At 65.9% G+C, this 112,242-nt stretch carries 107 protein-coding genes, 1 tRNA gene, 1 other RNA gene, 1 pseudogene and 1 riboswitch (1 of these 111 only partly in view); of the genes and pseudogenes, 57 read left to right on the top strand and 53 right to left on the bottom strand.

What is annotated here, in order from left to right; translation table 11 throughout:
- Positions 1–935 carry the 3' portion of a hypothetical protein gene (locus ACETK3_RS07570; RefSeq protein ID WP_237429782.1) on the top strand. Its footprint begins 1 nt before the window's first position, so the window shows 935 of its 936 coding nt (coding positions 2–936); its start codon straddles the left edge of the window (only 2 of its three bases are visible, at positions 1–2); the stop codon is at positions 933–935.
- A 120-nt stretch (positions 936–1,055) separates the two neighbouring features.
- Here ACETK3_RS07570 and ACETK3_RS07565 read toward each other — a convergent pair whose 3' ends face one another.
- Positions 1,056–1,790, bottom strand: coding sequence for a queuosine precursor transporter (locus tag ACETK3_RS07565; protein ID WP_373462153.1), 735 nt, complete (start codon positions 1,788–1,790; stop codon positions 1,056–1,058).
- A gap of 223 nt (positions 1,791–2,013) precedes the next feature.
- Here ACETK3_RS07565 and ACETK3_RS07560 point away from each other — a divergent pair, with 223 nt between their 5' ends.
- From ACETK3_RS07560 to ACETK3_RS07550, 3 genes are all read left to right on the top strand, one after another.
- Complete coding sequence (locus ACETK3_RS07560; protein ID WP_237429780.1) at positions 2,014–2,670, top strand: TetR/AcrR family transcriptional regulator; 657 nt, start codon at positions 2,014–2,016, stop codon at positions 2,668–2,670.
- Between the two features lie 26 nt (positions 2,671–2,696).
- Positions 2,697–3,608, top strand: a complete 912-nt coding sequence (locus ACETK3_RS07555; protein ID WP_237429779.1) for a TIGR01777 family oxidoreductase — start codon at positions 2,697–2,699, stop codon at positions 3,606–3,608.
- A gap of 102 nt (positions 3,609–3,710) precedes the next feature.
- Positions 3,711–4,568 (top strand): hydroxymethylpyrimidine/phosphomethylpyrimidine kinase, encoded by an 858-nt coding sequence (locus ACETK3_RS07550; RefSeq protein ID WP_237429778.1) that lies wholly within the window; start codon positions 3,711–3,713, stop codon positions 4,566–4,568.
- 112 nt (positions 4,569–4,680) lie between these two features.
- Here the strand turns inward: ACETK3_RS07550 and ACETK3_RS07545 are convergent, their stop codons facing one another.
- The gene (locus ACETK3_RS07545; RefSeq protein ID WP_236821189.1) at positions 4,681–6,429 is read right to left on the bottom strand and encodes a pyruvate dehydrogenase; all 1,749 of its coding nucleotides are present in this window, start codon (positions 6,427–6,429) and stop codon (positions 4,681–4,683) included.
- A gap of 191 nt (positions 6,430–6,620) precedes the next feature.
- Complete coding sequence (locus ACETK3_RS07540; RefSeq protein WP_373462146.1) at positions 6,621–8,090, bottom strand: MFS transporter; 1,470 nt, start codon at positions 8,088–8,090, stop codon at positions 6,621–6,623.
- Between the two features lie 161 nt (positions 8,091–8,251).
- Between ACETK3_RS07540 and ACETK3_RS07535 the strand changes: the two genes are divergently transcribed.
- From ACETK3_RS07535 to ACETK3_RS07520, 4 genes are all read left to right on the top strand, one after another.
- Positions 8,252–8,923 (top strand): response regulator transcription factor, encoded by a 672-nt coding sequence (locus tag ACETK3_RS07535; protein WP_237429776.1) that lies wholly within the window; start codon positions 8,252–8,254, stop codon positions 8,921–8,923.
- Positions 8,920–10,371, top strand: a complete 1,452-nt coding sequence (locus ACETK3_RS07530) for a HAMP domain-containing sensor histidine kinase (protein WP_237429775.1) — start codon at positions 8,920–8,922, stop codon at positions 10,369–10,371. The genes ACETK3_RS07535 and ACETK3_RS07530 overlap by 4 nt, the downstream gene beginning before the upstream one ends.
- Before the next feature lie 73 nt (positions 10,372–10,444).
- Positions 10,445–11,398 (top strand): TAXI family TRAP transporter solute-binding subunit, encoded by a 954-nt coding sequence (locus ACETK3_RS07525; protein ID WP_237430464.1) that lies wholly within the window; start codon positions 10,445–10,447, stop codon positions 11,396–11,398.
- A 476-nt stretch (positions 11,399–11,874) separates the two neighbouring features.
- Entirely contained in the window at positions 11,875–13,437 is a 1,563-nt protein-coding gene (locus tag ACETK3_RS07520; RefSeq protein WP_237429774.1) for an alpha/beta hydrolase domain-containing protein, read from the top strand.
- A 141-nt stretch (positions 13,438–13,578) separates the two neighbouring features.
- On the opposite strand, the gene ACETK3_RS07515 is transcribed toward ACETK3_RS07520, so the two are convergent.
- Positions 13,579–15,090 (bottom strand): helix-turn-helix transcriptional regulator, encoded by a 1,512-nt coding sequence (locus ACETK3_RS07515; RefSeq protein ID WP_236800970.1) that lies wholly within the window; start codon positions 15,088–15,090, stop codon positions 13,579–13,581.
- Between the two features lie 149 nt (positions 15,091–15,239).
- Between ACETK3_RS07515 and aceA the strand changes: the two genes are divergently transcribed.
- A complete protein-coding gene (aceA, locus tag ACETK3_RS07510; RefSeq protein WP_237429773.1) occupies positions 15,240–16,556 on the top strand; it encodes an isocitrate lyase in 1,317 nt (438 codons plus the stop codon).
- A gap of 250 nt (positions 16,557–16,806) precedes the next feature.
- On the top strand, positions 16,807–18,459 hold the full coding sequence (gene aceB / locus ACETK3_RS07505; protein WP_237429772.1) for a malate synthase A: 1,653 nt from the start codon (positions 16,807–16,809) through the stop codon (positions 18,457–18,459).
- 200 nt (positions 18,460–18,659) lie between these two features.
- Here the strand turns inward: aceB and ACETK3_RS07500 are convergent, their stop codons facing one another.
- The gene (locus ACETK3_RS07500) at positions 18,660–19,853 is read right to left on the bottom strand and encodes a CynX/NimT family MFS transporter (protein ID WP_236800966.1); all 1,194 of its coding nucleotides are present in this window, start codon (positions 19,851–19,853) and stop codon (positions 18,660–18,662) included.
- A gap of 143 nt (positions 19,854–19,996) precedes the next feature.
- Here ACETK3_RS07500 and ACETK3_RS07495 point away from each other — a divergent pair, with 143 nt between their 5' ends.
- Both ACETK3_RS07495 and ACETK3_RS07490 read left to right on the top strand, forming a co-directional pair.
- Entirely contained in the window at positions 19,997–20,956 is a 960-nt protein-coding gene (locus tag ACETK3_RS07495) for a D-2-hydroxyacid dehydrogenase family protein (RefSeq protein ID WP_237429771.1), read from the top strand.
- Between the two features lie 14 nt (positions 20,957–20,970).
- Positions 20,971–21,504: a GNAT family N-acetyltransferase gene (locus ACETK3_RS07490; RefSeq protein ID WP_237429770.1), complete on the top strand. Its 534-nt coding sequence runs from the start codon at positions 20,971–20,973 to the stop codon at positions 21,502–21,504.
- Positions 21,505–21,511: 7 nt separating this feature from the next.
- On the opposite strand, the gene ACETK3_RS07485 is transcribed toward ACETK3_RS07490, so the two are convergent.
- Together ACETK3_RS07485 and ACETK3_RS07480 are read right to left on the bottom strand one after the other, a co-directional pair.
- A complete protein-coding gene (locus tag ACETK3_RS07485; protein ID WP_237429769.1) occupies positions 21,512–23,692 on the bottom strand; it encodes a glycogen debranching N-terminal domain-containing protein in 2,181 nt (726 codons plus the stop codon).
- A gap of 58 nt (positions 23,693–23,750) precedes the next feature.
- The gene (locus ACETK3_RS07480; protein WP_237429768.1) at positions 23,751–24,812 is read right to left on the bottom strand and encodes a glycosyltransferase family 4 protein; all 1,062 of its coding nucleotides are present in this window, start codon (positions 24,810–24,812) and stop codon (positions 23,751–23,753) included.
- Positions 24,813–25,036: 224 nt separating this feature from the next.
- Between ACETK3_RS07480 and ACETK3_RS07475 the strand changes: the two genes are divergently transcribed.
- Both ACETK3_RS07475 and ACETK3_RS07470 read left to right on the top strand, forming a co-directional pair.
- Positions 25,037–25,735 carry a DsbA family oxidoreductase gene (locus ACETK3_RS07475; RefSeq protein WP_236800960.1) on the top strand — a complete coding sequence of 233 codons (699 nt, stop codon included), beginning with the start codon at positions 25,037–25,039 and terminating at the stop codon, positions 25,733–25,735.
- 35 nt (positions 25,736–25,770) lie between these two features.
- Positions 25,771–26,421, top strand: a complete 651-nt coding sequence (locus ACETK3_RS07470; protein ID WP_237429767.1) for a TetR/AcrR family transcriptional regulator — start codon at positions 25,771–25,773, stop codon at positions 26,419–26,421.
- Positions 26,422–26,467: 46 nt separating this feature from the next.
- Here the strand turns inward: ACETK3_RS07470 and ACETK3_RS07465 are convergent, their stop codons facing one another.
- Both ACETK3_RS07465 and ACETK3_RS07460 read right to left on the bottom strand, forming a co-directional pair.
- A complete protein-coding gene (locus tag ACETK3_RS07465) occupies positions 26,468–27,130 on the bottom strand; it encodes a LytR C-terminal domain-containing protein (RefSeq protein ID WP_236800958.1) in 663 nt (220 codons plus the stop codon).
- Positions 27,123–27,422, bottom strand: a complete 300-nt coding sequence (locus ACETK3_RS07460; RefSeq protein WP_181422479.1) for a type II toxin-antitoxin system VapB family antitoxin — start codon at positions 27,420–27,422, stop codon at positions 27,123–27,125. The genes ACETK3_RS07465 and ACETK3_RS07460 overlap by 8 nt, the downstream gene beginning before the upstream one ends.
- Positions 27,423–27,565: 143 nt before the next feature.
- Here ACETK3_RS07460 and ACETK3_RS07455 point away from each other — a divergent pair, with 143 nt between their 5' ends.
- Together ACETK3_RS07455 and ACETK3_RS07450 are read left to right on the top strand one after the other, a co-directional pair.
- On the top strand, positions 27,566–28,495 hold the full coding sequence (locus ACETK3_RS07455) for a hypothetical protein (RefSeq protein ID WP_237429766.1): 930 nt from the start codon (positions 27,566–27,568) through the stop codon (positions 28,493–28,495).
- 94 nt (positions 28,496–28,589) lie between these two features.
- Positions 28,590–30,215: a stealth family protein gene (locus ACETK3_RS07450; protein WP_373462145.1), complete on the top strand. Its 1,626-nt coding sequence runs from the start codon at positions 28,590–28,592 to the stop codon at positions 30,213–30,215.
- Positions 30,216–30,279: 64 nt separating this feature from the next.
- On the opposite strand, the gene ACETK3_RS07445 is transcribed toward ACETK3_RS07450, so the two are convergent.
- From ACETK3_RS07445 to ACETK3_RS07435, 3 genes are all read right to left on the bottom strand, one after another.
- The gene (locus ACETK3_RS07445; RefSeq protein ID WP_236800956.1) at positions 30,280–31,209 is read right to left on the bottom strand and encodes a phosphodiesterase; all 930 of its coding nucleotides are present in this window, start codon (positions 31,207–31,209) and stop codon (positions 30,280–30,282) included.
- A gap of 159 nt (positions 31,210–31,368) precedes the next feature.
- Positions 31,369–31,881 carry a glutathione peroxidase gene (locus ACETK3_RS07440; protein WP_237429765.1) on the bottom strand — a complete coding sequence of 171 codons (513 nt, stop codon included), beginning with the start codon at positions 31,879–31,881 and terminating at the stop codon, positions 31,369–31,371.
- 52 nt (positions 31,882–31,933) lie between these two features.
- Positions 31,934–33,706, bottom strand: coding sequence for a M23 family metallopeptidase (locus ACETK3_RS07435; protein WP_306968744.1), 1,773 nt, complete (start codon positions 33,704–33,706; stop codon positions 31,934–31,936).
- 187 nt (positions 33,707–33,893) lie between these two features.
- Here ACETK3_RS07435 and ACETK3_RS07430 point away from each other — a divergent pair, with 187 nt between their 5' ends.
- On the top strand, positions 33,894–34,829 hold the full coding sequence (locus ACETK3_RS07430; RefSeq protein WP_237429763.1) for an oxygenase MpaB family protein: 936 nt from the start codon (positions 33,894–33,896) through the stop codon (positions 34,827–34,829).
- A 114-nt stretch (positions 34,830–34,943) separates the two neighbouring features.
- Here ACETK3_RS07430 and ACETK3_RS07425 read toward each other — a convergent pair.
- Positions 34,944–35,028: transfer RNA gene (locus tag ACETK3_RS07425), tRNA-Ser, on the bottom strand.
- Between the two features lie 331 nt (positions 35,029–35,359).
- On the opposite strand from ACETK3_RS07425, the gene ACETK3_RS07420 reads away from it, so the two are divergent.
- The 5 genes from ACETK3_RS07420 to ACETK3_RS07400 all read left to right on the top strand — a co-directional run bounded on the left by ACETK3_RS07420 (position 35,360) and on the right by ACETK3_RS07400 (position 41,623).
- A complete protein-coding gene (locus ACETK3_RS07420) occupies positions 35,360–35,683 on the top strand; it encodes a hypothetical protein (protein ID WP_237429762.1) in 324 nt (107 codons plus the stop codon).
- A 45-nt stretch (positions 35,684–35,728) separates the two neighbouring features.
- An RNA gene (ffs, locus tag ACETK3_RS07415) (signal recognition particle sRNA small type) lies at positions 35,729–35,825 on the top strand.
- Positions 35,826–35,846: 21 nt separating this feature from the next.
- Positions 35,847–39,377 (top strand): DNA polymerase III subunit gamma and tau, encoded by a 3,531-nt coding sequence (locus ACETK3_RS07410; protein WP_373462152.1) that lies wholly within the window; start codon positions 35,847–35,849, stop codon positions 39,375–39,377.
- Between the two features lie 76 nt (positions 39,378–39,453).
- Positions 39,454–40,053, top strand: coding sequence for a recombination mediator RecR (recR, locus tag ACETK3_RS07405; protein WP_236800949.1), 600 nt, complete (start codon positions 39,454–39,456; stop codon positions 40,051–40,053).
- 211 nt (positions 40,054–40,264) lie between these two features.
- Positions 40,265–41,623: an aspartate kinase gene (locus tag ACETK3_RS07400; RefSeq protein WP_236800948.1), complete on the top strand. Its 1,359-nt coding sequence runs from the start codon at positions 40,265–40,267 to the stop codon at positions 41,621–41,623.
- Between the two features lie 111 nt (positions 41,624–41,734).
- Here the strand turns inward: ACETK3_RS07400 and ACETK3_RS07395 are convergent, their stop codons facing one another.
- Together ACETK3_RS07395 and ACETK3_RS07390 are read right to left on the bottom strand one after the other, a co-directional pair.
- Positions 41,735–41,950 (bottom strand): hypothetical protein, encoded by a 216-nt coding sequence (locus ACETK3_RS07395; protein ID WP_236800947.1) that lies wholly within the window; start codon positions 41,948–41,950, stop codon positions 41,735–41,737.
- Between the two features lie 117 nt (positions 41,951–42,067).
- Positions 42,068–42,310, bottom strand: coding sequence for a hypothetical protein (locus tag ACETK3_RS07390; RefSeq protein ID WP_236800946.1), 243 nt, complete (start codon positions 42,308–42,310; stop codon positions 42,068–42,070).
- A gap of 77 nt (positions 42,311–42,387) precedes the next feature.
- Between ACETK3_RS07390 and ACETK3_RS07385 the strand changes: the two genes are divergently transcribed.
- The 4 genes from ACETK3_RS07385 (at position 42,388) to ACETK3_RS07370 (ending at position 44,769) form a co-directional block, all read left to right on the top strand.
- Entirely contained in the window at positions 42,388–42,873 is a 486-nt protein-coding gene (locus ACETK3_RS07385) for a MarR family winged helix-turn-helix transcriptional regulator (RefSeq protein ID WP_236800945.1), read from the top strand.
- Between the two features lie 87 nt (positions 42,874–42,960).
- Entirely contained in the window at positions 42,961–43,530 is a 570-nt protein-coding gene (locus tag ACETK3_RS07380) for an SSI family serine proteinase inhibitor (protein ID WP_237429760.1), read from the top strand.
- On the top strand, positions 43,487–44,440 hold the full coding sequence (locus ACETK3_RS07375) for a 3-methyladenine DNA glycosylase (RefSeq protein WP_237429759.1): 954 nt from the start codon (positions 43,487–43,489) through the stop codon (positions 44,438–44,440). Before ACETK3_RS07380 ends, ACETK3_RS07375 begins: the two co-directional genes overlap by 44 nt.
- Positions 44,437–44,769: a serine protease inhibitor gene (locus ACETK3_RS07370; protein WP_237429758.1), complete on the top strand. Its 333-nt coding sequence runs from the start codon at positions 44,437–44,439 to the stop codon at positions 44,767–44,769. The genes ACETK3_RS07375 and ACETK3_RS07370 overlap by 4 nt, the downstream gene beginning before the upstream one ends.
- A gap of 89 nt (positions 44,770–44,858) precedes the next feature.
- On the opposite strand, the gene ACETK3_RS07365 is transcribed toward ACETK3_RS07370, so the two are convergent.
- Both ACETK3_RS07365 and ACETK3_RS07360 read right to left on the bottom strand, forming a co-directional pair.
- Positions 44,859–47,990: a S8 family serine peptidase gene (locus ACETK3_RS07365; protein WP_237429757.1), complete on the bottom strand. Its 3,132-nt coding sequence runs from the start codon at positions 47,988–47,990 to the stop codon at positions 44,859–44,861.
- A gap of 249 nt (positions 47,991–48,239) precedes the next feature.
- Positions 48,240–48,425, bottom strand: a complete 186-nt coding sequence (locus tag ACETK3_RS07360; protein ID WP_237429756.1) for a hypothetical protein — start codon at positions 48,423–48,425, stop codon at positions 48,240–48,242.
- Between the two features lie 269 nt (positions 48,426–48,694).
- Here ACETK3_RS07360 and purS point away from each other — a divergent pair, with 269 nt between their 5' ends.
- Genes purS through purL form a run of 3 tightly spaced genes read left to right on the top strand, consistent with a single transcriptional unit; the run spans position 48,695 to position 52,027 of the window.
- On the top strand, positions 48,695–48,946 hold the full coding sequence (gene purS, locus ACETK3_RS07355) for a phosphoribosylformylglycinamidine synthase subunit PurS (RefSeq protein WP_015935902.1): 252 nt from the start codon (positions 48,695–48,697) through the stop codon (positions 48,944–48,946).
- Between the two features lies 1 nt (position 48,947).
- Positions 48,948–49,721, top strand: a complete 774-nt coding sequence (purQ, locus tag ACETK3_RS07350; protein ID WP_236821180.1) for a phosphoribosylformylglycinamidine synthase subunit PurQ — start codon at positions 48,948–48,950, stop codon at positions 49,719–49,721.
- Positions 49,718–52,027: a phosphoribosylformylglycinamidine synthase subunit PurL gene (purL, locus tag ACETK3_RS07345; RefSeq protein WP_237429755.1), complete on the top strand. Its 2,310-nt coding sequence runs from the start codon at positions 49,718–49,720 to the stop codon at positions 52,025–52,027. The genes purQ and purL overlap by 4 nt, the downstream gene beginning before the upstream one ends.
- A gap of 81 nt (positions 52,028–52,108) precedes the next feature.
- On the opposite strand, the gene ACETK3_RS07340 is transcribed toward purL, so the two are convergent.
- The 5 genes from ACETK3_RS07340 to ACETK3_RS07320 form a co-directional block, all read right to left on the bottom strand.
- Positions 52,109–53,050 (bottom strand): hypothetical protein, encoded by a 942-nt coding sequence (locus tag ACETK3_RS07340; protein ID WP_237429754.1) that lies wholly within the window; start codon positions 53,048–53,050, stop codon positions 52,109–52,111.
- A gap of 123 nt (positions 53,051–53,173) precedes the next feature.
- Positions 53,174–53,467: a DUF503 domain-containing protein gene (locus ACETK3_RS07335; RefSeq protein WP_236800935.1), complete on the bottom strand. Its 294-nt coding sequence runs from the start codon at positions 53,465–53,467 to the stop codon at positions 53,174–53,176.
- A 77-nt stretch (positions 53,468–53,544) separates the two neighbouring features.
- Positions 53,545–53,862 carry a putative quinol monooxygenase gene (locus tag ACETK3_RS07330; RefSeq protein WP_237429753.1) on the bottom strand — a complete coding sequence of 106 codons (318 nt, stop codon included), beginning with the start codon at positions 53,860–53,862 and terminating at the stop codon, positions 53,545–53,547.
- Positions 53,859–54,413: a DUF1990 family protein gene (locus ACETK3_RS07325; protein WP_237429752.1), complete on the bottom strand. Its 555-nt coding sequence runs from the start codon at positions 54,411–54,413 to the stop codon at positions 53,859–53,861. Before ACETK3_RS07325 ends, ACETK3_RS07330 begins: the two co-directional genes overlap by 4 nt.
- On the bottom strand, positions 54,406–54,819 hold the full coding sequence (locus ACETK3_RS07320; protein WP_237429751.1) for an MmcQ/YjbR family DNA-binding protein: 414 nt from the start codon (positions 54,817–54,819) through the stop codon (positions 54,406–54,408). Before ACETK3_RS07320 ends, ACETK3_RS07325 begins: the two co-directional genes overlap by 8 nt.
- A gap of 45 nt (positions 54,820–54,864) precedes the next feature.
- Between ACETK3_RS07320 and ACETK3_RS07315 the strand changes: the two genes are divergently transcribed.
- Complete coding sequence (locus tag ACETK3_RS07315; protein ID WP_237429750.1) at positions 54,865–55,899, top strand: isopenicillin N synthase family oxygenase; 1,035 nt, start codon at positions 54,865–54,867, stop codon at positions 55,897–55,899.
- Between the two features lie 27 nt (positions 55,900–55,926).
- On the opposite strand, the gene ACETK3_RS07310 is transcribed toward ACETK3_RS07315, so the two are convergent.
- Positions 55,927–56,352: a CoA-binding protein gene (locus tag ACETK3_RS07310; RefSeq protein WP_237429749.1), complete on the bottom strand. Its 426-nt coding sequence runs from the start codon at positions 56,350–56,352 to the stop codon at positions 55,927–55,929.
- A gap of 319 nt (positions 56,353–56,671) precedes the next feature.
- On the opposite strand from ACETK3_RS07310, the gene ACETK3_RS07305 reads away from it, so the two are divergent.
- The 7 genes from ACETK3_RS07305 (at position 56,672) to ACETK3_RS07275 (ending at position 64,637) form a co-directional block, all read left to right on the top strand.
- Positions 56,672–57,487: an ABC transporter ATP-binding protein gene (locus ACETK3_RS07305; protein ID WP_237429748.1), complete on the top strand. Its 816-nt coding sequence runs from the start codon at positions 56,672–56,674 to the stop codon at positions 57,485–57,487.
- A gap of 159 nt (positions 57,488–57,646) precedes the next feature.
- Positions 57,647–58,699, top strand: a complete 1,053-nt coding sequence (locus tag ACETK3_RS07300; protein ID WP_306968721.1) for an aliphatic sulfonate ABC transporter substrate-binding protein — start codon at positions 57,647–57,649, stop codon at positions 58,697–58,699.
- Positions 58,699–59,601 carry an ABC transporter permease gene (locus tag ACETK3_RS07295; protein ID WP_306968720.1) on the top strand — a complete coding sequence of 301 codons (903 nt, stop codon included), beginning with the start codon at positions 58,699–58,701 and terminating at the stop codon, positions 59,599–59,601. The genes ACETK3_RS07300 and ACETK3_RS07295 overlap by 1 nt, the downstream gene beginning before the upstream one ends.
- Positions 59,592–61,556 carry an acetate--CoA ligase gene (gene acs / locus ACETK3_RS07290; RefSeq protein WP_306968719.1) on the top strand — a complete coding sequence of 655 codons (1,965 nt, stop codon included), beginning with the start codon at positions 59,592–59,594 and terminating at the stop codon, positions 61,554–61,556. Before ACETK3_RS07295 ends, acs begins: the two co-directional genes overlap by 10 nt.
- Positions 61,553–62,800 (top strand): dimethylsulfone monooxygenase SfnG, encoded by a 1,248-nt coding sequence (sfnG, locus tag ACETK3_RS07285; RefSeq protein ID WP_306968717.1) that lies wholly within the window; start codon positions 61,553–61,555, stop codon positions 62,798–62,800. The genes acs and sfnG overlap by 4 nt, the downstream gene beginning before the upstream one ends.
- Positions 62,800–64,146 (top strand): O-acetylhomoserine aminocarboxypropyltransferase/cysteine synthase family protein, encoded by a 1,347-nt coding sequence (locus ACETK3_RS07280; protein WP_237429745.1) that lies wholly within the window; start codon positions 62,800–62,802, stop codon positions 64,144–64,146. The genes sfnG and ACETK3_RS07280 overlap by 1 nt, the downstream gene beginning before the upstream one ends.
- Positions 64,143–64,637, top strand: a complete 495-nt coding sequence (locus ACETK3_RS07275) for a CoA-binding protein (RefSeq protein ID WP_306968714.1) — start codon at positions 64,143–64,145, stop codon at positions 64,635–64,637. Before ACETK3_RS07280 ends, ACETK3_RS07275 begins: the two co-directional genes overlap by 4 nt.
- A gap of 60 nt (positions 64,638–64,697) precedes the next feature.
- On the opposite strand, the gene ACETK3_RS07270 is transcribed toward ACETK3_RS07275, so the two are convergent.
- From ACETK3_RS07270 to ACETK3_RS07250, 5 genes are all read right to left on the bottom strand, one after another.
- Entirely contained in the window at positions 64,698–65,645 is a 948-nt protein-coding gene (locus ACETK3_RS07270; RefSeq protein WP_373992696.1) for a hypothetical protein, read from the bottom strand.
- Positions 65,642–66,193, bottom strand: coding sequence for an RNA polymerase sigma factor (locus ACETK3_RS07265; protein WP_237429743.1), 552 nt, complete (start codon positions 66,191–66,193; stop codon positions 65,642–65,644). The genes ACETK3_RS07270 and ACETK3_RS07265 overlap by 4 nt, the downstream gene beginning before the upstream one ends.
- 283 nt (positions 66,194–66,476) lie before the next feature.
- A complete protein-coding gene (locus ACETK3_RS07260; RefSeq protein WP_306968707.1) occupies positions 66,477–66,872 on the bottom strand; it encodes a YegP family protein in 396 nt (131 codons plus the stop codon).
- A gap of 173 nt (positions 66,873–67,045) precedes the next feature.
- On the bottom strand, positions 67,046–68,335 hold the full coding sequence (locus tag ACETK3_RS07255) for an adenylosuccinate synthase (protein ID WP_142131297.1): 1,290 nt from the start codon (positions 68,333–68,335) through the stop codon (positions 67,046–67,048).
- Positions 68,336–68,582: 247 nt separating this feature from the next.
- Positions 68,583–69,665, bottom strand: coding sequence for a M14 family zinc carboxypeptidase (locus ACETK3_RS07250; RefSeq protein ID WP_306968704.1), 1,083 nt, complete (start codon positions 69,663–69,665; stop codon positions 68,583–68,585).
- 216 nt (positions 69,666–69,881) lie between these two features.
- A riboswitch (SAM riboswitch) is annotated at positions 69,882–69,986 on the top strand.
- Between the two features lie 13 nt (positions 69,987–69,999).
- On the opposite strand from ACETK3_RS07250, the gene ACETK3_RS07245 reads away from it, so the two are divergent.
- A complete protein-coding gene (locus ACETK3_RS07245; protein ID WP_236800911.1) occupies positions 70,000–71,208 on the top strand; it encodes a cobalamin-independent methionine synthase II family protein in 1,209 nt (402 codons plus the stop codon).
- A 204-nt stretch (positions 71,209–71,412) separates the two neighbouring features.
- On the top strand, positions 71,413–72,042 hold the full coding sequence (locus ACETK3_RS07240; protein ID WP_236800910.1) for a uracil-DNA glycosylase: 630 nt from the start codon (positions 71,413–71,415) through the stop codon (positions 72,040–72,042).
- A 308-nt stretch (positions 72,043–72,350) separates the two neighbouring features.
- On the opposite strand, the gene ACETK3_RS07235 is transcribed toward ACETK3_RS07240, so the two are convergent.
- The 4 genes from ACETK3_RS07235 to ACETK3_RS07220 all read right to left on the bottom strand — a co-directional run bounded on the left by ACETK3_RS07235 (position 72,351) and on the right by ACETK3_RS07220 (position 75,706).
- Positions 72,351–72,773 (bottom strand): DUF3151 domain-containing protein, encoded by a 423-nt coding sequence (locus ACETK3_RS07235; protein ID WP_236821177.1) that lies wholly within the window; start codon positions 72,771–72,773, stop codon positions 72,351–72,353.
- The gene (gene fbaA, locus ACETK3_RS07230; RefSeq protein ID WP_236800904.1) at positions 72,774–73,793 is read right to left on the bottom strand and encodes a class II fructose-bisphosphate aldolase; all 1,020 of its coding nucleotides are present in this window, start codon (positions 73,791–73,793) and stop codon (positions 72,774–72,776) included.
- 186 nt (positions 73,794–73,979) lie between these two features.
- Positions 73,980–74,813, bottom strand: coding sequence for a hypothetical protein (locus ACETK3_RS07225; protein ID WP_306968697.1), 834 nt, complete (start codon positions 74,811–74,813; stop codon positions 73,980–73,982).
- A 233-nt stretch (positions 74,814–75,046) separates the two neighbouring features.
- Positions 75,047–75,706: a TrmH family RNA methyltransferase gene (locus ACETK3_RS07220; protein ID WP_236800901.1), complete on the bottom strand. Its 660-nt coding sequence runs from the start codon at positions 75,704–75,706 to the stop codon at positions 75,047–75,049.
- Positions 75,707–75,776: 70 nt separating this feature from the next.
- On the opposite strand from ACETK3_RS07220, the gene ACETK3_RS07215 reads away from it, so the two are divergent.
- The gene (locus ACETK3_RS07215; RefSeq protein ID WP_236800900.1) at positions 75,777–76,613 is read left to right on the top strand and encodes an HAD-IIA family hydrolase; all 837 of its coding nucleotides are present in this window, start codon (positions 75,777–75,779) and stop codon (positions 76,611–76,613) included.
- Here ACETK3_RS07215 and ACETK3_RS07210 read toward each other — a convergent pair.
- From ACETK3_RS07210 to ACETK3_RS07190, 5 genes and pseudogenes are all read right to left on the bottom strand, one after another.
- Positions 76,610–77,650, bottom strand: coding sequence for an alpha/beta hydrolase (locus tag ACETK3_RS07210; protein WP_306968695.1), 1,041 nt, complete (start codon positions 77,648–77,650; stop codon positions 76,610–76,612). The genes ACETK3_RS07215 and ACETK3_RS07210 overlap by 4 nt on opposite strands.
- 68 nt (positions 77,651–77,718) lie before the next feature.
- Positions 77,719–78,339 carry a hypothetical protein gene (locus ACETK3_RS07205; RefSeq protein ID WP_306968694.1) on the bottom strand — a complete coding sequence of 207 codons (621 nt, stop codon included), beginning with the start codon at positions 78,337–78,339 and terminating at the stop codon, positions 77,719–77,721.
- A gap of 81 nt (positions 78,340–78,420) precedes the next feature.
- Positions 78,421–79,167, bottom strand: a complete 747-nt coding sequence (locus ACETK3_RS07200) for a GAF and ANTAR domain-containing protein (protein WP_236800897.1) — start codon at positions 79,165–79,167, stop codon at positions 78,421–78,423.
- Between the two features lie 119 nt (positions 79,168–79,286).
- Positions 79,287–79,871, bottom strand: a complete 585-nt coding sequence (pyrE, locus tag ACETK3_RS07195) for an orotate phosphoribosyltransferase (protein ID WP_200830744.1) — start codon at positions 79,869–79,871, stop codon at positions 79,287–79,289.
- 96 nt (positions 79,872–79,967) lie between these two features.
- Positions 79,968–81,125: pseudogene (locus ACETK3_RS07190) on the bottom strand (FAD-dependent oxidoreductase); the annotation flags it as partial.
- 120 nt (positions 81,126–81,245) lie between these two features.
- Between ACETK3_RS07190 and nadE the strand changes: the two are divergent.
- Positions 81,246–82,100, top strand: coding sequence for an ammonia-dependent NAD(+) synthetase (gene nadE / locus ACETK3_RS07185; protein ID WP_306968691.1), 855 nt, complete (start codon positions 81,246–81,248; stop codon positions 82,098–82,100).
- Between the two features lie 104 nt (positions 82,101–82,204).
- Here nadE and ACETK3_RS07180 read toward each other — a convergent pair whose 3' ends face one another.
- Positions 82,205–82,999 (bottom strand): IclR family transcriptional regulator, encoded by a 795-nt coding sequence (locus ACETK3_RS07180; RefSeq protein ID WP_236800895.1) that lies wholly within the window; start codon positions 82,997–82,999, stop codon positions 82,205–82,207.
- Positions 83,000–83,165: 166 nt separating this feature from the next.
- Between ACETK3_RS07180 and ACETK3_RS07175 the strand changes: the two genes are divergently transcribed.
- From ACETK3_RS07175 to ACETK3_RS07140, 8 genes are all read left to right on the top strand, one after another.
- A complete protein-coding gene (locus tag ACETK3_RS07175) occupies positions 83,166–83,882 on the top strand; it encodes a CoA transferase subunit A (RefSeq protein ID WP_306968689.1) in 717 nt (238 codons plus the stop codon).
- 59 nt (positions 83,883–83,941) lie between these two features.
- A complete protein-coding gene (locus ACETK3_RS07170; protein WP_306968688.1) occupies positions 83,942–85,381 on the top strand; it encodes a short-chain fatty acid transporter in 1,440 nt (479 codons plus the stop codon).
- Positions 85,382–85,411: 30 nt separating this feature from the next.
- A complete protein-coding gene (locus ACETK3_RS07165; protein ID WP_237429732.1) occupies positions 85,412–86,083 on the top strand; it encodes a CoA transferase subunit B in 672 nt (223 codons plus the stop codon).
- Positions 86,080–87,264 carry an acetyl-CoA acetyltransferase gene (locus tag ACETK3_RS07160; protein ID WP_306968686.1) on the top strand — a complete coding sequence of 395 codons (1,185 nt, stop codon included), beginning with the start codon at positions 86,080–86,082 and terminating at the stop codon, positions 87,262–87,264. Before ACETK3_RS07165 ends, ACETK3_RS07160 begins: the two co-directional genes overlap by 4 nt.
- 215 nt (positions 87,265–87,479) lie before the next feature.
- Positions 87,480–88,637, top strand: coding sequence for a CdaR family transcriptional regulator (locus tag ACETK3_RS07155; protein ID WP_306968684.1), 1,158 nt, complete (start codon positions 87,480–87,482; stop codon positions 88,635–88,637).
- Positions 88,638–88,808: 171 nt separating this feature from the next.
- Positions 88,809–90,107 (top strand): MFS transporter, encoded by a 1,299-nt coding sequence (locus ACETK3_RS07150; protein WP_306968683.1) that lies wholly within the window; start codon positions 88,809–88,811, stop codon positions 90,105–90,107.
- Positions 90,104–91,666, top strand: coding sequence for a class I adenylate-forming enzyme family protein (locus ACETK3_RS07145; RefSeq protein ID WP_306968681.1), 1,563 nt, complete (start codon positions 90,104–90,106; stop codon positions 91,664–91,666). Before ACETK3_RS07150 ends, ACETK3_RS07145 begins: the two co-directional genes overlap by 4 nt.
- 10 nt (positions 91,667–91,676) lie before the next feature.
- Positions 91,677–92,480: an SDR family NAD(P)-dependent oxidoreductase gene (locus tag ACETK3_RS07140; protein WP_306968679.1), complete on the top strand. Its 804-nt coding sequence runs from the start codon at positions 91,677–91,679 to the stop codon at positions 92,478–92,480.
- An 87-nt stretch (positions 92,481–92,567) separates the two neighbouring features.
- Here the strand turns inward: ACETK3_RS07140 and ACETK3_RS07135 are convergent, their stop codons facing one another.
- Genes ACETK3_RS07135 through ACETK3_RS07125 form a run of 3 tightly spaced genes read right to left on the bottom strand, consistent with a single transcriptional unit; the run spans position 92,568 to position 94,652 of the window.
- Positions 92,568–92,810, bottom strand: coding sequence for a 3-hydroxyacyl-CoA dehydrogenase family protein (locus ACETK3_RS07135; protein ID WP_306968677.1), 243 nt, complete (start codon positions 92,808–92,810; stop codon positions 92,568–92,570).
- Entirely contained in the window at positions 92,803–93,429 is a 627-nt protein-coding gene (locus ACETK3_RS07130) for a 3-hydroxyacyl-CoA dehydrogenase NAD-binding domain-containing protein (RefSeq protein WP_306968675.1), read from the bottom strand. The genes ACETK3_RS07135 and ACETK3_RS07130 overlap by 8 nt, the downstream gene beginning before the upstream one ends.
- An 11-nt stretch (positions 93,430–93,440) precedes the next feature.
- Positions 93,441–94,652, bottom strand: coding sequence for an MFS transporter (locus tag ACETK3_RS07125; protein WP_306968673.1), 1,212 nt, complete (start codon positions 94,650–94,652; stop codon positions 93,441–93,443).
- A 98-nt stretch (positions 94,653–94,750) separates the two neighbouring features.
- Between ACETK3_RS07125 and ACETK3_RS07120 the strand changes: the two genes are divergently transcribed.
- Positions 94,751–95,215 carry a TetR-like C-terminal domain-containing protein gene (locus ACETK3_RS07120; RefSeq protein WP_373462144.1) on the top strand — a complete coding sequence of 155 codons (465 nt, stop codon included), beginning with the start codon at positions 94,751–94,753 and terminating at the stop codon, positions 95,213–95,215.
- 183 nt (positions 95,216–95,398) lie between these two features.
- Here the strand turns inward: ACETK3_RS07120 and ACETK3_RS07115 are convergent, their stop codons facing one another.
- Both ACETK3_RS07115 and ACETK3_RS07110 read right to left on the bottom strand, forming a co-directional pair.
- The gene (locus ACETK3_RS07115; protein ID WP_373462143.1) at positions 95,399–95,911 is read right to left on the bottom strand and encodes an ankyrin repeat domain-containing protein; all 513 of its coding nucleotides are present in this window, start codon (positions 95,909–95,911) and stop codon (positions 95,399–95,401) included.
- A 205-nt stretch (positions 95,912–96,116) separates the two neighbouring features.
- Positions 96,117–96,680 (bottom strand): heme-binding protein, encoded by a 564-nt coding sequence (locus ACETK3_RS07110; RefSeq protein ID WP_306968803.1) that lies wholly within the window; start codon positions 96,678–96,680, stop codon positions 96,117–96,119.
- Between the two features lie 196 nt (positions 96,681–96,876).
- Here ACETK3_RS07110 and ACETK3_RS07105 point away from each other — a divergent pair, with 196 nt between their 5' ends.
- The 4 genes from ACETK3_RS07105 to ACETK3_RS07090 all read left to right on the top strand — a co-directional run bounded on the left by ACETK3_RS07105 (position 96,877) and on the right by ACETK3_RS07090 (position 99,516).
- On the top strand, positions 96,877–98,085 hold the full coding sequence (locus tag ACETK3_RS07105) for a sensor histidine kinase (RefSeq protein WP_306968669.1): 1,209 nt from the start codon (positions 96,877–96,879) through the stop codon (positions 98,083–98,085).
- Complete coding sequence (locus ACETK3_RS07100) at positions 98,082–98,708, top strand: response regulator transcription factor (protein WP_236800887.1); 627 nt, start codon at positions 98,082–98,084, stop codon at positions 98,706–98,708. Before ACETK3_RS07105 ends, ACETK3_RS07100 begins: the two co-directional genes overlap by 4 nt.
- A 133-nt stretch (positions 98,709–98,841) precedes the next feature.
- Positions 98,842–99,045, top strand: a complete 204-nt coding sequence (locus ACETK3_RS07095) for a cold-shock protein (RefSeq protein ID WP_009357211.1) — start codon at positions 98,842–98,844, stop codon at positions 99,043–99,045.
- A gap of 135 nt (positions 99,046–99,180) precedes the next feature.
- On the top strand, positions 99,181–99,516 hold the full coding sequence (locus ACETK3_RS07090) for a hypothetical protein (protein ID WP_237429727.1): 336 nt from the start codon (positions 99,181–99,183) through the stop codon (positions 99,514–99,516).
- A 31-nt stretch (positions 99,517–99,547) separates the two neighbouring features.
- Here the strand turns inward: ACETK3_RS07090 and ACETK3_RS07085 are convergent, their stop codons facing one another.
- The 5 genes from ACETK3_RS07085 to ACETK3_RS07065 form a co-directional block, all read right to left on the bottom strand.
- A complete protein-coding gene (locus tag ACETK3_RS07085) occupies positions 99,548–100,540 on the bottom strand; it encodes an SDR family oxidoreductase (RefSeq protein ID WP_306968653.1) in 993 nt (330 codons plus the stop codon).
- A 109-nt stretch (positions 100,541–100,649) separates the two neighbouring features.
- Positions 100,650–101,291, bottom strand: a complete 642-nt coding sequence (locus tag ACETK3_RS07080) for a DedA family protein (protein WP_236800883.1) — start codon at positions 101,289–101,291, stop codon at positions 100,650–100,652.
- Between the two features lie 11 nt (positions 101,292–101,302).
- Complete coding sequence (locus ACETK3_RS07075) at positions 101,303–102,079, bottom strand: enoyl-CoA hydratase (RefSeq protein WP_236800882.1); 777 nt, start codon at positions 102,077–102,079, stop codon at positions 101,303–101,305.
- Positions 102,076–103,080: a 3-hydroxyisobutyrate dehydrogenase gene (gene mmsB, locus ACETK3_RS07070; RefSeq protein ID WP_306968648.1), complete on the bottom strand. Its 1,005-nt coding sequence runs from the start codon at positions 103,078–103,080 to the stop codon at positions 102,076–102,078. The genes ACETK3_RS07075 and mmsB overlap by 4 nt, the downstream gene beginning before the upstream one ends.
- On the bottom strand, positions 103,073–104,179 hold the full coding sequence (locus ACETK3_RS07065; protein WP_236800880.1) for an enoyl-CoA hydratase/isomerase family protein: 1,107 nt from the start codon (positions 104,177–104,179) through the stop codon (positions 103,073–103,075). The genes mmsB and ACETK3_RS07065 overlap by 8 nt, the downstream gene beginning before the upstream one ends.
- Before the next feature lie 162 nt (positions 104,180–104,341).
- Between ACETK3_RS07065 and ACETK3_RS07060 the strand changes: the two genes are divergently transcribed.
- Positions 104,342–105,139 carry an exodeoxyribonuclease III gene (locus ACETK3_RS07060; protein ID WP_373992695.1) on the top strand — a complete coding sequence of 266 codons (798 nt, stop codon included), beginning with the start codon at positions 104,342–104,344 and terminating at the stop codon, positions 105,137–105,139.
- Positions 105,140–105,173: 34 nt separating this feature from the next.
- Entirely contained in the window at positions 105,174–106,064 is an 891-nt protein-coding gene (locus ACETK3_RS07055) for a hypothetical protein (protein ID WP_236800878.1), read from the top strand.
- 48 nt (positions 106,065–106,112) lie between these two features.
- Here ACETK3_RS07055 and ACETK3_RS07050 read toward each other — a convergent pair whose 3' ends face one another.
- The 5 genes from ACETK3_RS07050 to ACETK3_RS07030 form a co-directional block, all read right to left on the bottom strand.
- Positions 106,113–107,168 carry a LacI family DNA-binding transcriptional regulator gene (locus tag ACETK3_RS07050; protein ID WP_236800877.1) on the bottom strand — a complete coding sequence of 352 codons (1,056 nt, stop codon included), beginning with the start codon at positions 107,166–107,168 and terminating at the stop codon, positions 106,113–106,115.
- A 151-nt stretch (positions 107,169–107,319) separates the two neighbouring features.
- Positions 107,320–107,568: a hypothetical protein gene (locus tag ACETK3_RS07045; protein WP_236800876.1), complete on the bottom strand. Its 249-nt coding sequence runs from the start codon at positions 107,566–107,568 to the stop codon at positions 107,320–107,322.
- Positions 107,565–108,464 (bottom strand): carbohydrate ABC transporter permease, encoded by a 900-nt coding sequence (locus ACETK3_RS07040; protein ID WP_236800874.1) that lies wholly within the window; start codon positions 108,462–108,464, stop codon positions 107,565–107,567. The genes ACETK3_RS07045 and ACETK3_RS07040 overlap by 4 nt, the downstream gene beginning before the upstream one ends.
- The gene (locus ACETK3_RS07035; RefSeq protein WP_236800872.1) at positions 108,461–109,498 is read right to left on the bottom strand and encodes a carbohydrate ABC transporter permease; all 1,038 of its coding nucleotides are present in this window, start codon (positions 109,496–109,498) and stop codon (positions 108,461–108,463) included. Before ACETK3_RS07035 ends, ACETK3_RS07040 begins: the two co-directional genes overlap by 4 nt.
- A gap of 7 nt (positions 109,499–109,505) precedes the next feature.
- Positions 109,506–110,795, bottom strand: a complete 1,290-nt coding sequence (locus ACETK3_RS07030; RefSeq protein ID WP_236800870.1) for an ABC transporter substrate-binding protein — start codon at positions 110,793–110,795, stop codon at positions 109,506–109,508.
- Positions 110,796–110,935: 140 nt separating this feature from the next.
- On the opposite strand from ACETK3_RS07030, the gene ACETK3_RS07025 reads away from it, so the two are divergent.
- Positions 110,936–112,242 (top strand): alpha-amylase family glycosyl hydrolase (locus ACETK3_RS07025; protein ID WP_373992694.1); only part of this gene is annotated, 1,307 nt, incomplete at its 3' end.

The raw sequence follows: 112,242 nt of genomic DNA, 5'->3' as shown, positions 1-112,242 counted from the left end.
TGACACCACAGCCAGTCCGCCTCCCTGCACTTCCGAGCACCGGCAACCTGTGGCGAACGGGGCAACTGCACGAGGAGGGCCTCAACGGACGGGCCATCAAGACCCTGGTGCTCAACCGGAAGCTTGTCCGCCTTCGCCACGGCTGCTACATCCGCGCCGAGCTCTGGGATAAGCAGTCGCGGCCTGTTCGCAGCAGGCAGTTGATTCACGCCCATGCCCATGGGACGCTGACCACCTCACGGGGCGGCTATGTGTACAGCCACACATCGGCGGCCCGGCTGCACGGTTTGTATCTATGGGATGTCGATAACCTGATCCACCTTCTACTGCCAGGAAACCCCTCAAGCGAGCGGCTCGGTAAGGATGTCTGCGGCCATACCCGGCCCTGGACCGAGGCGGAGGTGGTGATTCGCGGCGGCCTCCGGGTGACCTCGCTTGAGCGGACGGCAGTGGATTGCGCCATGATGCTGACCTACCGCCAGGCGCTCGTGCTGATGGACCACGCCCTCCGGCTCGGTGCAGACAAAGCGCTGATGGAAAGCATGGCTGACGGCCTGCAGGGACGCCGCGGGATCCGTACCCTCCGGCTCGCACTCACCCACGCAGAACCACGGTCGGAGTCAGCCGGTGAGACGCTCACCCGCGAACTCCTGACACGGCTGAAGCTTCCGCTGCCGGAGCCCCAAGTCCCCGTAGCCACGGGGGCAGGCCAGTACCGCCTGGATTTCGCCTGGAAGGAAAAGAAGGTGGCCCTCGAATTCGACGGGAAAACCAAGTACTTCGATTACAAGCCGACGCCCGAGGTGCTGTTCCAGGAACGGCAGCGGGAGAATGCACTCACCGAGAACGGCTGGACCTTCCTGCGCGTGAAATGGGCCGACCTCTTCCGCGAACAGGAGTTCAAAGCCCGTGTCCTAGCCGCACTCCAACGGTAGCCCGGCCGCCCCAGGGCCAAATCGCCGGAACGGGACCAGGTCGCCGGTTCCTTCCGGCGATCCCGCACCGTTCCGGCGTGCCGGAACCAGACAGCCGGAACGCACGACGCCGGGCGGCAGCTACGCGGCGTTCGTCACCGCTGCCGCGGGCGGGGTTGCGAGGCCGTAACTGGGTTCACGCCTCTTGACCCAGTTGATGGCCAGCGAGGTGACGGGGACGAAAAGGAACTCAACCAAAGTCTTGTAGACGAACCCCACAAGCACGTAATTCACGAAGCTGCCGAAGTCAGTGATGCCGATGACGGACGCGGCGATGCTGCAGAAGATCAGCGTGTCCACGAATTCCCCAGCGCCGGAGGAGCCCATGAGCCTGGCCCACAGGGACTTCTCACCGGTGCGTGCCTTCATGCGCACCAGGATCCAGGAGTTAATGGTCTGCCCGGCCAGGAAGGCGAGCAGCGAGGCGAGGACGATCTGCGGCACAGGGCCCAGGGCGCCTTCCAAGGCGGACTGCTTCGCGGCTCCGTACTCGTCGTCGAAGCCGGGCAGCGCAATTACCACCCAGTAGCAGAGCGAGGCGAAGACGGACATCGCAAAGGTCGTGAGAATGGCCTTGCGGGCCACCTTGAAGCCATAGACCTCACTGATGACGTCGCCCAGGATGTATGCGAGGGGGAAGAGGAAAAAGCCGCCGTCGGTGACAATGGGGCCGAAGGCGACGCCCTTGGATGCTCCTATGTTGGAGAGGATCAACACCACGGCCATGGTCGCCAGCATGATCCCGAAGTAGGGCGAACCGATGGCGGCGAAGCTGGCACCTTGGTGGGCCGGCCGCGGGAGGGCGGCATCGGGCATGGCACTTTGGCCGGGGGAAGAAGACATGACGGTGTCCGTTCGGGAGTGGTTGGCCGGCGCCCAGCAGTGGGCAGCCGGTTGTATTAGCACTCGGGTAATTCTCGCATCGCGTTGGACGGGATCGCTCCTTGGCGCAGGCAGACCAATTCCCGTGAGCGTTTGAACATGTTCAACTGCTTGTGGCACACTATTTTTGAACACGTTCAGGAATTTGGAGGCGCCGGTGGCAGCCAAGGGCGAACACACCAGGCAGCGGGTGGCGGACACCGCACTGCGCATGTTCCGCGAGATCGGCTTCGAGAAGACCACCATGCGGGCCATCGCTGCAGAGGCCGGCGTTTCCGTTGGCAATGCCTACTACTACTTCTCGTCCAAGGATGATCTGGTCCACGAGTTGTACCTCCAAGTGCAGGCCGAACACGCCGCGCGGGCAGCCGAATTGCTGGACGCCGCCGCCGGGTTCGCGGACCGCCTGAAAACCACTCTGCACGCGGGCCTGGACGTCATGGCGCCCTACCATGCTTTCGGCGCGGATTTCGTGGCCACCGCTATCCGGCCCACATCGCCGGTGAATCCCTTCTCGGCGGACTCAACGCCCGCGCGGGAGGCAGCGCTGGATATCTTCAGGCGCACGGTGGACGGGTCCAGCCCCGCCGTACCGAAGAAGCTGCGGGCCGAGCTGCCTGAACTGCTGTGGCTTTGCTACATGGGGATCACCCTCTTTTGGGTCTACGACTCCTCGGAAGGCCAGCGGCGGACCCGGAAGCTGGTGGACGGCGCAGCGCCGCTCATTGCCCGCGGCCTCTCACTGGCCCGCATTCCGGGTGTCAGCAAGGTGCTTGACGACGTCCTCGACCTGAGCCGCAGCATCCGCGACTAGGACAGAAGCGAACATTGGGGGAAGAGATGAACAGTGCAAAGACAGTCGTAGTGGCCGGCGCCTCCGGCTTCATTGGCACCTATCTTTGCAGGCGTTTCCGCGAGGACGGCTGGACGGTGCGGACCATAGGACGCGACGGAGCGGGTGGTTCCACAGCCGCATGGGATGACGACGCCGGCATGGCCCGGGTGCTCAACGGCGCCGACTTGGTGGTGAACCTCGCCGGACGCTCTGTCTCTTGCCGCTACAACCAGCGGAACAAGAAAATCATTCTGGACTCGCGGGTGGCCACCACCCGGGCACTGGGGCGGGCCTTCTCGCAATGCCAGGTCCCGCCGCCCACCTGGCTGAATGCCAGCACCGGCACCATCTACCGGGATGCCCGCGACCGTCCCCAGTCCGAGGCCGACGGCGACCTTGGTTCCGGCTTCTCCGTGGACGTCGCAAGGGCCTGGGAAGCGGCCCTCACCGCAGCGGACACCCCGAAGACGCGGAAGATCCCGCTGCGGATCGCCATCGTGCTGGGCCGCGGCGGCGGTGCACTGAGGCCGTTCGCCACCCTCGCGCGACTGGGCCTGGGCGGGCATATGGGCGACGGCCGGCAGAAGTTCAGCTGGGTCCACGTGGAGGACCTGTACCGCAGCATCCTCTTCCTGCACGCACGGACCGACATCACCGGGCCCGTCAATGTGGCCTCACCGGACGTCGTCACCAACCAGGAAATGATGCGCCTGGTGCGCCGGGCCTATGGCGCACGGTTCGGGCTGCCCACCCCTGCCTGGCTCCTCCGGGCGGGCGCCGTCCTGATTTACACGGAGACCGAACTGGTCCTGAAAAGCCGCTGGGTCCAGCCGCAGAAACTTCTTGACGCCGGATTTGCCTACAGCCAGCCGGAGCTGGGCAGGGCGCTCTTGCAGATCGCCAAGGGGACAGCCTGACGGTCAAATAATGAACCGCTTGGACCGCTGAACACTCGCTTATCACAGCCGCTGTACGCCCCTACATGGATAGCGTCCGACGCCGGGTGGCAGGATGGGGGCATGACTTCCGTATCCCCTGACGCAACGCTGTCCGCGGACGCCCCCGCCGTCGTCCTCACCATCGCAGGCTCCGAGGCCACCGGCGGCGCCGGTGCCCAGGCTGACCTGAAGACCTTCCAGGAGCTGGGTGTCTTCGGCATCGCCAACCTCACCTGCATCGTGTCCTTCGACCCGAAGGACAGCTGGAACCACCGCTTCGTGCCGGTGGACCAGCAGGTGATTGCCGACCAGCTGGAGGCGACGACGGCGGCCTACGGTCCGGCGTCGGGCGCCCCTTCGGCTTTGGACACGGTGAAGATCGGCATGCTGGGCAGCCCGGCCACCATCAGCACGGTGGCCAATGCGCTGCAGGAGAACAGCTTCGCCAATGTTGTCCTGGACCCGGTGCTGATCTGCAAGGGCCAGGAACCCGGCCACGCGCTGGACACGGACCAGGCCCTGAAAGCGCAGATCCTGCCGCTTGCCACCTTCGTCACGCCCAACCACTTCGAGGCGGAATCGCTCTCCGGCCTGGAGATCACCGACGTTGAATCCCTCAAGGCCGCTGCCGTCCGCATCCACGAGCTCAGCGGAGCGGCCGTGCTGGCCAAGGGCGGGGTGCGGCTGGAAGGCCCGGACGCCGTGGACGTGTTCTACGACGGCGAAACCCTCGAAGTCCTCAGCGCGCCGAAGGTGGGCGAGGTGGCCGTGTCCGGCGCCGGTTGCTCGCTGGCCGCCGCCGTCACGGCCGAGCTTGCCAAGGGCGCCAGCCCGCTGGCGGCAGCCCGGACCGCCAAGGACTTTGTGACCACCGGCATCCGCAACCGGGTTGCCTCCGGCGCCCCCTTCGATGCCCTGTGGCAGGGCGGCGCCCGCTAGCTCCACAGAACGCGCCATCAGCTTTCGCACGAACACCCGGAACGCCCCTGCAATCAGTGCAGGGGCGTTCCGGCTTTAAGGGCGCTGTGTGATGGCGCGTGTGGAAAGGAGGTTACCGACGCGGGATGTTCCGGAGGTTGCTGCGGGCCATGCTGACGGCCTCTCCCGCGCCACGGTTGAGGACCACCTTCGACATGGCGGTGGCGAACCCGATCACCTGCGATCCGGAGATCTTCGGCGGAATGGACAGCGCGTTGGGGTCGGTGATGAGCTCCACCAGCGACGGGCCGGGGTGCGCAAACGCCTCCCGATAGGCCGCCTCGATCTGGCCCGGATCGGTAACCCGCACGGCGTGGAAACCCAGCGCCTGTGCCACGGCCGCATAGTTGGCGTCCGGCACGTCCACGCCAAAGTCGGGCAGCCCGTCCACCAGCATCTCCAGTTTCACCATGCCCAGGGTGGAGTTGTTGAACACCACCACATTGACCGGCAGCTTGTAGGCGGCGGCGGTGATGAGCTCGCCCAGCAGCATGGACAAGCCTCCGTCGCCGGACACCGAAATGACCTGGCGCCCCGGGTACGCCAGCTGCGCGCCGATCGCGTGCGGAAGGGCGTTGGCCATGGAGCCGTGCAGGAAGGAACCTATCAGCCGTCGGGTGCCCAGCGGGTTGATGTAGCGTGCGGTCCAGACGTTGCACATGCCGGTGTCCGCGGTGAAGATGGCATCCTCGGCGGCCACCTGGTCCAACAGCGACGCCGCGTACTCGGGATGGATGGGCTGCTTCTTCTCCACCTTGCGCGTGTAGGCGCCCACGGCCTTGTTCATCAGCCGGTCATGCTTCTTGAGCATCTGGTCAAGGAACCGGCGGCTCTTCTTGGCCTTCACCAGCGGGATCAGCGCGCGAAGCGTGGGGAGCACGTCGCCGTGCACGGCAATATCGACGTCGGTCCGCCGGCCCAGCCGCTGCGCCGCCCGGTCCACCTGTGCGGTGCGGGTGTCCGGCAGGAACTGGTCGTACGGGAAGTCCGTGCCCAGGAGGATCAGCAGGTCTGCGTCCTCGATGCCCTCTGCCGCCGCCCCGTAGCCAAGGAGGCCCGTCATGCCGATGTCGAACGGATTGTCGTACTGGACAAAATCCTTGCCGCGCAGCGAGTGCCCCACCGGTGCTTTGGCCAGCTCGGCGAGCGCCATCAGCTCACTGTGCGCGCCCTCCACGCCCGCCCCGGCAAAGATGGCCACCTTGCCGGCGTCGTTGATGGCGTCCGCGAGCGCCTGCACGCTGGCGGGGTCCGGGACCAGGGTTGCCGGCCGGAAGGTGGCCGGCGCGGGAGTGGGGCCTACTGCTTCGAGGCCGGCGATGTCACCGGGAAGGGTCACGACGGCGACTCCGCCCAGACCCAGCGCGTGCTGGATGGCGCTGTGCATCACGCGCGGCGCCTGCTCGGCAGTGCTGACCAGTTCGGAGTAGACCGAGCACTCGTTAAAAAGCCGGTCCGGGTGGGTCTCCTGGAAGAAGCTGCTGCCGATCTGCTTGCTGGGGATGTGCGAGGCGATGGCCAGCACGGGGGCACCGGAACGGTTGGCGTCGTAGAGGCCATTGATCAGGTGCAGGTTTCCGGGGCCGCAGGAACCCGCACACACGGCCAGCCTGCCGGTGAGCTGTGCTTCGGCGGCAGCGGCGAGGGCGGCGGCCTCCTCATGCCGGACGTGGATCCAGTCGATGCCGCCCTTCGCGGAGCCTCCCGTCTGGCGGACGGCGTCCACGATCGGGTTGAGGCTGTCACCCACGATCCCGTAAATCCGCTGCACACCGGCAGCCTGCAGTTGTTCGATGAGTTGGGTGGCAAGTTCCTTGGCCATGGGTGCAGACTCCCGCGATTGTGGTGGTGTTCTGACATGGCCCAATATAGTCCGCCCACCTCAGCGGGCACTTCGGAACAGGTATTCAGCAGCAGCCGCAAGCCGAAACAAAAAGGAGGCGTACGACGGCGGCCGGGCAGCCGCCGTCGTACGCCTCCTTGGGAGACGGGCACCCTTGGGTGCCTTCCGGACTAAACGCCGAGGGCGTCCTTGTCCTTGCCGCCTCGGGGTGCCTGTTCCCAGGCGTGGCCCTGCTCGTCGTCCAGGTGCGTTGTCTTCTTGTTCTTCAGCGCGAAGATGTAAACCACCAGCGAGATGGCGATGGCCACCGTGACGTAGGTGAAGAACAGGTCCTCCCGCTCCGCCTTCTGGAAGGCCGCGCCGATCAGCGGCACGGTGCCGCCGAACAGCGAGTTGGCGATCGCGTAGCCCAGGCCCACGCCCAGGGCGCGGATGGAGGCCGGGAAGAGCTCCGCCTTCACCAGGGCGTTGATGGAGGTGTAGCCGCCCACGATCACCAGGCCGCCCATCATGAGCAGGAACGCGGTGAACGGATCCTTGGTGCCGGCCAGGGTGGACAGCAGCGGCCACGTGAACAGCACGCCGGTGATGCCGAACCAAAGCAGCAGGGGCTTGCGGCCCACCTTGTCCGAGATGATGCCGTAGACGGGCTGCAGCAGCATGAAGATGAAGAGGGCCCAGAAGTTGATCACGGAGGTGTCGGTCTTGGCGATGCCGGACGTATCGTTCATGAACTTCAGGATGAAGTTGGTGTAGGTGTAGAACGCCACGGTGCCGCCCAGGGTGATGCCGATGCAGACCAGCAGCGGCTTCCAGTAGCCGGTGAAAAGCAGCTTCATGGTGCCCGGCTGCGCCTGGCCCGGCTTCGCGGGGGCCTTGGCGGCGTTGATCTGTTCGGCGGAAACCGTCTCTTCCATGGAGCGGCGCAGCCACAGCACGACGAGGGCCGCGACGCCGCCGATGGCGAACGGAATGCGCCAGCCCCACTCGTTCAGGTCGCCCTTGGGCATGACGTTCTGCAGGATTACCAGGACCAGCAGGGCCAGCATCTGGCCGCCCACCAGCGTGACGTACTGGAAGCTGGAGAAGAACCCGCGGCGCTTGGTGGTGGCAGCCTCGGACATGTAGGTGGCGCTGGTGCCGTACTCACCGCCCACGGAGAAGCCCTGGATCACACGGATGATCACCAGCAGGATCATGGCCCACAGGCCGATGACGTCCTGGGTGGGCAGCACGGCGATGGCGAAGGAGCCTGCGGACATCAGGGTGACACTGAGCGTCAGTGCAGCCTTCCGGCCGTGGCGGTCCGCGTACCGCCCGAAGAACCAGGCGCCGATGGGCCGCATGAGGAACGACGTCGAGAAGACGGCCATCGCTTCGAGGCCCGCCTGGAGTTCATCCTTGGAATTGAAGAAGTGCGCTTGGAAGTAGGCTGCGAAGACCGTGTAGACGTAGAGGTCGTACCATTCCACAAGGTTGCCGGCGGACCCCTTCAGGATGTTGCCCACGGCCCGCCGGGTCTGGGCGGCCTCCGATACGGGCGCGGTTTGTTGGGTGCTCATCGGTGAGTTCCTCCTTGTGGTGACGTGCGTCCTCCAACGCCGGAGGGCCTCATCAACGGTATGGGTGATCCACCGCACAGCCAACGTGGCAGGGCATTTCCTAACACTTCCTTAGGTTTTGCCTGGCCCGCCTTCCCGCCCTGCCTGCCGGCCGCCGTCGGGCATAACCGTTCCTTAGGCGGTAATCTCCAAAGGCGGGGGATGAACCGGACACTGCACAAACAGCAAGGAAAATGGCTATGGACGTGCTGATCGTCGAGGACGACGACGCCATGGCCGGCGCCCTTACCGCCGCCGTCGAAAGCGCCGGGCACCACCCGCAGCGGCTCGCCCGGGGCGCGGACGCACTGCTGTCGCACCGGAACTTCCAGGTGATTCTCCTGGACCTGGGGCTGCCGGACATGGACGGACTGGAGGTCCTGCGCAAGCTCCGGCAGGTCACCGACGTCCCCATCCTGATCCTGACTGCCCGCGACGACGAACGCAGCGTGGTGCTCGGGCTCCGTTCCGGCGCGGACGACTATCTGGTCAAGCCGGTCAAGCTGGTGGAACTGCTGGCCCGGATCGAGGCGGTGACACGGCGGGCGGGGCGCGCGGGTGGCACCCCGCAGGAAGACATCATCGTGCTGGACGACCTCGCCATCGACTTCAACCGGCGCGCGGCTTCCAAGGGCGGGCTGCCCCTGCCCCTCACCGCCACGGAATTCGAACTCCTGGCCCTGCTGGCACGGCACGCCGGTTCGGTGGTCACCCGCGAACAAATCCTGGACGCACTGTGGGGCGATGCCTTCCTGGCATCATCCCGTTCCCTGGACGTCCACCTCACAGGGCTGCGGGCCAAACTGCAGAAGCCCGGCTTCATCATCAACGTTCGCGGCGTGGGCTACCGGGTAGAGGCGGCCGGCGCATGAGGCTGCGGGTCCTGGGTGTGCTCAGCGTGCTCTGCCTGGTGGTGGTCTTCCTCATTTCGGGCACCATCCTCACGTCGGCATCCCGTGAGTTGACCCAGGAGCTGCAGATCAACCGGGCGGCCTCGCTGAACCGGCTGGCGCAGGTGGCCTTCGATGCGGCGGGCGACGGAGACACTGTGCGGCTGCAGCGGGAAATGGACACGTACTCCGGGCTTTACGGCGAGGGCATTGTGGTCCGGGTGCAGGCGGCGACCCTGGCCTCCGGGGGCCTGTCCGCCGACCGGGCGGACGTGCAGAACGCCTTGTCCCTTGCCCGGCTGAACGTGAGCGGCACGTCCCTGGAACCGCTTGAACCCTTCGCCTCCGGCTCCCGCGTCATCTTCCGGTCCTTCGGCAGTGCCAGCCAAGTCCTGGGCGCCGTGGTCCTGGACGTCCATGCGGACACGGCACAGCAGAAGCTTCGTGAGCGCTGGCTTGGGGTGGGCGTCGCCGCAGTAGCGCTGGCCACCATTCTCCTGGTGGGGGCTGCCCGGGTCACCGGCTGGGTCCTGCGGCCAGTCCTCCGCCTGGATTCGGCAGTGCATGAGCTGGAGCGGACCGGGCGCATGGAACGCCTCCCGGAGGACGGGCCACCGGAGCTGCGGGAATTGAGCCGTTCCTTCACCGCGATGGCCAGGACCGTGAGCGCCAGCATGGCGGCGCAGCGCCAGCTGATCGCGGATACCTCGCACCAGCTCCGGAATCCGGTGGGGGCGCTCCGGCTGCGGCTGGACCTGCTGCAGCTCGAGCTCAAGACGGCCCGCGAACACGATGCTGCCGAGCGTGCCGTGGCGGAGCTGGACCGGGTGGAGGAGATCCTGGACGGGGTCCTGAAGCTTGCGGCCGCGGAGCACCGGGCGTCCGAAGGGTACCTCCGGGCTGCCGGTAGTACGCCGCAGCATCCGCCTGCCCAGCCGGTGGATCCATATCCCGTGCTTCAGGGGGAGATCGAGCGGGCAGCGCCGCTGGCGGAACAGGCAGGCTCCACGTTGGCCCTTTCCGACCCGCCGCAGCCGCCGGTGCTGGTTGCCTGCCATCCGGCGGAGCTGGCCCAGATGGCAGGCGAGCTGCTCAACAACGCCATCAAGTACGCGCCCGGCGCGACGGTTACGGGGGCCGTCCGGCGGGAACAGGACGTGGTGGTTGTGGAAATTTCCGACGACGGTCCGGGGCTTTCCGCCGCAGAGCGCGCCTCTGCTGCCATTCGGTTCTGGCGGTCCCCGCGGCACTCTTCCGTTCCGGGGACGGGGCTGGGCATGACGATCGTGGGCGAGCTTGCCGCAGCCAACGGCGGACGGCTGGTCCTGGCCGAAGGCACTCCGCAGGGGTTGTCAGCGCGGATCGAATTTCCCGTGCTACCGGCTGGGCGGGTGGACCCTTCGTCCGAAGGAAGTGGTACGCGTGCCTGACCCTGGTGCTTCTGGTTCCCCGGGCAAGGCTGGCTCCCCCGGCTTCCCTGGCCCCTTCCCGCCCCGACGGTCCGTGCTGAAGTCAGCCCTCGCCGTCGGACTCGGAGCGTTGCTGCCGCCCTCCCTCGTTGCCTGTACCGGCGGGGACCGGCCCGAGACCCTGGTGGTGGCCGGCGGCGAACCGGGCGGGTTCTACCTGGAGTTCTCAACGTTGCTGGCCGCCGCGCTGGAGCGCCACGGCGTTGCCGCGCACGCGCGGGCGGTGGCCACGGGCGGAAGCCTGGACAATATCGCCGAACTGCAGGCCGGGCGGGCCGCCTTTGCCGTAGCCCTGGCCGACGCCGCCGTCCAGCCGGGCGCTGGAGCGGAGATCGCCGCCATTGGGAAGGTGTACGAAAACTACGTCCACTGCGTGGTGCGGAAGGACAGCGGCATCCGGGACATCTCCGGGTTGGCAGGACGCCGGGTTGCGGTTGGCCAGCCGGGATCGGGCACGTCCCTGACCACTCCCCGGCTGCTCCAGGCAGCAGGCCTGGGCACCTCGGCGGATGCCGCTGCGCCCGCTGCCGGGACTACCGCCGTCGAGAACCTTGGCCTCAATGACGGGATCGCCGCCCTTAAAGCTGGAACGGTTGATGCCCTGTTCTGGTCCGGCGGGGTTCCCACGGCTGCCATCGCGACGGCCCAGCAGGAGGTGGCACTTGGACTGCTGGACTTGTCGGGTCTGCTGCCGGAACTGCGCCGACGATATGGCGGCATGTACGACCGCGTCCTGATCCCGGAAGGCAGCTATCCCGGTGTTCCGGCAGTGTGGACGGTGGGAGCACCCAACTTGCTCCTGTGCCGCCGGGACCTGGACAACGCCACCGTGGAGCGGACGGTGCAGCTGCTGGTGCACAACGCCGGGGAGCTGATTCCGCAGTCAACCCTGGGCGTTCAGTTCCTTAGCGCGGAGAGCCTCATCAACACCGCCGGCGTCCCCCTGCACCCCGCCGCCGCGGACGCGTACCGGACGCTGCACGGCTGACAACGCGCGGCTATACCTCATGGTCCACGTGGTCCCGGACCAGGGCGGTTCTTACCAGCAGGCAGGATGCACGGATGTGCATGAAACGGAACGACCTGCGATCCCAGACAACGGTCGCCGAAGAAAGGCTGCGGGAGAAAACGGGGCGGTGTCGCGCGGAGAAAGACCTGTGACTGGTGTGATTATTGATGATTCCAGAAGGCGCGTCGCTTCCTCTGCCCGGTACAGGTTCACACCCGGCCCACAGCAAAAAACCATGTCCGGTTGGGGACCAAAGCGAGTGGAACTGCACGTCGTTGCAAAATAACTAAGCAGCCTTGCTTGTGCAAAAATGCCCCACCTACGATCAGACGCATTCCCTGACGACGGCGGGTTACACCCGCAATTGACGTTGCGGCAGGAGCGCACGGCACTGCAGCCGTTGCGCCGTGAACCGCGTCGGGCAGAGCTGCCCGATGCCGATAAGGAGCGAACCTATGAGAAGCCGATATCCAGCGTCCGCGCTGCTGACCCTGTCTCTGGTTCTGGCCGGCGTCAGTATGTCAGCCATTCCAGCGACAGGAGCAGCTCCACTCAAGCCGTCACAGGCCGCGGCGGAGGGCACAACACCCATTCCAGCCATAGAAGGTCCCCTGGCTACCACGCCCGGATCACACCCTTTCGGCGCTGCTGATCACCAGGAGGTTCCGCAGGACCTCGGGAAGCTCGGCTATGTGGAGGAGGAATACCTGGCCAGCGGCACCTCTAACGTCTACACCTGGCCCGCGGCAGGCCCGGCCCAGGTTCGGACTCCAGCGGCGCCGTACACCACCCGGGTGCTGGTGCGTAAGCCGGCTTCAGGCCAAAAGTTCAGTGGCAACGTCATTGTTGAGATGCTCAACCCCAGCAACCTTTTTGACCTGAACATTGGCTGGGCCATGGCGCACGAGCAGATCGTGAAGAACGGTGACGCTTGGGTGGGTATTACCGCCAAACCGATCGCTGTCCAGGCACTGAAGAACTTTGATCCGCAACGGTACGCCGCTTTGTCCTTCGCGAACCCGCTTCCGCTGGACGACCCGGCCAACTGCACCGCCGTCGCAGCGGATTCGGCCAGGACCACCGAGAACGGCCTCATCTGGGACATCTACTCACAAGTCGGGGCCTGGCTCAAGAGCGACAGCGCAACAAATCCCCTGAGCTACGGGTCCCCGGCCAGCCGGGTAGAGAAAGCGTACGGCTTCGGCTACTCCCAGACCGGAGGATTCCTGGTCAACTACATCAATGGAATCCACCCACTCGTGGTCCAGTCTGATGGCAAGCCTGTGTACGACGCCTATATCGTCGCAGTCGCCGGCGGCGCCTTCGCCGGTGCCTACCCTATGAACCAGTGTGAGCCGGCGCCTCCAGCCGAGGACGCGCGCCGCCAATTCAAGGACGTTGGCGTCCCCATCATGCGGATCATGTCCCAATCGGACTACCTCCGTGGCATCGGATCACGCCGTGCCGACAGTGATGTACCGGGTGACCAGTACCGGCACTACGAGATGGCCGGGGCCGGCCATGCAACACCGGACGAATTGACCTTCTCGGCGTCTTCCGCCGATATTCTCGCGGCGGGTCGGGCTGTTCCTCCGATGGCCTGCAACGAAGGACCACGCAGCAGGTTCCCCAGCGCCATCTTCTTCAACGCCGCCCTCCGGAACATGGATCTGTGGGTACGGGACGGCATCGCCCCTCCGCGAGCTGAACCCATCCTGGTCCGCGACGGTGCACCGGTGCTGGACGAGTTTGGCAATGTGCAAGGCGGGCTCCGTTCGCCCTTCCTCGACGTCCCGACGAGCACCTGGTACGGCACAGCGACAGGGGCATCTTTCTGCTTCATTGCCGGCTATGAAAAACCGCTGCCCCAGGGAGTAGTCGACGGCCTGTACCCGAACCACGGTGCCTACGTTTCGGCCGTGAAGGACAGCGTGCAGGCACTGAAGCGGCAAGCATTCCTCACGGACTACGACGCCACGGATCTGCTGAAGCAGGCGGCTCAGAGCGACGTCCCCTAAGAACCTTGCAGTAACCACCACCTCGCAAACAATCGACTGAAACGCTGGGCCGTTCTGGAGTTCCTCGACGGCCCAGCGTTTCAGTTTTTTTGGGGAGGACTGACGAGTTCCCAAGAAGTTGGAGCCCGCTGTCCGCGGACCTCAACTCCCCGAGTGGGCCTGCAGGAAGCTGTACACCTCGGTCTCGTCCACGCCGGGAAAGGCTCCGGGAGGCATCGCAGCCAGCAGATGCGAGTGGGCACGTGCCGACGGCCAGGCGTTGCCTGCCCACTGGTTGGTCAGTTCGGCCGGCGGCCGCTTGCAGCAGGTGGGGTCGGGGCAGTTGGAGGTGGCGCGGGCGCTGGTTTCGCGGCCACGGAACCACTTCACGTGCTGGTACGGCACCCCGATGCTGAGCGAGAATTCACCGCTGGGGGAACGCTCAGTGCGCGCGGTGCACCAGTAGGTCCCGGACGGCGTATCGGTGTACTGGCTGTAGGCACTGAACTTGTCCGGCACATCGAAGACTGCCCGTGACGTCCAGGCCTTGCACGACGGCTGCCCCTCGATGGCGCCGGTGTGGTCCTGGGGGAAGTTCACACCGTCATTCTCGTAGGCCTTGTAGATGATGCCGCTTTGGTGTGTCTTCTGGAAGTGCGTGGTGATGCCCAGGTGCTTCGTGGCCAGGTTGGTGAAGCGGTGCGCCGCGGTCTCGTAGGAAACGGCGAAGGCATCCCGGATGTCTTCCACCGCGATTTCCTTGGCCGCCTTGGCTTTCTGCAGAAATTCGACGGTGGCCTGCTCGGGCAGCAATAGTGCGGCGGCGAAATAGTTGGTGGCCACCCGCTGCGCAAGGAAGTCGCCGTAGTTCTTGGGCGTCTCGTGGCCCAGGACGTAGTGCCCCAGCGCCTGCAGCAACACCGAGCGGGGGTCATGGTCCTGCCGCTGGCTCTGCGTCAGGTAAATTTTGCGGTTCTTCAAATCCGTCACTGAACGGGTGGAATGCGGCAGATCCCCCACGTGGTGCAGGGTGAAACCGAGGTGCGCGGCGATATCCGCAATGACGTGCTGGCTCAGCGGACCGGTGGTGTAGCCCACCTCCTTGAGGACCTTTTGTGCCTCGGCCTCGTACTCAGGAAAGTAGTTGCCCCGTTCCCGCATCATCGCCCGCAGCTCACCATTGGCGCGGCGTGCCTCCTCGGGGGTGGCCACCTGCTCATTCATCTTGCGTTCCAGCTCATGCAGCAGCCCCACTTGGGCCTCCAGGACATCCAGCGGCAGCCGCGAGCTGATGCGGATCTTGGGCAGGTCCAGGGACTCGTACAGCGGCCCCCGCTGGTACCGTTCCAGCTCGATCTCAAGGGCGGCCCGGCGGCTGGGTGGCTCAGCGCCGAGCAGCTGGTCGATGGTGACGTTCAGCGCTGCAGCAAGGTGCTGGAGCAGCGTCAGCTTGGGCTCACGCTTGCCGTTTTCAATCAGGCTTAGCTGGCTGGGCGCGGTGCCGACGGCGGCGCTCAGGTCATCGAGCGTGAGCCCGGCTTGTTTGCGCAGATGGCGGACCCGGCGGCCCAGGGCGATAACGTCCAGTTCCGCTGCGGCGGTGGACGGAGGCTGGGAAACGTCCCTGTTCCAACTTGAAGGCGACATTTCTGAAGAATACGTGAAGAAGTGCATTTCTTTCCACCACTTTCATCTAGAAAGGGGGTTGAAAGTGCTGAAAAGTAGTTGTCACGGAAAGAAACACCGCGCCGGATAAGCCGGTGGGAGCCTCAACGACGCGGCTACCACCTACTCCATCCGGAGCTCAATCAAGGAGATCAACGATGACTGCAGCATTTGAGCCCACCCAGCAGACGCCCGAAGAGCAGGCCGCCGCCCTGGAGCTCGAGTGGGCCGCCAACCCCCGCTGGGAAGGTGTGACCCGGGACTACTCAGCTTCCGACGTCGTCCGCCTCCGCGGCCGCGTCTCCGAAGAGCACACCCTGGCCCGGCGGGGTTCGGAGAAGCTGTGGAAGCAGCTCACCGAAGAGCAGAAGACCGGCGGCTACACCAACGCCCTGGGCGCCCTCACCGGCAACCAGGCCGTGCAGCAGGTCAAGGCCGGCCTCCGCGCCATCTACCTCTCCGGCTGGCAGGTTGCAGCGGACGCCAACAACTCGGGCCACACCTACCCGGACCAGTCCCTCTACCCGGCCAACTCGGTCCCCACCGTGGTCCGTCGCATCAACAACGCTCTGCTCCGTGCCGACCAGATCGAGTTCTCCGAGGGCATCCAGACCGTTGAGGACTGGCTGGTCCCGATCGTTGCAGACGCCGAGGCCGGCTTCGGCGGCCCGCTGAACGCGTACGAGCTCATGAAGTCCATGATCCAGGCCGGCGCCTCAGGTGTTCACTGGGAAGACCAGCTGGCATCCGAAAAGAAGTGCGGCCACTTGGGCGGCAAGGTGCTCATCCCCATCCAGCAACACGTGCGCACCCTGAACGCCGCCCGCCTGGCAGCTGACGTCGCCGGCACCCCCACCGTCGTCATCGCCCGCACCGACGCCGAGGCAGCCACCCTCATCACCTCCGACGTCGACGAGCGGGACCAGGAATTCATCACCGGCGAGCGCACCGCGGAGGGCTTCTACAAGGTCCGCAATGGCATCGAACCCTGCATCGCCCGTGCCAAGGCCTACGCCCCGTACTCCGACCTCATCTGGATGGAAACGGGCACCCCGGACCTGGAACTGGCCCGCAAGTTCGCCGAATCGGTCAAGGCCGAGTTCCCGGACCAGATGCTTTCCTACAACTGCTCGCCGTCCTTCAACTGGCGCAAGCACCTGGACGACGACACCATCGCCAAGTTCCAGCGCGAGCTCGGCGCCATGGGCTTCACGTTCCAGTTCATCACCCTGGCCGGCTTCCACGCCCTGAACTACTCGATGTTCGACCTCGCCCACGGCTACGCCCGGGAAGGCATGAGCGCCTACGTCGAACTCCAGGAAAAGGAATTCGCCTCCGAGTCCCGCGGCTACACCGCAACCAAGCACCAGCGCGAAGTCGGCACCGGCTACTTCGACAGCATCTCCACGGCGCTCAACCCGAACGCCTCCACCCTCGCATTGGTCGGATCGACCGAAGAGGGCCAGTTCCACTAATTTTCGCCCAAGGTGAGCCATTCGCCTCGCTCACCGAAGAGGCACGACGGCGGCACGCGCCTGAGCGTGACGTCGCCTGGCCGGGATGGGGAATCCGGAAGCGTGCGTAAAGGGGCCCTGTCCCCGGCGTCGACCGAGCTTTGCGAGGTCTTACGCCGGGGACAGGGATAGCACGCGGAGGATTTCCGATCCCGGCCCACCCAGGTAAGTCCCGCCGTCGAACTTCCCTTTTGTCTTTAAGGAGACTGAGATGAACAGCTTCACCGATAGCTTCACGATCAATGGCATTACCCTGACCGCGCAGCCGATTTGCCGGCAGGACGAAGTACTTACCCCGGACGCTCTGACGTTCATCGCGAAGCTGCACCGGGCCACTGCCAGCCGCCGGCAGGAGCTGCTGCAGGCACGGCGCACGCGGCGGGCTGACATCGCTGCCGGCGCCGATCCGCGGTTCCTCCGGGAGACCGAGCACATCCGGAATGACCCGTCCTGGCGGGTCGCTCCCCCGGCACCTGGCCTCGAGGACCGCCGGGTGGAAATCACGGGCCCTGTGGACAAGAAGATGACCATCAACGCCCTGAACTCCGGCGCCAAGGTGTGGCTCGCGGACATGGAGGACTCCTCCACCCCGACATGGCGCAACGTCATCAAGGGCCAGCTGAACCTCACCGATGCGCTGGAGCGCCGGATCGACTTCACCAGCGAAGAGGGCAAGGAATACAAGCTCCGCCCGGCGGGCGACCTGCCCACCATCGTGGTCCGGCCCCGCGGCTGGCACCTGCCGGAGAAGCACATGCTGATCGACGGCCAGCCGGTCACCGGCGGCATCGTGGACTTCGGCCTGTTCTTCTTCCACAACGCACGCCGCCTCCTGGCCCAGGGCAAGGGCCCGTACTTCTACCTGCCCAAGATCGAGAACCACCTCGAAGCCCGGCTGTGGAACGACATCTTCATCCTGGCCCAGGACTTGCTCGGCATCCCGCAGGGCACCATCCGGGCAACGGTGCTGATCGAAACCATCACCGCCGCGTTCGAAATGGAGGAGATCCTCTACGAGCTGCGCGACCACGCCGCGGGCCTGAACGCCGGCCGCTGGGACTACATCTTCTCCATCATCAAGAACTTCCGCACCCGCGGCCCCCGCTTCGTGATGCCGGACCGCAGCCAGGTGACCATGACGGCCCCCTTCATGCGCGCCTACACCGAACAGCTGGTCCGGGCCTGCCACAAGCGCGGCGCCATGGCCATCGGCGGTATGGCTGCAGCCGTGCCCAACCGCAAGGACCCCGAAGCCAACGCCAACGCCCTCGAAAAGGTCCGCGCTGACAAGACCCGCGAGGCCAATGATGGCTTCGACGGCTCCTGGGTGGCCCACCCGGACCTGGTGCCCATCTGCCGGGAGGTGTTCGACGGCGTCCTCGGCGACCGCCCCAACCAGCTCGGCAAGCTCCGCGAGGACGTCACCCCTGACGACCGTGCCCTCATCGATATTGCTTCCCTGCACGGCACCATCACCGAACAGGGCATCCGGAACAACATCGAAGTGGGGATCCGCTACATCGAGTCCTGGCTGCGCGGCAACGGCGCGGTGGCCATCCACAACCTCATGGAAGACGCCGCCACCGCCGAGATCTCCCGGTCCCAGCTGTGGCAGTGGATCTATGCCCGGGCCATCACGGACCACGGCGAGATCGTCAGCCACGAGTGGGTGGAGGAACTCCTGGACGAGGAATTCGCCCGGCTGGAACGCTTCGACGGCGACCGGTTCGAGGACGCCCGCGACATCTTCGAGGAGGTCACCCTGGCCACCGAGTTCCCGTCCTTCCTCACGCTTCCCGCCTATGCCCGCTACCTGACCGAGGCCCGCGAGAAGGCAACGGTTGAGGAGCTGGCTGCGGCCTGACACTCAAGAAACTTCCGTTTGCCGGGCCGGCACGCCCTTCGCAACAGGCCCCCCGAAATCCGGGGCGCCGGTCCGGCAACGGAGCACCACAGTCACCTCCGCGAGATGGCGTTTAACGGCAATGTTCCAAGGAAACATTGCGCTCAAATGGCATCTCGCGTGAAGTGTTTAAAGAAGAAGCCCGACGGCGACACCTCGCCTTAGCGGCCCTTAGGCACCTTCCGCACAGAGAGGGTGGTGCTGACGAAGAAGGTCAGCACCGAAACCAGGATGACCAGCAACGCGGGGGTCCACGACTTCGCGCTGTCGTGCACGAAGCCCACCAGCGGCGGGGCCACCGCTCCGAGGCAGTAGCCCAGGCCCTGGACGGTGGCGGACATCCGCCCGGCGGAGGCTTGATCGCGGGCCAGCTTGATGATGGCGATGAAGATCAGCGTGATGCCGCCGCCCTGGGCGATGCCGCCGGACGTTGACCACAGCCACCACAACTGCGGCGCGAGAAGCAGCCCCACCGGAACGGGAAGCCACAAGGCACCCAGGGTGACCGCCACCGCCGTCGTGCTCATATATTTGGCTGCAAATGGCACGCCGAGCCCGCCCACTATGGCGAGGATCTGGAAGATCGAGGAGGCGGCTCCGGCCTCTGCGGCGCTCATGCCCAGCTCGTCGTGCAGGTAGCTGGGCAGCCACGCCGTGACTCCGTAGTAGGAGAACGCCTGGCCACCGAACCCGGCCGTAAGCCCGAACGTGATCCAGCCGGAACCCCCCACCCTCGCGAGTGGCGCGTCCCCGCCATCCTCAGCCTCAGCCAGGAATGCCGTCCGCGGTCCCACCGCCAGGACCCACACCACCACGGCGGCGACGGCCAGGACGGCAACACTGGCCAAGGCAACTCTCCACCCCGTCGCGGCCGCAAGCGGAGCCATGATGACCGAGGTCAGGAAGGACCCGATGTTCAGCGCGGCGGTGTAGATTCCCATGGCCGTCCCCTGCCGCCGCGGAGCGAAATCGCGGCGGATGATCAGCGGCACCGCGATGTTGCCCACCGTGATGGCCACGCCAAGGACCACCGTGCCGGCCACCACCAGCACCGGGCCCCCGGCGGAGCGCACCAGCACGCCGGCCAGGACTCCCAGGATGGTCAGCGTAACGGCGAACTCGGCACCGAATTTCCGGGCCGCAAGGGACGCCAAGGGAGCCGCGAGCGAGAAGCAGAGGACGGGGATGCTGGTCAGCAGCCCCAGCATGACCGGCGAAAAATGCAGTTCCGCCTGCATGAGGTCCACCAGGGGTGCGACGGCGACGAAAGGGCCGCGGAGGTTCAGCGCAAGCAGGCCGATGCAGGCCAGCAGGACCCAGCTTTTCGGAATGCGGGACAGGACGCGGCCGCTCACAGGGACAAAATCGGGAATGGGCGAGGATTCATCACTCCCATTGCTATCATGCCCGGCGTTGCTGGAGTTTTAGGCGCCCTCCCGGCCGGCGCTGCCATACGATGAACGTGACCCAAGGACGCAGCAAACTGGGAAGGACACCCATGACGCACCGCTTGGCCATCCTCGACGACTACCAGGACGTAGCCCACGGCTTCGCCGACTTCGCGGCCTTGGAGGCGGAGGGGGTCACCGTGACCTCCTACCGCGAGCCTTTCGCTTCCCGGGACGCCCTGGTTTCGGCGCTGGCGGACACCACCATGGTGATTGCGATGCGTGAGCGGACGGCGTTCCCGCGCGAGGTGTTTGAGAAGCTTCCAGGGCTTGAGCTGCTGGTCACCACCGGAATGGCGAACGCCGCCATCGACGTGGCAGCCGCGGCCGAGCACGGAGTAACGGTGTGCGGCACGCCCGGTTCGCCCACGGCAGCGCCGGAACTGACCTGGGCCCTGCTGCTGGCCATCGCCCGGCACCTTCCAGCGGAGGAGAACTCCCTCCGGGCCGGAACGTGGCAGTCGACTGTTGGTGTGGAGCTGGCCGGAAAGACGCTGGGGATCGTGGGGCTGGGCAAGATCGGACGGCGGGTGGCCACCTACGGGCAGGCCTTCGGCATGGATGTGGTGGCGTGGAGCCAGAATCTCACTGCGGACGCGGCCAAGGAGGCCGGTGCCCGGCTGGTGTCCAAGGAGGAGCTCTTCACGGTTGCCGACGTGGCCACCCTCCACCTGCGGCTCTCCCCACGCTCGGAGAACACGGTGGGCGAGGCAGAGCTGCGGCTGCTGGGGCCTGACGGCATCCTGGTGAACACCGCCCGCGGGCCGCTCGTGGATCAGGAGTCGCTGATCAAAGCGCTGAATGAGGGGTGGATCCGGGGCGCCGCCTTGGACGTCTTCGACCAGGAACCACTGCAGGTCGGGCACCCGCTCCTGGCTGCGCCCAACACCGTGCTCTCCCCCCACCTGGGCTACGTCACCCAGGAAAGCTACCGGCAGTTTTACGGCGGCGCCCTTGAGGACATCACCGCCTGGCTGGCCGGCTCCCCCATCCGAACCATCACCGCCTGACCCGGAAGAACAGCATGACCCACACCATCCGCAGGGCAACAGCGGACGACGCCGGCGCGTTGGCTGCGCTGGCGGCCGTCACCTTTCCGCTGGCCTGCCCGCCGTCGTCGTCACCTGCCGACATTGCCGCCCACCTGGCCAACACGCTGAGCGAGGAACACTTCAAGGGGTACCTTGCGGACCTGGACACCACCGTCCTGGTCGTCGATGCCGACGGCCAGCTCAATGGCTACAGCCTGCTGGTGGACCGGCCCGCAACGGATCCCGATGTGGCCTCTGTCCTGACCCTGCTGCCGTCCGTGGAAATCAGCAAGTGCTACGTCCACCCGGACTACCACGGCCTGGGCGCGGCCGCCGAACTCATGCACGCCAGCCTCCAGGCCGCTGCAGCATGCGGCGGTTCCGGAGCCTGGTTGGGCGTGAACAGCCAGAACGCCCGAGCCATCCGGTTCTACGAAAAATCCGGTTTCCGCAAGGTGGGCACCAAGTCGTTCCGGCTGGGCAGCACTGTTGAACATGACTTTGTGCTGGAGCGCTCCCTGCCCTGACCTTGGTTCAACTGCCCGGCTGGTTCTGCCCCTGGCGCACGGAACTGCCGGCAAAACCGTTAGGCGGGTAGGCCAGCGGCGGGCGGGGCTCGGTCAGGAGTCTGAGTCCCGGCGGAAGCCCATCGATACTGCCCTTGGTTCCGGCGGCGCTGATGGTCACCCGGCTGGAGTCCAGCATGACGTTTTCGGCCCGGAACGATCCCACGACTTCGGGCAGGATGGGTGCCAGGTGCACCACGTCGCGGGTGAAGACGGGGTCGAACCGGAGCAGGATCCGGGCGAGCTGGACGGGCGCAGCGGCCGCCCAGGCCTGCGGGGAGCATGCTGTGGGATAGGGCACCGGGCTGGGGAATTCCCCGCGGTCGAAGCCGCAGAACAGTTCCGGCAGCCGACCGTCGAAGTGCGCAGCGGCGTCGAAGATCCCCAGGGCTACCCGCTTGGCCTCGTCCACGAACCCGTACCGCATCAGGCCGGTGGCCACCAGCGCCGTATCATGCGGCCAGACCGAGCCGTTGTGGTAGCTGACGGGGTTGTAGGCGCCCATGTCCGAGGCCAGGGTGCGGATCCCCCAGCCGGTGAACATCTGCGGGGACATCAGGTGCTCCATCACGGACTCGGCTTTGTCCTGGTCCACGATGCCGGTCCAGAGGCAGTGTCCGATGTTGGACGTCAGGGCGTCGACCGGCCGCTTGTCCTTGTCCAGCGCCACGGCGAAGTAGCCCTTATCCGGCAGCCAGAACTTCTTGTTGAACTCCTCCTTGAATGCCGCGGCCTTATCGGCCCAGTGCAGTTCCAGGGCCGGGTCACCGCTCCAATGGGCCAGCAGTGACCTGCCCAGGTAGGCCGAGTACACGTATGCCTGGACCTCACACAGGGCGATCGGCGCTTCAGCGATGGTGCCATCGGCGAAGTTGATGCCGTCCCAGGAGTCCTTCCAGCCCTGGTTGACCAGGCCGTGGTCGTTGGCGCGGAGGTATTCGACGAACCCATCGCCGTCCCGGTCGCCGTATTTTTCGATCCAGTCCAGCGCACGGTCGGCATGTGCCAGCAGTGGCTGGATCTTGTCCCGGGAGAGTCCCCAACGGCTCAGCTCGCCGAGGACAGCCACGAAGAGTGGCGTTGCATCTGCCGTCCCGTAATAGGCCGTGCCGCCGAGCGAAAGACCTGCTGTCACGCCGAGCCGGACCTCGTGCGGGATCCGCCCGGGTTCCTCCTCCGAGTCCGGGTCCACCTTCTTTCCCTGGATCCCGGCAAGGGTCTGCAGCGTGCCCAGGGCGAGGTTTGGGTTGACCATGAGGCTCATGTAGGAGGTCAGCAGCGAGTCCCGCCCAAACAGGGCCATGAACCACGGCGCACCGGCAGCAACCGCTGCCCGCTCCGGATGGTGGGCGTCGAAGATGCGCAGGGCACCAAGATCACTCTGGCTCCGGTTGAGCAGGTTTTGGAGGCTGGCGTCCTCGATGCTGATCCTGGGGAGGGCTTCCTCCCAGGCCAGGTGCCGGCGCACACCCTCGCGGTGGTGCGGCAGTTGTCCTTCCTTGAATGGCTCTTCCGGCGCTTCACCGTTCACCAGCGGCACCACAATCACACTGGTGGCCCATTTTCCCCGGGCGGGGACGGTCACCCGGAAGCGCAGGCCCTCGGTGGTAACCTCCGCGTCCCGGGCCCCGATCGCAGAGCCGCGCTGCTGGCCATGGCGCGCCGCCTCGATGACAAGCCTGCCCCCCGAAACGGTCCGGGTGGTGTCATCCGCCCCCGTGGTTCGTCCACCTTTTACGTCGAACAGGTCGGCCTGGTCAGCATCGACAAGGAGCTCGATGTCGCATTCCACGGGCTCGGCGGCATAATTTTCCAGCGTGATGTCGTCCTGCAGACCCGGGCCGATGTGCCGCACCTGCCGGACAACCAGTGGACTGTCGAATTTTCCGCCGGGCCACTTCGCCCGCCCTACGAAGGTGGCCTGGAAGGGGTGGGGCCGTTGGGCTGAAAGCGGTTCGCGCAGCGAGCCGTTGACGCGCAGTATCCAGCGGGACACGATGCGGGTGTCCTGGTAGAACGCTCCGTTCGTGCCGGCGTCGGGGCTGATGTCGCCGCTGGCTGCGGAGATACAGAACGAAGATCCTTCCAGGACCGTAACCGCGCCTGAATCGGACCCGGTCGCCTCTATGTCTTCGTTCCAAGCGGTCATGGAAAGACTCCCTTCTGAAGGGGAAGCTGCCCCGGGGATCGGAAAAGCAGTTCTGCCCCTATCGATTCTGGTGCAAGCGGGTACCGTGTGGAACCCCTGGTGGCATGCGTCCCTCAATCAGGTCACCGAAGAGTTCCAGGTGTTGGGCCACCATCCGTTGGGCACTGAATTTGTCCTCAACGGATTTGCGGCAACCAGCCCGGTCCAGGGCGGCAGCAGCGGGAATGAAGCCTGCCAGTTCCTCTGTCGTTCCGAGGAACCCGGTGCGCCCGTGCTTCACGATTTCCGGGGCGGAGCCGATGTACGTCCCCACCACGGGCGTACCGGTGGCCAGGGCTTCGATCATCACCAGCCCGAAAGGTTCGGCCCACTGGATGGGGTTCAGGAAGGCTGCTGCCTCCCCCATCAGCCGGTATTTGGCGGCGTCGTCCACCTCGCCCACGAAGTCCTCGTTGGGACCCAGCATTGGTTCAATAACTTCCCGGAAGTAGCGGATTTCGTCCGGCTCCCGCATTTTGACCGCGATCTTCAGGTGCATCCCGGCCTGCCGGGCGATGGTGATGGCCTCAACAAGGCCCTTGTCCGGGCACGAGCGGCCCAGGAAGCACAGGTAGCCGCCGCTTCCGGACCCAACCGGTACGGCCGAAAGGTCCATGCCATGATGGATCACGCGGGTCACGGGAACCGTGGGTGCGTGTGATGCCTGGTCCCTTGAAATGGCAATGACAGCGCCCTTCCGGGCAACGGCGCGATAGATGTCTGCCGCCTGCTCGTGGATGGGCCCGTGGATAGTGGTCGCCACCGGCACCCCTGCCGGCCGGTGCAGGTAGAGGGGCCCAATGAAGGTGTGGTCGTGGATGACGTCCACGTCCTGCAGCCCCTCATAGGCCCTGATTACATGGCTCAACTCCGACATGGTGGTACCCAGTCCGCCGTAGTATGCCGGACGCATTCCGGGAACGAGCGGCACGGGACACGCGCTCTCCGTCGGCGCCGCCAGTAACACCTCATGACCTGCGGCCATGAAGCCGCGGGCAAGGGTGTCAACTACTCTTTCAGTGCCCCCGTACATTACGGGGGGAACGGGAATCCAAGGTCCCGAAACCAGTCCAATCCGCATTCCTGGCCTCCCAGGTGATACAGGCCGGGCTCCCCAGCTGGCCGGGCGAAACTTCCACCGGGACAATTTCGTATTCCGCGGTGCTTTCCACTTCGAAAGGGCCCGCTGCTCGACGCCTCTGCTCCGACTATCTACCCAGCAGCGGCTCCAAGACAAGACCCAGTGTGCTGAATGTCATACCGCCGCCCCGGAATGGCGCCCGCGGTACGCGGGTTGTGAGAAACATGAAGATTGAGATCTGGTCGGACGTCGCGTGCCCGTGGTGCTTTATCGGCAAGCGACGGTTCGAAGCTGCCCTGGCTGCATTTCCCCACCGCGACGCCGTTGACGTGGTGTGGCGGAGCTACCAGCTGGATCCCACGCTGCCGGAACACTACGACGGCACCGAACTGGAGTACCTGAGCAGCCGCAAGGGCATGCCGGCCCAGCAGGTCTCCCAAATGTTCGAGCACGTGGCCCAGCAGGCAAAGGGCGAAGGCCTGTACTACCGGTTCGACAAGGTGGTGGTGGCCAACAGCTTCACCGCCCACCGCCTGATCCACCTGGCCGCGGCACACGGCAAGCAGGATGCGGCGAAGGAACGCCTGCTCAGCGATCACTTCGAGCACGGCAAGGACATCGGCAGCCGGGAGTATCTGACCGCCCTCGGCAGGGACCTGGGCTTGCCGGCTCCCGAGGTGGATGAGCTGTTCACCACGGACAAGTACTCGGACGAGGTCCGGTTCGATTTCCAGGAGGCCCGTGGCCTGGGCATCAGCGGGGTCCCGTTCTTCGTAATCGACCGCAAGTTCGGGTTGTCCGGAGCCCAGCCCACGGAGACGTTCACCGCCGCCCTGAACCAGGCATGGCAGGAAGCGAATCCTCTGGTCCTGGTCAATTCCACGGAAGCTGAAGCCTGCGGTCCGGACGGCTGCGCCGTCTAGCGCACTTTACTGACACATAGCGGTAAAGTGTCCGCATGCCCAGGATTTCAGCGGCCAGCAATGCCGAACAACGCGCGGAGACCCAGCGCCGCATCCTCACCGCTTTCGGCGAGCTACTGTTCACCCACGGCCTTCCAGGGCTGACCATGACTGATGTTGCGCGCCATGCAGGCATTGGCAGGACCGCCGTCTACAACTACTTCGCGGACATCGAAGAGCTCCTGATCTCCTACGCCCTCGATGAGACCGAGAAGTTCCTCTCCGACCTGCGCGACGCGCTGGAGCGCCTGGAGAACCCGGTGGAACGGCTGGCCCTGTACGTCCGCGCCCAGGTGGTTGACCTCAGTCGCCGCCACCTCCCGCCGGGACCTGCCATGGGTGCCGTACTGTCGCCGTCGTCCTTTGCCAAGCTTTCCGACCACGTGGGTGAGCTCAGCGTCCTGCTCCAGGGCATCCTGCGGGACGGCATGGAGCAGGGCTACCTGCCGGTGGCCGATGTGGGCCAGCAGTCACAGCTGATCCTGGGCACCCTGTCCTCCAGCGCGGCGAGGGGCAGCGACGAGCCCGCCGAACTGGAGGCCCGGGTGGCCCGGACCGTGCGGTTCATCCAGTTGGGCGCAGGTGCAAGGTTCGACGACGAGGGGCGGCCCATTCGGGTGGCGCAGCTTCCGGCGGTGGCCAGTTAGCAAGCAGCCACCAGGTGCGGGGCCCAAGAAATCAGGGGCAAAATGATCAGGCCGCAGGGGTGACGGGCAGCTTGTCCGGGTCGGCTATGCGCCGGCTTTCCCTGGGGCAGCTGAGCTGGCCCGGCGTCTGGTCCACCAGCTCCGGCGAGACGAGCGCCTTGTAGTCCTGCGCCAGGATCACGTCAACGCTGGCGTCGGTCCTGCCGTCCTGGAAATAGTCCGACCCCTGGAGATTGCGCTGCACCGTGAAAGCCGCGGCTTGTCCGGCCGCACCTGACACCACCGCAGCCACGCCCCGGTAGCCGGCGTTGACGTTCGCTACGTTCCCCACCACGAACTTCCGGGCCAGGAACTCGTCCGCCACGGAGCGGGCGAGCCCGGCCCGGCTGGTGGAGTTCAGGACATTGAGGCTGACTTTGTCGTTGGGCGTGTAATCGAAGGTCGAGGCGGGGCAGGACGATACCGGCGTCGGGGCCGGTTCGGCGGCAGGAATTTTCAGCCGGCCATTGATGATGGCCATGGCAAGGATGATGCCGGCCGCGATCAGGCCGATCAGCAGAACCAGCACCACGCCGTGCAAAACGCGGCGGCGCACCCGGGCGGTCTCATCGGCGTCCTTGGCCGCCTCCAGGGCGGCGCGCAGCTCCGGGCCGGAAACAACATGGTGGCCATGCAGGACGCCGGGGTCCTGCGGCCGCTTCCTAGCCATCGAGCACCAGGACCCTGGCGTGGATTGCAGTGCGCTGGTGCAGTGCGGTCCGGACGGCGCGGTGCAGCCCGTCCTCCAGGTACAACGTGCCCTGGTACTGCACGACGTGAGGGAAAAGGTCACCAAAGAAGGTGGAGTCCTCTGCCAGCAGCGCTTCCAGGTCCAGGGTGCGCTTGGTGGTCACCAATTCGTCCAGCCTGACGGGCCGCGGCGGCAGGGATGCCCACTGTTTCGGAGTGTTGTAACCATGGTCGGGGTAAGGGCGGCCCTCGCCCACAGCTTTGAATATCACCATGCCACAGTAGGCACCGCAGTGCGCCAGCGAAAGTAGCAGGGCTGGCAGGTGCCAGGTTGTAGCCAAACAGTGACAAAACGCCACGTCCGCGCGCTTGGTGCCTGCGCAGGCACCGCCGGCCTTGCTGAGACAATGGAGCCATGACAGCAACCGAGTCCCCCGCCGTACCCGCGCCCGGAATCCGACTGCCGTCCCCACCGCCGCTGGCGCTCCTGCTGGATGTGGACGGACCGGTGGCCAGCCCGGTGACCCGGAACGTCAAGCCGGACATCATCCGTGACCTGGTGGCCCTCGCCGCGGCAGGGATCCCCGTCATCTTCAACACCGGCCGCTCCGACGCCTTCATCCGCGAGCAGGTGATGGAGCCGATGATCGCGGCAGGCATCCCGGCAGGCACCGTCATCCACGCCATCTGCGAAAAGGGGGCGGTCTGGTTCAGCTACACCTCCACCGGGCCGGGTCCCATCCACGTGGACCGGGAGCTGGCCGTGCCGGCAGCGTACGGCGATGACATCCGCCGGCTGGTGGCAGAGGACTATGCGGCTCACATGTTCTTTGATGAGACCAAGCGCGCCATGGTGTCTGTGGAGCAGCACATCGATGTACCCAGCGCCGACTACCTGGCCGAGCAGAAGCTGTTCGACGCCGAGGCCATGGGGCTTATGGCGCGCCACGGGCTGGGCGTTGTCCGCCTGGACCACCACGTCCCCAATTCCGACGACGAGGTGGACTACCGCGTCGATCCCACCATCATCTCCACGGACATCGAGTCCGTGCGCCTGGGGAAGGACCTGGGCGCCAGCCGGGCGGTGGAGCTGCTTGCCGCCGAGGGCATCACGCCGCAGGCGTGGCGGACCGTGGGTGATTCGCGCACTGACTACGCCATGGCCGACTGGCTGCACCACAATGACCACGCCGTGAAGCACGTCGACGTGCGTCCTGCCGACGGTGTACCCAACAAGCCCTACCCGGTACTCACGGCGGAGGACCTGGGGCTGGAAGCCACGGTTATCCATGACGACGCCGGCGGCGCCTTCCTGCGCGCATGGCGCGAGGCGCTGGACGACTGAGCCCCTGCCGGGCTGCCGTCCGACGGTCACTGCGGGGCCCCGACGGCGCCCCGGAACATGCAGTTACTCCGGCAGGACTATCATGCAGGTAAGAATGCCCACTTCCAGAAGCGCGGAGATAACCATTACAGAAGCACCGGTCCAGGACGAGGTCTACTACGGCGGCCAGGCGTCCGTGGAGGAACAATTTCACGCCGAGATCACATCACGGGCGGCGGAGCAGCGGCTCAGCCACCGGACTGACGTCATCCGGCACAAGGGCCGCTACGCCCTGACCAATGACACCAGGACCCCTTATCAGGCCATGGTGGAAGACCTGCTGTTCCTGCGCAATGTCCTGGCGAACGCCGACCTCTCCTACCTCCTGGTCCGCGGCAACAACGACCGCCCTGTGCTGGCCGTGGACTGGAAGGACCGGAAGAAGCTCCGCGCCGCCCTGGTGGAGGCCTGCCGCGATGAGCCCTTCTACTCCATGACGGTGGATGCCAAGAAGAAGACCTCCGTCCTGGTGGCAGACGGTGAACTGTCCCCCAGCCGGCAGGCACGAATTTTTCGCTTGTACCGGCCGCGGGTGGAGCCGGTGGGCGGTTTTGAGTTCGGCGCCTCCGCCGGCGTCCAGATCGAGCTGTGGTCCTTCGAGGGGGAACAGCTGATCCTCCCCATTGAGAACTCCCTGACCCGCCGGACGCTGCTGCGCCAGGATGCAGTTCGCGGGACTGTTGAGCGTTACGGCCACACCTGGCCCACCATCGAGAACATGTTCGCCGACCATGCAAGCGACATCAGCTTCGACATCGACATTGTTTTCTCGTGGGTGGATGGCAGTTCCCCGGAATACATCGCCGCCCGCCGCGCCCAGCAGAAGGGGCACGTGCTGGGCGAAGGTGATGAACACGAGGCACGGTTCCGGCAGATCGACGAACTCAAGTACGCCCTGCGGTCCGTGTACATGTTTGCGCCCTGGATCCGCCGTATTTTCATTGCCACCGACTCCCCCGCACCTGCCTGGCTGGCGGACCATCCGTCCGTCACCATTGTCCGCAGTGAAGAATTCTTCGCCGACCCCTCCGTGCTGCCCACCCACAACTCACAGGCTGTGGAATGCCAGCTGCACCACATCGAGGGGCTGTCCGAGCACTTCCTGTACTCCAATGACGACATGTTCTTTGGCCGCCCAGTGAGCCCCGACATGTTTTTCACTCCCGGCGGGATCACCAAGTTCATCGAGGCGGAAACCCGGATTGGACTGGGCGAGAACGACGCCGAGCGCAGCGGCTTCGAAAATGCCGCCCGGGTGAACCGCAAGCTCCTGTGGAACCGGTTTGGCCGTATCACCACCCGGCACCTCGAGCACACGGCCGCGCCCCTGCGGCGCAGCCTGGTGGAGCAGATGGAGCAGGAGTTCCCGGAGGAGTTCCGCAAGACGGCGGCCAGCCGGTTCCGTGCGGCGGACAACATCTCCGTGACCAACTCGTTCTACCACTACTACGCCCTGCTCACCGGCCGGGCCGTCACCCAGACAGCGGCCAAGGTGCGCTACGTGGACACCACCATGCGCGCGGGACTGAAGTACCTGCCCAAGCTGCTCGCCAAGCGGAACATGGACTTCTTCTGCCTGAACGATGGCAGTTTCCCTGAAGTCAGTGCCGATGAGCGCGCCGAAGTGGTGACGAACTTCCTGGAGCGTTATTTCCCCATCAAGGCACCCTGGGAAAAGTAGCCGGGCGGTCAGGGCGCAGGTGCCGGCCCGCACACGTGGGGCCGGCACCCAGGCATCGGCGGCCCTAGCGCCGAATAGGGCTTCCAAGCCTGGCGCTGCCGCGCTGCTTGGTGGTTTCCGGGATCCGGATGCCGGCCGCTTCCAGCCGCCGGGCGGTCTCTTCCGGTGACACGTACTCGCCGACAGTGGGCGAGCTGCCCAGCGGGACCACAGAATGCACGATGGTGTGCTCGTAGACATGGACCAGGTTGAAGGCCTGGCCGCCATCCCGCCCGCGGGTGGCTCCCGCCGGAACGTTGAGGTCCTGCGTATAGCAGGAGGCGGACGCGACCGAGACGGGAACGCCGGCAAAGCCCGCCGTGGTGGAGTAGTGAAGGTGCCCGGCCAGGATGGTGCGGACATCAGAGTTGCGCACCACTGCGGCCAACGACGCCTGGTCCCGCAGTTCCACCAGCACCGAAAGATCCAGCACGGATGGGACCGGGGGGTGGTGGAGGGCCAGGATGGTGCCGTCCGGTGCGGGGGTTTCCAACTGCCGGGCCAGCCACTCCAGTTGGGCGGCACTCAATTCGCCGTGGTGGAAGCCCGGGACGGTGGTGTCCAGCGTGATGACGCGCAGCCCATTAATGAAGTAGCTGTGGTCCACCGGCTCATCCGTGCCGGGTTGGTCCAGCAGGCCTTGGCGGAAATTGGCCCGATCATCGTGGTTGCCCATAGCCCAAATAACCTGGGCGCCAAGCTCCCTGCAGGCGGGCTCGACGATGGCGCGCAGCTTCACGTAGGCCTGGGGATCGCCCTTGTCGGCGAGGTCGCCCGTAAAGATCACGGCTTCGGGCCTGGCGCCGGACGCTTTGACTTCGTCGAAGAGCTGGATGAGCCTGGCTTCGCTGTCGACGGTTCCGTAGAGGGGTTCTGGACCTCCCAACAGGTGGGGATCGCTCAGGTGGAGTAGGAAGTGGCGCGGCCGGGGATGTTCGGCCTCGATGTGCTCCATTGCTACCTCTATGGTCGGTGGGAAGCCGTTCTTCCCTTGTACCCTTCAGTAATATTTATCCAATCAGACATTTGGCAAACATGGGGTAAATTGCCGTCGTTGATGTGGAAAAAGTTACAAGAACTGCGCTTTTGCGTGGGCAAATCGCCGGGCCACCTTTTATCCGAGCGCATGCTCGATGGCCTCGATGATCTCTGCGGAGTCCGGCTCGATCGTGGGGGCGAACCGGGCCACTACATCCCCCTCGCGGCTGACCAGGAACTTCTCGAAATTCCACTTCACCAGCCCCGGCAGCAGGCCGGTCCGGAACTTGGTGAGCTCGCCGTAGAGCAAGTGCTGCTTCCTGCCGCGGACATCAGTCTTGGCCGTCAGGGGGAACGTAACGCCGAAATTCCGTTCGCAAAAGTCAGCGATTTCGTCGTCTGTACCGGGCTCCTGCCCCGCGAACTGGTTGCACGGGACGCCCAGGACCTCGAAACCCCGGTCCCGGAACTTGCCGTAGAGAGCTTCGAGGCCGGCGTATTGGCGGGTGAAGCCACAGTTGGAGGCGACATTGACCACCAGAACTACTTTTCCCTTGAACTGCCCGAAACTCGTCCTGGTGCCGTCGTTGAGGATCAACGGAATCGGATACAGGGGGCGCGGGCTGCGCATCAGTGAAGGATTGTTCATATGGGGAGTTCGGTGCCGTGGCCCCAATGTACGGGTCAGGAAGGTAATTTCCTTAGGCGGGCGGCGTTGTTGGTGCAGGTCCAGTCAACGAGGGCGTGGGGCTTGGCGCAGGCGCCACCGTCGTCGGCGCCGGCTCAGGTGCGGGCGCCGTTGGCAGGGGTTCGCTTGGCTGCGGTGCCGGTGCCGGTTCCGGCGGCGGCGGAACAGGTTCGATGGGCGCGGGTTCGATGGGCGCCGGTTCGATGGGTGCAGGTTCGATGGGCGCGGGCTCGATAGGCGCGGGCTCGATAGGCGCGGGCTCGATAGGTGCAGGTTCGATGGGTGCAGGTTCGATGGGCGCGGGCTCGATAGGCGCGGGCTCGATGGGGGCAGGTTCGGTGGGCAATGGAACAGGATCCGTGGGTGCCGGCTCGGACGGGGCCGGCTCACTAGGTACCGGTTCGATGGGCGCAGGCTCAGTCGGCGCAGGCTCGATCGGGTCCGGTTCATCCGGCGCGGGAACAGGTTCGGACGGGGCCGGCTCACTAGGCGCAGGCTCACTCGGTACCGGCTCAGTCGGGGCAGGCTCACTCGGTACCGGCTCAGTCGGGGCAGGGTCACTCGGCACCGGCCCCGTGGGTGCAGGCTCAGTAGGCGTAGGAGTCGGGTTGGCTGGCTCTGCGGGCGACGGCGACGGACTCGGCGAAGTGGGCGACGGCGCCGGGGCTGGCTCAGCAGCCGGCGGTCCGCTGGGTGCCGGGCCGGACGAAGGCGGCACGGCACCTCCGGAAGGTTCGGGCGGTGGTGGGGCCGACGTCGTCCTTTGCGCGCTGGGAGGCGGGAGAACAATACCCGTAGGTTCGGACGGCAGCGGGTTCGGAACACGTGGCAGGAGCGGCGGGAATGGCGACGGGAGCAGCCCGGCCGCGGGCGATCCATCGCCCGGGTCCACTTGGAGGGGAATGGTCCAGCTGATCGTGCCGGTGGAGGTCCCCTGCCCCGGCGCGAACGACACCATGTCGGCCGGAACCTGGCCCAGCGCGCGGAGCTGGAGGAAGCTCCACCGCAGGGGGTTGGTGTAGCGGCCGTTGAGGATGGCCTCAAAATGCAGGTGGCAGCCCGTGGACCATCCCGTGGTGCCCACGCGTGCAACAACCTGGCCCACCTTCACCGTGTCGCCGGTACGCACGCCGATGGACTCAAGGTGGTTGTAGGTGGTGATGAGGCCGTCCCCGTGGTCGATCTCTATCCGGTTGCCGCCGCCCCAAGGATGCCAGCCCGCGGCCCGCACAACACCTGAATCGGCGGCGTAGACGGGCGTGCCGCAGGCCGCTGCGTAGTCCTGGCCCAAATGGAAGTCCCCCGCTGTCCCGCTGAGCGGGCTGACCCGGAGACCGTAAGGCGAACTGGCGTCAAGGGACTGGAGCGGTGACATCAGGAAGCCGGCCAACGGCCTGCCCGCACCGGCGGGTCCCAAGGTCAGGGCCCCCGGTCCCACCTGGTCGGCACCTCCAATCGAGGTGTGCGGGAACGCCAGGGTGACCTGCGGATTGGACAGGATGGCAGGCGGAAGTGCGCCCGCAACAACCTGGTCCGATGCCGGCGGAGCTGATTGCCGTTGCACCTTTTGGCCCGTGCCGGCGTCCGGGGTTCCGAAGGGAGCGGCAACACCCGGATTGACTCCGGCAGGCGCCACGGACCCTGCCAGCTGTCCCGGTTCTGCGGCGGAAAGGTTGACGGCGTAAACAGACGCGGCCATCACACCTGCAGCGGCGGCGGCGCGGGCAACGGGGGGAAACGTTCGCTGCTCCGGCTTCCTGCTGCCGGACACGGATTTCTTCGCCAATTGACTGACTCCACGACGTGGCCTGCCGCACGTTGTCTCGACGGTATGTCCCATGGGACCACAGGACCTCAAAGGTGGAAACCCCGGGCCGGGGCATTACGGGTTTTTTATCGGGCCTTAGGGGATGCGGATCTGCGCTTGAAGCCATGAGCACTGCTGTCCGGGCCGGAATGGGCAACAATGGTTCATGCGCAATGTCCTTCGTACATGGCGGGACGAAGTCAAAAAGACCTTTTCAGGCAAGGCCGACGCCCCGCCGGAGTGGTCGGTGCGCCTGGCCGAAGGCGACGACGCCGGCTACCACCTGCCCGGTTCAGCGGTCTGGGCTGTACACGGCTCCATGACGCCCATCGTGGGAGGCATCCGCACGCTGCTCATGCAGTCGCTGCATCCGGGCGCCTTGGCGGGCGTTCACGAGCACTCCAACTTCCGTGATGACCCCCTGCGCCGGCTGGCCAACACCATCCGCTGGATCTTCACGGTGACGTACGGATCCACTGCCGCGGCGGAGGAGGCAACACGGCGTGTCCGCCACCTCCACGAGCCGGTCCAGGGCAGCTACCAGGACAACAACGGCGGCCAGCGCACCTACAGTGCCAACGATCCGGCACTCGCCGGCTGGATCCACATCGCCTTCACGGACGGCTTCCTCGCAGCCCACAAGATCTGGGGCGGCCCCATTCCCGGCGGCGCCGACGCCTACGTCCGGGAGTGGGCACAAGCGGGCCGGATGATGGGGGTGGAAAACCCGCCGACGACTGAAGCGGAGATGCGCAGCCAACTGGATCGGTGGTACGCGCAGGGCCAGCTGAGGGCAGACGGACGGGTGGAGGAAACCGTGCAGTTCCTCCGCAAAGCTCCGCTCCATCCCCTGCTGAGGCCCGGCTACCGCATCCTGTTTACCGGCGCCGTATACAGCTTGGAACCCCGGTACCGCGAGATGCTGGGGCTTTCTGTACCACGGCTGGGCCCCTTTCCCCTTCCGGTGAGGCTGGCCACGAAGGTGGTGCTCGGCGTCGTACACCTCGCCCTGGGCGGCATTGGCCGGCGCATGGGTCCGAGTGAAATCGCCGCGAGGCAGCGCCTGACACGGCTCGGGGAGCCGTCGGCGAACCTGGCGTAAGCGAGCCTTCGCCGACAAGGCCGGCGACATGAAAAAGGCCGGGTAAAGAGTGCCGACGACGGCGAAAAGCAAGAACCCGGCCCCAACGTTTGCTGGGACCGGGTTCTTGACCGGCGGAGAATGGGGGATTTGAACCCCCGAGGGCGTTAACCCAACACGCGTTCCAGGCGTGCGCCATAGGCCGCTAGGCGAATTCTCCATCTGCTTCTGAATCAAAAGCAGGTACCAGATTACCTGAACTTTTCCGCATCGCCCAATTGGCCCGTCCGGAGCAGCTTTGGGGCGTCGGCGTCCGCACACCGCGGAGACTTCTGTCGGTGTCTTTAATCTGAAAATGGACGCCCCCAATGCGCCCATTCCCTGGTGCACCGTTGAGCTGCCGGGTCCGTCCCGTCCAACCAGGCCACGCAGCTCACAACCTTGAGATTGCCCCAATCGGTGTACGTTCCAATGATCGCGGCTGCGGCGGGGATAAGCAATGGAATGCGCGAAGTGTTCGGCCCCTTGCGGCATCGGGCAGGATAGGGGCCATGGCAGAGCTGCATGCACTGGTGGTTTACGTCCCCACGTCCCACACCCGGGAGGTTCTGGATGCCATCGGCGACGCTGGAGCTGGCCGCTTGGGCAATTACTCCCACTGCTCTTTCGTCACGCCGGGGACCGGGAGGTTCACACCGCAAGAAGGCGCCCGACCCTTCCTTGGACGGCCAGGCACCCCTGAAGTAGTTACCGAGGAACGCATCGAGTGCGTGGTCGATGAGCAGGTGCTGGCCGCCGTCGTGGCTGCTTTGCGTGCCGCGCACCCGTACGAGGAGCCCGCCTTCATGACCTGGCGCGTGGAAGGCTGGCGGTGACGGGAACCCGATTCGAGTCGGGCCACATGTTCGGGTAAAGTATCTGACGGCCCCTCATGTGGCGTCATCCTGTTGAACTCCCCCAGGACCGGAAGGTAGCAAGGGTAGACGGGCTCTGGCGGGTGCATGGGGGGTCTTTACTATTCCCCCACAGGGCGGCATGATGTCAGCCCGGATTGGTAGGGTTTTCTCTGTGACAGTTACTACCGCCCTGTACCGCAGATACCGTCCCGACTCGTTCGCTGACGTTATCGGGCAGGAGCACGTCACCGAGCCGCTCATGACGGCTTTGCGGAAGAACCGGGTCAACCACGCCTACCTTTTTTCCGGCCCCAGGGGCTGCGGAAAGACCACGTCCGCCCGCATCCTTGCCCGCTGCCTCAACTGCGCTCAGGGTCCCACCGACACCCCCTGCGGAACCTGCCCCAGCTGCATCGAGCTGGCACGGGGCGGCTCCGGCTCCCTCGACGTCATCGAGATCGACGCCGCGAGCCATGGTGGAGTCGACGACGCACGGGACCTCCGCGAGCGGGCCACCTTCGCCCCCGTACGCGACCGCTACAAGATCTTCATCATCGACGAAGCCCACATGGTCACCTCTGCCGGGTTCAACGCCCTGCTGAAGATCGTGGAAGAGCCGCCGGAACACATCAAGTTCATCTTCGCCACCACGGAGCCGGACAAGGTCATCGGCACCATCCGGTCCCGGACCCATCACTACCCGTTCCGGTTGGTGCCGCCTGAGCCGCTGATGGCGTACCTCGAGCTCCTGTGCCGCCAGGAAAGCGTCCCCGTTGCCCCGGGCGTGCTGTCACTCGTCATCCGGGCTGGCGGCGGCTCCGTCCGTGACTCGCTCTCGGTCCTGGATCAGCTCATGGCAGGCGCAGGGCCCAACGGCCTCGACTACGAACTTGCCGTCGCGCTGCTGGGATACACCCACGCCTCACTGCTGGACGACGTCGTGGAGGCCATCGCCGCCTCCGATTCCGCCACCGTCTTCCGTGCCGTGGACCGGGTCATCCAGACCGGCCACGATCCTCGCCGGTTCGTGGAGGACCTGCTGGAGCGCTTCCGCGACCTGATCATTGTCCAGGCAATGCCCGAAAGCGCCCACGCCATCCTTCGCGGGATGCCGGCCGACCAGATCGCACGGCTGCAGAACCAGGCCCACAACCTCGGCGCCGCGGAACTTTCCCGCGCCGCAGATGTCACCAATACCGCTTTGACGGAGATGACCGGCGCCACGTCGCCGCGGCTGCACCTGGAACTGCTGTGTGCCCGGATCCTGCTGCCCAGCTCTGAGCAGAACGAACGCGGCATGGCTGCACGGATCGACCGTGTGGAGCGGCGGCTGAACTACGCAGGGAACGACGGCGGAGCTCCCGCCGACGCAGCCCCGGCAGTACCAGCAGCCGCTTCAGTTCAGGCAGGCCCGGCAGAGGCAGCAACGGCGGCAGCCCCTGCTGGAACTCCTGCCGCGGCTTCCGGCACGTCATCAGCCGGTCCCCGCCCTGCCCCGGAGCAAGCCAGCCCTGAAGCGGGCCGCGAGCAGGCGCCGACCAGCCCTGCCGCGCAACCGGCCGAAGAGCCGACCACTCCGTCCAGGCCCGCTGCGTCTGCCGCACACGCGGCCGGCAGCCAGAGCCCCCCCGCCGCCGAAGCACCGCGGAGCCCGCTTACACCGCCAAGGGTCAGCACCAGCGACTGGCCTGTGGAGGAACCCGCCCCGGCCCGGACGCAGCAGGGCTCCGGGACTGCAGCTTCCAACCACGCAGTGCCGGACGCGAACGCTTCGCCGCATGCAGGCCCAGCGTCCGAGCCACAGGATCACTGGGCGGCACCCGGGCAGGCTTCCAATGCGCCCGCCACGCCCCAGGCCCCGGGCAGCCAGGCACCCGCGCCGCAGCAGGCTGCACCGGGCAGGACAGCACCCGCCGGCCCCCCGGCCATGGGTGATGTGGAGGTCCTCCGCAGGGCGTGGCCGGACGTCCTGCAGGCACTGTCCAAGATCAAGCGCAGCACCTGGGCGCTTGTTGAGCCCAATGCGCAGGTAAGCGCGTTCGACGGCAGCGTCCTCACCTTGGCTTTCACCACGTCCGGACTTGCAGGCGCCTTCGGCCGGGCAGACCACTCCGACAACCTTCGCCAGGCCATCCACAGGACCGTTGGCCTTGACTGCCAGATCCACGCCGTTGCCGGTGGCGCCAGCCAGGCGAGCTCTGAGCCAAACCCAAAAGTGCCCGCCAGCCCGGTGGTTCCGGCCACTTCAGCTGACATTGCCTGGGGTCTGGCTCCTGCGCCGGCCCAATCGGCCTCACCGGCACAGGCCCCTGCCTCGCCCGTCCAACCGGCGTCACCGGCACAGGCCCCTGCCTCGCCCGTCCAACCGGCCTCACCGGCACAGGCCCCTGCCTCAACGTTCCAGCAGGCGCCGGCCCCTTCGACCACGTCCAGGACCGCCCCCGGAACTCCGGACGGCCCGGCAGCCCAACCAAGTGAACGTTCCGGTGGTTCCCCCACTGCCGGTACCTCCGCCATTAGCGGAAGTTCCGGGAGCTCTGCCGTTGCCGCCAGCCCGGCAACGGCCGCACCGAAGGGCACGCCCGCTGCGGGCGACATCGCTGAAACAGATCCGCCACAGGGTGTGAACGGCCGCGGCCAGCAGGCCCCTGAACCCGTCCAGGCGGCGGCCGGGAGGCCGGAAACCCCACGTGGCGCCTCCGGCCCTTACCCCGGCCAGTCCCCGCACTCGTCAACCGGCGGTGACTACTCCTACTCCGATGATGACTGGGGACCGCCCCGGGACGAGGACGCTCCCCCGCTGGACGAGGAACCTCCCATGGACTGGGAGCCCTCCGGGGGTCCTGCCAACCGCAGCGCCCCGTCCTCCCCTGCACCCGGCGGCCGCCCGCCTGCCGACGGCCAGGGGGCTGGTACGCGGGCCCACGGAAGTTCGGCCGTCGCTCCGCGCGCGGACAGTGCCGCCCCCCAGTCCGCGAACCCCTCCGCTGAGCCGGCCGGCGTGCCGCACGATCCATGGACGCGGGCCGTGGAGCAGGCTCCCGGCGTCTGGGTTGTGGGAGACAAGAGCAACGTGGGTGCCAAACCCGTAGCCGCCTCCGGCAGCGACAACATCGGAGCACAGGCCACCGTTCCGCACTACGCGCCGGCAACGGCCCAGGTGCCGCCCTCGATTCCCGTGGCCCCGCTGCCTGCTGCCACGCCAGGGCACGGCTGGGATCCGGGGTCAGTTTCCGGCAACGGCCACCCGGCCTCCGCCACGGAAAGCTACCAGGCGTCGTCACCGGAGCCCGCCCCGGTACCCGAATACGCCATGGCCTCCGCTGCGCCCGCCACGGTTTCGCCAGCCACTGTTGCACCCGCCACTGTTACACCCGCTGCACCGGCGCGCCCACAAGCGCCTGCAACTGCCCCGGCCGCCGGAAGAACCGAAACACGGCAAAGCCTGTACCAGCGGCTTTCAAGCAGTCCGGAAGCTGAGGCCGGTCGTGCCAAGGCGCCCGCCAGGGCAACCGCCGCTCCCAGTGCCTATGTCCAGGACATCCCAAGCGCCGATGACGAAACCATTGAGGAGTCGGGTGTGTTCGGCCGGGCGGCTGTGGAGCGCATCCTGGGTGGCAAGCTGATTGAAGAGCGGTCCCTGGACGGCAGCCCTGTTCCGCCACGCTATTGACCCTGGGCAAGGCTGCCCCGGCAGCCACAACCCGTGACCGATCCACCCGCATCCATACCAATCTGAAGAGGGAAACGTGTACGAAGGTGCTGTCCAGGAGCTGATCGATGAGCTCGGACGCCTTCCGGGGGTGGGACCCAAGTCCGCGCAGCGGCTGGCGTTCCACATCCTTGAAGCTGATCCCCAGGACATGAAGCGATTGGTGGAGGCCATCACCACCGTCAAGGAACGGGTCAAGTTCTGCACGGTCTGCGGCAACGTCACGGAGCAGGAGCTGTGCAACATCTGCCGCGACCCGCGCCGTGATCCCGCTGTAATCTGCGTGGTGGAGGAGTCCAAGGACGTGCTGGCAGTGGAGCGCACCCGGTCGTTCCGCGGCCGGTACCACGTGCTGGGCGGCGCCATCAATCCCATTGCCGGTGTGGGACCGGACCAACTGCGGATCCGCGAACTGCTCACCCGTTTGAACGACGGCGAGATCCAGGAAGTCATCATCGCCACCGACCCCAACCTCGAGGGTGAGGCAACAGCCACGTACCTGGCCCGCATGCTGAAGACCATCGGCATTGCCGTCACCCGCCTTGCCTCCGGCCTACCCGTGGGCGGCGACCTGGAATACGCCGACGAGGTCACTTTGGGCCGGGCGTTCGAAGGCCGCCGCAACGCCCTGGGCTGACGCACCGGGCCGCCATCCGCCGTCGTACATCATCCAACCTGGAGCCGCCGCCTTCCCGAGCCGACGCCACCATGTTCCGTGGCCGGTATGTGGTCACAATTAAACGTCCCTCCGGGCACGGCGATAAACTGTCCCAAGGAATGCCGCGCCCACCCGGCGCCCGGGCCGCCTGGCCTCCCAGAACTCCAATTGACCCAACGAAGGTACGCGCATGAGTACGCCCACCACCGAAGTGCACAACGCAACACAGCCGCAGGCAGCTCCCGCCGCCGGCGCGGTGACCAAGCAGCTCATTGTGCAGAAATTCGGCGGCTCCTCCGTTGCGGACGCTGCAGGGATTAAGCGCGTCGCCGCCCGGGTGGTGGCTGCCCAGCAGGCCGGCAACGAGGTAGTGGTGGTTGTCTCGGCAATGGGCGACACCACGGACGAACTCCTTGACCTCGCCGCCGAGGTCACCGACTCCGCGCCCGCCCGCGAAATGGACATGCTCCTTTCGGCCGGCGAACGCATCTCCATGGCGCTGCTGGCCATGGCCATCAACAAGCTCGGCGCCTCCGCCCAGTCCTTTACCGGGTCCCAGGCGGGCATGATCACCGACGGAATCCACGGCAAGGCCCGGATTATCGACGTCGACCCGCACCGCATCCGTACCGCCCTGGACAAGGGCAACATCGCCATCGTGGCCGGCTTCCAGGGGATGAGCCGCACCACCCACGAGATCACCACTCTGGGCCGCGGCGGCTCCGACACCACAGCAGTGGCGCTGGCCGCAGCCCTTGAAGCTGATGTTTGCGAGATCTACACCGACGTGGACGGCATCTTCACCGCCGACCCGCGTGTTGTCCCGTCGGCACAGAAGATCGACACCATCTCCAGCGAAGAGATGCTGGAACTCGCTGCCTCGGGCGCCAAGATCCTCCACCTGCGGTGCGTTGAGTACGCGCGCCGGTTCGGTGTGCCGCTGCACGTCCGTTCCTCATTCAGCCAGCATGAAGGCACCTGGGTCATCCCCAGCGCCGACGACAAGATCACCACTCAAGAGGGAGTTGCCTTGGAGCAGCCAATCATCTCCGGCGTTGCGCACGACCGTTCCGAAGCGAAGGTCACCGTAGTCGGCGTCCCCGATATCCCCGGCAAGGCCGCCGCGATCTTCCAGGTCATCGCCGACGCGCACTCGAACATCGACATGATCGTGCAGAACGTCTCCACCCACGGCACCGGCAAGACCGACATCTCCTTCACGCTTCCCATCATTGAAGGCGCCGACGCCCTGGCTGCCCTTCACGCCGCGCAGGACCAGATCGGTTTCGAGGCCATCGAATACAACGAGAAGATCGGCAAGCTGTCCCTGATCGGCGCCGGCATGCGGTCCCACCCGGGCGTTTCCGCCACCTTCTTCAAGGCGCTGTCCGATGCCGGCATCAACATCAACATGATCTCCACGTCCGAAATCCGGATCTCCGTGGTGACCCACGCCGACCTGCTCGACGAGGCCGTGCGCGTCATCCACAAAGCGTTCGGACTCGATACCGAAAGCGAAGCCACGGTCTACGGCGGCACCGGCCGCTAGAGCCGCGCCGGCAAAAAGCCGGGCTGCCTTCCCTGGGTTTGCCAAGGGGAAGGCAGCCCGGCTTTTTGGTGCTCTGGGCTTCCAGGTATCAGCGGAGCGTGCCGGGAAGAATCAGCTCCCGCGTTCCAGGTCTTCGCGGCGCACGGCGTAATGGTGTCCGTTGGAGTCGGTTTCGACCACGAAGTGCGTAAGTTCCTCTTCGGAGGCCTGTTCGAATTCATCGTGCTTGTGCACCACCGGCGCATCGGTATCCAGTCGGGTGGCGGGACCGAAGACGAAGCGGAGCCTCTCAGTCAGGCTCATGAAGCCGCTGAGGACATGTGCCACTGTATCCACCCCCTTCCCGAGCCTCGGGCGAAAGTGCAGCCGGCTCCGGCGGGAGCCAGTGCCCTTATTTTAAGCCCGGGCAGTGAAAAAGGCGCCGCAGTCGACGGCGCGGAACTTCTAGCGCAGGGAGCGGTCTTCAGGGTTCTTTGGGACGACGTAGGTGCTGCCGTCCGCCCTGGTGATGGTTTCCCATTGCTGGGTCTCCGCCTGGCGCTGGGCAAGCAGCCTGCGGTTCTCTTCAGTCATGTCGTGCCCCAGGGCGGTGCGGCTGGCGGGTCCGAAGACTGCCCGCAGCTTTCCTGTGACGCGCATGAAGCGCTGGGAGGCGTTGCCCTTGTCCGCGGACTTGTTCCTACCCATGAAGAAGTTCCTTCCACTCACCCTCTACCTCCATTAAATGTACACTAATGATTAGTGCACTAACAGTTGGAGGGGCCATGACCGCCACAACGGCGACGGAAGCAATAGCGACAGACGCGGCAGCGGCAGGGGTCCAAGAGGAAGACCTGCTGCTGGAACACCAGCTCTGCTTTGCCCTCACGGTGGCTGCCCGGAGCGTGGTGGGGGCCTATAAACCGGTACTGGAAAAGCTCAACCTCACCCATCCGCAGTACCTGGTGATGCTCTGCCTGTGGGAAGACAGCCCACGGACAGTGCGGAACATCAGTGAGGCGCTCGCGCAGGAACCGGCCACCATTTCTCCACTGCTCCGCCGGCTGGAAGCAGCGGATCTGATCACACGGCGGCGGGCCGAGGGGAACGAGCGTGCACTCGCCGTCGAACTGACTCCCAAGGGGGCGGCCCTGCGGGAACAGGCACTGCAGGTCCCGGGAACCATGATGGAACGGCTGGGGCTCACCCGCGAACAGGTCACTGAACTGCATGCCTCGATGATGGGGCTCATCGCTGCCACCTCGCAGTGACCCCAGTCGAACCGAGCGAGGTCCTGCCGGGGACTGCCGACACCCGGTCAAGCGACTAGAATTACGGGACGAACGAGAGGTGGACTGATGCGCAATATTCGGACACTCGCAGTCTTCCTGGCCGTGACCGCTGGGCTGGTCTCCGGTTGCAGTGGTACCCCTGACAGCGGCACGTCCGCGTCCACAGCACCTTCGACCAATCCGGGCAGCTCCTCCAGCTCTGCCGCTGGCTCTGCCACCCCCTCCCCTGACACTGAAACCTCGGTAGCGGCCCCTGCCCCCGCCACATCGCGGCCAAGCGCCGGACCTGGGCAAGGGAACGCCGAACTGGCAATCACCGTGGTGCCGGCCCAGGGCGCAGCGGAGGTCGACTACACCCTGGTCTGCAGCTCGGGGACGCCGGCCGCGGAAAGCAGCCATCCCAATGCCGCTGCCGCCTGCGCGGCAATCAAGGCAAATCCGGATATCCTGGCTCCGTCGAAACCGTCCGGCTCCCAGGCCTGTACGCAGCAGTACGGCGGGCCGCAGAAGGCGACCATTACGGGCGTGGTGGACGGAGTCGCCGTCGATTCATCCTTCGCCCGGACCAATGGATGTGAAATCAGTGCCTGGGATGCCGCCAAGGACGTTTTGGGCGCGGCCGGTGGAGCCTCTTAAGCTCCTGGCTGCGGACTGTGCGCGGGACCGGGAGGAGGCCCACGTGCAGCGTGTCAGCCGCTATGCCGATCCCTACCTGGCCCGCCGGTCCGCCGGGCAAAAACATCCCGTGGAGGATTTCCTCTTCACCTACTACACCCAAAAACCGGGCCAGCTGAAGCGCTGGCACCCAGGTGCCGGTACGGTCCTCACCGGCAGCCAGGCCACCACACGGGTTGGCTGGAAGCATTACCGGAAGCTCGACGACGGCGAGCTCGCCTCCCTGGGGCTGGCTGCAGGCAGCACCGCGGTCACCTTCGACCGGAGCGCCTTCCTCGACGACCGCCGGGAAGCAGTGGCCTTTGCCGGCATCATCCTTCGCGGCACTGCCGCCAGGCCCGCCCAGTTTGGCTGCTTCGGCCTGCACGAGTGGGCCATGGTCTACCGCCAGGATAAGTTCGACCTCCGGCATGAGTACCTGCAGCTCCGTCTCGGAGCGGCCGGCACCGACAAGGTGGTGGAGGACAACAGGATCCGCTGCACCCACTTCGACGCGTTCCGCTTCTACACTCCGGACGCCATCCCGCTCAATGAACATTCCCCCAGCCGGGAAACCCAGCGGCACCTGGAGCAACCGGGCTGCCTCCACGCCAATATGGACCTTTACAAGTGGGCTTACAAACTACTGCCTGCACTGTCCAGCGAGCTGGTCATGGACTGCTTTGAACTGTCATGGCGGATCAGGGCCATGGACATGCAGGCGTCCCCCTACGATTTGGCCGACTGGGGGTACCCTGCCATTGCCATCGAGACGCCCCAGGGCAAAGCCGCCTACGTCGAGCACCAGCGGGCATTTGCAGCGGAAGCGGGGACCCTGCGGAACAGGCTCGCGGCGGAGCTTGGGGCCACGGCAGAAGGGGTATCCCGGTGATCGATTTGACCATCAGCATCCGGGAGGACCCGGAAGCTCCCGAACACGTATTCCGCCTGCTGGCCAACGATGGCCACCCCGATCCAGGGACCACCCTGCCGGATCCAGGGGCGGCCCTGGCAGCCGTGGAGCGCTTCGGCGAGGACATCTTCTTCCCCAAGCCCGGACCGCCCAAGCTGTGCACCCAGCAGTACGGCGGCCCGCAGGTAGCCGTGGTCACCGGGACATTCCGGGGGCGCAGCGTGCACTCCACCTTCACCCGCACAGATGGGTGCGAAATCGCACGTTGGAAAGCCATGGCCCCTTTGCTGGGCGGCACGGCCACCTAGCTACCCCGGCAACGGAAGAAGCCGCGGGAACGGAAAAAGGTCCCGGGCGGCCTGACGACCACCCGGGACCTCCCCCCATGTCTACCCCGTCAGGTGGCGGGTACCGCCTGGGCCAGGCCAAGCTGGGGAGCCCCGGCGGGGGCCGGGGCAGAGCCGGATCCCACCTGGACGTTCACCCAGGTCTTGATGCCGTTGCTGCCAAGGCTCAGCCGTGAGAGGTAGGAGCCTTCCGCGAGTCCAGTCCAGTTCAGCGTGGCCGAGGTGGCGGTTCCGTTCGGTGCCACGATGGGGTTCGGGTTCACCGTAAGGTTCCCCGCGTCACCGGCGAAGCTCACCGCCTGCACCGAAGCAGTGGCCGGCCCGTTGTCCGGTGTGGCATACAGGTTGGCCACCACGTAGTAGGTTCCGGCGCGCGGTGATTCGATGTCCAGGAATTCACTGGCAGATGCCGTGGCCACCTGGGTGGCGGTCAGCCCGCCGGAACCGTTGGGTGCGTAGACCACCATGTCCCAGTCGACGTCGTTCGACTGCGCCTGGATGCCCAGCCGGGCAAACGAGGCGCCGGCGGGCACCTTCACCTGGAGCAGGGCGTTGTGCGCGTCATTGGTCGGCGCGTACTCGCCCGGCGTCTTGGTGATGGCGGTCTGGCTCAGCGGTGCAAGACCCTCCACACCCACGGCGATGGGGCTGTCCGACCCGGACACCAGTTCCATGGTGCCGCTGCCGGTGCCAGTGGGGGAGCTGAACGAGAACGAAGGGGCAATCTGGGCATCAACCGGGCGGACTGCGATCGGTGAGCTCACCGTCCGCGGACCCTTCCAGGTGAGGCTTCCGGTGCTGAACTTGCCCACGGGTGCACTGACGTTGCGGATGGTCACGGTCACTTCGCGGGTCTGGCCCGCTTTGGCGAAGTTCAGGGCCTTGGGTTCCACATTGACGTTGAAGCCAGGCATGTTCACCTCGGGCCGGTACATGCCCGGCACCAGCGCAGTCAGCTTGCGCTTCACCTGGACCTCCCCCACCAGACTGCCCAGGGCAATGGAGGGAACGTTGAGGTCGCGGGCAGCGATGGATCCTGCCTGCGGAGCGCCGGTGTCCACGCCCTGGCCGTTGAGGAAGCCGAGCCAGTCCTGGATGCCGGAGTCGTACACCAGGCCGGGGTCGAGGACCCGGGTGGAATCGATGTGCCCGGCACCGCCTTGGAACGGGTCGGTGTTGGGCGAGCCATCGGCATTGACCAGCGGGTAGGCCGTGGTCATCATGGCGGACTTGACCATGGCGGGGGTCCACTTGGGCTGCTTGCCCAGGACCAGGGCGCCGAAACCGGCGATGTGCGGTGCGGCCATCGAAGTGCCGGACATGAATCCGAACTGGTCACCGTGGTTGCCGATGGTGGAGACCCCGGCCAGGACGTTGACGCCCGGGGCGGAGATGTCCGGCTTCAGCAGGTCACCGCCTGAGGCGAGGGTGGGTCCGCGTGACGAGAAGCCTGCGATCTGGGGCGCCGGAGCAGGGGGCAGACCCGTCAGGTCGCCCTTGACCAGGCTGACGGTCAGCGCCGGGTTGGCTTCCAGCTTGGACTTCAGTTCCAGGCTCTTGGGGGCGTTGACGTGGACCGTGGGGATGACGTGGTTGTCCGCGTCCTCGGAGCTGCTGGTGAGGTTCACCAGGATCATGCCCACGCCGCCCTTGTCCATAACCTCCTTGCTCTTGGCAGTCCGGTCCACCACGCCGCGGTCGCAGACCACGACCTTTCCGGCCACCTTTGCGGCGTCAAGGGTTCCCGGACCGCACAGGTTGGGATTCGCGGCGCCGGGAGCGGCGGCTGCAGCGGCGACAACAACTGGCTTGTCAGCCACCTCGGACTTCATGATGGAGGCGCCGCGGTACAGCGAGCCGTCGGATACCTCGACTGTGCCCTGCAGGTCGCTGGGGAAGGTGGAAGCAGCCACCGTGGTCAGCCACGGCGACGCGTGGTTCACGGTGGAGGCCGTGGGGCCGGAGTTTCCAGCGGAAGCCGAGACGAAAATTCCTGCGGCTGCGGCGTTCAGGAAGGCCAGCGCGACAGGATCGGTGGTGCTGTTGTTGTTTCCCGAAATGGAGTAGTTCAGGACGTCGACGCCGTCCTTGATGGCTGCTTCCACAGCCTCAACCGAAGCCGAGGAGTAGCAGCCGCCGGTGTCCGGATTGGTGTCCTCCCAGCAGACCTTGTACACGGAGACCTTGGCGGCCGGGGCAACACCTGAACTCTTGCCGAAGCTGGCCCCGTCAATGACCTGCTCGATGTTGGCGTTGCCGGCTGCCGTGGTGGCGGTGTGGGTGCCGTGGCTGCCGACGTCCACGGGGGAGATCTGCTCTTCCGGGGCCCGGTTCCCCGGTGCAACGTACTGAAGGAAGGAATCGGCGAAGTAGCGGGCACCGATGACCTTGGAGTTGCAGAGCGATCCGTCGAAGCCTGCCCCGGTCCCCTCACCCTTTTGGCATTCACCCTCGAAGGTGGTGCCGTCTGCCTTGAGCATGGCGATCTTGCCGTCAGCGGTGCGATAGGGGACACCGACCTGCGGGCTGCCCTGCAGCGGCTTCAGCGCTTCGCCCTGCAGGAAGGGGTTGTCGGGTGCGTAGCCGGAGTCGATGACGCCCACCACCACGCCCTTGCCGGCGTTGGCTTGTCCACCGAACTGCGTGGCCCAGGAACCATCGGGACCGGTGAGCTTGAGGAAGTCGGTGGTGGTGTAGTCCGGCTTGTTTTCAACATCCGGTGCGACCACCAGGACGCGACTGTCCTTGGACAACGCCGAAGCCTGCGCCGCGGTCAGCTCCGCACTGAACCCGTTCAGGGCTGCGGTGTACTGCTTGGCCGGAGTGACTCCCTGGGCGGCCGCAACATCACGCTGCTGCTTACGCAGGTGGGCGTCGTAGGCCTTGTAGTTGGGGCTGCCGGCGTCGAGCTTCCTGCCTTGCTGGGGCTTGGTTGCACCCAGCCCGGCAGTTCCCCCTTCATACGCGGCAGCAGCGGGTCCGGCCAGCACCACGATGTACCGGCCGTCCTTGAACTGACTGTCCTTTGCGCTGGAGGAAGCATTCCCCCCATCCTGGCCGCCAGGGGCCGCCGAAGCGGGCCCCACAGCCAGCGAGCTGAGGATAAGGGGCAACCCGACGGCCAGCGCGGCCGCCTTCCGGAGTCCCCCAGCCCGCAAGGGGCTCTTTCCAGTTGATTTCACGTGCAACCCTTTCACGATGTGCCGCCCAGACTTGGTGGGCGGCCCCGAACGACTGGCACTGCAGAGGGAATTACAGGTTTTGTAATTTGCTGAGACCAGACTGTTCACAGAGTACAGACTGAGAGCGGGATATGACATAGAGCACATTTGAAAAATTTTCGCTTGTCACACGCGTTGTACTGCCAGTCCCTGCGCATGAAAATGGGCGCCCCGAAGGACGCCCTGACGAGTTAGGAGCCGGGAGGCGGACTAGTGGCGCGGAGTCCGCACCACCTCGCTGATCCACTGCCTGGTCTTTTCATCCACCGGGCCGGCCATCCGCGTCTCGCGGGCCAATCTGTCCGCCTTGATCTTCTGGAAGACCATCCTGCCCAGGCCGGCGAACACCGCCGCGGCAACCATGGGCAACAACACGGACTTTGAATTCTCAGCCATCCAGCAATCCTAATGAAGGCCTTCGGGCAACTCCAGACCACCCTTGGCCGCGGAGCGGGATCCGGCGCCCCACGCGGCGTTCCTGCCCCCCAATCCGCCGAATGCAAAGGGACGCGCCCGGGCCGGTAGAATGATAGGGCAAGCTCGCGGAGCGCCCGACCTCATGGTGAACCAATGCAGGTGACCCCTTGTCCCCAACACCCCGGTACGGCGTGAGACGGCACCACTCCGCTGCGCCCTTACCCAAGCTCACGCACAGGAGTTACCGGATGCCCCGGATCGTTGTTGACGTCATGCCCAAGCCCGAGATTCTGGACCCGCAGGGGAAGGCAATCGTTGGCGCTCTCCCCCGGCTGGGCTTCACCAGCTTCAGCTCTGTCCGCCAGGGCAAGCGCTTCGAACTGACGGTCGACGGCGAGGTGACCGAGGAAATCCTGGCCCAGGCCCGCGATGCCGCAGAAACCCTCCTGTCCAATCCCGTGATCGAAGACGTCGTCAACGTCGAGGTCGTCGAGGCCTGAGATGAGTGAACTTCCCCTGATCGGCGAGGCTGTCGCCGTCGCGGCGGAGCCGCGCCTCGCTGGCGCCCGGATCGGCGTCGTTACCTTCCCCGGCACCCTGGACGACCGGGATGCTGCCCGCGCCGTCCGCCTGGCCGGTGCCACCGCCGTCGAACTTTGGCATGGCGACGCCGAACTTGGCGACGTGGACGCCGTCATCATCCCCGGTGGATTCTCCTATGGCGACTACCTCCGGGCCGGCGCCATTGCCCGCTTCGCACCGCTGATGTCAAAGATCATCGACGCCGCAAACTCTGACGCCAAGCTGCCCGTCCTCGGCATCTGCAACGGATTCCAGATCCTCACCGAGTCGCACCTGCTGCCCGGTTCGATGATCAAGAACGACCACCTGAAATTCCTCTGCCGCGACCAGGTACTCCGCGTGGAGAACAGCAACACGGCCTGGACCCTGGATTACCAGGCGGGGCAGGAAATCACCATCCCGCTGAAGAACCAGGACGGCCAGTACATCGCGGATGAGAAGACGCTGGACGCCCTTGAGGCCGAGGGCCGCGTGGTGTTCCGCTACGTCGGCTTCAACCCGAACGGGTCCCGCCGCGACATCGCCGGCATCTCCAACGCGGCCGGCAACGTGGTGGGCCTCATGCCGCACCCCGAACACGCCGTGGAGCCGGGCTTCGGACCCGAGTCGCTCGATGGCATCGGTGGTTCCGACACCGATGGCCTGGGCTTCTTCACCTCAGTACTGAACAAGATTGTGGGAGGCGACAAGTGACCACCGAAACCACCAAGAAGTTCAATATCGACACCGTCGAGAACGCTGCCAAGACCCCGGACACCGAGCTGCCCTGGGCCGAGCTGGGCCTGAAGCAGAACGAGTTCGACGAAATCGTCAAGGTCCTGGGCCGCCGCCCCACCGGCGCCGAGCTGGCCATGTACTCCGTCATGTGGAGCGAGCACTGCTCCTACAAGTCCTCCAAGAACCACCTGCGCCAGTTCGGCCAGAAGGTCACCGAGGAAATGAAGAAGGACATGCTGGTGGGCATCGGCGAAAACGCCGGCGTGACCAACCTGGGGGACGGCTGGGCCGTGACCTTCAAGATCGAATCGCACAACTCGCCGTCGTTCGTTGAGCCTTACCAGGGTGCCGCGACCGGCATCGGCGGAATCGTCCGCGACATCATCTCCATGGGTGCCCGCCCCGTGGCCGTCATGGATCCGCTGCGCTTCGGCGCCATCGACCACCCGGATACCGCCCGCGTCATGCATGGAGCCGTGGCCGGCATCGGCGGCTACGGCAACTCCCTGGGCCTGCCCAACATCGGCGGCGAGATGGTGTTCGACTCCGTTTACCAGGGCAACCCGCTGGTCAACGCCCTGGCCGTGGGCGTCATGCGCCATGAGGACATCCGCCTGGCCAACGCGTCAGGCAAGGGCAACAAGGTGGTCCTGTTCGGTGCCCGCACGGGTGGCGACGGGATTGGCGGCGCGTCCGTTCTGGCCTCCGAGTCCTTCGACGACACCAAGCCGTCCAAGCGCCCCGCCGTCCAGGTGGGCGACCCGTTCGCCGAGAAGGTCCTCATTGAGTGCTGCCTGGAGCTCTTCAAGGGCTCCTTGGTGGAGGGTATCCAGGACCTGGGCGCGGCAGGCATCTCCTGCGCCACGTCAGAACTCGCATCCAATGGCGACGGCGGCATGCAGGTGGAACTGACCTCCGTCCTGCTGCGCGACCCCACGCTGACCCCGGGCGAGATCCTGATGTCCGAGTCGCAGGAACGCATGATGGCCGTGGTTACCCCGGAGAACGTGGAAGCGTTCGAGGCCGTCATGGACAAGTGGGCCGTGGAGTACTCCTGGCTGGGCGAGGTCACTGACACCGGCCGCCTCATCATCACCTGGGAAGGCGACGTGATTGTCGACGTCGATCCCCGCACCGTGGCGCACGACGGCCCGGTCTACGACCGCCCATACGCCCGCCCCGAGTGGCAGGACGCCGTCCAGGCCGACACCTTCACCGGTTCAGTGCAGGACGCCGGCCGCCCGGCGGCTCCGGCCGAACTCGCCAAGGCCGTCACGGAGCTCGTGGCATCGCCGAACATGTGCTCCAAGTCCTGGATCACCAACCAGTACGACCGGTATGTGGGCGGCAACACCTCCATGGCGTTCCCGGATGACGCCGGCGTGGTCCGCGTCGATGAGGAAACCGGGCTGGGTGTGGCCCTGGCCACCGACGCCAACGGCCGATACACCTACCTGGATCCGTACCACGGCGCACAGCTGGCGCTGGCCGAGGCGTACCGGAACGTTGCCACCGCGGGCGCCATCCCCATGGCCGTCAGCGACTGCCTGAACTTTGGCTCCCCCGAGGACCCTGACGTCATGTGGCAGCTGGCCGAGGCCATCCGCGGCCTGTCCGACGCCTGCATGGTGCTGGGCATCCCGGTCACCGGCGGCAACGTCTCGCTGTACAACCAGACAGGCACCACGCCCATCCACCCCTCCCCCGTGGTGGCAGTCCTGGGCAAGCTCGACGACGTCGCGCGCCGCACGCCGTCAGGCTGGCGCGAGGACGGCCAGGCCATCTACCTGCTGGGCACCACGGGTGCCGAGCTGGATGGTTCCGAATGGGCCAACATGCGCGGCCACCTGGGCGGCCAGCCGCCGAAGGTCGACCTCGAGGCCGAGCGCGCACTGGGTGAGATCCTGATCAATGCATCCCGCGACGGCATGATCGACGCCGCGCACGACCTGTCCGAAGGCGGCCTCGCGGCCGCCCTCGTGGAGTCCTCGCTGCGCTACGGCGTCGGTGCCCGGATCGCCCTGCAGGACATCATGGACCGGGACGGCGTGGACCTGTTCACGGCGCTCTTCTCCGAGTCCCAGGGCCGTGCCGTTGTAGGGGTTCCCCGCTCCGAGGAAGTCCGCTTCACGGACATGTGCACCGCCCGCGGCTTCGCCCACACCCGCATCGGCGTGGTGGACGCCGCCAGCGGCAAACTGGAGATCAACGGTGTGGAGGGCCTGTCCCTGGACGCCCTCCGCGAAGCCCACGAGGGGACCCTGCCGAAGTACTTCGGCTGACCTCCCCCGCCTCCCCACCCATCGATTGCTGCGTACTTGTCGTTTTGAACCGTCAGAACGACAAGTACGCAGCAATCGTTTTTAAGAACCCCTTCGCCAGCCTGCCTGGGCCAGGGCGACCAGGACTTTGGCTGCGGCCGGTTTCGCATCGTTGACCATGTGCCGCTTGGAGATTCTGACCTCCGTCCACCCCAACGCGGCGTACCGTTCGGAGCGCGTTATGTCCCTGGCGATCTGGCTTTCCTCGCCGTGGTGGTCGCCCTCGTACTCGATTCCGATCCTGTATTTGCGGTAGGAAAGGTCAGGCTCGTGATGCCTGCTGCCGTCCTCGGCAATGATCGGGACATTCAACTCGGGTTCGGGTAGGCCCGCGCGGACAATCGCGAGCCGGAGCAAGCTTTCCTGCGGTGAGTCCGATCCGACCCGAACGAGCGCCAGAGCTTCTTTCGCCTTCCGGATTCCCCGCTTTCCCCGGTGCCTGTCGATCGTCCGTTGCAGGTCCCTTATGCTGCACAGGGGCATGTCCCGGTCCTCAAACTCCGGCCTGGGCACGCGGACGCAGCTGTCCCCCATCGCCACGAGCTCGTCAACGGACAGCAGCTCGGCCATGTCGAGCCAGGTACGCGCCGGCGTCGTGACCGGAATGCCGTCACTTCTGATGATTTCGTCCTCATACAGCTTCATGCGGTGCACGATGACGTGGGGCCTGTCCAGGTGGGCTGCGCCCTCTGGACGGATGAGGTGGTAGACGTCAGAGGTGTGGTCCTGGCGCCGCTGCGGCAGCGAATGGAGCTCTGCGGCCGTAACATGCGAGGCAGCACAAAGCTGGTTGACCTCAATGAATGGCCGGACCCGCGCGCCCAACGAAAGTCCCGCCGTCGTACCTTCCATCCGGATTCCCCGGCCGAAGCGCTCCAACGAATCGTGCCGCCAACGCCGCGGTGACAGGCCCGCATAAGCAGCGTCTGCAAAGGTGAAGGGGCGGCCGCGGAGTTCCTCCGGTAATGAGCGTGGCGTCTTCATTGGTCCATGACACCAGAACCAGGATTAGTGCCGCAGAAGTTATCCACACCCTTCATCGATTGCTGAGCAGGTGTCGTTTTGGCGCGTGAAAACGACAAATACTCAGCAATCGATGGGGTGGGATCAGTCCTCGCTGTGCAGTTCCCGCTGGCGGACGCTGAGCAGCTCAATCTCCGGGCGGCCCGCCACGAAGCGTTCGACGGCGGACAGCACCTCCACGAGGTGCGCGCGGTCGGCTGCCACGAGCCCCGCACCAAGCTGCGTGCGCCGGTACTGGCTGTGGTCCCCCACCTCGGCCACTGAAATTTCGAAACGCCGCTTGAGTTCGGCCACGAGCGGCCGGACCACGGAACGTTTCTCCTTCAGGCTGTGCACGTCGCCAAGGAGGATGTCGAATTCGATCCAGCCGATCCACATGGCTTCATGCTATCGATTGCTCCGTATTTGTCGTTTGGGTGGCCCAAAACGACAAATACGGAGCAATCGATGGGGGTTTAGATGGTGAGTTCGCCCATCAGGTCCCAGCCTTCGCCGTCGAGCTGGCGGCTGATGATCCTGGGCGTCTCGGCGAGGGCCTGGGGCATGTCAGCCATGGCCTTCTTGAAGTGGTCGCTGTTCACATGGTCACCGGCGGCGTCGTCCTTGAAGGCTTCCACGAGGACGTATTCATTGGGATCGTCCAGGCTTCGGGACCAGTCGAACCAGAGGTTGCCGGGCTCCTGCCGCGTTGCCTTGGTGAAATCAGCTACGAGATCGGGCCAGCGCTCCGCCCACTCGGGCTTGACCTTGAATTTTACGACGATAAAGATCACTGGGATTTTCCTTCCGCGGCGAGACTGCGTGCTCCTTCAATGTACCGGGAAGTAACGTAGCGCTGCGTCGCCCGGGTGACCGGGCCGCCGGCGGCATAGAACCAGTTGGAGGGCTTGCTGAAGGCCCGGATCCTCAACCACACCTCGCCTTGGTTGTTGATCTCCACCTCAAACGATTCCTCCCCGCGGGCCGGGTGTCCTGGCAGCGTCCCGTATCCGAAGCCGGCGGACTGGGGAACACCGTCGGGGGCCGGCTCGTGGACCCACACCACCTGGCAGGGTGCGGGCAGACGGAAGGGTCCGACGCCGAATCCGCTCACCACGCGTGCCCCGGCCACGGCCCGCGGCGAATCTGCGCGGACCCGAAGCCCTGCCCGCCGCTGCAGTTCCCAGCCCAGGATGCCGTCCGCCACGCGCCGGTAAATGTCCAGCCCGCTGCCCAGCCGTGCTTCCTCAAAGACGCGGTCATAACCTTCGGGCGCCCTGCCCTGCTCGGTGCCACCCATCCCCGGGTACCCGAGCTCGCCCGGCACCCGTCCCTCTTCAGTCATTGCCGCCTGCCCTCCCGAGGCGTGCCCACCCCAGTTGCTCCTGTTGCTTCCGGCTCAAGCCTGCCACCACCAGGTCATACGAGTCCTCCACCATGTCCCGGACCATGCCGTCCGGCAGCGAGCCGTCAAGGCGGACGCCGTTCCAGTGGGTCTTGTTCATGTGCCACGCGCCGGTGATCGCGGGGTGCACTGCGCGCAGCTGGACGGCCAGGGCCGGTTCGCACTTCAGGTTCACATAGAAGTCGGCCTGGTCCATGGATGACAGGGCAAACAATTTGGCCTCGTGGCGGGCCCCGCCGGCGATGTGCGCACGCACCTTGAACACCGCGGTCTCCGGACCAAACGGATAATCCTCAAAGGCGCCTGGAAAGCTCAGGCAGATTTCCCGCAGGGCAGTTGGGTCCATAAAGGAAGCCTATAAAGCAGGCCTGCACGGTGCTAGTGTGCGAGGATGTCACGTGACCAGGGAGCAATACCTGTTCTGGATTTGAGTTCCGCACGGCAGCCTTACGGGGCTTTCCGCCCTGAGTTTATTGAGCAGTTGCGGCATGCCACCCACGATGTTGGGTTTTTCCAAATCACCGGATACGGCGGCCGGCCCGGCCAAGCCGAAGAACTCCTGGACCTGATCCGGCGCTTCTTCGACCTGCCGCTTGAGGAACGGATGAAGCTGGACAACCGCCTCTCCCCGCACTTCCGCGGTTACACCCGCATGGGCACGGAGGTGACCCAGGGCCGGGCAGACGCCCGTGAGCAAATTGACTATTCACCGGAGCGGGAGCCGGTCAGGGATTATCCGGACGACCAGCCCTACTGGCTGCTGCAGGGACCCAACCTGTGGCCGGATGAAACCCTGCCAGAGCTGAAGACTGCCGCCATGGAGTGGGCGGACCTGATGTCCGGGGTGGGGATGGAGCTGCTGCGGGCCATTGCTGTTTCCCTGCAGCTGCCCGAGGACTACTTCGACGAGCCCTTCCGGGATTCACCGGCATGGATGGGCAAGCTGGTGCACTACGTGGGCGGTGTGGTGGAGGCCGCTGGAGACCAAGGCGTGGGCTCGCATGCGGACTACGGCTTCGTGACCCTCCTGCTGCAGGATGAGGTGGGCGGCCTTGAAGTGCTGCCGCCCGGAACCACCGAGTGGCTGCCGGTGGAACCCCTCGCCGGAGCCCTGGTGGTGAACCTTGGCGAGATGCTCGAAGTCGCCACCGAGGGGTACCTGGCAGCGACCATCCACCGCGTGCAGGCGCCCCCGCCGGGCGTCGACCGCTACTCGGTGCCGTTCTTCTGGTCGCCGGGACTGGACGCGGTGATCGACCCCGTGCCGCTGGCTCCGGAATTGAAAGCAGCCGCCCGGGGGATCACCGACGATCCCGCCAACCCGCTTCTGGCGTCCTTCGGCATGAACATGCTCAAGGGCAGGATGCGGGCGCACCCGGACGTCACCGAGCAGCACTATCCGGAGTTGCTGCGGCGCCAGGGTTGATGGCCACCTACGCTGGGACTCCGGACGTTAGAGGTTGTATTTCCACGCGAGCTGTGCGGGGCAGGCATTCATGACAACGTCCAGCCCCGCGGCCTTGGCGCGCTCCGCCGCTGCCTCGTCGATAACCCCCAGCTGGAGCCAAACAGCTTTCGCCCCCGCGGCAATAGCCTGGTCCACCACGCTGCCCACCTTCTGTGAGTTCACGAAGCAATCCACGACGTCGATAGGCCGCTTTTCCGCCGGAATGTCACCGAGGGTGCGGTACCCGGCTTCGCCGTGGACAGCGTCGCCGGGCAGGTTCACCGGGATGATTTCCATGCCCAGCCTGTCGCGGATGAACAGCGACACATCATAGGCGGCACGCCACTCATTGGTACTCAGGCCAACGATGGCCCAACGCCCCTTGGTTCGCATGAGACGTTCAATGACTGCAGGATCGTTCGTGTGGCCCATGGGATTAGCCTACGCTCTGCCCGGAGTGGCAGCCTGGATCGAATAAAAGAATGATCCTTCTCCGAACATGCGGCTGTGAACGAATATTACGCACCTAAACGCGAGAGTTTGCTCTCGACGATTCAGTGCGCTGTAGTGGTTCTTGACCATCCCGAGCGGCCGAGAGACCTGGATCGATGACGCCGCAGCAACCCTGGTCGCCGGACGCTCCCCAACAGCCCCGGCGATAGCAAGGATTGCAGCCGTGGGTACCGGAACTGACCACTCCGGCGAGGCTGCCTCCGTAGGGTGCTACTGCCAGGACCGATGGAGTGATCCTATGACCGCAGTTTTGTCGTCCCGGCCTGCCGGGACGAACCCCGCCCACGCGCCTGCCCTCCCCGTATCGTTCAGGAACCTGCGCCGCACTTTCGGGGCCGGCACCGCAGCCCATACCGTCCTCCGGGACGTGACCTTCGATGTGGCACCCGGAGAAGTGCTGGCCATCCTGGGACCCTCGGGTTGCGGAAAATCCACGCTCCTGCGCGCCACGGCAGGCCTGGACTTCCCGAGCGCCGGTTCCGTCGTCATTGAGGACACCCCGGTGCACGGCATCGATCCCCGGTGCGCCTTCGCCTTCCAGGAACCCCGGCTGCTGCCCTGGCACACCCTGCAGGCCAACGTGGCCATCGGCCTGCCCACCGGATGCAGTGCCAAGGAAGGCAAGGCAAAGGTAGCCCGCCTGCTGGAACTGGTGGGGCTGGAGAAATTCGCCAAGCACCGCCCCCGCGAGGTGTCCGGCGGCATGGCGCAGCGCGCCTCCCTGGCAAGGGCACTGGCCCGGAATCCCGGCGTCCTGCTGCTTGATGAACCCTTCGGGGCCCTGGATGCCCTCACCCGGATCAAGATGCAGGACTTGCTCCTGGACATCCACCGGGCAGAGCCCACCACCGTCCTGCTGGTCACCCACGACGTGGATGAAGCCCTGCAGCTCGCAGACCGAATCATCGTCCTCGGCCCCGACTCCGCCGGGCAAGGTGCAACCATCGTCAGGACCGTCCAGGTGCCCGGCAGCCGGCCGCGTGAACGCGCCTCAGCCGAACTCGCCCTCATGCGCAGCTCACTCCTGGAAACGCTGGGCGTCGACGGGCACTGAAGGCTCCTGACGAGGAGCCGCTGGCACCCCTAAAGCCTTCGCCTGCCCCCGGTGGCCCACGCCGCCGTCGGACCTTACCGCCTGGCGGGCGCAGCCTGGCCTCCCCCGTTCCACACCGCACAATTCCGCACCGTTCCATCCCGCTTTCGAAGGAAACCAATGCCGCACGCATCGCCCATCTCCCGCCGTTCAGTCCTTGGCGCAGCAGCCCTGGCCGTCTCCACGGTCCTGGCACTCACCGGATGCGTAGCAGGGGAAGGTTCCTCCGGCAGCGCGGCCGCAGCCGGCAGCAGCAAGGGCGGCGGCACCCTGAACATCGACTTCGCCACCTACAACCCGCTGAGCCTGGTCATAAAGAAGCAGGGGTGGCTCGAGGCCAGCCTCAAGGACCAGGGCGTCACCGTGAACTGGGTACAGTCCGCCGGGTCCAACAAAGCGAACGAGGCGCTGCGTTCCGGCGCGATCGACGTCGGTTCCACCGCCGGCTCCGCCGCCCTCCTGGCCCGGGCCAACGGCTCCGAAATCAAGACCGTCGACATCTTCTCGCAGCCCGAGTGGGCGGCCCTGGTGGCACCGGCCGGCTCAGACATCAAGTCCGTGGCCGACCTCAAGGGCAAGTCCATCGCCGCCACCAAAGGCACCGACCCCTACTTCTTCCTCCTGCAGTCACTGGAGCAGGCCGGACTGAAGCCCGGCGACGTGACGGTCCAGAACCTGCAGCACGCCGACGGCCGCACCGCCTTGGAGAACGGCTCGGTCCAGGCCTGGTCCGGGCTGGACCCGATCATGGCGGGAGCGGAGCAGAAGGGTGCCAAGCTCTTCTACCGCAACCTGGACTTCAACACCTACGGCTTCCTCAACGCCACCGAATCCTTCCTGAAGAACAAGCCGGAACTGGCACAGGCCGTGGTAAACGCCTACGAAAAGGCCCGCGCCTGGGCCGCACAGAACCCGGACCAGACCGCCCAGATCCTGGCCGACGTGGCCGGCCTGGACCTCCCCGTGGCCAAGACCGTGGTCCTGGAGCGCAGCAACCTGGACGTCAACCCGGCACCGGGTGACGCCCAGCGCAAAGTACTGGAGAAGATCGGCCCCACCTTCGTGGAGACCGGCGACGTCAAGACGCAGAAGCAGATTGACGACGCCGTGGCCTCCCTTCTCGACGACTCGCTGGTGAAGAAGGCTGACCCGTCAGCCATCAAGGCCTCCTGATGAGCTACCCAGGAGAGCCATACACCACCGGCGCAAGTGTTGCGGATGGACGTGCTGCAGCCGCCACCGCAACCTCGGCAGACGCCGCCCAGCCGGGTGCCGCCACGGCGCCCTCTCCGGCACCGGGATGGTCTCCCGCCGGAGTCCTTTCCAGGAACTGGGCGCGTCTGCCCCTTGGCCTGATCATTCCGGCGGCCCTGCTGGCAGCGTGGCAACTTGCCTCCACCAGCGGGATGTTCACCGTGGTCCAGCTCCCCCCGCCGGCCATGGTGCTGTCCGCTGCGGGCGAGCTCGTGGACCGCGGCGAGCTGTGGACCCACATCGCTATCTCCACCCAACGGGTCCTGATCGGATTCCTGGTGGGCGCAGCCCTGGGCCTGGTCCTCGGCGCAACCGTGGGACTTTCCAAAATCGCCGACGCCCTGCTGGCACCCACCATCGGCGCACTCCGGGCAGTACCCTCGCTGGCCTGGGTGCCGCTGCTGATCCTGTGGATGAAGATCGGCGAGGACTCCAAGGTCACGCTCATCATCATCGGCGCCTTCTTCCCGGTGTTCACCACCGTCTCCCTGGCGCTGCGCCACGTGGACCGCAACCTGGTGGAGGCCGCCCGGGCCTTCGGGCTCAAGGGGATCCGGCTGCTGACCACCGTGCAGCTGCCCGCCGTCGTCCCCGCCGTGTTCTCCGGCCTGCGCCTGGCCCTTGCCCAGGCATGGCTGTTCCTGGTGGCGGCTGAGCTGATCGCGTCCTCCATGGGACTGGGCTTCCTCTTGATCGACTCGCAGAACAACGGCCGCACAGACCGTCTGCTCCTGGCCATCGTGATGCTGGCCGTGATTGGAAAGATTACCGACGCCCTGCTGGGCCTGGCCGAAAAAGGGGCGGTGAAACGATGGGCGTGAGCACCACCGAAACGTTGGACCAGAGCACTGGGGTGCACCCGGACAACGTTGCTTTCTGGGAGCAGCAGGCGCTGCGCCTGGACTGGGACACCCGCTGGCACACCGCTCACCGCTGGGTCCCGGCAGACCCGGAGGCGGGCCGCGGCCCGGAGATCACGTGGTTCGACGGCGGCAAGCTCAACGTGGCCGCCAACTGCGTGGACCGCCACGTGGCGGCAGGCCGGGGCAACAAGGTGGCACTCCACTTCGAAGGGGAGCCGGGCGACCGCCGGTCCATCACCTATGCCGCACTCCAGCGCGAGGTCTCCAAGGCAGCCAACGCGCTCCTGGCCCTCGGCATCACCAAGGGCGACCGCGTAGTCATCTACCTCCCCGTCATCCCCGAAACCATCATCATCACCCTGGCCGTGGCCCGCATCGGCGCCATCCACTCCCTGGTCTTCGGCGGGTTCTCCGCGGAGGCACTGAAGTTCCGGGTGGAGGACACCCGCGCCAAGCTGTTGGTGACCACTGACGGCCAGTTCCGGCGCGGCACAGCCGTTCCCGTCAAGGACAACGCCGACGCCGCGGTAGCCGGCGAGAACGCGATCGAACACGTCCTGGTGGTCAACCGCACCACCCCGGCCGACAACCTGGCAACCGTCCCCATGACCGAGGGCCGCGACCTTTGGTGGCACGACGTCGTCGACACCGCCGCGGACGTCCACGAGCCGGAGGCCTTCGACGCCGAGACGCCGCTGTTCATCATGTACACCTCCGGCACCACCGGCAAACCCAAGGGCCTGGTGCATACCTCCGGCGGTTACCTCACGCAGGCGTCCTGGAGCTTCGAGCACCTGTTCAGCAACCCGGACCCGACCCTCCGGGATGAGGACGTGCACTGGTGCACCGCCGACCTCGCCTGGGTCACCGCCCACACGTATGAGATCTACGGCCCGCTGTCCAACGGCGTGACCCAGGTGATCTTCGAGGGCACACCCAACACTCCGCATCCGGGCCGGCACTTCGAGATCATCGAGCGCTACGGCGTGACGCAGTACTACACCGCCCCCACCCTGGTGCGCTCCCTGATGGGCTGGTTCCCCGACGGCGTGCCGGACACCTACGACCTCTCCTCCATCCGCCTGCTGGGCACCGTGGGCGAGGCTGTCAATCCCGAGGCCTGGCGTTGGCTGCGGGAGAACGTGGGCGCGGGCACAGCGCCGGTTGTGGACACCTGGTGGCAGTCCGAGACCGGCGCCACCATTCTCTCCCCCGCCCCCACGGACACCAGCTTCAAGCCGGGTTGCGCGGCCCGTCCGCTGCCCGGCGTCAGCACCAGGATCGTGGACGACGGCGGCGCCACCGTTGCCCCGGGCGTCCAGGGATACATCGTGGTTGACTCCCCCGGGCCCGCCATCGCGCGGACCGTCTGGGGGAACCCGCGCCGCTACTTCGATTCCTACTGGAGCAAGTTCGCGGACCAGGGCTGGTTCCTGGCCGGCGACGGCGCCAAGTACGATTCCGATGGCGACATCTGGATCCTGGGCCGGGTGGATGACACCCTCAACGTCTCAGGCCACCTGCTCTCCACTATCGAGATCGAGTCCGCCCTGGTCTCGCACCCGGACGTGGTGGAGGCAGGCGTCTGCCCGGTGGCTGACTCCAAGACCGGGCATGCCGTGGTGGCCTTCGTCGTCCTTAAGGCGGGCGCCAAAGCCCGCAGCGACGCGGATGTAATCGAAGAGCTGCGGCAGCACGTGGCGAAGGAAATCGGCCCCATCGCCAAGCCGCGCGACGTCGTCGTGGTCCCCGATGTTCCCAAGACGCGCAGCGGCAAGATCATGCGCCGACTGCTCACCCAACTGTTTGAAGGTACCGCGCTGGGCGATACCACCTCGCTCCAGAACGAACCGGCAATCGCCGGCATCCAGCAAGTCCTGCGCCTGCGGGCCCTAGCAAAGGAAAACTCATGACCGAGATCAGCAACGTCGCCCGGCTCTCCGAACCCCTCAAGTTCGCCTACTGGGTGCCCAATGTCTCCGGTGGCCTGGTGGTATCCACCATCGAACAGCGCACCGGCTGGGACTTCGACTACAACAAGAAGCTGGCGCGCATCGCCGAGGAGTCCGGGTTCGAGTACGCCCTGACCCAGACCCGCTACGCCGCCTCCTACGGAGCGGACAAGCAGCACGAGGCCACCTCGTTCAGCCTGGCCCTGCTCGCCGCCACGGAGCGCCTCAAGGTGATCGCCGCCGTCCACCCGGGCATGTGGCACCCCGGTGTCCTGGCGAAGTACATCATCACCGCAGACCACATCTCCAACGGCCGCGCTGCGGTCAACATCGTTTCCGGCTGGCTGAAGAGCGAGTTCACCAACTTTGGCCTGGAATGGCTGGAACACGACGAGCGCTACGTCCGCACCGAGGAATTCATCAACGTCCTGCGCGGCCTGTGGACCGAGCAGGAGTACAGCCAGTCCGGCAAGTACTACAACATCACCGACTTCACCCTGAACCCCGCCCCGGTCAACGTTCCCGGCCGCGCCCACCCCGAGATCTTCTTCGGCGGCAATTCGACGGCGGCCCAGGCCACCGCGGGCCGGGTGGCGGACTGGTACTTCTCCAACGGCAAGGACCTGGAGGGTTTCAAGGAGAACATCGCCGGTGTTGTCGCCTCGGCCGGCGAGGCCCGGCGCGGCACCGAAGGGCAGCTCGCCGCTCCGAGGTTCGGCCTGAACGGTTTCGTTATTGCCCGCGACTCCGAGAAGGAGGCCCGGGACACCCTGCGCGAGATCGTCGAGAAGGCACACAAGCCCGCCGTCCAGGGGTTCCGCGACGCGGTGCAGGAGGCCGGGGCGTCCACCAAGGACGGCAAGGGCATGTGGGCCGACTCCACGTTTGAGGACCTGATCCAGTACAACGACGGGTTCAAGACCCAGCTGATCGGTACCCCGGAGCAGATCGCCGAGCGGATCGTCGAGTACAAGAAGATCGGCGTGAACCTCTTCCTCACCTGCTACCTGCACTTCCAGGAGGAGGTGGCGGCGTTCGGCCGGGACATCCTGCCGATCGTCCGCGAACTGGAAGCGGACCTGGCCCGCAAGAACGGCACCGAGCTCGTCCCCACCCGCCCCCTAACCTCGCAAGCTCGGCCAGGGAACCCTGCGGGCGTGGGCCCATCCAGCACCCCGGTTGCCGCCGAGGCGGTGACTGTCTGATGGCTGAGCGTACTTTCGGTTTCCGCACCCGCGCCCTGCACGCCGGCGGCACCCCGGACGCCGAGCACGGCGCCCGCGCGGTCCCCATTTACCAGACCACGTCCTTCGTCTTCAAGGACACCAACGACGCCGCCAACCTGTTCGCCCTGCAGAAGTACGGCAACATCTACTCCCGCATCGGCAACCCCACGGTGGCGGCGTTCGAGGAGCGCATCGCGTCCCTCGAAGGCGGCATCGGAGCGGTAGCGACGTCGTCAGGCATGGCCGCAGAGTTCATCACCTTCGCCGCGCTCACCCAGGCGGGCGACCACATCGTGGCCGCCTCCCAGCTGTACGGCGGCACGGTGACCCAGCTGGACGTGACCCTGCGCCGGTTCGGCGTGGACACCACGTTCGTCCCCGGCACGGACCCAGCGGACTATGCCGCGGCTGTCCAGGACAACACCAAGGCGATCTTCGTCGAGGTGGTGGCCAACCCGTCGTCGGAAGTCCAGGACCTTGCCGCCCTGGCCAAGGTGGCGCACGACGCCGGCATCCCCTTGGTGGTCGACGCCACCTTGAGCACGCCGTACCTCGTGCGGCCCATCGAGCACGGCGCCGACATCGTGATCCACTCCGCCACGAAGTTCCTGGGCGGCCACGGCACCACGCTCGGCGGCGTGGTGGTGGAAAGCGGCCGCTTCAACTGGGGCAACGGCAAGTTCCCCACCATGACCGAGCCCGTGGCTTCCTACGGAAACGTCTCCTGGTGGGGCAACTTCGGCGAGTACGGCTTCCTCACCAAGCTCCGCTCGGAGCAGCTGCGCGACATCGGCCCTGCCCTGTCGCCGCAGTCGGCGTTCCAGCTGCTCCAGGGCGTCGAAACCCTGCCGCAGCGGCTCGACGAGCACTTGAAGAACGCCCAGGCCGTGGCCGAGTGGCTGGAAAACGATGACCGGGTGGCCTATGTCAACTACTCCGGGCTGCCGTCGCACCCACACTTCGAACGGGCGCGGAAGTACCTGCCGCAGGGCCCCGGCTCGGTCTTCTCCTTTGGAGTCAAGGGCGGGCGCGCTGCCGGCCAGAAGTTCATCGAGTCGCTGCAGCTGGCCTCGCACCTTGCCAACGTGGGTGACTCCCGGACCTTGGTGATCCACCCCGGCTCCACCACCCACCAGCAGCTCAGCGCGGCACAGCTGGAATCCGCCGGCGTGCCGGAGGACCTGGTCCGCATCTCCGTGGGCCTGGAGGACATCGAGGACATCCTGTGGGACCTGGACCAGGCACTCACCGAGGCGTCCAAAGCGGTGCCCGGAGCCGTCGCTGAAGAACCCGCAGAAGCCTGCACGATCGGAGCAAACGCATGAGCACCGCCGAACGTACCTGGACGGGCCCGTCCGCACCGGAGCGGCTCTCCCTGCTCCGGCAGGCGAAGTCCATCGCGATTGTTGGCGCGTCGGACAAGCCGTCACGGGCCAGCTACTTCGTGGCCACCTACCTGCTGTCATCCACGCGCTACAAGGTGTACTTCGTCAACCCCGTGGTCAAGGAGATCCTGGGACAGCCCACCTACGCGTCGCTGGCGGACCTGCCGGAAAGCCCGGACATCGTTGACGTGTTCCGCAAGCACGACGACCTTCCCGGCGTCCTCGATGAGGCAGCGGCCGCGGGCGCCAAGACGCTCTGGCTGCAGCTGGGGTCTTGGCATGAAGGCGTGGCGGCCGACGCAGAAGCCGCCGGGCTCAATGTGGTCATGGACCGTTGCGTGAAGATTGAGCACGCGCGCTTCCATGGCGGGCTCCACCTGGCCGGTTTCGATACTGGCGTGGTTTCCTCCAAGCGCCAGGTCCTGGCGTGATGCTTCCGCTCGAATGAGAACAGCGGGCCCGTTTCAACGGGCCCGCTGTTCTTTTAACGGCTATTTGGCCGGGGAGGCGCCCTTCTGGGCGTTGCCCGGGCTTCCGCCCTGTGACTGGCCCTGTGCTGGCTGCCCGGCATTACCAGTGGAGCCTGCCGACTTCTGGGCCCCGGCACCGGCGGTCCCCAGGACCCCGGCCGAGCTGTTGGCTGCCGGCGGTTCAGCTTTCCCCGCTCCTGGCGGGCTTGGCGCTACTGCAGTTCCTTCGGCCCCGGCCGGTCCGGCGGTGTCCTTGCCGCTGCCGGCTCCATTGCCCTGTGCAGCTGCCCCGGACGCACCCTTTTTCCCGGTCGCACCGCACTTCGCTGTACCTGTTTCGGATTCGTGCCTTACCGGGCCGGTGCATGGCGGGAGGTTGGTGCGGCCGGACAGGCCTGCGTGGCCCCGCAGGAGGCGTGACGCCAAATTTGCGGCGTCGGCAGGCCCGGCAGGAGCAGCGGAAGAAGCCGTCTCCCCGTCTGCCGCCATTTTGGGGGCACCGTGACCCGCGCCGGCGGCCCCGGCACCGTCCCCAGTGGCTGATGCGTCAGCGGCGGGCCGGCTCCACGGAACCCACTCCTCCAGCACTTGCTCCATGCTGCTGCCGTCCGGGGTGGTGGTGCCGGCAGCAACTCCGCCAACACCGAGTCCCATCCCGGCAACCAGTACCAGACCGAGCGCCGTGGGGCGATGGCGGCGACGGCGGCGGGCGAGTTCGTCGTGCCGCTGGTCACGGGGCTGCTCGTGCGGCAGCTCAGCATTCGGCTCATCCGAATCAGGCACTTCAGCCGTTGGCGGCACACCCGCAGCAAGCAATGCGGCCAGCTCCCCGGTGGGCGCGGGGACGGGCAGCGATGCCATGGTGCCGAGCGAGAGCAGCACGTCACGAAGTTCCGCGTCCTGGCCGCAGCCTGCGTCCTGAAGCACGTCGTCCACAAGGGTGGCGAGGTTATCCGAGGCGGATGTCATGGCGTGAGATACTCCTTCACTGCCTTAAGTTCCCGGAGTTTGAGCAAGGCGCGCCGCTGCAGTTGTTTTACCGCTCCGGCGCTCTTATCCATGGCTTCCGCCGTCTGTTCTATCGAAAGGCCGCCCACCAGCCGAAGCGACAGCACTTCCCGCTGGTCCTGGGGCAGTCCGTCCAGCAGCCCAAGGACTTCCCGGGGCGAGATGCGCTGCAGGGCTTCATTCTCCGCAGAGGTATCTTCGCGCTGGTCGAGTTCGGGCTCGAAGGACAGCTTTACTGGAGTCCGGCTTTGGCGGCGGTAGTCATCCACCATCCGGGCGTGGGCAACGGAGAAGATAAACGTACGCAGCCCGGCTTCTCCTCCGTGGACGGTGTTGAGCCTGGGCAGCACCGAAAGGAATACTTCCTGCATGGCGGCCTCCGGATCCTCGACTCCCCGGGCCGTGAGATAGCCCAGTACCTGTGATGCGTATGTCTTGTAGACGAGGCTGAAGGCAGCGGTCCCGGAAACTGGCTGGTCCGGAGCCTCGTCTGTCTGTGCATCGGTCACTGACGTAGTGCTTTCCGTCAAAGAGGGTGTTGGCAAGGCAAGCGCTCAGTACATCCGGAACGCTGGCCCCACTCTACCCTTCGGTAACCACCCCGCCAGAACCGCCACGGCCCCGTGGACGGGCCAGTGCGGGGTCACGCCGGGGGAAGCTGCACGTGGGGAAAGACAAAAGAGCCGGTCTGGAACGTGATGGGGGACAGGTTCCAGACCGGCACTTCATAGGGGTAATCGCCGACGCTGCCGGGAGGGTTACGCGTTTTCAAAAAAACTTCCAAAGATCTTTTCAACGGACTGCTGCCCTGGTCCACCGCGGGGTGGCCGCCTGCCGCCGGGGCGCCTTCGCCGGCGCGAAAGCATGCACCCTGGCGGGCATGCGCTCTTCGCCGCAAACAGGTGCGACGGCGGCAGGCGGCTCAGCGGCACCGGCGGCACCGGCGGCAGCAGCCGCAGCGGGCGGGATTGCCGGGGTTGCGGCCCCGGGACGGGTCAGGGCTCCCGCGGGGCACAGGTCGGTGACCAGGCCGGTGCCGGCACATTCGCGTACCGCGGCGATCCCGGCTGCCACCGACGCTTTGTCCTCGTAGGGTCCCGAGACCGCGATCACTCCCCCGTCAGCAGCCAGGAGCCGGAACCGGAAGAACAAATCAGCATCAATGAATGCTTCGAATTTTCCAGCCATGACGGTCCTTCCTTGGGCACCAGGGGGTATTACCGAGTGTGGCTTCCCCACCATCGGCCTCACAAGACCGGCCGCGTTAAGCCTGTGTAAATTGCTTCCCCACGCCAAAGCCAACGGCAGGCCACCTGCAAAGGTGGCCTGCCGCCGTCGTTATCCTGCGCTCTAAGCGCGGATTAGTCGTTGATGAGGTCGTTCACCACGATGGTCTGGTCCCGGTCCGGGCCCACGCCGATGGCGGAGAAGCGGGTGCCGGAGAGCTTCTCCAGCGCCAGCACGTAGTTCCGGGCGTTCTCCGGCAGGTCCGCAAGGGTGCGGGCGCCGGTGATGTCCTCGGTCCAGCCGTCGAAGTACTCGAAGATGGGCTTGGCGTGGTGGAACTCGGTCTGCGTCATGGGCATCTCATCGTGCCGAACGCCGTCCACGTCGTAGGCCACGCACACGGGGATCTGTTCGATGCCGGTGAGCACGTCCAGCTTGGTCACGAAGTAATCCGTGAAACCGTTCACGCGCGAGGCGTGGCGGGCCAGCACGGCGTCGTACCAGCCGCAGCGGCGCGGGCGCCCGGTGTTGACGCCGAATTCGCCGCCGGTCTTCTGCAGGTACATGCCCATCTCGTCGAAGAGTTCCGTGGGGAAAGGTCCGGCGCCAACGCGGGTGGTGTAGGCCTTGATGATGCCGATGGAGCGCGAAATCCGGGTGGGCCCGATGCCGGAGCCCACCGACGCGCCGCCGGCCGTGGGGTTGGAGGAGGTCACGAACGGGTAGGTGCCGTGGTCCACGTCCAGGAAGGTGGCCTGGCCGCCCTCCATCAACACCACTTTGCCCTCATCCAGGGCGGAGTTCAGGACCAGGGTGCTGTCGATGACCAGAGGGCGGAGCCGCTCGGCATAGGACAGGAAGTACTCCACGATCTCGTCCACCACCACGCTGCGGCGGTTGTAGACCTTGACCAGGAGCTCGTTCTTCTGCCGCAGCGAGCCTTCCACCTTCTGGCGGAGGATGGATTCGTCGAAGACGTCCTGGACGCGGATGCCCAGCCGGGCCACCTTGTCCATGTAGGCGGGGCCGATGCCGCGGCCGGTGGTTCCGATGGCACGCTTGCCGAGGAAGCGTTCGGTCACCTTGTCCAGGACCTGGTGGTACGGGGCCACGAGGTGGGCATTGGCGGAGACGCGCAGTTTGGAGGTGTCTGCACCGCGGGCCTGCAGGCCGTCGATTTCCTGGAAGAGGGCCTCGAGGTTCACTACGCAGCCGTTGCCGATGATGGGAACGGCATTGGGGCTGAGGATGCCTGCCGGCAGCAGCTTGAGTTCGTACTTTTCACCGCCCACGACGACGGTGTGCCCGGCGTTGTTGCCGCCGTTGGGCTTGACGACGTAGTCAACACGGCCGCCCAGCAGGTCGGTGGCCTTGCCTTTTCCTTCGTCGCCCCACTGGGCTCCTACGATCACAATTGCTGGCATGGGATCCTCCCCCATTCGTTCGGGCTGCCCGGTTGCCACGAGGTGGCGGGCCATGCAGCACCGTTCATGAGAATGCCCCGAACATACCGGCCTTCACACAGCCGCAGCACGGCACGGCGAAGGAAGAGTTCCGGGGCTCTTACCACCCAAGTTTAGCCGATGGGGCACTTGGTCCTTCGTTGGCCCCGCCGCGGCCCGTCATGCGGGAAGGGCCGCGGCGGGCCTGGTCAGAACCGCCGCCGCGCTGCTATTCGTCCTCAGCCTCCCCGGCGGGCCGGGACGTCTGCTCGGCGAGGGTGTCCCAGAAGGAAATGTCGGCGTCGGCAATCGAACCGTCAGCAATGGCGGCGGCGGTGGACGTCAGCGTGGTGACCGTCTGCTTGATCAGATAGCCGTTGCTGCGCTGGCCCAGTGCGTAGCCGTCCAGGTAGTGGTCGGACATGCCGCGCATCTCGAAGAGCAAGGTGGCAATGCCGTATTCCACGGAGATGCCGTTGCGGCTGATGGTTTCGGCGCTGCCGCCCTGGTATTTGCCCAGGTGGCCCCAACCGGTGGAGTCGACGTTGTTGAAGACCACGGCGCCCAACTGCTTGGACTTTTCGACGACGGCCGGGTCGGCGTTGGGGGTGGTGGGGTACAGGATGGAGCCGGAAACCAGCTTGCCGTCGCGCTCCGCCCGGGTGCCCTGGTGGTGCAGGTCGATCATGTAGTCGATCCGGTACTTGCGCATCACGTTGTTGTGCAGCGCCTGGGTCTCCGGCTGGATCTTGGCCACGTGGTCGCGGTTCAGGTCCACGCCCTCGGCGTTGTAGCGGGTGAGGTGCCGGTCCCCCTTGGCGAGGTAGTTGTCCAGGGAGAAGTTCACGTCCCCCATGGCGCCGTCCGCGTTGAGCATGGGCACCACCAGGATGTTCGCGCCTTTGAGGATGTCCGCCGACTTGCCGGTGCCCAGGTGCTTGATGAACTCCATGGCGCCCTCGGTGGTGAGCTGTTCGTTGCCGTGCTGCTGGGTCAGGTAAAGGATGGTGGGCTTGGCCGGGTCCGAGATGTACTTGACCAGGTGGATGTCGCGGCCCTTGACGGTCTGGCCGATGACTTCCAGTTCCATGGCGGGCTGGCGGGCGTCCTGGTCCTTCAGGAAGGAAACCATCTGGTCATAAGTGGCCAGCTTTGTTGTGGTGATCTGTCCGTTGCCGTCATAGCTGGGGCCCTCGCCCACTGCATTTGCCAGCGGGGCCGGTCCCGCCACGACGGCGAGCGCCAGAACGCCGGAAAGGGCAAGGTTCCTGAGGTTTGCCAGGGGTTTGTTCACGGTGCATGACCTCTTCATTGAGTGCGGTGGTTCTTTGGGTCGAGTGGGTGGCAGCCGCCATGTCCCTCATTCGGCTGTGACAAGAAGCCAACCAAGCTGGACATAATCTGTCAATATGCTGGACGAAACCTGTAAGGATGCAAACAGGAGCGCAGAAGTAAAAGAAGGCCTGCCTGGCGCGACACAAAGTGGACCGGACTTGCCCGCGTGGAGCGTCTCGATTTAAGTGGGAGGGAACCATCCGGAGCGGCCGAGAGACCTGGCTCGATGACGCCGCAGCAACCCCGGTCCGGCAGGATTCCTGCCGGCCGAAGGTGCTACTGCCAGGACCGATGGAAAGGAAGATTCCAGCATGTCACTGAACACCGACCACATCCGCGTCACCCACGCCGGTTCCCTGCCCCGCACCCCGGAACTCATCGCGGCGAACGCCGCCAAGGAAGCCGATGGCATCACCCCGGAATTCCTCCAACTGCTTGAGGCCTCCGTGGTGGACGTGGTGCAGCGCCAGAAGGACCTGGGCATCGACATCCCCAACGACGGCGAATACGGACACGCCATGTCCAGTTCCGTGGATTACGGTGCTTGGTGGAACTACTCCTTCGCACGCCTCGGCGGCTTGGAGCCCACCAATGTGGACCGCTGGGCCGAAGCCGGGGTCCGCCGCTCGTCACCCGGCCATGTGGTACTGACGTCCTTCCCCGACCGCCGGGATCGGCAGGCGTTCAACGAGGCGTACAACGATCCTTCCTCCGGCATCCTCACCCACCGCAAGAGCGTCGCCCAGCCCAAGATCGCCGGGCCCCTGACCTACACCGGCCAGGATCTGGTGGCATCGGATATCAGGAACTTGAAGACCGGACTGGCCGCCGCAGGCCTCTCAGATGGTTTCGTGGCGTCCCTCTCCCCCGGCTCCTGCGCCAGGGTAGCCAACGAGTACTACAAGTCCGACGAGGAACTCGTCTACGCCTGCGCCGACGCCATGCGGGAGGAATACAAGGCGATCATCGACGCCGGGCTCACCGTGCAGCTCGATGACCCGTCCCTGGCCGAGAGCTGGGACCAGATCAACCCCGAGCCCTCCCTGGAGGACTATCTGAAGTTCATCCAACTGCGCATCGAGGCCACCAACTGGGCCCTCCGGGATCTCCCCCAGGAACAGATCCGGCTGCACGTCTGCTGGGGATCCTGGCATGGCCCGCACACCACGGACATCCCCTTCGCGGACATTATCGGCTCCGTGCTGCAGGTCAACGCCGGGGCGTACTCCTTCGAGGCCGCCAACGTGCGCCATGAACACGAATGGCGGGTCTGGGAGGACACCAAGCTGCCCGAGGGCAAGGTCATCATTCCGGGCGTCGTGTCGCATGCCACCAACGTGGTGGAGCACCCTGACCTGGTGGCGGACCGCATCGTGCGTTTCGCCGACGTGGTGGGCCGGGAGAACGTCATTGCCTCTACCGACTGCGGCCTGGGCGGCCGGGTGCACCCGCAGATCGCCTTCGCCAAGCTGGAAGCGCTGGGCGAGGGCGCCCGTCGGGCCACCAACCGGCTCTGGTAATCCGCTTGCCATCCGGGGCGCCGGCTGTTCCTTCCATCACCGGAAAGGGGCGGCCGGCGTTTCGCTTCCCGGGTCTTGCTAAACTGGGGAAGGCCGGCGAGGTCCGGCCCACCCCAACCAACCGCTGCTGATGCGTTTGCGCTTGCCCGCGCCCTCATCTGCCGGCGGCAGCAACGCCAATCCCCGCAGGAGAACCAGCACTTCATGACAGCCCTGGCCCCCGAAACATTCCACGAACAGCTCATGAGCCGCCGCTACGAACCCAGCGTTGCAGCCGTCAACGAACTCTGCGATTCCCTGCGGGAGACCAAACCAGGAACCGTGGTCCCCTACGTCGACCCCATGCACGACGTTGAGGAATGCCGCATCATCAGCCTCTACTCCAACATCGGCGAGGCGGATCCGTCCGGCTTCATCACCGCCGGCGACCAGGACGCCGCAACCCGGATGCTGGGCATCCAGTGGAAGCTGGGCCTGCGCCCCGAGTTCGTGATGCCTTGGAACGTCCACCCCTGGCACGTTCCCGGCGAAGCCAACGGGAAGTTCACCCCGGACCAGGTCCAGGCCGGCCTCAAACCCCTGCTGAAGTTCCTGGCCTTGGTCCCCCGCGCATCGGTCATCGTGGCGCACGGCACCGAAGCCAACCGCCTGGCCAACCTGCTGCTGAAGACCGAGGTTCCCCTGCTGTGGCGCCGCGGCCTGAAGACCTACAAGGTCCGCTCGCTGAGCGGCCGCGCGTTCGCCGGTTCCCCTGCACGCCAGGAGGAGTTCCTCGAGGACATGCGGACGGCGTATGCAGACGCCATGGCCCGGACCGGCATCGCGAAGCCCTGAATCGTCGGCGCTCAGCCTGTGGCATCGGAGTCGGTAAACGAAATTCCCGGTGCCGATTCGTCTTCGGCTTCAACCCAGGTGGTGAAGTCGGCGTACGACATCCAGGAGTAGTAGTCACAGAACCTGAGACACGATTTTTCCTGCTTTCCCACGCTTCGCGCAGCTCCTCCTTTCTTCCTCTAGCCCTTTGATTCTTTTAACCGAAATCAGGGACGGCGCATTCCAGTCCAGGGACGACGGCGGGCGGTCACCTTTTCGCCAAAAGGGGACCGCCCGCCGTCGTCATATATGGGGCCCTCGGTGGGGACTTAGGAGCCTTCGATGGCTGCCTTTGCCCTGGGGTCGGAATCGTTGAGGAACTTCTCGATCCGCTCCGGTTCGTCCGCCTCCCCGATGGCGGCCGACGCCCTGCCCAGGGAGTAGAGCGCGCGCAGGAACCCCCGGTTGGGCTCGTGCTCCCACGGGATGGGTCCGACGCCGCGCCAGCCGTTGCGCCGCAGCGCATCCAGGCCGCGGTGATAGCCCACCCGAGAGTAGGCGTAGGAGTCGATGGTGCGCCCCTCCGCCCATGCTTCCTCGGCCAGGATGGCCCACAGCAGTGAGGACGTGGGGTGCCTTTCCACCAGGTCCAGGGCTTCCTGCCCGGCCTCCAGCTGTCCGTACACCTCGGTTTCGGCGGGCAGGAGCGTGGGCTCCGGCCCCATCAGGTTCCGGCGGAACTCGTCCGACATCTAGAAGGTCTTTCCGGCCGAGCCGAGCTGCTTGGTGGCTTCCACCACGCGGGCTGCGAGGCCGGCTTCGGCGGAGGCGCCCCAGACACGGGGGTCGTAGGTCTTCTTGTTGCCCACTTCGCCGTCAACTTTCAGGACGCCGTCGTAGTTCTTGAACATGTGGTCCGCCACCGGGCGGGTGTAGGCGTACTGGGTGTCGGTGTCGATGTTCATCTTGATCACGCCGTACGAAACAGCGTCCGCGATTTCCTGGTCCGAGGAGCCGGAGCCGCCGTGGAACACCAGGTCAAACGGGTTCTCCTTGCCGATCTTGGCACCAACCTGGGCCTGGATGTCCTTGAGGATCTCCGGGCGCAGCTTGACGCCGCCGGGCTTGTAGACGCCGTGGACGTTGCCGAAGGTGAGGGCGGTGATGTAGCGGCCGTTCTCGCCGGCGCCCAGGGCATCGATCGTAGCCAGGGCGTCCTCAACCGTGGTGTACAGCTTGTCGTTGATGGCGTTCTCCACGCCGTCTTCCTCGCCGCCGACGGTGCCGATTTCAACCTCGAGGATCATCTTGGCAGCCGCGGTGCGGGCCAGCAGGTCACGGGCGATCCGCAGGTTTTCCTGCAGGGTCTCGGCGGAGCCGTCCCACATGTGGGAGTTGAACAGCGGGTTGCGGCCGGCCTTGACCTCAGCTTCGGAAGCCTCGAGCAGGGGCAGGACGAAGCCGTCCAGCTTGTCCTTGGGGCAGTGGTCCGTGTGCAGGGCGACGTTCACCCCGTAGTTCTTGGCAACCTCGCGGGCAAAAGCCGCGAAACCCAGGGAGCCGGCCACCATGTCCTTGGTGGACGCGCCGGACCAGTAGGCCGCACCGCCGGTGGAAACCTGGACGATGCCGTCGGACTCGGCCTCGGCGAAGCCACGGAGGGCTGCGTTAAGCGTCTGCGAGGACGTGACGTTCACGGCCGGGTATGCGAAGCCGCCCGCCTTCGCACGGTCGATCATTTCGGAGTAGATCTCTGGGGTTGCAATGGGCATGCTGGCTCCTCTGCTGAGTTTCGTCTGTGGGTGGAAGACCCTCAAGTAGACCGCTTACGGCTTGGCACCATCCTAGCCATTAGCGGGCCGGGAGTGCTCTGGGTTACGCCCCACCGGCCCACCTACCACTTCCACCCACCCCCGCGAGATGGCACTTGACGGCAATGCCTGGGGCGGGAATTGCCGTCATCTGCCATCTCGCGTCCAGCCGCGGCTCTGCAGCGCCTCCCGCACCTTGCGTACGACGGCGGGCCTGTCACCTTCCAGGTGTTGCTTGCCGATGCGAACTTCAAGCCACCCCAGTGCCAGAGTCCGGTCGTACCGTTCCATGTCCCGCAGGTGCTGCTCCTCCCCTGCGTGGTGCCCGCCGTCGTACTGCAGCGCGATGCCCCACTGCGGATAGGCAGCGTCAGGCCAGAGCGAAGGAAGCCCCCCTTGGTCGAACAGGACGTGGTTCAGGACCGGTTCCGGCAAGCCGGCGTCAATCAGCGCGAGCCGCATGTGTGTTTCCGGGGCGGAGTCGGCGCCTACCCGCACCAATTCGATCGCTTCCCGGGCTGTCTTTATGCCCCGCATGCCCCCATGCCTGCTGATGACGTACCGGAGTGCGTCAAGGCCGCACAGCGCCTCCCTCGGACGCGGAAAGCCGGGCCCGTGGGAGCACACCAAGTAATCTCCAACGGCCACAAGGTCCTGCACGGCCAGCACAGGGGCCAGGTCCAGCCAGGTCCGTGCAGGCGAGGTGACCCTGACGCCGTCGTACTCCGCTACCTCGTCCGGCAGGAAAGACAGCAGATGGCCGACGACGTTGGAGCGGCGTGGAAAGCTGAATCCGCGCCGCCGGGCCAGATGGATCCGCCAGTCGCCGCCCGGCCCTGGCGGCAACGGCGCTCCCCAGACATGTGCGGCAGAGAGGGACGTCAGAATGGACGTGTCATCAAGGTCTGTGTACGCGCGCAACGCTGCAGCACCGGCGGCACCGGAGTGGACCGGCATCCGGATGCCCCTCGAAACGGTCACCAGATCCTTCGCCACCGTTCGCGTGCGCGTGACCCCCGCCTTGTCGGAAGCACGCAGCGAGAAAGTTCCTGTGGTCAAATGCTCTGGAAGGCTGGCCCTGCGCATGCCCCATTCTGGCGCGTTACGGAGGCCCCGCAGAGGTTATCCACAGGCTCGCGGACGACGGACCCGCGAGTTGGCACTTAACGGCAATCATCGGCTCCGCGACTGCCGTTAAGTGCCATCTCGCGGGGTTAGGAGACGTGCTGGTTGAAGACGTGCCGGCGGATCCAGGCGTGCATGGCGATCGCGGCGGCGGAGGCGGCGTTGATGGACCGGGTGGAGCCGAACTGTTCGATGGACAGGGTGGCGACGGCGGCGTGGTGGACTTCCGGGGTGAGGCCAGGCCCCTCCTGTCCGAAGACCAGCACGCAGTCGCGGGGCAGTTCGTACGTTTCCAGGGGCACCGAGTCCGGGAAGATATCGATCCCGATGATCGCCAGCCCTTCCCCCTGCGCCCACTGGACAAAGTCCTCGACGGTGGGGTGGTGGCGAACATGCTGGTAGCGGTCGGTGACCATGGCGCCGCGCCGGTTCCACCGCCGTCGACCGATGATGTGAACTTCCTTGGCGAGGAAGGCGTTGGCGGTGCGGACCACGGTGCCGATGTTCAGGTCGTGCTGCCAGTTCTCGATGGCCACGTGGAAGTTGTGCCGCCGGGAGTCCAGTTCCGCGACGATCGCCTCGTGCTTCCAGTAGCGGTATTTGTCCAGGACGTTGCGCCGGTCGCCGTCGGCAAGGAGGTCGGGGTCCCAGTGGTCGCCTTCGGGCAGTTCCCCTTCCCAGGGCCCGACGCCGACCTCCGCCTTTGCGGGTTCGGCCTCCCCGGGCGCGTGGTCGGGTTCGTCTGTCATGCCGGGCGTTCGGTTCACCCTTCAACACTAGACTGGACTCTTCGGGCAACCATCACAGGCGGAGGCAGGCATGGCAGAAGCAGACGAGGTAACAGGCAACCCGGCGGTATACCGCAGCGGCCAGGAGATCGAGTGCTGGCTGACGGACATGGACGGCGTCCTGGTCCACGAAAACCAGCCCATCCCGGGAGCCGCGGAACTGATCCAGCGCTGGGTGGATACCTCAAAGCGCTTCCTGGTGCTGACCAACAACTCCATCTTCACTCCCCGCGACCTTGCCGCCCGCCTCCGCTCTTCCGGCCTGGAGATTCCGGAAGAGAACATCTGGACGTCGGCCCTTGCCACGGCCCAGTTCCTGAAGGACCAGGTGTCCGCCGGGGGCTCGGAATCCGGGAACCGCGCCTACACGATCGGCGAGGCAGGGCTGACGACGGCGCTGCACGAGGCGGGCTTCATCCTGACCGACCAGAACCCGGACTTCGTGGTGCTCGGCGAGACCCGCACGTACTCCTTCGAAGCGATCACCATGGCTATCCGCCTGATCCTCGCCGGTGCCCGGTTCATCGCCACCAACCCCGATGCCACGGGCCCTTCCAAGGACGGCCCGATGCCCGCCACCGGCGCCATCGCGGCCCTGATCACCAAGGCGACGGGCCGCGAGCCGTACATCGTGGGCAAGCCGAACCCCATGATGTTCCGCTCAGCGATGAACCAGATCGACGCCCATTCCGAAACCACCGCCATGATTGGTGACCGGATGGATACGGACATCATTGCCGGCATGGAGGCAGGGCTGCACACGGTCCTGGTCCTGAGCGGCATCACGCACAAGGACGACATCGCTGCATACCCGTTCCGGCCCAACCAGGTGCTGAACTCGGTGGCGGACCTGAAGAACCAGATCTAGAAGATGCTGACCCGGGAACCGCCCCGGGGCAGGGGGAAGTACTCGTCCAGCAGTTCCGTCAACAGGGGCCGGTAGATCTGCGGATTCCAGCCCGGGCTGGCGTGCGCGGGGGCAGCCCCGATGGTCTGCAGGTTGCTGGAAACCATGTTGTCCTTGAACACCACGGCCCAGGTTTCGGACGCGGTCTCGTAGTCCACTGTGCCGTCCTTGGGGTTGCCGATGTAGGCCATCTTGGCTGCGCCAAGATGGCCGGCAAACTGGCTTCCCTCGAAGTGGTAGATGTAGGCGGACTCCGTCTGGACCAGGACATTGGACGGGGCGATCGGCGACAACTGCTCCAGCGTCTGGTTCAGGATCTGGCGCCAGCTCCGTTCGTCCTTGTGGATGATCCGTTCCCCCAGTTCATACCCGCCACGGAGGGTGGACGGGAACCTGACACCGCTCTCGTAGAGGAACACCACGCCGTCGAACCAGCTCTGGTCCAGGACGTCGTGCGCGCTGTAAGGGCTGGAGTCCAGGAGGATGAACTGTACCTGGATTTCCTGCAAGGCCAGCAGCCGCGCAGCCACCTGCGTTGCCAGCATCCCGCCAAAGCTGTGTCCGTAAAAGAACAGCTTGGTGATCTTCTCCGCGGCAACGTAGTCGGTGATGGCGTTGACCACCTCGGTGATGTTCAGGCCCAGGTTGGAATATCCGACGGCGGCGAGCCGGGCCCGCTTGTTCAGCGAGCCCCGCATGGTGTTGAGGATCCACTGAGCCTCTTCCCAGCTGGTTTTGTAGCCCGGGAACAAGAACCAGCTGGCGTCCGGATAGTAGGCGTCGGCGAAGTCGTCGGCCACCGTGAGGATCCTGGTGCTGCGGCGCTGCGACTGCACTTGCCGGGTTACCAGCATGTCCGCAGCCAGCAGTCCGGACGCCCCCGCACCGGCCAGGAAGCTGCGCCGCGAAAAGCGCTTCAGGGCAGCCGCGTCCGCCAGCAGCCGGGCGTCTGAGACCCAGCGCCGGCCCTGCGGACCAACCTCCCCCTCATACGGCACACTCCTACCGTAAGCCCAGGGAAAGTTACCGCCGCAACGGGCGGAGGTAAACGTTTAGTGACGGGAGGTCAGCTGGCAGCTTGCCCTTCCGCAGCGGGGAACGGCGCGTGGGGTTCCTGCCGGCGGCGGAGGATTTCCAGGCCGATGTCGTTGTAGCGGCCCAGCAGGTCCGCGCCGTCGAGGGCTCCCGGGGTGTCCAGGAGCGCGAAGACCGCGTCACTCCCCTGGAGCAGTTCCTCGTCCGAGTATTCGGCCAGCGGGCGGCCGTACAGTTCCTCGATCCACATGACGGGCAACTGGGGGAACTCGCCAGCAAACTCGCCGCCGGGGAAAAGCTCACGGACGTCGTCGTCCATCAGGAGCGGCTGGCGGCTGCCGGCGTCCTCCGGGGCCCAGTCATGCGCGGCGGGCGCGAGCTGAAGTCCCACTGAGGCGGAAGGAGCCCCCAGCAATGAGTTGGTGGCAATAGCGTTGAGATCTGTCCGAAGCCCTGCCAGTGCGGAGGACTCAATAAGCTCGGCCTGCGAAAGGTCAACGCAGATGCGGCAGCGGATGCCCATCCTCCGGACACGGCGGATGATGCGGACCAGTTCAGCACGGGTGTCGTGGTGAAGGGCCCCCCGGACTTCAATCCGGACGATGTCAGCAGGGACATCCAAGTTAACGAGTGCGTCTAATGCGCGGTCCATAGGTACTCCAAAAGAGGTCTATGGCCGACGGCTCAACCTCCGCAAGCGTAACCCCCGTGGGAGCCCCCGCACAACCCGCCCTCACGCGCCGGGGCCCGACCCGACCTTTCCCGGCTCCTGGTAGTAGGTGCGCGTTCCGGCGCCGCCCACCGAATCAACCAACGACTTGGCGATGTCCCGCAGCTTGGTGTTGCTGTTGCTCGACGCCTCAGTGAGGATTTCCACGGCGGCCTCCTGGCTGCAGCGGTTCTGCGCCATGACGATGCCCACTGCGATGTCGATGATGGTGCGCGATTCGAGGGTGGCTTTGAGGTTGGTCGCGCTGTCCGCGTGCAGGGAGAACCTGACGGCCAGGCGCAGGGCCTGCGAGATCTCCCGGGTGAAGTCCCTGGCCCTCTCCGCCGCCTGCCCGTCGAACTTGTGGTCGACGTCTGAGTAGAGGTTCAGGGCTGCCCTGGCTTCCCCCTGCAGGTTGAAGGGCAGGGAAAAGACGGAACGCAGCCCATAGGAGGCAACCGCCGTCGCGTAATCGGGGCCCCAGCGGTCCTCCTGCAGCAGGTCCGGAACGTAGACTTCCCGTTCTTCCTTCGCGGCAGTCAGGCACGGACCCTGGGAAAGCGAGTACTGGATTTCGTCCACTTCCCGTGCGGAGGGGCTGCTCCAGCCAATGGTGGCTGCCTTGCGGTCGCGGAGCAAGGTGATGCCGCACAGGGCATCGTCACCGTCCCCTGCCATCTGGTGGGCAGAGAACCGGGCAAGTTCGTTAAGGAAATCCTCAAAATCAGCGCTTTCCAGGATCAGGTTCTGCACCTGGTCGGTCGCGCTCAAGGGCTGTTCTGGGGGGAGCAAGATGCGTGGTCTCCAAGCAACTGAAAAGTGTTAACGCACATCATAAATCAGCGCCAACACAGCAGCCAATGGCTGGCAGCGTGCGCGCACGCCTCTGGCTAGTCCAGACCCAGTTCGTCCTTGCCGAACGCGAACAGGTAGGGCACACCGGTTTCGGCTTCAATCTTTTCCTTGGCGCCGGTGTCGCGGTCCACAATCACGGCTACCGCCACGACATTGCCGCCGGCTTTCCGGACGCCTTCCACCGCCGTCAGCGCGGACCCGCCCGTGGTGGAGGTGTCCTCCAGGACCAGCACTTTGCGGCCCTCGACGGACGGGCCTTCAACCTGGCGGCCCATGCCGTAGGACTTCTGCGCCTTGCGGACCACGAACGCGTCAACGGTGCGGCCGGCGTCAGCGGCGGCGTGCATCACGGCGGTGCCCACGGGGTCCGCGCCCATGGTCAGCCCGCCGGCGCACTCAAAGTCGATCCCGGCGTCGTCCGCCAGCGCCAGCATGACCTGGCCCACCAGCTTGGACGCCTCGTGGTGCAGCGTGATGCGGCGAAGATCAATGTAGTAATCGGCCTCGGCCCCGCTGGAGAGGATCACCTTGCCGCGGACCACGGCGAGTTCCTTGATCAGTTCGAGCAGTCGGGCGCGGGCAGCTGCGGTGTCTACCGCAGTGTCAGTGGGCGAAGTCATGGCTTCAAGTTTAGTGGGTGGCCGGGCCGTGAGCGGGCGCGCGAAGGCCGGCGCGTGCTCCGGTCGCGGTCCGAAGGCGATGACGCGCGGGAGGAGACGCTTCACTACAGGGTTGTGGCGAAGGATAAAGAAGATCGCACGCTGGATCAGGAACCTGGCGCCCGACCCCTTGCCGGCCAGCATGTCGCCGGACAGCTTCCCGTCGAAGAGCGGAACGAACACCACCCGGTGCATGATGCGCTGCACGGTCTGCACCACCACCGTGGGCATGCGGCGGCGGCGCTGGATGGCTGCCAGGGTTTTGGTGCGCACATAACCCCGACGAAGGTCCGGGGCCAGCCGCTCCGCTGCCGCCACCGCATCCTGGATGGCGAGGTTGATGCCCACTCCTCCGGCTGGGGACATCGCGTGCGCTGCGTCCCCAATGCACAGGAAGCCGTCCACGTACCAGCGCCGCAGTCGGTTCAGTTTCACGTCCAACCAATGCAGGTCCTCCACGCTGCTGATGGAATCGACGCGGTCGGCAAGGTCCGGGCGGAGAGCCGCCACCCGCTGCCGGAACCGGTCCACCCCGCCAGCCCTGATCCTGGCATCAGAACCCTTCGGGGCAAGGTATCCCATCTGGTAATAGTTGGTGCGGTTGAGGGCGATCATGGCATCCCGGTTACCCAGCGAGGGCACCACTCCCGCCACTTCGCCCCTTTCTGAGGCGTGGCGCGGGAGCCTGAACCACCAGGTGTCAAAAGGCACCGGGTATTCCCGGGGGCGCATTCCCGCCGCCTGGCGCAGCACCGAATGCCGGCCGTCCGCCGCCACCACCACGTCCGCGTGCAGGACGTGCTCACTGGAAGTACCGACCTCCCGGCAGCGCACTCCGGTGACCCGCCCGCCGTCGAACTCCAAACCTGTTGCCTCGCTCTCCATGAGCAGCGTGAACATTGGTTCCTCGGCGGCTGCTGAGGCGAGGAAATCCAGGAAGTCCCACTGGGGCATCATGGCCACGTAGTTGTACGGGGGCTTCAGGGAGTCAAAGGCCGCAAGGGTGACCAGTCCGGCGCCGGGCACCGGGACGGCGACATTGCGCAGGCGGCTTTGCGGCAAGCTGCGGAATCCTGCCCCCAAACCCAGTTCGTCGATCAGCCGGACGGTGGACGCGTGCACCGTGTCGCCGCGGAAATCCCGCAGGAAGTCACGGTGCTTCTCCATGACCGTCACGTTCACTCCGGCCCGCGCCAGCAGCAGGCCCAGCACCATTCCCGCCGGGCCGCCGCCCACCACGGCACACCCCGTCCGCTCCATGCGATTACGCTACGCCGCACGGGACCTTCCTGGAACAGTTGAGGGTTGTTGACAGTGCTGGCTAGGCTGGACCACATGCGCGAACTCCAGGCCAAGATCATTGAAGAAATGGGCGTTCAGCCCCGGATCGATCCCGCAGGGGAGGTGCGCAAACGCGTCACGTTCCTCAAGGAATACCTCAAGGCCACGGGCACCAAGGGCTTTGTCCTGGGCATCTCGGGGGGCCTGGATTCATCCCTTGCGGGGAAGCTTGCCCAGGTGGCGGTAGATGAACTCGAGGCTGAAGGTGTTGAGGCCAACTTCGTGGCCGTCCGCCTGCCCTACGGGGTGCAGCACGATGAGGAAGACGCCCAGGCGGCCCTGGACTTCATCAAGGCCAAGACGGAATGGACCTTCAACATCTCCGCGGCGGTGGATGGTTTCGAGGACGAGTTCGAGAAGACCGTGGGCTCGGAGATTTCCGACTTCCACAAGGGCAACACCAAGGCCCGCACCCGGATGATCGCCCAGTATGCGCTGGCCGGGGAGTTCAACTACCTGGTGCTCGGCACGGACCACGGCGCCGAGTCCGTCACGGGGTTCTTCACCAAGTACGGCGACGGCGGTGCGGACATCCTGCCCCTGTTCGGCTTGAACAAGCGGCAGAACCGGGCCCTGCTGGCCGAGCTGGGAGCGCCGGCGCGGGTCTGGGAGAAGGTCCCCACGGCCGACCTGCTCGATGACCGGCCGGGCCGGACGGACGAGGACGAACTGGGCCTCAGCTACGACCAGATCGACGACTACCTTGAAGGCCGCGAGGTTCCGGACGCCGTGGCCGAGTCCATCGAGCAGAAGTACCTGCGCACGCGCCACAAGCGCACGGTGCCGGTGACCATCTTTGACACCTGGTGGAAGGAAGAAGGCCCGGAGGAGCCCCGCGCGGGACTGTAGCCATCCCCCGGCACTGATTTTCACCACCTTTGGGGAGTACGACGGCGGGCCGCGCCGAAAAAGTGCGGCCCGCCGTCGTCGTTCGCTGCCATAGTTGGGAAGACTCAGCGGGTGCGCCGGCCGCCGTCGCCCCCGCCCAGCTGTTGGGTAATCCGGTGCGCCTCCGCCATCAGCAGGCCACCCAGCTCCTCCTGCCGCTCGGGCTTGAACCTCGGCTCGATGCCGGTCAGGGACAGCGCCCAGGCCGGCTTCCCGGACCGGTCGAAGACCGCGGCGCCCATCCCCCAGCTGCCCTCCAGGACCAGCCCGGGGTTCACCGAGTAGCCGGCCAGCCGGGTGCGGGCCAGGTTTTCCCGCACCAGCTGCGGAGTGTGGTGCGCGGCGAAGGCGCCGGCGTGTTCGCTCCAGCGGCCCAGCAATTCCTCCTGTTCGGCTTTCGGCAGGAAGGCCAGGATGGCCGTCCCCGCCGACGCTACTCCCAGCGGGAACCGCACCCCCTCGTGCAGGACGAAGGACCGGACCGGGAAGGTGCCTTCCTCACGCAGCAGGCATACCGTCTCCGCCCCGCGGCGGATCGAGAAAAAGGCGCTCTCGCCCGTTGCCTGTGCCAGCCGGCGCAGGCTGGGCCGGGCAATGTCCTCCATGGGAAAGCGCGCCGAAGCCACCGAACCCATCAGCAGTATTTCCGGCCCCAGCACCCAGTTGCCCGTCACGGGGTCGTGGTCCAGGAGGCCTTCCGCGGCGAGGGATGCCAGGAGCCGGTGGACCGTGGGTCGGGTGAGGCCCGATTCGCGGACCAGGCCTGCCAGCGGCATACCTTCGGCGCTGCGGCCCACCAGCCGCAGCAGCCCAGCAACGCGCGCCACCACCTGGGCACCCTGTACCGGCGTGCCAGCCATCAATCCTCCTTGTTGTCCACAATATGGATGCTTTTCATTCTAGTGGCCATACTGTAAGGCCGCAGCCAGTGATTCTTGACACTCTCGGCCAACCGCCCGTAGTCTCCAAACTCAGATCCCAGGCGTCCACTTAGTGGACGACCGCCGCGCTCAACGAGGAGACGTCATGAAGAAACTCCAGGCTTCTGCTGCCACCGCCCTGGAAGGAGCCCTGCAGGACGGCATCACCCTCGCCGTCGGCGGGTTTGGCCTGAGCGGCATTCCCGCCGACCTGATCGAAGCCGTCCGGGACTCCGGTGTCCGGGACCTCACCGTGGTGTCCAACAACATGGGCGTGGACGGCAAGGGCCTGGGCATCCTGATCGAGGCAGGCCAGGTCCACAAGGTGATCGCCTCCTATGTCGGCGAAAACAAGCTGTTCGCCGAGCAGTACCTCGCCGGCAAGCTCGAGGTGGAGTTCACCCCGCAGGGCACCCTCGCCGAGCGGCTCCGCGCCGGCGGCGCCGGTATCCCGGCCTTCTACACCAAGACCGGCGTGGGCACCCTTGTGGCAGAAGGCAAGCCGCACGAGGTGTTCGACGGCGAAACGTACGTCCAGGAGCGCGCCATCCGGGCCGACGTCGCACTTGTCCACGCCCACACCGCGGACACGGACGGCAACCTGACCTACCGCTACACTGCCCGGAACTTCAACCCCGTTGTGGCGACCGCCGGAATCCTCACGGTCGCCGAGGCGGAAGTGATTGTGGAGTCCGGCCAACTGGACCCCAACCTCATCGTCACGCCCGGCGTCTTTGTCCAGAGGCTGGTGCAGGCAACGGACCGGGTCAAGGACATCGAGCAGCGGACCGTCCGGCAGCGCGCCGGACTTGTCTCCGCCTGACCGCCGCCTAAAGCGCGCCGCGCGCCCCACACCACGACTCGATGGAGAGAATCACCCTCATGACCGCCGTGCAATTCAACGACCAGGATGTCCGCCAGAAGGGCTTGGCCCGGATGGCTGAGAGGCTGGCCGGGTGGACACAGAAGTGGTTCCCTGACGCGTACATCTTTGCCCTGGCAGGCGTACTGCTGGTGGCCATCGCGGCGCTGGCCATCGGCGCCTCACCCAAAGCCGTGGTGGATTCCTTCGGCAACGGGTTCTGGGACCTCACCGCCTTCACCCTGCAGATGGCCATGGTGGTGCTGACCGGCTACGTTGTGGCCACCTCCCCGCCGGTGGCCCGGCTGATCGAGCGGCTGGCACAGGTTCCGAACTCGGCACGTTCGGCCGTCAGCTTCGTAGCCGTCCTGTCCATGTCCGTTTCCTTCGTCAACTGGGGATTGAGCCTGATCTTTGGCGGGCTCCTGGCGCGCGCGGTGGCCCGGCGAGCGGATCTGCATGTCGACTACCGGGCCCTTGGTGCGGCGGCCTTCATGGGGCTGGGCGCAGTCTGGGCGCTGGGCATGTCCTCCTCCGCCGCCCAGCTGCAGGCGACCAAGGCCTCCATCCCGCCGGCGCTGCTGAAGATCACCGGCGTCCTGGACTTCGGAACCACCATCTTCACCTGGCAGTCCCTGCTGACCCTGGCCATCCTGATGCTGCTGACCACCGTCATTGCGCACTTCTCCGCCCCAACGGGAGCCGGCGTCAAAACGGCAGCCGACCTCGGCGTCGACCTTGATGACCAGCCCGAACCGCCGGCCGAAAAGTCCCGGCCAGGCGAATGGCTCGAATACAGCAGGGTCCTGCCTATCCTGGCTGGCGTGCTGACCCTGGGCTGGCTGGTGTCCCAGCTGCTCACCCTGCCCATCCTGAGCGTTGTCAGTTCACTCAACGGATACCTGCTGGTCTTCCTGATGCTGGGACTGGTGCTGCACGGAACGCCGCGCAAGTTCCTCCAGTCAGTGACCAAAGCCGTCCCCGCCACTGCAGGAATCCTGGTGCAGTTCCCGCTCTACGCGGCAATGGCCGCCATCCTGACCAAAGCCACCGGCGCCGGCGGCCTCTCGGTGTCAGAACACCTGGCCCACTTCTTCACCAGCATCGGCGGCAACGGGGCATTCGCCGTCATCATCGCCATCTACACCGCCCTCTTGGGCATGTTCGTCCCCTCCGGCGGCGGAAAGTGGCTGGTGGAGGCACCCTACGTCATGCAGTCCGCCACGGACGTGAACATGAATCTCGGCTGGACCGTACAGATCTACAACATGGCCGAGGCGCTGCCCAACCTCATCAACCCGTTCTTCATGCTGCCGCTGCTGGCCGTCCTGGGCCTGCGCGCCCGGGACCTGGTGGGCTTCACCTTCCAGCAGTTCCTCTTCCACCTTCCGGTGGTCCTGCTGCTGGCCTGGCTGCTGGGGATGACGTTCGAGTTCGTGCCACCGGTAATACCCAACTGATAACAGCTAACAAGACTAAGGAGAAACCCCATGGGATGGACCAGGGATGAAATGGCCGCCATCGCGGCGGAGGAACTGAACGACGGCGACTACGTGAACCTGGGAATCGGCATCCCCACGCTGGTGGCCAACAACCTGCCCGAGGGCGTGCGGGTAGTGCTGCAGAGCGAGAACGGCCTGTTGGGCATGGGCCCCTTTCCCTTTGAGGGCGAGGAGGACGCTGACCTGATCAACGCCGGCAAGCAAACCGTCACGGTCCTGCCCGGCGGGAGCATCTTCGACTCGGCCACCTCATTCGGCATGATCCGCGGCGGGCACGTCAAAGTGGCCATCCTGGGCGCCATGCAGGTCTCCGGAAACGGAGACCTGGCTAACTGGACCATCCCGGGCAAGATGGTCAAGGGCATGGGCGGTGCCATGGACTTGGTGGCCGGCACCCCGCGCGTCGTGGTCCTCACCGAACACAACGCCAAGGATGGCACGGCCAAGATCGTGCGCGAATGCACGCTTCCGCTGACCGGGCTCAGCTGCGTGGACAGGATCATCAGCGACCTCGCCGTCTTCGACCTGAACAAGATGGACGACGGCGGGCGGCAGCTCACGCTGACCCGGCTGGCTCCGGGGGTCACGGTAGAGGAGATCCGGGAAAAGACCGAAGCCGGCTTCGAAGTGCGGCTCGATGAGAAGGAAGTGGCGGCATGAGCCTCAAGGAACAATTCGGCAAGGATGTCCTGATCACCGGCTGGGGCCACAGCCGGTTTGGCAAGCTGACGGAGGAAACCCTGGAGTCCCTGATCGTGCAGGTGGCTACCGAGGCCATCAGCACCGCCGGGATTGAGCCCGGCCAGATCGACGAAGTCTACGTGGGCCAGTTCAACTCCGGCATGATGCCACTGGCGTTCCCGTCCTCGCTGGCGCTGCAGGTCTCACCGGACCTGGCCAACGTCCCGTCCACCCGGGTGGAGAACGCCTGCGCCTCGGGATCGGCCGCGTTCCAGCAGGGCACCAAGTCGCTGCTGGCGGGGACCGCGAAGACTGTCCTGGTCATTGGCGCGGAGAAGATGACCCACGCCGGCGCCGACGTGGTGGGCGCCGGACTGCTGGGCGCGGACTACGACATGGCCGGCAAGCCCTCCACCACAGGTTTTACCGGCCTCTTCGCGGAGGTCGCGAAGCACTACGAGAAGCGTTACGGCCCGGTGTCCGACGTCCTGGGCACTATCGCTGCCAAGAACCACCGCAACGGCGTGGACAACCCGTACGCGCAGCTTCGGAAGGACCTTGGCGAGGAATTCTGCCGGACCGTCTCGGACAAGAACCCGATGGTCGCCGATCCCCTGCGCCGCACCGACTGCTCCCCCGTGTCCGACGGCGCTGCCGCCGTGGTGCTTAGCGTCGCGCCCACGAGTGGCGCCACCGCACCGGTACGGCTCGCCGGCTTCGGCCAGGCCAACGACTTCTTCCCCACCGATCGCAGGGACCCTACCGCCTTTGCAGCCACCCGTGCCTCGTGGCAGCGCGCCCTGGCCATGGCCGGCGTCGGGCTGGAGGACCTTGACTTCGCAGAGGTCCACGACTGCTTCACGATCGCCGAACTGCTGATGTACGAAGCCATCGGCCTGGCAGAACCCGGCCAGGGCGCCCGCGCGGTGAAGGAAGGCTGGGTCTTCAAGGACGGCAAGCTTCCCATTAACGTCTCAGGCGGCCTCAAAGCCAAGGGCCACCCGGTGGGGGCCACTGGAGTCTCCCAGCACGTCATCACCGCCATGCAACTCACCGGAACCGCCGGCGACATGCAGCTCGCCGGCCCGCGCCGCGCGGCTGTACAGAACATGGGCGGGGTGGGCATCGCCAACTATGTCAGCGTGCTTGAAGCCGTCTGAATGCCCGCCCGCCGAGCTGGTTCGGGTTACCAACTGGCTTGGGCTGGCGGCCGGCGCACCCGTGATGGTGCGCCGGCCCGGGTGTTCCCCGGCTGCCGCCACGGCTGAACTCGCGACGCCGGACGGGAAAGTTCTCTGGGTCCGGTATCTGTCCTCCGCAGAGCGCGTCATGCTGCACAAGGGCGATGGCACACAAGTCTGGTGCCAAGCAGCCCATGGCTGATTCCAGCATCGAGCAGGTGGCCGATCTGCTGTTCCGTGACCTTCAGTACCTGAAAGCCCGCAGTGTGGAGCGCTGCGTCACGGAGGTGGCGGGGTACCGCGGTGTCGCCGAAGCGGACATCAGCTCCTCCGTCGAGCAAAACCTGCGGATGGCAATCCACGCCGTTAAATCCGGGATTGTGCCGGAGTCGTCGCAGTTGGCGCTCGAAGCCAGGGTGGCGCAGGTCCGGTTTCACCAAGGCCTGCGAATCGAAGACATCATGCGCGGCTATCGCCTGTCCATGGCGGTCATCCAGGACCGCTTCATTGACATCGCCCAGGAGCTTCGGCTTGGTGACCGCGAGGTGCTCGCGGCCCACCGTGTCCTCTGGGGCGTCAGTGACTCATACACTGCCGCCTTGGTGGATTCCTACCGGGAAATCAGCGTCCAGCAGGCAGTCCGCGATCACGAGCGCCGCCAGGGCTACCTGCGGGCAGTGCTCGCCGGAACCTTGGCCGGCGCCGAGCTCGTCTCCCGGTCCGCCGATTTCGGGATCGATCCTCGGCGCGAGTTCCGCGCCTTGCGGGCACGCCCCCGTGCCGGTAACTCACCTGACGAACTCCTGGGCGCGCTGGTGTCGCCGCTGCGCACCGGTGACGGTGTGCTGACCGTTCTGGCAGGCGACGTCGTCGGCTTCGTCACTGCCAGGCCGGCCGCCGGCGCCTCGGCTGCCACCGTCGCTGTCGGGCCGGCCCGCCCGCTGGCGGACCTGGCCCTATCCGATGCCGTCGCCGACAGGGTCTTTGCTGCAGCGTGGCGGCGTCCTGGGGGCGGCTCGTTTTGCCTGGAGGACCTGACCTGGCGAACAGCGGCAGCCGATCCGGATGTCACCGCGGTGCTGCGGCAGCGCTATCTGGCGCCTTTCGCCCACGACACCGAGTTCGGCCGGATTGTGTTGGAGTCCGTCCGCCTCTACCTCGCCAACGATCGCCGGATTTCCGCTGCCGCCAAGGCCTTGGCCGTCCACGAGAACACGCTCCGCTACCGACTGCAAAAGTTTGAGCAACTCACCGGAACCCGGCTGGATGCCAGCGACACGCTGGTGGAGCTCCTCTGGGTCTTTGAGGGCTGCCAGGACACGGCCGGCACCCCGACTGACGCCCCGTTGTAGAAACCTCCAAAGGCATGACCGTTCCCTTTGAGCTGGCTCCATTTTCCGCGCGTCCGGGCCTCCGTAACGTGGTGGGCATCACAGCCGGACGAACTGCTGACTGCCGCGCCCTGCGGGGGCCGGATGACGCGGATCCTGTCGTCCGGACCCATCGGATCTGGGAGTCACCGGATGAGCGTCATCACCGCAGCACCACCCGTCAGCAGGACCCGCCAACTCGCGGCTGCGACGGTTGGCAACATCGTCGAATGGTTCGACTGGTACGTCTATTCCATGCTGGCGCTGTATTTTTCCAGCCAGTTCTTCCCCAAGACCGGCGACCCTATCGTCCCGCTGCTTAGCGCCATGGCGATTTTCGCCGTCGGCTTCTTCATGCGGCCGCTCGGCGGCCTTCTCGGCGGCATGGTGGCGGACCGTCTCGGGCGGAAGAAGGCCCTGACCGCCACGGTCATGCTAATGGGCATCGGCAGCCTGCTGGTTGCCCTTGCCCCCACGTACGACCAGGTCGGCGTACTCTCCCCGGTCCTGCTGGTGCTGGCCCGGCTGCTGCAAGGCCTGTCCACCGGCGGCGAATTCGCAGCCTCCTCGACCTTCCTGGTCGAGTCGGCGCCGGAAGGCCGCCGCGGATTCTTCTCGAGCTTCCTCTACATCGGGGCGACCCTCGGAAACGTGGTGGCAATCGGGTCGGTCGCCGTACTGGTGGCTGTTCTCCCCGACGATGCCATGCATGTGTGGGGCTGGCGGGTGCCTTTTGCCATCGGGACACTCGGCGCGGTCGCTGGCTTGTTCATCCGCCGTTTCGCAGAAGAAACCCTGGCGGTGGCCGATGCGGACACTGCCGGTCATGCCAGCGCCAAAACCTCCCGCCCCTCGGCTTTTGAGTTCATGCGCACCCACCCAAAGGAATGCGTGCTGGTGTTTGCCATTAACGCCGCGCCGACCCTGTTCTTTTACGTCTTCTCCTCCTACCTGCCCACCTACGCGCACATCACCGTCGGTTTTGACATGAAGAACGCGCTCTTCGTCGGCCTGATCTCGCTGACCTACCTCGCCATCCTGCAGCCGCTGATGGGGATCCTCTCGGACCGGATCGGCCGTAAGCCGCTCCTGCTGGCCTTTGGCGGTGGCTTCACGTTGCTGACCATCCCCCTGCTCAACGCCCTGCAGGACAGTTTCTTGTCGTTGTTGCTGGTGCAGATGGCCGCGCTTACGCTGCTGGCCTGCTACACGTCCATCACCTCGGCTGTCATGTGCGAGCTCTTCCCCGCCCGCATCAGGGCCGCCGGCATCGGCCTGCCCTACGCCCTGGGCGTGGCACTGGTCGGCGGTACCGGCCCGTATGTGGCGACCTGGCTGGCCGACGTCAAGATGATCGACGCCTTCGGTTGGTACCTGACCATCTTGGCGGCGATCACGACGGTGGTCTTCCTGCGGGTGAAGGAAAGCTACAAGACGGGACTGCCCCAGTGAGCGCCATTGGATTCTTCGACCGCGGCTGGAGCTGCAACCCGAACGGCGTGGCCTATGTCCAGGCGGGCACCAGTTACACCTTTACCGAGGCCGGCGAACTCTCCTGCCGGATCGCCAACGCACTGCTCGGCGGGGGACTCTCATCCGAGGCCAAAGTGGCTGTACTGTCCCCCAATAATCCTCTCGCTTGGATCTGCGTGCTTGGCATCTGGCGTGCCGGGCTGACCTGGATCCCGGCAAACCCGGCGAGCCCCACGGGCGAAACGGCGCACCTGCTGGCTGGATTCGACGCAGAACTCGTCATCTTCCATGCCAGCCTCGACGACGCGGTGCGGAAGTTGCAGGACCGGCTGCCCAACGTACGGCAATGGATCAGGTTCGGGGGCGACATCAACGATGCGGCCTCCACCCCGTTCGAGCCGTGGATTGCCGCCCAGCCGGCGACCAAACCGGCCCTGAACGCCGCCCCGGAAGACGTGGTTTCGCTGGCCCCGACGGGCGGCACCACAGGCATGCCTAAAGGCGTGATGAACACGAACCGCAGCTTGTCCGCCTTCGTGACGCACCTGATGATGGCGGCCCATTACGACTCTGAAGACGAGGTGGTGAACCTTGCGGCCGCGCCCATGACGCACACTGCCGGCCTGCTGAGCCTCGCCGCAACGGCCCGGGGCGGAACAGTAGTGGTGCTTCCCAAGGCCCACCCGCACGCCGTCCTCGACGCCATCGAGCAGTACCGGGTGACGGACCTGTTCCTGCCGCCCACGGTGATCTACCGGCTCCTTGAGGTACTCAAGGAGCAGCCAAGGGATCTATCGTCCCTGCATTACCTGATTTACGGGGCGGCACCGATGTCGGTCGAGAAACTCCGACAGGCACTGACGGCAATCGGGCCGGTCATGATGGAGCTCTACGGCCAGATGGAGGCGCCCGCATCTGTGACCTTCCTGCGCCCGGACGAACATTTCGTCGCGGGCGGGATCGCCCCGGATTCCCGGCTCTCCTCCTGCGGGCGGCCGTACCCCCTGGTCCAGGTGGAGATCCACGACGAGGATGGGAGGGCTGTTCCGGCGGGGGCGCCCGGGGAGATCTGCGTCCGCGGCGACCTGGTCATGAAGGGGTACTACAAGAACCCGGAACAGACCGCACAGGCGCTGCGCGATGGCTGGCTGCACACTGGCGACATTGGCGTCTTCGACGAGGAGGGCTACCTGCACCTGACCGACCGGCGGCGGGACCTGATCATCTCCGGCGGCTTCAACGTCTACCCCAGCGAAGTCGAACAGGTGATCTGGGGGCACCCGTCCGTGCGCGACTGCGCGGTGGTCGGCGCACCGCACCCGGACTGGGGCGAGGCGGTGACCGCCGTCGTCGAACTCAACGAGGACTGCACCGCCACGGAAGCGGAAATCATTGCACTGTGCAAGCAGGAACTGGGCAGCATCCGGGCGCCGAAAGCCGTCCACCTGGTGCCGGCACTGCCGCGCAGCGTCAACGGCAAGGTCCTGAAAAAGAACATCCGCGAAACCTTTTGGCGCAACGAAAAATCAAAGATCTAGGAGAACACCAATGACAAACCGACTGCAGGGAAAGATCGCCCTCGTGGTGGGGGCTGGGTCCAGCGCCCCTGGCATGGGCAACGGCAAGGCCACCGCGCTCGCCTTCGCCCGCGAAGGCGCCACTGTTGTGTGCACCGACGTCAATGAGGCTGCCGCCAAGGAGACCGAAAACCTGATCACGGCTGAAGGGGGCCAGGCACGCCACCTGACCTTCGACGTCACGGACTCCGCCGCCGTGGGCCGTGCCGTCGCATCCGTCATCGATGAATTCGGCCGCATCGACGTCCTCGACAACAACGTCGGCATCGCCAAGGTGGGTGGCGTGGTCGAGTTGGACGAGGCCGAGTGGGACCGGGTCCACGCCATCAACCTTAAGGGCCCCTTCCTGACCATGAAGCACGTCATCCCGCACATGGTGGCCCAGGGCGGCGGCTCCATCATCAACATTTCGTCGCTCGCGGGCATCCGCTGGACCGGGGTGCCCTATTCCACCTACTACTCCTCCAAGGCGGCGCTGAACCATCTGACCCGCACGACGGCGGCGGAGTACGCTGCAAAACACGTCCGGATCAACGCCATCCTCCCGGGCCTGATGGAAACCCCGTTTGTCACTGAGTCCGCCGAGCTGGCCGGTGCTTACGCGGCAGGACAGCGTGAGGAGATGCTGAAGAAGCGGCACGCCCAGGTTCCCATGGGACACATGGGCACGGCCTGGGACGTGGCGAACGCAGCAGTCTTCCTGGCCAGCGAGGAGTCCGCCTACATCACCGGCATTGAGCTGCGGGTGGACGGAGGCATTTCGCTGGGCTTCTAAAGCGCAGGTTTTCCTGAACAACACGGGCCAGTTGCGGCCGCTGCCCGAGGGCACGACGGTCTGCAACTGGCCCCGCGTTGTTATCAATCAGGCGTAGTCGCTGTAGAAGCCGCGGCCGCTCTTGACGCCCAGCCAGCCCTTGTCGATGTAGCCCTGCAGCAGCGGGGCCGACTTGTTCTCCACGCCCGCCAGCTGGCAGTAATGGTTTTCGATGTCGAGAACGACATCCAGGCCTACTTGGTCCATGAAGCGGAACGGTCCGGTGTTGGACTTGAAGACATCAAGGAACAGCGCGTCCACGTCTTCGGGAGCAGCGACCCCTTCAGCCACCACCAGGAGGGATTCGCGCTTGATCGCGGCCCAGACCCGGTTGAAGATGAAGCCCGTGCTTTCCTTGCGCACCAGGTGTGGGGGCCAAGGCGTACTTGGGCAGCTCCGCCATCAGCAGGTCCAGGACCCCCGGATCAGTTTGGCCGCTGGACATCAGTTCCACCGAGCGCACGGCCGGCGGCATGTAGAAGTGCATGTTCAGCACCCGTTCGGGTGTGCCCACTCCGCCTATGAACTCCGACGAGGCGAAGGACGACGAGTTGCTGGCCAGCACGGCGTCGTGAGCGGCGAGGCGGTCAAGGTCGGCGAAGATTTTCTGCTTGAGCTCAAGCTTTTCCGGCACCGCCTCGACCACGAGCCAGGCGCCGTTGAGGGCGGCAGCCAGGTCATCCCCTGCCGTAAGCTGCCCCATCTGGACGCCGCCGAATTCTTCCACTGCGGCAGGACGCTCCGCTTTGACGTAGTCGACGGCGGCCTGCGCCACGGCTTCGTTGGTGTCGAAGATGCGCACCTGAGCTCCATTGAGCGAAAACATGAGGGCGATGCGCCGGCCGAGGGTGCCACCGCCGAGCACTGTGATGGGCCGGTCCGCGATGTTGCCGGGAAGGGTGAAGGTCATGTCATTTCCTTTCAGGATGCCGCTGTTCGTTCAACAGTCGGGGTGATGCGGTTGGTGCGTGGGCCCCTGGCCGTGACCAACAGGGCAGGAATGGCAGCCAGCACCAGGACGGCGCCGTAGAGCAACGTCGTGCTCTTCATCCCGGCCACGGCCACCAGCAGCCCTGCCGCCACTGCGGGCACGCTGAAGCCGAGATAGCAGATCAGGTAGATGCTGGAAAGCATCCCTACGCGCTCATCCGGTCTGCACAGGGGCAGCGTCATTCGCATGGCGCCGAAATAGCCGCTGCCGAAGCCGATACCGGCCACCATCGTGCCGGCGAAGTACAGCGGCGCCGAGCCCAGCTGGACGCCGAGGACCGTAAGGGAGATCCCGACGATCAGCGAAATCACGCCGGTCAGGAGCGTGCTGCGGTCGGACCAGCGGCGGACAACAAGGATCGCCAGCGCCCCCGGGACGAAGAGGGCGAACAGGGCCAACCCGCCCACCAGCACCGAGTTGTCCTTGGTGATCGAATGGGCGAGCGCCGGGCCGAGCGAGAGATAGAAGCCCGCCAGCGCCCAGGTTGCGGCTGCCACCGGCATCGTCGCGGCCATCGTCTTGCGGGCAGAACTGGGGATCTTCGCTTCGGGGATCAGGGACCGGAGCCAGCCGGGAGCCTTCTGGCCTGCGCTGGGGAGCCACAGCAAGGCAGCTCCGAGGACAAGGAGAAGGGCCGCAAGGAAGAAGTACACCGTTTTTGTCGGCTCGGGCAGGAAGCGCACCAGCGAGGCCGAGCCCAGGGCGCCGATGGAGAGACCTACAGGTGAAGCGGCACTGTTGACCAGGGAGCCACGGCCCCGCCGCACGGCCCCCTCAAACGCCAGCAGCGCAGCCCCCGCCGCCGCCATGGCCGCCCCGGTGGCAACTCCCTGCAGCGCCCGCGCCGCGAGCAGCATCTCTGGGCCCGGTGCGAATGCGAAGGTCATCATGGCCCCGACCTGGAGCACCACGGCGCCCAACAGCACGGGCCGCGTTCCCAGATGGTTCGCCAGCGATCCCACCACCAGCAAGGTCAGCAACACTGCCACCGCATACACGGCGAAGACGACCGTTACGGCAGCGGATCCCAGGCCCCACTCCCGGGCGTAAAACTCGTACAGGGGCGATGGCGCCGATGAGGCACCGATAAATACCGTTAGAAGCGCCGCGTGCAGCCAGAACGCTGCCCCGTTGTTTTGCACTGCTCTCCCTGCCCGTTCCAAACGCCAAACCTCTCTAAAGCACAAACTCTGCATTAAGCAGCTCCCTGCTTGAAGAGAACGACGGCGATCGCTCGGCTTTGTCCGTCCCACAGGTCGCAGAGCGCGCCGGTGTGAATTCCTCCACCATCTACCGGAGGTGGGGTGACCTGCCGCGGCTCCTCGCCGCCGTCGCCTCCAACCGGATGCTGCCGGAGCAAGTGGAGGAAACAGGTACCCTCAGGGGCGACATGGAGGCTTGGTTCGTCCCTTACGTCGAGGAATTCTCCTCGACGCTGGGGCGGCAGGTGCTCAGGGATATGCTCGCGGACGGCGCAGTCACCCGTGACTATTTCCAGTCGATGCAGGGCCATGTCGAGGAAATCCGGATCTTGGCCGAGGCCCGCGGAGAAAGCGCGCCCGCGGCCCGGGACATTGTTGACACCGTGGTGGCCCCGGTAATCTACCGCATTCTCTTCAACCATGAATCGGCAGCGGAGCTGAGGGTCCGGGACCGGATCAGCCGGCTGTTGGACGCCGGCCAGACAAACACGGGCCAGGCCTGAAGCTCCATTGACGGCCTGACCGAGCCCGGTCAGGGCGCCCGTGGGGTCAAGAGAGGCTGAGTGGCCGTTGAATTTCCCCTGCTTTCAAGGCCGACGGCGGCGCGGCGCACCGATAGTGCGGCGCACCGCCGTCGTTCTCCACTAAAGCCGGGGAAACTCGACGGCGCCCGGCAAGCCGACGGGTTAACCCCGGCCCCGGATCGCGGCGGCAATCTCCGCAAAGCCCAGCCGGTCGGCATTCTGCAGCGCAGTCCTGCCTTCCGGATCACGGATTTCCGGATCCGCGCCGGCGTCCAGCAGCAGCCGCACCACCTCCTGCTGGCGCGGGCCGCCGTTGTTGAGCAGGATGGCCTCCTGCATGGCGGTCCAGCCAAGGTTGTTGACATGGTTGACAGGGACTCCGGCCGCAATGAGGATCTCCACCGTTTCCACATGCCCGTGCTCGCTGGCCGGGATGAGTGCAGTACCGCCGTAACGGTTGGTACTGGCGACGTCGGCCCCGGCGGCCAGCGTCAGCTGCAGGACCTCGTTGAAACCTTCCGCCCCTGCATAGAGGAACGCCGAATCCTGGATGGTGTCCTTGGCATTGACGTTGCCGCCCCGGCCGATCAGTTCGGCCACCAGTGGGGCGTTGTTGGTCTTGCCTGCAGCGATCAACTCCTGGTCCAGCTGCTCCTGGTCTTCGTATGAAAGCACGGGGGCTGGGGACGCGCTGCTTGAGGACCCGATCGACGGACCGGTTCCACCTCCGGGGGCTGGGCGACGCGACCGCTGGTGGAGACGCAACGGGTGGTGGTGATGCAACTTCCTGCGGCTTGCCGGGACCGGCATGGCAAGCCGCAAGCAGCAGCCCAAGTGCGGTGAGCATTGTCGCCATGCTGGCTCGCCTCATGGAGGCAGCCTACTTTCCTGCGCCCGCGATGGCTTCCGCGCCGGCGGTGGCGCAGGCTTCATCCAACGCGCCATCGGGAGCACCACCGACGCCGATGCCCGCCACGGACACGCCGTTGACCTTCAGCGGGACGCCGCCTGCCAGGAACAGGGTGCCTGGCAGGTCCGCGATGGACGGGCCGTTCCCATTGATCCGCTTGGCCAGTTCGCTCGTGGGCGCACCGAACGCCGCGGCGGTGTACGCCTTCTGCTTTGCGGCTTCGATGGTGTGCTCCGCGGCATTGTCCCCCCGGAGCAGGGCCTGGATGGTGCCGAACCGGTCCACGAGGGCCACGGTGACAAACGGGAGCTTATCCGCCTGGCATTTGGCGAGGGCGGCGTTCACCGCGGTGAAGGAGGCGCCAACGGAAATCCGGTTCTGCTGGACAACAGTCCCGGGCGCAGGCTGGACGTCGACGGCGGGAACGGCCGCGGGCGCGGGTCCCGGCCCGGCGTTGGCGGCCGCCGTGGCCCCTGCGGTCAGGACGAGCGCGCCTGCTGCTGCGGCGGCGAATACTTTGTGGGACTTCTTCACGGTGACTCCCTGGAATCGGATTGGCTGGAGGATACGCATCAATCCTTCCGGGGGCGGCGTCGCCTGCCATCGGGCCTTAGGTTGCTTCCCGTTCAGACCAAAGGCCAGCCGTATCAGCCAAAAGGCTGAGGACCAGCAGGGGCGGGGGCAATAGCATGGAGACAGCGTTCCCACCACGAAGAACAGGCGGCGTCCCATGCCTACCGGAGTTCCCACCGCCACGCCTGCTGAGGACATCGGGCAAGGGGTCCGGCCCCACCCTGCCGCCGGCACCAGCCTGGGCAGCATCGGTACAGCGGTGCACCTCGGGTTCGCGGTGCTCCTGGTTGCATCCCTGGTCCGGTACATCATGCGTCACAGCCCGGCGGATAATCTGCTGGTCCTGGGCCTGGCGGCCGCGGCAAGCCTGCTGTATGCCGCCGTCGCGGTCCTGGCCAGGCGGGGCAGGCCAGGGCTGCCGTGGATGTTCACCCTGGTGGCTGTATGGGCGGTGCTGGTGGTGGCGGCACCGAGCTTCGCCTGGTGCTCGTTCGCGCTCTTCTTTCTGTGCCGCAGCGCCCTTGCCGGAACGGCGGCCTACGTTGCGGCGGGGACGACGGCGGCTGCTACGGCGGCAGGCCTCTTCAGGATGAGCGGTGGCACCGATCTGGCGATGCTTCTGGGGCCGGTAGCGGTGGGCCTCATGCTGACACTGGTGTACGACCGTATCCAACACGACGCGGAGGAGCAACGGCGCCTCAACGCCGAGGTTTCGCTCGCCCAGGACCAGCTGGCGGCCAGCGAGCGTCGGGCCGGAACCATCGCCGAGCGTGAGCGCGTGTCCCGGGAAATCCACGACACCGTCACCCAGGGCCTGGCCAGCAGCCTGCTCCTGCTCGAAGCGGCGGACCGTTCCTGGCCTGCCCCTGGCGCACAGGCGGATCTCAGGCAGGCCACCGCCCTGCTGCGCATCAACCTGTCCGAGACCCGCAGCCTGGTGCACGACCTGGCCTCACCGGGAATTGACGCGACACCCTTGCCGGACGCACTGTGCCTCGCCGCCCGGCAGTACGTGCCCGGAGCCACCCTGCTGGTGACGGGCGAGCCACGGCAAGTCCCACCAGAGGTCCGCCACGCCTTGCTTCGGGTGGCCCAAAGCGCAGCGTCAAACATTGCGCTCCATGCGGACGCCAGGACAGCAGCGGTGACCGTGGGCTTCCTGCCGGACTCCGTCACTTTGGATATTTACGACGACGGCGCCGGCTTTGATCCGTCAGCGGCAACTCCGCCATCGAATGCAGGAGGGTACGGCCTGCGGGCCATGCGGCAGCGGGTAGAGCAGCTGGGTGGAAGCTTTTCGGTGCAAAGTGCCCCGGGCGAAGGAACCATAGTGGCGGCGCAACTGCCGGTGGAAGGAGGCAGATGAGCACCATCACGGTCCTGCTGGTGGACGACCATCTGGTGGTGAGGAGCGGCCTGCGCGCGCTGCTGTCCACCCAGCCCGACATCGAGGTGGTGGGTGAGGCTGCGTCCGGCGAGGCAGCCGTGCAGCTGGCCCAGATCCACTCCCCCGCCGTGGTGGTGATGGACCTGGCCATGGGGCCGGGCATGGACGGGCTCGAAGCGATCAGGCGGATCAGGGACCTTAACGGCCGGCAGGCCATCCTGGTGTTCACCACCTACGATTCCGACGCCGACATTGTCCGTGCAGTGGACGCCGGCGCGATGGGTTACCTGTTGAAGGATGCTGCCCCGGAAGAAATCTTCGCCGCCATTCGGGGCGCCGTCCAAGGCAAAAGCGTCATGAGCCCGCCGGTGGCATCCCGGTTGTTTCAGCAGCTCCGCAACCCGGACGAAGTCCTGACACCGCGCGAAGCCGAGCTGCTGAGCCTGCTCACCGAGGGGCTCAGCAACCGCGAACTGGGCCGCCGGCTTTTCATCTCCGAGGCCACGGTAAAAACCCATCTGGCACACATCTACGCCAAGCTTGGAGTTGATACCCGGGCGGCAGCCATTGCCACCGCAATCCGCCGCGAAGGCATGCGTTGAGGTGGCTTTATCGCGAATACCCTTGCACCCAGGCCCTCCGCCCCGTACGTTTGGGGACAGTGGGGGATTACCTCCCGCGCACTCCGGGACGATCCCCGGGGAGAGAATCAGAGTCACATGAAGGAATGCAGCCATGGCAACAGGCACAGTTAAATGGTTCAACGCCGAAAAGGGTTTTGGCTTCATTGCCCCCGATGACGGGTCCGCTGACGTTTTCGCCCACTACTCGGCAATCGCCACCAGCGGTTACCGCTCCCTGGACGAGAACCAGAAGGTCGAATTCGATGTGACCCAGGGCCCCAAGGGCCCGCAGGCAGAGAATATCCGCCCGCTCTAAGTCTTCGGCGGCCTCCGGCAGCTGCCGGGACCCCATTCAGCGGCCCCTCCACCCCAGGGTGGAGCGGCCGCTGTTTTCATGCACCGCCTTGGCTGCCCAGCCCCCTCCGCTTCTACAGTTTGGGATAATGGGGGCATGACGGGACAGGACCAGGACCGGGATCCGTGGGAGGAGTTCGACTCCCTCGGACCTGCCGCGCCGGACCGAGTCCCCGGCCAGCCCGGCGGGGAGCCGCACGGGTTCGGGTTCCGGACCGGCGTACGCAGCGCGCGGGTTGCGGTCGGCTTCGCCGTTTACGCGCTCGCCCTGGGAACCATCCTGGCCTTGACCGGGTGCATAGTCTTCATCACCCGGCAGCAGTGGCTGCTGATGGGCCTCATGCTGCTGTTCGAGGCAATCTTTGTTTTTGCGTTCACGCGCCTGGTTGCCCAGGCCAGGCACCGTACACCCCGGGACCGGCACGCCAGGTGACTCCGCTGGCGCCTGCCGGCCATTGCAGGGTTCAGGCTGCGGGGTGCGTCAGCTGCCTCCGGCTCCAAAGCACGACGACGGCCCCCGCCACCGTGCCTGCGGCCACCATCCTGCGCCGCGCCGTCCGCCGCCTCCCCTGCCAGCCGCCGCTGACGGAAGCCTTGCGGCTGTGGCCTGACGGCTCGTAGAGGGTTCCCGTCGTGGCAGCTGCCGGCTTCTTCCGTGACAAGTGGGTCTTATCCACCTGCGCGGCCATGGCGGCTTCCACCTTGGCCGGCGTGAGCTTGTGCTGAAGGACCATCAGCCGTCCGGCGGGGCCCACCACTGCCTCGCGCCGGGGCTTGGCGGCCAGGCTGACGATGGTTCCTGCCACGCGTTCCGGGGTGTAGACCGGCGGCATCGCCACCACTTTCCGTCCGGTGTAGTTTGCCGCATGTTGGAAGAAGGGCGTGTCGATGGCCGCGGGCAGCACCGTGCAGACCTTCACTTTCCGCACTCCGTCCAGCCGCAGTTCGGACCGGATGCTGACGCTCAGGGCCCGCACCGCAGCTTTGGACATGGAGTACGCGGCCGTGTAGGGCTGGGATATCTCGCCCACGATGGATGCGACGTTGATCAGCACCCCTGATCCCTGTGCACGAAGCCGGGGCAGCGCGGCGCGGGCACCATGGATGTAGCCCCCGATGTTGACGTCCAGCACGCGCCTGATGTCTGCAAGAGGAATATCGGTGAGGCGGCCAAAAACTCCGACGGCGGCGTTGTTCACCCAGATGTCCAGCCGCCCAAACTCCTTCACGGCCCGGTCCGCAAGTGCTTCAACGCTTGCGGCGTCCGTGACATCCGTCGGGACGGCAATGGCCTTGCCTCCCCGCCTCCTCACCTCATGAGCCAGGCTTTCCAGGGCAGCGGCGCTTCGTGCGGCGAGGACCAGCCGGGCACCCTTGTCCGCGAAGGCCAGCGCCGTTGCACGGCCGATGCCGCTTGAGGCTCCGGTGATGACCACAACTGCCTTTTTGACCCGCATCCCGACTCCGTTCCGTGCCCCTGCAGGCACGGCCATCAACACTAAGTATGCTTACCAATGCGATGGTACCGAGAGGCCCCAGTCGCTGACAACCGTCAGGCGCCAGTTGTCAGCGCCTGGCCTTGGCGCGTTTGGTCCGCCGGACGACGAGTAGGACCACGGCAACGGCCAGCGCGGCGTAGACGGCGTAGTTGAGGTAGTGCGAGTACTCCTCGATGAGCCTGTACTGGGTGCCCAAAAGGTAGCCCAGGCCGATGAGGGCGCCGTTCCAGAGGCCGCTGCCGGCGAGGGTGAAGAGGCTGAAGGTTCCCACGGGCATGGCTGCCGCTCCCGCCGGCAGGGAAATAAGGCTGCGTACCCCGGGCAGCAGGCGGCCGAAGAAGATGGAGGACCTGCCGTGGCGGCGGAACCAGCCCGCCGCGTGCTCAAAGTCCTCCCGGTCCACGAGCGGCAGCTTGGACAACCACCGGATGGATCTGTCCAAACCCAGTTTGGCGCCCAGCCAGTAGAGCAATAATGCCCCCAGGTACGCACCAAGGGTGCTGGTGGCGAAGACGAGGAAGAGGTTCAGGGAGCCCTGCTTGGCGAGGTAGCCCGCCAACGGGAGTATCACCTCGCTGGGGATCGGCGGCACCACAGTCTCGGCGAGCGTAAAGGCGCCAACGCCCCACTCGCCCAGGGTATCAATGGCCCTCGCCGCAAAGCCTACGAGTCCCGTAAGCCCCTCCGTGGGGCTGGCTGCACCGGTCATGGTTGTCCACACTACCGGTGCTTGAACTCGGGCTGGCGCTTCTCGGTGAACGCCGCCATGCCTTCCTTTTGGTCCTCGGTGGCGAACAGGGAATGGAAGAGCCGCCGTTCGAACTGGACTCCTTGGGCCAGGCCGGTTTCGAAGGCCGCATTGACGGCTTCCACGGCTGCCATCGCCGCTGGCTTGGATTTGCCGGCTATCACCCCGGCCACCGTGAGTGCCTCGGACACCACGTCCGCCGCCGGAACCACGCGCGACACCAGCCCGCACCGGTCCGCTTCCTCGGCGTCTATGAACCTGCCGGTGAGGATCATGTCCATGGCCTTGGCCTTGCCCACAGCCCGGGTGAGCCGCTGGGACCCGCCCATGCCCGGGAGGACGCCCAGGTTGATTTCGGGCTGCCCGAATTTCGCATTGTCGCCGGCAATGATGAGGTCGCACATCATGGCCAGTTCGCAGCCGCCGCCCAGGGCAAAGCCCGACACTGCGGCGATGGTGGGAATCCGCAGCCGGGCGAAGTCCTCCCAGCCCCGGAACCAGTCAGCCAGGTACATGTCCATGTAGCTCTGGTCCGCCATCTCCTTGATGTCGGCTCCCGCGGCGAAGGCCTTGCCCGAGCCCGTGATCACTACCGCCCCCACGCCCGGATCGGAGTCCATGGCGGTGACGGCTGCCACCAACTCTTCCATGGTGGCTTTGTTCAGCGCGTTCAGCGCGGAGGGCCTGTTGAGCGTCACCAGCCCTACCCTGCCTTGCTGCTCCACCAGGATGTTGGCGTACTCCGTCATTCGGGACTCCCGTCGTCGTGTGCTGTTGTACTGTGCCTGCCGGGCGACTCCCCGGGGGAATGCTCCCCGGCTACCGCGTCCCGGGCAGGCTTGCCGGATGCCCGGCGGATCTCGGTGATGATGGCGGAAAAGTCACGGCCTGCGCCGCCCTCCGCGGCAAACCTATCGTAGATATGGGCGGCGAGCGCCCCCATTTCCCCCGCCACCCCCGTGCCGTTAAGGGCGTTGACCGCGAGGTTCAGGTCCTTGGCCATCAGTGCTGAAGCAAAGCCCGGCTGGTAGTCCCGGTTGGCAGGGCTGGCGGGGACCGGTCCCGGCACCGGGCAGTTGGTGGTCAGCGCCCAGCACTGGCCGGACGCGGCGGAAGCGACGTCGAACAGCGCCTGATGGGTCAGGCCCAGCTTCTCGCCGAGGACGAAGGCCTCACTGACCGCGATCATGGAGACGCCCAGGATCAGGTTGTTGCAGATTTTGGCGGCTTGGCCGGCGCCGTGTCCGCCGCAGTGCACCACCCGCTTGCCCATGACCTCCAGCAGGGGCCGCACGGCCTCGAAGTCCGCGTCGTCTCCGCCGGCCATGAAGGTCAGGGTGCCGGCCTCGGCCCCCACCACACCGCCGGAAACGGGGGCGTCGACGGATCGGTGGCCTGCTTCGATAGCCAGGCGGGCAGCTTCGCGGGCCTCATCCACGTTGATGGTGGAGCAATCCAGGAACATGGTTCCCGGCTGTGCTGCTGCCAGCAGGCCAGGTCCCCCACTGGCGCCCCGGTAAGCGTCCAGGACGTGTCTGCCGCTGGGAAACATTGTCAGGACCACATCGGCGCCAGCCAAGGCGTCAATGGCCGATCCTGCCACTGGAACGCCCTGGGCCTGCGCCGCTTCCAGTGCCGCCGGCACCACATCAAAGCCGGTCAACCGGTAACCGGCCCTGATCAGGTTTATGGCCATCGGGTTCCCCATGTGCCCCAGCCCCAGGAAAGCAACGCGGCGTGTGTCAGGCATGGTCCGTCGCCTTCACCTGCAGGTCCAGTTCCCCACCGTCCAGCGGCTGGAAGAACCGGTCCACATCCTGCGGAAGCACCTCGGCGAGGGTGGCCGGTTTCCACTGCGGGTTCCGGTCCTTGTCCACCACCTGGGCCCGGATTCCCTCACGGAAATCTGGTCCTCCCAGAAAGCGGATTCCTACCCGGTACTCCTGGGCCAGCACTTCATCGAGGGTCAGGCTTGAAGCGCGGCGCAGGGACGCCAGGGTGACCTTGACCGACGTCGGCGATTTGGCCTCGATGGTGTCTGCAGCCGCCGTGGCATCGTCCTGCCCGGGCCCGGTCCACGCGCGGAGACGGGCGACAATGTCCCCGGCATCGTCCGAGTCGTAACAGGCATCAATCCATTCCCGCTGGCCGGCAAGCACCGAGGCAGGGGGTTGCCCGGCGTAACGTGCGACGGCGTCTTCCGGGCTTTCGGTTTCCAGCGCCGCCATCAGGCTGGGCACCGAGGATGACGGAACGTAGTGGTCTGCAAGGCCCAGGAACAGGGCATCTCCGGCGCCCAGGTGTGCGCCTGTGAGGGCCGCGTGGGTTCCCGTTTCTCCCGGTGCGTGGGAGAGCAGGAAGGTCCCGCCGACGTCGGGGGCAAACCCGATGGTGGTTTCCGGCATCCCCATCCTGGTCCGCTCCGTGACGACCCGGACGTTCCCGTGCGCCGAGACACCAACCCCGCCGCCGAGGACCAGGCCGTCCATCAGCGCAACGTATGGCTTGGGGTACCTGGAGATCAGGGAGTTCAGGCGGTACTCGGTTTGCCAGAAACCCGCCGTCGCGTTTCCACCTTGCAGCATGTCCTGGTAGATGGCCACGATGTCTCCGCCCGCGCACAGGCCCCGCTCCCCGGCGCCCTGCACCAGGACGGTGGCCACGCCGTCGTCCCCTGCCCAGGTGGTGAGTTGGCGCAGCAGCAGGTCCACCATTTCCGCGGTGAGCGCGTTGACCGCCCGGGGCCGGTTGAGGATTGCCACCCCCAGCCTGCCGCGCCGTTCAAAAAGTACGTCCGCTCCCCCGTTGCCTGCCGTGCTGTCCGTTGTATTCCCCGTGGCTGCCGTCATGGGCTGGGTGCTCCTTCGCATGGTGGCCGGATGAGTGATCCAAGTCATTCTGTTGGCGAATATACCCGCCCCTTCCGGTCCGTAACCAACCGTACGGGCACCATGGGGCGGGGCCGGCGAAGGCTTTACCCCGCGTGCAGCTGCCAAGGTAAGTTAGGAACCGTGAAGATAGCTACCTGGAATGTGAACTCGCTCCGTGCCCGCGCCGACCGCGTCGAAGCGTGGCTGCAGCGCAGCGACTGCGACGTCCTGGCCATCCAGGAGACCAAGTGCAAGGACGACAACTTCCCCTGGGAACTCTTTGAGCGAATGGGTTACGAGGTGGCCCACTTCGGCGTCAACCAGTGGAACGGCGTGGCCATCGCCTCCCGGGTGGGGCTCGAGGACGTGGAGCGGACATTCCTGGACCAACCGTCGTTCGGCAAGGATCCCGTGCAGGAAGCCCGGGCCATGGCGGCCACGTGCGGCGGCATCCGCGTCTGGAGCCTTTACGTCCCCAACGGCCGATCCCTGGACGATGAGCACATGCCGTACAAGCTGAAGTGGCTGGAAAGCCTCAAGACCCACGCCCAGGCCCTGATCACGGACGATCCCCAGGCTCAGGTGGCCCTGATGGGCGACTGGAACATCGCACCCTTCGACGAGGACGTCTGGGACATCGACCTGTTTATCAACAACCGGTCCACCCACGTCAGCCCGCCCGAGCGGGAGGCGTTCCACGCATTCGAAACCGCCGGCTACACGGACGTGGTGCGGCCCTATACCCCCGGCCCCGGCGTCTACACCTACTGGGACTACACCCAACTCCGGTTCCCCAAAAAGGAGGGCATGCGGATCGACTTCGTCCTGGCCTCCCCCGCCCTGGCAGCCCGCGTCACCGGCGCCGCAATCGACCGCGAGGAACGCAAGGGCAAGGGCGCTTCCGACCACGCGCCCGTGCTGGTGGAACTGGCGGACTGATGACCGTGGCCTGGACCCATGCAAGGAGACCGCAATGACGGGAAACCTCTACCGGGGCCAGGCCGGCCTGCCTTTCTCCTCCACCCTGCGCGTCTACGAACCCGTGGAAGCCTTTCCGGAGGAACAACGCCCGGCCATCGAGGCAGCCGGGGCGCAGGCAGTCTCGCGCGCCGCCGTCGAAAACGCTGAACTGCTGGCTTCGCTGGGACGCATCACCCGCTCCGGCGGGGACCCCTTCCCCACCGGACGCACCGACCTGGTCCGCGTCACCACGGCGCCGTCACCGGAAGGCGGAACGGCCGACGACGGCGCTGACGCCGACTCCGAGCCCGTCCTGCTGTACTGTCCCAGCCAGTTGGTCCTGCGCGCTGGCCTGGCAGCCAATGCCCTGATGGAAGGCATCCACGGTCCGTTGGCCGAGCTGCTGATCCCGGAGGAACAGCGGGACCGGCACCAGGAGCGGATCGACCTGGTGAAGGCCAGGGACGGTTCCGTCCGGGTGCACACGCGGGCGTCAACGTGGGGCATCCCGTTCAGCTGGTTCTCACTGTTCGCCGAATCCGACCGCAAGGATGTGGTGGAAGCCGGCGGGCGGATCCTCACCGTTCGGGTTTGGACGCCCATCACCGAAGCCCTGGAACGGGCCCGCTATGCCGTGGCCAACCTGGCCCTCGCCGCCCCGGACCTGGACATGCTTGACGACCTGGCCCAACTGACGGAATGGCTTGAGCTGTTCCACGTGAACTCCATGGTGGAGCTGGACTACGGCGCAGTGGCGGACAAGGTCTACCCGGACGAGTCGCCGATGGATATCAGGCTGGGCATCGAGTGCCTGGCGGAGGGTGACATGACCGGCGCTGCAGCGGCCTACCGGCGGCTTGCCTCGCGCTGGATCCCCATCCGGCAGCTGGCCCGCGCCTCATAACGGTTCCCTGGCTGTTAGAGGTGCAGTGCCCGTACAGGTCGTGGGCTGTTAGAGGTTTTGCGGCGGCGCCGTGGTGCGCCGGACAATCAGTTCATGGGGTGCCACCGCGGAGCGGACAGCTCCTGCCTGGCCATCCAGTTCGTCGAGCAGCATCTTGGTGGCCAGTTCGGCCTGCTCGTCCGGCCGTTGGCCCACGGTGGTGAGGCCCATGGCTTCTGCGAAGTCGTGGTTGTCGATACCCACCACTGACAGGTCGCCCGGAACACTGACGCCGGCGTGGTTGGCTTCGAAGATCACTCCCATGGCCATCTCGTCCGAAGCGCAGAAGATCGCCGTGGGCTTCTGCCCGGGCCGGGACCACAACCGGCGGAAGGCCTCCTGGCCGCTGCGGACGGTGAAGTCTCCCCATTCGTCCCATTCCGGCCGCGTCGGCAGGCCGGCCGCCGCCATGACGTCCTTGAACGCCAGGATGCGGACCCGGGGGACGTCGAAATTCAGGTCGGTCTCGTCGTCGCCATGCAGCAGGGCGATGTCCCGGTGCCCCAGGTCGATAAGGTGCCGGACGGCGGTGGAGGCAGCGGCGTAGTCATCGATGCCAATGTAGGGGCATTCCTCCACATGCCCTCCCACCACAACCAGCGGGATATCGATCTTCTGCAAGTGCTCGATCTCTTCATGGGTGAGCGCCATACAAAGGACCAGCAGGGCGTCAATCTGCTTGTAGACCATGGTCTTGCTGAACAGCCGCTCCCGGTTGCTGCCGTGGCCGCCGAGGTTGAACAGCGAAAGGTTGTAGTGGCGGGCATGCAGTTCGCGGTCAGCACCCTCGATGGCTTTGGAAAAGAACCAGCGGCTCACGAACGGAGCCAGGACGCCGATGGTCTTGGTCCGTCCGGTGGCCAGCCCCGAGGCTGAGGAGGATGCCACGTAGCCGAGATTCCCGGCCACTTCCAGGATCTTTTCCCGGGTGGCGGGCGAAACCCGCGGCAGTCCACGGACTGCGCGGGAGACGGTGGCTGTGGAGACTCCGGCGGCCGCCGCAACGTCCTCGATGCTGACGCCGTTATGGCCGCCCCGCTGGGACCTTTCCGTTGTCCGTGCCACCGTGTCCCCTCTGTAACTCCTTTTCGGCGTAGAGCCAGCCGGCCCTGCGTGTACCCTGGCCCTGTATTTTTCCATTGCGCGGCCAGGGAATGAAAACTTAGACAGCGCAAATCCACGCAGTTGCCGCGAAGGCGGATGCGCGCGTCAACGCCTACCTGCGGGCCGGCAGCTTCCTGCGCAGCCGCACCATGCCATACAGCGCCAGCAGTGTTGCCAGCAGGCCCAGCGCCCAGCCAAGGGCCGGTTGGGCGGTAACTTCCATCCACACGGTGACCACCAGCAGGACCAGTGCCCAGAACGCGAGGAAGCCGATGATGATGTCGAAGTCCTCGCCCGATCGGACCAGCCGGCTGCGGTTTCCCGCCCCCGGAGTGCGGGGGCGGGAACCGTTGTCCGTCACTTGACTGCACCTGCCGTGAGGCCGGCGACAATCTTGCGCTGGAAGACCAGCACCAGGATCACCAGCGGGATGGTGACGATGGTGCCTGCGGCCATGATGGCCGTGTAGGGGATCTGGTTGGGCTGGGCGCCGGCGAAGTTGGCGATAGCCACCGTCACCGGTTGGGTTGCGTCACTGGACAGCTGGCTGGCGATCAGGAACTCGTTCCACGAGGAAATGAAGGCCAGGATTGCCGTGGTGAAGATAGCCGGTGCCGCCAAGGGCATGATGACCTTCCGGAAGGCCTGCCCCTGCGTGCAGCCGTCCACGCGGGCCGATTCTTCAAGCTCCCACGGCATTTCCCGGAAGAACGAGGTCATGGTGTAGACCGTCAGCGGGAGCACGAAGGAGATGTTCGGAATGATCAGCGCCTGGTACGTGCCCATCCAGCCGATGTTGGTGAACAGCTGGAAGAGCGGGGTGATCAGGGCAACGCCGGGGAACATGGAAGCCCCAAGGATGAACCCGAGCACCAGGAACTTGCCTCTGAAGTTCAGCCGGGCCAGCGCGTAGGCCGCGAACACACCGATCAACAGGGACACGATGGTCACCACGCCGCCGATAAACACACTGTTCAGCAGCGCTTGGCCAAACCGGTTCCCGAAGGACGTATCAAACGCCGTTTTGAAGTTGTCCAGGGTGACATGCGTGGGCAGGATCGAGGTGTCGTAGGTGAACCCCACATCGCGGAACGCCGTGACCACCATCCAGTACGCCGGAGCCAGGCACCAGAGCAGGATGATTGCTGCGCTGAGGTAGGTGCGTCCCTGGGCCCACTTCTCACGGTTCTGCGCAGCCTTGCGGCCCTTGTCCTGCCGGGCGCGCAGCGCAGAGGCGTCTGCTGTTGCCGTGGTCATTTCTTCCCCTTTCCTGTGGCGCCGCTCTGTTCAACCACGTTCGCCCCGAGGAAGCGAACGAAGATGAAGGCGACGAGGAAGATGATGATGAAGGTAATGGTGGACAGTGCAGCTGCCGAGTTGAAGCCTTGCCTGATCTGGTTAATCACCAGGATGGACAAGGTGGTCGTATTGTTCGCGCCGCCGGTGAGGATGTAGGGCAGGTCGAACATGCGCAGCGCATCCAAGGTACGGAACAGGATGGCCACCATCAGCGCCGGCTTTACCAGCGGCAGGGTGATCAGCCGGAACCGCTGCCAGGCAGTGGCGCCGTCCACTTTGGCGGCTTCATAGACTTCCGCCGGAATCATTTGGAGACCGGCGAGGATCAGCAGCGCCATGAACGGCGTGGTCTTCCAGACGTCCGCAATGATCACGGCCCATTTGGCCGGCCACTCGCTGCCCGTCCACAGGATGGTGGTGTTGAACAGCTTGTTGGCGATGCCTTCGAACGCGAAGATGAAGAACCAAAGCTTGGCCGTAACGGCGGTGGGGATGGCCCAGGGCACCAGGACGGCTGCACGGACCAGGCTGCGTCCGCGGAACGTCCGGGCCATGATCATGGCCATCCAGAAGCCCAGGACAGTCTCCAGTGCCACCGTCACTACCGTGAAGAAGAAGGTAGTGGCCGTGGCAGACCAGAACTGGCCGCCCAAGGTGCCGGGGGGACAGGCGACGGTTCCGCCGTTTGGTGCTGCACACTGCTGCGCCAGCCAGTTCACGTAGTTCTGGATGCCTGCCGGGCCGCCCTGGGTGAAGAGGCCGGTAGCGGGGTCCAGGCCGGCGTCCTTCTGGAAGGACATGACGATGGCGCTGATGATCGGGTAAACAATCACCACCGCGAGGGCCACGATGGTGGGGGCGAGCAGCCAGGAAGCCCAGCGCCCCTGGCTTGCGATCCTGTTGTCCTCCCCTACGCCTTTGGGGGCGTGATGGACGGGGGTACCGCCCGACGCCGGTGACTTGACCGGCGTCGGGCCTAGTTCGGTTGCCATGGCAGAACTACGATCCCGCACCAGCGGATTCGATGGACTTCTGCATGTCAGAGAGTGCGCTTTCCACTGACTTTTCTCCCTTGATTGCCGGGTATGCGTTGTCTTGGATTGCTTTGGTGACCGCCGGGTAGAACGGTGTTACGGGACGCGGCACGGCGTTCTCGATGGACGTCTTCAGGACCGGCAGGTAGGGCAGCTTGGCAACCAGTTCCTTGTCCTCATAGAGCGAACCAAGCACCGGAGCCAGCGAACCCTGGGTAGCGTAGAACTTCTCAGTTTCCTCGGAGGTCATGAACTTCAGGAAGTCCAGCGCGGTGGCCTTGTTCTTGGAGTAGACGCTGACGGCGAGGTTGTGTCCGCCAAGCGAGGAGGCACCGGGGCCGTCCTTGCCGGGCAGGGCGGCCAGGCCCGTCTTGTCCTTCACTGCGGACGAGCCTTCAGTGGTGATCAGGTTGAAGGCGTAGGGCCAGTTGCGCAGGAACAGGAGCTTTCCGCTCTGGAAGGCCTGCCGGCTGTCCTCTTCCTTGTAGGTGATGGCTTCCTTGGGGATGTTGCCATCGGCGTAGGCCTTCGCCAGGTTTTCCAGGCCGGCTTTGGCCTCGGGGGTGTTCAGGTTGGGCTTGCCATCCTTGTTGAGGACGGAGCCGCCGGCCGAGTTGATGGCCTCGGAGGCGTTTACGGTGAGACCCTCGTACTTGCTGAACTGGCCGGCGTAGCAGCCGATGTTGTTCTGCTTGGCGATGGAGCACATGCTCATCATCTCGTCCCACGTTTTGGGCGGGGTGGGAACGAGGTCCTTGCGGTAGTAGAGGATGCCACCGTCAGAGGTCTGCGGGGCAGCGTACAGGGTGCCCTTGTAGGTTCCGCTCTCCACGGTTGGCTTGAGCATGGCGCTGGTGTCAATCGCCATCTTGTCCTTCAGCGGCTGCAGCCAACCCTTGGCCGCAAACTCCGCGGTCCAGATAACATCCACATCCACAACGTCGTAGTCGGACTGCTTTGCCTGGAAGTGCTGGACGAGGTCGTCGTGCTGCTGGTCGGCCTGGTCGGTCTGTTCCTTGAACGTGACCTTTTCGTTCGGGTGCGCGGCGTTCCACTTATCGACCAAGGGACGGACCACGTTGCTGTTGTCCTTGCCCTGGACGTAGGTGATGGGCCCGCGGCCGTCGAGGTTGGCGTCAGCGTCACTGCCTCCACCGCCCGTGGTGCCCCCTCCACCTCCGCCGCCGCAGGCGGACAACGTAAGGGCCAGAATGCCGGCCGTGGCAGCCGGAAGCAGGAATCTCGGGGTTTTCATTAGCTTGAAGCTCCTCGCTGAGTGACAAGTAAGTCGACAGTGCGCTTGCTAGGTGAGGTTGATGTGGTGACAGTCACACTAGTAAGGTAGCTGTCGGGAATGCAAGCGTTTACATCAAAAAGTTATCAGAGGGGAACCAAATGCCAGACCCGACCGTTCCGGCACCCAGTCCAAGTCCCTCTGCCTGGTGGGCCGACGCAGTCGTGTACCAGATCTACCCCCGTTCCTTCGCAGACGGCAACGGCGATGGCATGGGAGACCTGCGCGGCGTCCTGGACCGGCTCCCCTACCTCGAACGGCTGGGTGTGGATGCTATCTGGCTGTCGCCGTTTTACAAGTCACCGCAGGCCGACGGGGGATACGACGTAGCGGACTACCGTCAGGTCGACCCGCTTTTCGGGTCTCTGCCGGACTTCGACGCCATGTTGCAGGAGGCTCACCGCCGGGGCATGAAGGTCATTGTGGACCTGGTGCCCAACCACACTTCCGACGGACATGTCTGGTTCCGCGAGGCGCTGGCCGCAGCACCGGGCAGCCCCGAACGGAACAGGTACATTTTCAGGGACGGCAAGGACGAGGTGCCCGGATCCGGCGACGGCAGGCGGGCGCCCAACAACTGGAAGTCGGTGTTCGGCGGCCCGGCGTGGAGCCGGGTGGCCAACCCTGACGGGTCGCCGGGACAGTGGTACCTGCACCTTTTCGACACCAAGCAGCCGGACCTGAACTGGGACAACCCCGAAGTCCACGAGGAGATGCGTTCGGTGCTGCGGTTCTGGCTGGACCGGGGCGCCGACGGTTTCCGCGTGGACGTTGCCCACGGCCTGGTGAAGGAGGCGGGACTGCCTGACTGGGACGGAGTCGCTGCCATGGTGGAGGGAACGTCCGTTCCGCACCCTGAAAGCCACCTCCCAGGGGATGCACCCCATGCCCACACCGATGCCGAGGAACCGCACAGGGCAGTCTCCCCGATGTATCCGCCGTCGCCGTTCTTCGACCAGGACGGTGTGCACGCGATCTACCGCGACTGGAACCAGGTCCTGGCCGAATACGGCGGAAACCGGATGATGGTTGCCGAAGCATGGGTGGAACCGGCTGAGCGGCTGGCTCGCTACGTCCGGCCCGATGAGATGCAGCAGGCCTTCAACTTCGATTTCCTGCTGGCCGGCTGGGATGCCGAACGCATGGCTGACGCCATTGACGCCTCGCTGGCAGCGGCAGCATCAGTAGGTGCTCCCTGCACATGGGTGCTCAGCAACCACGACACGGTGCGTCATGCCACCCGGTTCGGGCTGACGGATCCCACCACTTTTCCAAAGGGCATTGGCCCTGACGACGAACAACCGGACGCATCCCTGGGCCTGGGACGGGGCCACATCCCCAAGCTGGGTGCAGCGGACCCCCCAGGTTGTGCCTCCCCTTCCCCAGAGGAGGGGGCGGGGGGTCCCGA

The sequence above is a fragment of the Arthrobacter sp. E44 genome (genome assembly GCF_041877125.1).
Lineage (GTDB): Bacteria > Actinomycetota > Actinomycetes > Actinomycetales > Micrococcaceae > Arthrobacter.
The sequence above is the reverse complement of the archived record's forward strand: the minus strand, read 5'-3'. Positions and strand labels throughout refer to the sequence as shown.

What these genes read in the sequence shown, in the direction of transcription:
- ACETK3_RS07565 (WP_373462153.1), bottom strand. Translation starts at nt 1,790, where the DNA reads ATGCCCGATGCCGCCCTCCCGCGGCCGGCCCACCAAGGTGCCAGCTTC.
- ACETK3_RS07555 (WP_237429779.1), top strand. Translation starts at nt 2,697, where the DNA reads ATGAACAGTGCAAAGACAGTCGTAGTGGCCGGCGCCTCCGGCTTCATT.
- ACETK3_RS07550 (WP_237429778.1), top strand. Translation starts at nt 3,711, where the DNA reads ATGACTTCCGTATCCCCTGACGCAACGCTGTCCGCGGACGCCCCCGCC.
- ACETK3_RS07545 (WP_236821189.1), bottom strand. Translation starts at nt 6,429, where the DNA reads ATGGCCAAGGAACTTGCCACCCAACTCATCGAACAACTGCAGGCTGCC.
- ACETK3_RS07535 (WP_237429776.1), top strand. Translation starts at nt 8,252, where the DNA reads ATGGACGTGCTGATCGTCGAGGACGACGACGCCATGGCCGGCGCCCTT.
- ACETK3_RS07530 (WP_237429775.1), top strand. Translation starts at nt 8,920, where the DNA reads ATGAGGCTGCGGGTCCTGGGTGTGCTCAGCGTGCTCTGCCTGGTGGTG.
- ACETK3_RS07520 (WP_237429774.1), top strand. Translation starts at nt 11,875, where the DNA reads ATGAGAAGCCGATATCCAGCGTCCGCGCTGCTGACCCTGTCTCTGGTT.
- ACETK3_RS07515 (WP_236800970.1), bottom strand. Translation starts at nt 15,090, where the DNA reads ATGCACTTCTTCACGTATTCTTCAGAAATGTCGCCTTCAAGTTGGAAC.
- aceA (WP_237429773.1), top strand. Translation starts at nt 15,240, where the DNA reads ATGACTGCAGCATTTGAGCCCACCCAGCAGACGCCCGAAGAGCAGGCC.
- aceB (WP_237429772.1), top strand. Translation starts at nt 16,807, where the DNA reads ATGAACAGCTTCACCGATAGCTTCACGATCAATGGCATTACCCTGACC.
- ACETK3_RS07495 (WP_237429771.1), top strand. Translation starts at nt 19,997, where the DNA reads ATGACGCACCGCTTGGCCATCCTCGACGACTACCAGGACGTAGCCCAC.
- ACETK3_RS07490 (WP_237429770.1), top strand. Translation starts at nt 20,971, where the DNA reads ATGACCCACACCATCCGCAGGGCAACAGCGGACGACGCCGGCGCGTTG.
- ACETK3_RS07485 (WP_237429769.1), bottom strand. Translation starts at nt 23,692, where the DNA reads ATGACCGCTTGGAACGAAGACATAGAGGCGACCGGGTCCGATTCAGGC.
- ACETK3_RS07480 (WP_237429768.1), bottom strand. Translation starts at nt 24,812, where the DNA reads ATGCGGATTGGACTGGTTTCGGGACCTTGGATTCCCGTTCCCCCCGTA.
- ACETK3_RS07475 (WP_236800960.1), top strand. Translation starts at nt 25,037, where the DNA reads ATGAAGATTGAGATCTGGTCGGACGTCGCGTGCCCGTGGTGCTTTATC.
- ACETK3_RS07470 (WP_237429767.1), top strand. Translation starts at nt 25,771, where the DNA reads ATGCCCAGGATTTCAGCGGCCAGCAATGCCGAACAACGCGCGGAGACC.
- ACETK3_RS07465 (WP_236800958.1), bottom strand. Translation starts at nt 27,130, where the DNA reads ATGGCTAGGAAGCGGCCGCAGGACCCCGGCGTCCTGCATGGCCACCAT.
- ACETK3_RS07455 (WP_237429766.1), top strand. Translation starts at nt 27,566, where the DNA reads ATGACAGCAACCGAGTCCCCCGCCGTACCCGCGCCCGGAATCCGACTG.
- ACETK3_RS07450 (WP_373462145.1), top strand. Translation starts at nt 28,590, where the DNA reads ATGCCCACTTCCAGAAGCGCGGAGATAACCATTACAGAAGCACCGGTC.
- ACETK3_RS07445 (WP_236800956.1), bottom strand. Translation starts at nt 31,209, where the DNA reads ATGGAGCACATCGAGGCCGAACATCCCCGGCCGCGCCACTTCCTACTC.
- ACETK3_RS07440 (WP_237429765.1), bottom strand. Translation starts at nt 31,881, where the DNA reads ATGAACAATCCTTCACTGATGCGCAGCCCGCGCCCCCTGTATCCGATT.
- ACETK3_RS07430 (WP_237429763.1), top strand. Translation starts at nt 33,894, where the DNA reads ATGCGCAATGTCCTTCGTACATGGCGGGACGAAGTCAAAAAGACCTTT.
- ACETK3_RS07420 (WP_237429762.1), top strand. Translation starts at nt 35,360, where the DNA reads ATGGCAGAGCTGCATGCACTGGTGGTTTACGTCCCCACGTCCCACACC.
- ACETK3_RS07410 (WP_373462152.1), top strand. Translation starts at nt 35,847, where the DNA reads ATGTCAGCCCGGATTGGTAGGGTTTTCTCTGTGACAGTTACTACCGCC.
- ACETK3_RS07400 (WP_236800948.1), top strand. Translation starts at nt 40,265, where the DNA reads ATGAGTACGCCCACCACCGAAGTGCACAACGCAACACAGCCGCAGGCA.
- ACETK3_RS07390 (WP_236800946.1), bottom strand. Translation starts at nt 42,310, where the DNA reads ATGGGTAGGAACAAGTCCGCGGACAAGGGCAACGCCTCCCAGCGCTTC.
- ACETK3_RS07385 (WP_236800945.1), top strand. Translation starts at nt 42,388, where the DNA reads ATGACCGCCACAACGGCGACGGAAGCAATAGCGACAGACGCGGCAGCG.
- ACETK3_RS07380 (WP_237429760.1), top strand. Translation starts at nt 42,961, where the DNA reads ATGCGCAATATTCGGACACTCGCAGTCTTCCTGGCCGTGACCGCTGGG.
- ACETK3_RS07375 (WP_237429759.1), top strand. Translation starts at nt 43,487, where the DNA reads ATGCCGCCAAGGACGTTTTGGGCGCGGCCGGTGGAGCCTCTTAAGCTC.
- ACETK3_RS07360 (WP_237429756.1), bottom strand. Translation starts at nt 48,425, where the DNA reads ATGGCTGAGAATTCAAAGTCCGTGTTGTTGCCCATGGTTGCCGCGGCG.
- purS (WP_015935902.1), top strand. Translation starts at nt 48,695, where the DNA reads ATGCCCCGGATCGTTGTTGACGTCATGCCCAAGCCCGAGATTCTGGAC.
- purQ (WP_236821180.1), top strand. Translation starts at nt 48,948, where the DNA reads ATGAGTGAACTTCCCCTGATCGGCGAGGCTGTCGCCGTCGCGGCGGAG.
- ACETK3_RS07340 (WP_237429754.1), bottom strand. Translation starts at nt 53,050, where the DNA reads ATGAAGACGCCACGCTCATTACCGGAGGAACTCCGCGGCCGCCCCTTC.
- ACETK3_RS07335 (WP_236800935.1), bottom strand. Translation starts at nt 53,467, where the DNA reads ATGTGGATCGGCTGGATCGAATTCGACATCCTCCTTGGCGACGTGCAC.
- ACETK3_RS07325 (WP_237429752.1), bottom strand. Translation starts at nt 54,413, where the DNA reads ATGACTGAAGAGGGACGGGTGCCGGGCGAGCTCGGGTACCCGGGGATG.
- ACETK3_RS07320 (WP_237429751.1), bottom strand. Translation starts at nt 54,819, where the DNA reads ATGGACCCAACTGCCCTGCGGGAAATCTGCCTGAGCTTTCCAGGCGCC.
- ACETK3_RS07315 (WP_237429750.1), top strand. Translation starts at nt 54,865, where the DNA reads ATGTCACGTGACCAGGGAGCAATACCTGTTCTGGATTTGAGTTCCGCA.
- ACETK3_RS07310 (WP_237429749.1), bottom strand. Translation starts at nt 56,352, where the DNA reads ATGGGCCACACGAACGATCCTGCAGTCATTGAACGTCTCATGCGAACC.
- ACETK3_RS07305 (WP_237429748.1), top strand. Translation starts at nt 56,672, where the DNA reads ATGACCGCAGTTTTGTCGTCCCGGCCTGCCGGGACGAACCCCGCCCAC.
- ACETK3_RS07300 (WP_306968721.1), top strand. Translation starts at nt 57,647, where the DNA reads ATGCCGCACGCATCGCCCATCTCCCGCCGTTCAGTCCTTGGCGCAGCA.
- ACETK3_RS07295 (WP_306968720.1), top strand. Translation starts at nt 58,699, where the DNA reads ATGAGCTACCCAGGAGAGCCATACACCACCGGCGCAAGTGTTGCGGAT.
- acs (WP_306968719.1), top strand. Translation starts at nt 59,592, where the DNA reads ATGGGCGTGAGCACCACCGAAACGTTGGACCAGAGCACTGGGGTGCAC.
- sfnG (WP_306968717.1), top strand. Translation starts at nt 61,553, where the DNA reads ATGACCGAGATCAGCAACGTCGCCCGGCTCTCCGAACCCCTCAAGTTC.
- ACETK3_RS07280 (WP_237429745.1), top strand. Translation starts at nt 62,800, where the DNA reads ATGGCTGAGCGTACTTTCGGTTTCCGCACCCGCGCCCTGCACGCCGGC.
- ACETK3_RS07275 (WP_306968714.1), top strand. Translation starts at nt 64,143, where the DNA reads ATGAGCACCGCCGAACGTACCTGGACGGGCCCGTCCGCACCGGAGCGG.
- ACETK3_RS07270 (WP_373992696.1), bottom strand. Translation starts at nt 65,645, where the DNA reads ATGACATCCGCCTCGGATAACCTCGCCACCCTTGTGGACGACGTGCTT.
- ACETK3_RS07260 (WP_306968707.1), bottom strand. Translation starts at nt 66,872, where the DNA reads ATGGCTGGAAAATTCGAAGCATTCATTGATGCTGATTTGTTCTTCCGG.
- ACETK3_RS07255 (WP_142131297.1), bottom strand. Translation starts at nt 68,335, where the DNA reads ATGCCAGCAATTGTGATCGTAGGAGCCCAGTGGGGCGACGAAGGAAAA.
- ACETK3_RS07250 (WP_306968704.1), bottom strand. Translation starts at nt 69,665, where the DNA reads ATGAAGAGGTCATGCACCGTGAACAAACCCCTGGCAAACCTCAGGAAC.
- ACETK3_RS07245 (WP_236800911.1), top strand. Translation starts at nt 70,000, where the DNA reads ATGTCACTGAACACCGACCACATCCGCGTCACCCACGCCGGTTCCCTG.
- ACETK3_RS07240 (WP_236800910.1), top strand. Translation starts at nt 71,413, where the DNA reads ATGACAGCCCTGGCCCCCGAAACATTCCACGAACAGCTCATGAGCCGC.
- ACETK3_RS07235 (WP_236821177.1), bottom strand. Translation starts at nt 72,773, where the DNA reads ATGTCGGACGAGTTCCGCCGGAACCTGATGGGGCCGGAGCCCACGCTC.
- fbaA (WP_236800904.1), bottom strand. Translation starts at nt 73,793, where the DNA reads ATGCCCATTGCAACCCCAGAGATCTACTCCGAAATGATCGACCGTGCG.
- ACETK3_RS07220 (WP_236800901.1), bottom strand. Translation starts at nt 75,706, where the DNA reads ATGACAGACGAACCCGACCACGCGCCCGGGGAGGCCGAACCCGCAAAG.
- ACETK3_RS07215 (WP_236800900.1), top strand. Translation starts at nt 75,777, where the DNA reads ATGGCAGAAGCAGACGAGGTAACAGGCAACCCGGCGGTATACCGCAGC.
- ACETK3_RS07205 (WP_306968694.1), bottom strand. Translation starts at nt 78,339, where the DNA reads ATGGACCGCGCATTAGACGCACTCGTTAACTTGGATGTCCCTGCTGAC.
- pyrE (WP_200830744.1), bottom strand. Translation starts at nt 79,871, where the DNA reads ATGACTTCGCCCACTGACACTGCGGTAGACACCGCAGCTGCCCGCGCC.
- nadE (WP_306968691.1), top strand. Translation starts at nt 81,246, where the DNA reads ATGCGCGAACTCCAGGCCAAGATCATTGAAGAAATGGGCGTTCAGCCC.
- ACETK3_RS07180 (WP_236800895.1), bottom strand. Translation starts at nt 82,999, where the DNA reads ATGGCTGGCACGCCGGTACAGGGTGCCCAGGTGGTGGCGCGCGTTGCT.
- ACETK3_RS07175 (WP_306968689.1), top strand. Translation starts at nt 83,166, where the DNA reads ATGAAGAAACTCCAGGCTTCTGCTGCCACCGCCCTGGAAGGAGCCCTG.
- ACETK3_RS07170 (WP_306968688.1), top strand. Translation starts at nt 83,942, where the DNA reads ATGACCGCCGTGCAATTCAACGACCAGGATGTCCGCCAGAAGGGCTTG.
- ACETK3_RS07165 (WP_237429732.1), top strand. Translation starts at nt 85,412, where the DNA reads ATGGGATGGACCAGGGATGAAATGGCCGCCATCGCGGCGGAGGAACTG.
- ACETK3_RS07160 (WP_306968686.1), top strand. Translation starts at nt 86,080, where the DNA reads ATGAGCCTCAAGGAACAATTCGGCAAGGATGTCCTGATCACCGGCTGG.
- ACETK3_RS07155 (WP_306968684.1), top strand. Translation starts at nt 87,480, where the DNA reads ATGGCTGATTCCAGCATCGAGCAGGTGGCCGATCTGCTGTTCCGTGAC.
- ACETK3_RS07150 (WP_306968683.1), top strand. Translation starts at nt 88,809, where the DNA reads ATGAGCGTCATCACCGCAGCACCACCCGTCAGCAGGACCCGCCAACTC.
- ACETK3_RS07140 (WP_306968679.1), top strand. Translation starts at nt 91,677, where the DNA reads ATGACAAACCGACTGCAGGGAAAGATCGCCCTCGTGGTGGGGGCTGGG.
- ACETK3_RS07130 (WP_306968675.1), bottom strand. Translation starts at nt 93,429, where the DNA reads ATGACCTTCACCCTTCCCGGCAACATCGCGGACCGGCCCATCACAGTG.
- ACETK3_RS07105 (WP_306968669.1), top strand. Translation starts at nt 96,877, where the DNA reads ATGCCTACCGGAGTTCCCACCGCCACGCCTGCTGAGGACATCGGGCAA.
- ACETK3_RS07100 (WP_236800887.1), top strand. Translation starts at nt 98,082, where the DNA reads ATGAGCACCATCACGGTCCTGCTGGTGGACGACCATCTGGTGGTGAGG.
- ACETK3_RS07095 (WP_009357211.1), top strand. Translation starts at nt 98,842, where the DNA reads ATGGCAACAGGCACAGTTAAATGGTTCAACGCCGAAAAGGGTTTTGGC.
- ACETK3_RS07090 (WP_237429727.1), top strand. Translation starts at nt 99,181, where the DNA reads ATGACGGGACAGGACCAGGACCGGGATCCGTGGGAGGAGTTCGACTCC.
- ACETK3_RS07085 (WP_306968653.1), bottom strand. Translation starts at nt 100,540, where the DNA reads ATGCGGGTCAAAAAGGCAGTTGTGGTCATCACCGGAGCCTCAAGCGGC.
- ACETK3_RS07080 (WP_236800883.1), bottom strand. Translation starts at nt 101,291, where the DNA reads ATGACCGGTGCAGCCAGCCCCACGGAGGGGCTTACGGGACTCGTAGGC.
- ACETK3_RS07075 (WP_236800882.1), bottom strand. Translation starts at nt 102,079, where the DNA reads ATGACGGAGTACGCCAACATCCTGGTGGAGCAGCAAGGCAGGGTAGGG.
- mmsB (WP_306968648.1), bottom strand. Translation starts at nt 103,080, where the DNA reads ATGCCTGACACACGCCGCGTTGCTTTCCTGGGGCTGGGGCACATGGGG.
- ACETK3_RS07065 (WP_236800880.1), bottom strand. Translation starts at nt 104,179, where the DNA reads ATGACGGCAGCCACGGGGAATACAACGGACAGCACGGCAGGCAACGGG.
- ACETK3_RS07055 (WP_236800878.1), top strand. Translation starts at nt 105,174, where the DNA reads ATGACGGGAAACCTCTACCGGGGCCAGGCCGGCCTGCCTTTCTCCTCC.
- ACETK3_RS07040 (WP_236800874.1), bottom strand. Translation starts at nt 108,464, where the DNA reads ATGACCACGGCAACAGCAGACGCCTCTGCGCTGCGCGCCCGGCAGGAC.
- ACETK3_RS07035 (WP_236800872.1), bottom strand. Translation starts at nt 109,498, where the DNA reads ATGGCAACCGAACTAGGCCCGACGCCGGTCAAGTCACCGGCGTCGGGC.
- ACETK3_RS07030 (WP_236800870.1), bottom strand. Translation starts at nt 110,795, where the DNA reads ATGAAAACCCCGAGATTCCTGCTTCCGGCTGCCACGGCCGGCATTCTG.